Source organism: Muricoccus vinaceus, assembly GCF_042433125.1.
GTDB lineage: Bacteria > Pseudomonadota > Alphaproteobacteria > Acetobacterales > Acetobacteraceae > Roseomonas > Roseomonas vinacea.
This window is the reverse complement of the sequence record NZ_JBHLVZ010000025.1, coordinates 55,545-161,732: the sequence shown is the minus strand read 5'-3', so window position 1 is coordinate 161,732 and position 106,188 is coordinate 55,545. Positions and strand designations below refer to the sequence as shown.

Genomic DNA, 106,188 nt, shown 5'->3' with positions numbered 1-106,188 from the left:
CGTCAGCCCGAGCGCATCACCTCCATCGCAACCAGACCTTGGGCACAGGTCAGTCAATGACGCATGGCGTATCATACCCAATCTCGGAGCCATTCCCGACGACTGCCGCCAAGCCTGGCACCAGCTCACCGACGAGCCAGGCCGCATTGCCTCTCCAGACTGACCACCTTTTACCTGCGGACGGTCAGAACTTCATGAGGCGGATATGCCATGACAGACGGCATGAACAACAACACGAAGGGCAGTGATAACCGCGGCTTCGAGGTTCTGACAGGACCAGGCCGACACCGACTTGCCTTGCCGACGTACAAAGCGAAGATCCTTGTTGAGATTGTGTGGTGGGGTGCGGTGGGGAATAAGGTCGTGCAATGCCGGTAAAGGCCACCCCGGGCTGTCACCTCGGCGCATAGTGAGTGGATCCATGCAAGGCGGTGGTGGCACGCTTCAGGGTAACTGTGTCGGCAGAAAATCCGGCGCAGTCCTTTGAGGCCAATCACTCGGGGCAGCAGCGTCTTATTAGAAAACCTTGTCCTCGCTCTGAACGGAATCGTCCGCGCCCGCCTGATGCCAGAACGAGGCACATTTGGGCAGGACAGGCTTCGGCACCCGCGTCATGCCGCCCACAAACGGAGCACGGCGCGGCAGAGCTTCAGCCGAATGCCGGTATCCTGGCCTGAGTCCCCGGCATTCCATGTATCAAACCCGTCAGACCGTCACACGCGCCCGTCGGCGGAACGGATTGCGGATCTTGATCTTGCGGGTCTTCAAAACCCGTGTCGGAGTCCGCATGGCCAGCCGCGCGCCCTCGGGCCCGCGCTGCAGGTGCAGCGTGCGCTCGTGGAAGGCCTCCAGTCCCGGCCGGTGACCGATGGAGATCAAGGCGCTCCTGGGCAATTCGTCGAGCACCAGTTGCATCATGGCATCCTGATTCTCCTCATCGAGGGCCGCCGTCGCCTCGTCCATGAAGATCCAGCGCGGCTTCTGGATCAGCAGCCGTGCGAAGCCCAGCCGCTGCTGCTCGCCAAGCGACAGCATCTGATCCCATCGGCCGTCCTCGTCGAGCTTCTCCTCCAGATGCGCGAGCCCGACCCGCGACAGCGCCGGTCCTGCCACCTCGTTCGTCACCGTCTCCGGTGCGTGGGGATAGGACAGCGCGCCCCGTAGCGAGCCGAGCGGCAGATAGGGGCGTTGCGGCATGAACATGGTGGCGTCGCGCGGCGGCATGACGATCTCGCCGCTGCCCCAGGGCCAGATGCCGGCAAAAGCCCGGAACAGCGTGCTCTTGCCCGTGCCCGATTCGCCCTTGACCAGCACGCGCTCGCCCGCACGGATCTCGGCCGTCGCCTCCGCAATCACCACGGAGCCGTTGGAGAACGCCACCTGCACATCGCGGAACGCGACGCGCTCCTCCTCCCCCGCCGGCTCTTCCACGCGCACCAGGGTGGGCTGGTCCGGCTCGGCGACCATCTGCTCGATCACGCGGAGCGATTCACGGAAGCTGAGCAGCCGCTCCACGCTGGAGCGCCACTCGGCCAGGCGGGGGAAGTTGTCGACGAACCAGTTCAGGGAGGCCTGCACCGAGCCGAAGGCAGAGCCGATCTGCATGAGGCCGCCAAGCGTGATCGCACCCGAGAAATAAGAAGGCGCCGCGACCACGGTGGGAAACACGGAGGTGAGCATCCCATAGGCGCTGGTCAGCCACATCAGGTTGCGCTGGCTTCGCATGAGGTCGCGCACCGAGGTCGCGACGTGCACGAAGGTGGCCACCAGCCCGCGCCGCTCGTCGGCCTCGCCGCCGATGAGGGCAATGCCCTCGCTGCTTTCCCGTGCCCGCACCAGCGAGAAGCGGAAATCTGCCTCCTTCGCCATGCGCTCCGTGTTCAGCCGCACCATCGGCCGGCCCACGAAATAGGTCAGCACGGAACCGATCAGCGCATAGATCAGCGCGGCCCAGACCATGTAGCCGGGAATGGTGATGTCCTGTCCGGCGATGGTGAGGTTCAGCGCGCCCGAGATGGTCCAGAGGATGCCGATAAACGCGCAGAGCATGATGGCCGAGTTGAACAGGCCCGTCGCGAAGTCCACAGCCAGGTCCACGCTCAGCCGAGCGTCCTCCGCGATGCGCTGGTCCGGGTTGTTGCTCTCCCCCGCGCGCTCCAGCTGGTAATGCCGCGCGTTCGTCATCCAGAGATCGAGCAGGCGCTTGGTCAGCCACTCGCGCCAGCGCAGTTGCACGAGTTGCTTCACGTAGAGCTGATACACGGCCGTGACCATCGAGGACCCAGCCAGTCCCAGGAACAGCACCATCTGCCACAGGAAGGCGTCGCGGTCCCGGTTCTCGAGCGCGTTGAAGAAGTCGCGGTTCCAGAGATTGAAGCGGATCTGGATCAGGATCTGCAGCAGGGTCAGTGCCAGCAGCCCGCCGCCCAGCCAGCGCGCCTTTTTCTCGCGAAGGAAGAACCCCCCGGCCAGTTGCAGGAAGGCGCGCACGGCACCCGTCTGCACGGGGCCGCCGGCCGTCGCAGCCTCGCTTGTGGTCTGCTCACTCACGCCCAGCACCGCCCGCTTCCGCCCAAACCCGTTGCATAAACCGTTTCGTCACTGTGGGCGATCCTGTGGGGGTGGCAAGGCTTCAAGCTTGTCCGGAGCCTCGCCGATGCGCTCGGCGTCCAGGGCGCGGCCCCGGTCCGCCACGGCCGCGCCGCGACCGGCGGCGGCCACCGTCCGGCCCACCGCCAGCCGGTCGCCCAGCGCCGCCGCCACGCCCGGCGGCACGCGAATCACCACGCCGTCGTCCAGGATGGCGCCGATCGAATCCCCCTGCGGCGTGAGCAACGGCGCCCGCACCGTGCCGGACACCTCCATCGCCTCGCCTGCCGCGTGGAAATCGGGAAAGGTCCAGGTCGGCCGGTCCACGAAATGCGCGGGGGAAGAGCCGTCCTTGGCCCAGGCCAGCAGCGTGATCACCGGCGCGCGCCTGGCGCGGATGCCATAAACCACGATGGAGCGCCCGCTGGGCACGGCCTCCATGATCTCGCTGCCCACCGTTTCGGGAAAGATCACCTGCGGCCCTTCGCGGAACAGCAGGCGGTCGGTCTTGCCATCCGGGTTGATCAGGTACCGGTCGACCACGCCCGTGAAGGAGGGAAGCTGCGTCGGATCGAACCAGAGGCGACCATTGGCAGCACGCGCATCCGCGCCCTGGGCCCGGACCCCCGAAGATGCGAACGGCCCCGCGGCAAGCGCCGCGAGGCCGGCCAGGCACGCCGCGCGGCGCTGCATGAACCGTGAAGCTCCGGCCGGGATCAGATCCAGCCCCGGCCCGCGACCAGCGACACCAGGAACAGGATGATGAAGATGATGAACAGGATCTTCGCAATCCCACTGGCGGCCGAGGAGACACCCCCGAAGCCCAGCACCCCGGCAACAAGCGCGATGATCAGGAAGATGACGGTCCAGTAGAGCATGTCAGGGGTCCTTCAAGGCCGATGCGTTGCCTGAACGTGGAACCCCTGGGCCGGTTGCTCCCTGGACACGGCACGTGACCCGCGCGCTACACCGTGCCGTTCTGCCCGCTGCTCTGGCCACCCTTGTTGCCGCTTCCGGCGTCGCCAGTGGAGACGGACTGGTTGGCGTTGCCAGGATCCTCCGCCGAACCCCATTCGGACAACTGCTTCTCCGCCTCGTCCGGGCCGAGGCCGTAGCGCTCGCGGATCCGTTCCAGCAGCAGGTCGCGCTTGCCGCCGGCCTGGCTGATGTCGTCTTCCGTCAGCTTGCCCCATTGCTGGCGGACCTTGCCGCTCATGCCCGACCAGTCGCCAGCCAGCTTGTCCCAGTCCATCGAAGCCTCCCCTGGTTCAGCCCGCGGAAGGCGGGCGGCGCGAAAGGGAAACGGAAGGGCGGGCCGGGCAGTTGCCCGACCCGCCCTCCCTGCGCCGGTGCCGCTCAGTCCAGCGTCACGCCGCCTGACACCGCCTGGTAGGTGGCGATCGCGAGGGCCATCGGTTCGAAGGGCTTGCTGATGATGAAGGCCGGCTCCAGCCGGTCCGCGGTCAGCAGCCGCTCCGGATAGGCGGTGACAAAGATCACCGGCGTGTTCTGCTCCTGCAGGATCCGCTGCACGGCGGAAATCCCATCGCCACCCGGCCCCAGGTTCACGTCCGCCAGGATCAGCCCGGGCCTGAGGTCCCGCGCCATCGCGACGGCCTCGGCCTCGCCGCTGGCAACGCCCACCACGTTGTGGCCGCAGGCTTCCACCAGCTGGCGGATGTCCATGGCAATGATCGGCTCGTCCTCGATCACCATGATGTCCGTGGCGGCCACCGCGCGCAGCGCCTCGCGCGCCGCCTCCAGCATCCGCCGCGCCTCGGGCAGGGGCGTGCCGATGGCCAGGGCCGCGTCGGTCAGGGAAAGGTCCTCGAGCGCAGTCAGGAGAAGAAGCTGGCGCTGCTTGGCGCCGATGTGCTCGCCCGTGCTGTCCGGCACCAGGCGGCTCACCCCCGCGAAAAGGGCGATGGCCACCGGAACGTCCTGGGGCAGCCCGGCGCGCAGGGCCTGCGCGACCAGCGCGTCGCCGCGCGCCTGCCCGCCCGTCAGGGCGCGGGCATAGCGCCTTGCGAAGGGCAGGGTACGAAGCAACTCCCCCTGCGTGACCGCATTCATCCGTGATAGTCCTCCGCGAACCCGTCCGGGCCGCCATATGGCGGGCCGCAACGGTCTTTACATGGGTCCATGCGGCGCCACGTCGATGCGCGGTGCCGCTAATCCGATCAGCCAGCCTTTCAGCCGGGGTCATGTTGAAACCAGACGATCCCGCAGGCGAGAACTTCCGCCCTGCCCTGACGCGCCTGATCCCCGACCTCCGGGCTTTCGCCCGCTTTCTGTCCCGCGATCCGGCAGCAGCCGATGATCTCGTGCAAGACACATTGCTGCGTGCGCTTCGCTCGGAAGATCAATGGGAGCGCGGTACCAGCCTCAAGGCCTGGACCTTTTCCATCTTGCGGAACGCGTGGTTCGAGAACCGGCGCCGCGCCGCCGCCCAGAAGCGCGCCATGGATCGCGTGCCCGTCGAAGAGGGGATGCCCGCCGGCCAGGAGCACCGCATGGAGGTGATGGGCCTGGCCCGCGCCATGGCCCATCTGCCGCGCGACCAGCAAGAGGCGCTGGTGCTGGTGGGTGCGCTCGGCTTCTCCGGGGAGGATGCGGCGCGCGTTGCCGGCGTTCAGGTGGGCACGCTGAAGACCCGCCTTTCCCGGGCACGAAAGGCGCTGGCGGCCCAGTATGGCGGGCCGGAAGGCACGGAAGGGCAGGGGAGGGAGCCTGGAGATCGTTGAAAACGTGCCTGTCTTTTTCGTGAAAAGGAATGCCGTAACCTATTCAGGGGACGGCGCATTGGTCCGGCGAAGATCGAGCCGAGGGGAAGTTACCATGACCCAGACCATTGCTGCCGAGACCATCGCCGCCGAAGCCGTCCAGCCCGCTGTCCGCGCCACCCACACCGTCGCCGACTTCCACAAGCTGCTGGTGACCACCCTTCCCCGGCTCCGCGTGCAGGCCCTTGCGCTGACCCGCAACCGCTCGGACGCCGACGACCTCGTTCAGGCTGCCGTCACCTCGGCGCTGGCCGCCAAGGACAGCTTCACCCCCGGCACCAACTTCGGCGCCTGGATGTTCCGCATCCTGCGCAACCGCTTCATCTCCGACGTCCGCCGCAAGCGCGAGACGACCGACATCGACGACGTGCCGAGCAGCGCCTTCGCGCGCCCCGGCGCCCAGGAAGACAGCCTGGTGATGCGCGAGCTGCGCGGCCACCTGGGCCGCCTGCCGGCCGAGCAGCGCACGGCGCTGGTGATGGTGACGGTGCAGGGCCTGTCCTACGAGGAAGTGGCCGCCGCCATGGATTGCGCGGTGGGCACCGCCAAGTGCCGCGTCTTCCGTGCCCGCCAGACCCTGCAGCGCTGGCTGACCGGCGAGGAGCGTGGGGTCGATGCGCCTGTCGCCGCCCGCAAGGTTTCCTCTTCCCCTCGCGCCGCGCGCCGTCATACTGCCCGCGATGAGGATGGGATGGGGCGCGCGTCCCCTGTCTGAGGATGGACGAGGGTAAGCCAGGAAAAAAAGCGGGGGCCGCAGTGTCGAAGCCCGTTCAGTCCGGAGTGAACGGGCGCGGTCATGCCGCGCCCGAAGCCGCCTTTGACGTGTGGCTGCAACGCGGGCTGCATCAGATGTTCGATGACGTGATGCGGGAACCGATTCCAGAAGAGTTGCTGCGCCTGATCGAGCAGGATCGCGGGCAGGGCTGAGCAGAGTGCCGGACGATCGGCCGACGTCCGGCGTGCCCGATTCGGGAACGTCCCGGTCCAATGTCTCCGCGGCGTCGCCCCAGGCGGCGGCGCCACCTCTCGATTCTCCTCCGTCCGCACCGCGCGCCTTTCTCGGGTTGCGAGGGCCCGGCTGCCTGAAGCTATGGCTCGCGGCCGTGCTGGGCGGCATTCGCGGGCGGATGATCGTGCTTCTCATGGTGGCGGGCATTCCCGTCGCCTCGATCGCCATCACCAATGCTCTCCAGGACCATCGAGCCGCCCTCGCCGAGGGAAGGAGCGGGGTGGAAGGCTTCCGCACGCTGATGGCGGTGCGCTACGGGGCGGCGCTGGGCGCGGCCGAATCCCTCCTGTCGGCCCTCGCGCAGGAAGACCCGCGCTCGTCCGACGATCCGTCGACCTGCAATCCCGCCCTGCGCCGCGTGATCGACCTGCATCCGGGCGACATCGCCGAGATCGCCGTGATTTCCACCGGCATGAATCCGCTCTGCGGCAACGTCCCCGCCGGTTACGACCTTTCCCCCTTGCTGGCCGAGGCGCTGGCGGGTGGCACCCCGATCCATGGCGGCTTCCTGCCGGGCGGCACGGGGCGGGCCCCCGTGCTGCCTGTGGTTGTTCCGGGCGCCGGCCTTCCGGGAAGCAACACGCTCCCGCAGGGGGCACCCTCGCAGCCCTGGGGGGTCGCGGGTGCCGTGGTGCTGCGCGACTACGCGCCCCTGTCCGGCAGCGCCCGGGAAGCGGGCGGCCGGGTCTGGCTGGTGGACCGTGACGGCCGCGTGCTTTCCCCCGGGGGGCCTGGCGGCCCGGTGCTGGACATGGCGGTGCTCGACCAGCTGGAAGATGGTGGCCAGGTGGTGGAAAGCCCGGGCGGCAACATGGCCTATGCCGGCGCGAGGCTGAACCCCGGCCTGCGCCTGGTGGTCGGTCAGCCCGTCGGCATGGTGCGGGAAGCCGCGCGCACGGTGCTGATCCAGCGCATCATGGAACTGGCGACTTTCCTGGTGGCCTGCCTGGCCGCCATCGTGGTCGGCGCGGACCTCGCGATGGTCAGGCCGCTTCGCCTGCTTTCCGCCCGCGTGCGCGGCTGGCGGCCGGGCGCCGCCTTCCGCGTCAGCCCCGCCGGCACCGAGCCGCGCGAGGTGCGCGCCGTGGAGCAGGCCTTCAGCGAGGCCGCCGCCGCCCTGGCGAGGCGCGAGGGTGACCTGCGCGCCGCGCTGGAACAGCGCGACGCGCTGATGGGCGAGATCCATCACCGCGTGAAGAACAACCTCCAGATCGTCTCATCCCTGCTGAACCTGCAGGCCGGACGCATCGCCGACCCGGCGGCCACCGCGGAGTTCCTGGCCGCCCGCAACCGGGTCCGCGCGCTGGCGACCCTGCACCGCCACCTCTACATGCAGCACTCCTTCGAGGCGGTGTCGCTGGTCCCCTTTCTGACCGAACTGGCGAACCAGCAGTTTTCCTCCCACAACGAGGCTCCGGGGGAACGGATCGCCCTCAAGCTGGAGATCGCGGACATCGCCATCTCCACCGACCAGGCCGTCTCCCTTTCCCTTTTCGTGACGGAGGCGCTCGGCAACGCGGTGGAGCACGCCTTCCCCGACGACTCCCGCGGCACCGTTCGCCTTTCCCTTTCGGAGGAGAACGGCGAGGTGACGCTCCTGATCCGCGACGACGGCGCCGGCCTGCCTGACCGCAAGGAACGCCCGCGCGGCCTTGGCCTGCAGCTCATGGAAGGCTTTGCCAAGCAGTTGGGCGGGTCCCTTGCCGGCGGGTGCCTCCCGGCGGAGGAGGGCGGCGGCACCGGCTGGACCGTGCGCTTCCCCGTGCGGGAGAACTCCGCCCCCCGCACCATGGGGGGCTGAGGTGCGGCCGCTGCCACGGCCGCGCAACCGTCCCTGCGGGGCCGCGTTGCCCCCCCGACCCTACCAAGTCACCCCATCCACCGGATCAGGAGAAAACCCATGTCCGCGAACACCGAAACCGGCAAGGCCGTCGACCAGGCCGCGAGCGCCGTGAACGAGGCCGCGGGCAGCGTGGGCGACCAGATCGCGGCGCTGCGCAAGCAGGTCGAGGATCTCTACGCCGACCGCCAGAAGTACATGTCCCAGGCGGTGGACGCCGCCGAGGGCTATGCCGCCCGCGCGACGGACGCCACCCGGGTGCAGTACGAGGCCGTGACCGACCGTGTGCGCGAGCGCCCGGGCCAGTCCCTGCTGATCGCGGCCGGCGTCGGCTACATCCTCGCCCGTATCCTCGGCCGCTGAGAGGGGACGGCACCATGCGGACCTTCAGCCTTGTCGGGATGGCGGCACAGGCCGAAGGCCGCCGCCTGAAGGCGAAGGCAAGCGCCACCGCCACGCGGATGGCCTTCTACGCGGCGGCGGGCGTGATGGGGCTGGCAGCCTTCGCCATGCTGCACGTCCTGCTGTTTCACCTGGCCCTGCTCTACTTCGGCCCGATCGTCTCGGCGCTGGTGGTGCTGGTTCTGGACCTCGTGATCGCCGGCATCCTGGCCCTTCTCGCCTCTCGCAAAACAACCGTGCGGGAGGAAATGGAGGCCCAGGCCGTGCGCAACGTGGCCTTGCAGGGGGCCGCGCAATCCGCGGTCGCCGGCTTCACCACCCAGGCCGCGCCGCTGATGGCGCTTGCGGGGATTGCTGTGGCCGCGCTCTGGCCCAAGCTGCGCGGCAGCCGCCGGGCCTGAAGCCCCCACATGACCGGAACAGGGCGCCCCCCGCGAGGATGGCGCCCTTTTTCATGCCCGCTCCCCGGGCGGCGCTGCTGTCGCTGATGCGCCAACAAACTGCAGCGCGGCCGTCGCCCGGCCTGTACCCGCGTTTCCGTGGTGGGCGGCATCATGCTCGGCCTCGGCCGCACGCTCGGCGAGACGATGGCGGTCACCTTCGTGATCGGCAACGCCAGCCGCATCACCGCCTCCGTCCTCGACCCCGGCAACACCATCGCCTCCATCATGGCCCTCGAATTGGGGGAATGCGCGGCGGGAAGCCTCAAGCTCTTCTCCCCCACTGGCGCTCGGCTTCCTGCTCTTCGTCAGCCCCTTCGCGGTGCTGGCCCTGTCGCGCTGGCTGCTGCGCTCGCGGCTGAAGGTCCGAACGGCCTGCCGGCCACGACCGCCTCTTCCGTGCCCGGCCACGCCAAGGACCAGCGCGCCTCCGCCGCGCTCGGCCGGCGCCCCGCGCACCGACGCGCTGATCCGCTAACCTCTGCGTGGCCGCCACCCTGCTGGGCCTGCTCTTCCTCGTCTCCATCCTGGCCACGCTGGCCGTGAAGGGCGCCGGCGGCATCTCCGCCAGCGTCTTCACCCAGGTGATGCGGCCGCCGGGATCGCGGGGCGGGCTGCTTCAGGTCGCCTTCTTCTACCTGGGCGAACTCGTGGAGGCGGCGCCCGCCGCCGACCTTTTCACGGCGTCGCGCCAGAAGCGCACCCAGGACTCCATCACCGGCCGCTTCGGCTGACCCAGGGAAGGGACGCGCCATGGAACGCCAGAAGGACCAGCCCACGGATCGCATCGTGAAGTCCTATGAAGAGAACCTGCGCCGCCCGCGGGACCTGATCGCCCGCATGGGCGACCTGGCCGAGCGCCAGGTGGCCGACAGCGCCGATGCCCTGGTGCGCCGCGACTCCGAGCCGGCCGGCGAGGTGGTGTGCCGCGACGCCCCGATCGACGCGCTGGAACGCGAGGTGGACGCGTTCTGCGTCCGCCTGCTGGCGCTGCGCCAGCCCATGGCCGGCGACCTCCGCTTCATCATCGCGGCGCTCGAGATCAGCCAGGACATCGAGCGCATCGGCGACCACGCCACCAACATCGCCGAGACAGCCCACTACGCCATCAATGGAGCCATCCTGCCGGACGAGCGCCCCAAGGCCGACATATCGGCTGACCTGCCATCGACCCAGGCCACAGCATGAGGAGCTCCTCGCTACCCGAGCACCAACGCCCGACCATCCTGGTGGTGGAGGACGAGGCGCCGCTGCTCACCCTGCTGCGCTACAACCTGGAAAAGCAGGGCTTCCGCGTGGAAGAGGCGACGGATGGCCCGGAGGCTCTGCTCAAGGTAAACGAGGCCAAGCCCGACCTGATGCTGCTGGACTGGATGCTTCCGGCCATGTCGGGCCTGGAGGTCTGCCGCCAGCTTCGCCGCCGTCCCGAGACGCGGGACCTGCCGATCATCATGGTCACCGCCCGCACGGAGGAGGCGGACGCGGTGCGGGCGCTCGACACCGGCGCGGACGACCACATCGGCAAGCCCTTCACCATCGAGGCGCTGCTGGCCCGCATCCGCGCCGTGATGCGGCGCGCCGCGGGGCCGACCACCAAGGGTGCCCTGATCTGGCAGGATGTATCCATGGACCGGGACGCGCATCGCGCGACCCGCGGCGGCCGCAACCTGCACCTGGGCCCCACCGAGTACCGCCTGCTGGAATTCTTCCTCCAGCACCCCGGCCGCGTGTTTTCCCGCGAACAGCTTCTGGATGCCGTCTGGGGCCGCGACATCCACGTGGAGCTCCGCACGGTTGACGTCCATATCCGCCGCCTGCGCAAGGCGCTGAACGGCGACAACGACACCGACGTCATCCGCACCGTCCGGAGCGCCGGCTACGCGCTGGACGTGCAGTAAGGCCTCGGCCGGGACGCGGGCTGGCCCACAGGGCCCTCGTCCGGCGACCCGGCCCGGGTAGCCGCCCGCAACGCTGTCCGCACCGCCAGGCTCGCCTGAACCGGGACCCTGTGATGCCGCGGTGGGCACCATATTCCGGATCCGAGACCTGGCCGCCTCCGCACGGGCCCGGATTCGCCCGCCTGCCGAAGGCGCATGACGCTGACACAATTCGGTCGGCCGGATGGCACAATCCCCAGGCAGTAAGGCCCGGCGCGCCTGATGGAACCGGCTGTTCGCAGCAGCCGGGGGGGGGGGGCGCCGTCGGGCGCATGGATATGGCAAGCCTGCCACGGAGAGGCGCAAACGAATTGAACAATGCAAATGGTCATAACGCTGCTCGCGAATCTGTGATCAAGTACGGCTAACGTATTTCAAGGGCAGCTGCGCGATGTCCGGCCTTTCTCCACTCCTTGCTTGGTGCATGCCCCAGGTGGTGCATGCCAATGACAATGCCGGATCGACCGCCGTTCTGGCGGCCGATGGCGAGCTGGCGATCTCCTGTGCCTTGGCCCCGGATCCCCGGTGGGAAGGGCCGGGGGCGGTGCTCGCCACGGGCGTGCGGGACGGCCGGCACGGCCTCGGCCTCGTGCGGGTCGCGGGCGGCGAGCCGACGGACGGCGACGTTGCGGTGGACCCGAGCATCCTCCGCCGCCTGCTGGTGCATTACGGCCTTTGGCTCGGATTCGACGGAGAGGCGGAAACCCTGGCCGAGGGGGAGCTGCGCCGCCTGCCCATGCCGGTCGGCGCGCATGGCCGCGTGGAATACCGCCTCGATCTCCGGCGGATCGGGCGCCGCGCCCAGGTGCTGACCGCCGATGGCACGGTCCTGCTGAACGGCCGGGCCGTGGCGACGGTGGAGGGGCTTTCCGTCGCCTTCCGCACCCCCGAGGCCTATGCCCGCCGCGCTGCCCGGGGCTTGGTGGCCTCGCCCGACGGGGCGGGCATGTCCTCCGCCTGAGGCAGGGGAGGGTTCCCACCCGAAGGGCCGGGCGGCGCGGCCCGCCGATTTGCCCTTCCGGCCCGGCCCGGCGATGCTGCGCCCCCCTCAAGGGGCGCCCAAGGTGCCCCGGGGGAGGAACCGGAGACGCCCATGCCCGATTATCCCTTCACCGCGGCCGACCTCGAGGCGCTGCGGGCCTGGGACACCCCCACCATCTGCAACGCGCTGGAAATGGTCGCCCCGCACCGTCGCGGCCATGGCTTCACGCTCCGCCAGCTCGTCCCGGCCTCGACCACCCTGCCACCCATCTGCGGCCTAGCCCGCACCGGCACCATCCGGGCCGCCGCCCCCTCGGGCCGCGCCGCCGAGGTGGACCGGGCCGCCCGCATCGGCTGGTACGAATACGTCGCCGATTCCGCCCTGCCGAGCGTCGTGGTGCTGCAGGATCTGGATGATACCCCCGGCACCGGCGCCTTCTGGGGCGAGGTCAACACCAACATCCACAAGGCCATCGGCGCCCAGGGCTGCGTCACCAACGGCTCCATCCGCGACCTCGACATGATCGCGCAGGGGTTCCAGCTCATCGCCGGCTCGGTGAACCCCTCCCACGCCTATGTGCACATCGTCCAGTACGGGCAGGAGGTGACCGTCCACGGCATGGCCTGCCACCACGACGCGGTGGTGCATGCCGATCGCCACGGTGCCGTCGTGATCCCGCACGACGCGGTGACGAAGATCCCGTCGGCCATCGAGCTGCTCTCGCGGCGGGAGCGGGTGATCCTGGACCTCTGCGCCTCCCGCGACTTCACCGTGGCCGCCCTGCGCGACGCCCTCTCGCGCGCGGACGAGATCCATTGATCGCATCCGGCGACGGGCCCCGGGCCGCGCCCGCCCTCACACCCGCCGCCGCCGAGGTCATGCAGGCCATCCACGGGGTTGACGCTTACGCCGGCTTCCAGCCGACGCGCCCCCTGGACCTGCAGGGCTGGAACGGACTGCACCCCGCCCTGGTCCAGGCGGTCGAGGCGGCGAAGCCCCGCCTGGCCCTCGATGTCGGTGTCTGGAAGGGCCAGTCCACCGCCTTCCTGGCGGAGGCGATGCGGCGGGTGCGGCCCGATTCCGCGCTCGTCGCCATCGACACGTTTCTCGGCAGCCACGAGCACTGGAACCGCGACCGCCCGGACCGGATCATGGAGAGCATCGGCCTGGTCCATGGCTGGCCCTCGCTCTACTGGCAGTTCCTCTCGAACATGGTGCTCAGCGGCCATGCCGAGCGCGTGGTGCCGCTGGCGCAGACGAGCGACAACGCCGCGGTCATCCTCGCCCGCCTCCGGATCCGTCCCGACCTCGTCCACATCGACGCGGCGCACGAGTACGATCCGGTGCGGCGCGACATCGAGAACTATTGGGGGCTGCTACGGCCCGGTGGGATCCTCATCGGTGACGACTACCCCTGGCCCGGCGTGAAGAAGGCGGCCGACGAGTTCGCCGCGAAGCACGGCCTGGAGATGAAGGTCGAGAATCCGAAATGGATCATCCGCAAGCCCGCATGACGCGCCCCGTCCTCGCCCGCGTCCGGCCGGAATGGGTCGATCACTACGGCCACATGAATGTCGCGCCCTATGTCGTCGTGTTCGACATGGCGACGGACGCGCTCTGGCCGAGGATCGGCCTGGGCGAGGGTTTCCGCGCCCGGGGCTTCGGCACCTTCGCCGCCGAGAACTGGATCGCCTACGAACGGGAGGTCAGGCTGGACGACCCGCTCTCCGCCGAGAGCGAGGTGCTGGCGCATGACGGGAAGCGCCTGCTGATCCGCCATCGCCTGTTCCACGCGGAAGCCGGCTTCGAGAGCGCGCGGTGCGAGCTGCTCTTTCTCTGCGTGGACCTCTCCCTGCGCCGGGTCCGCCCCTGGCCGGAGGAAACGGCGGCCGCCTTCGCGGCGGCGCCGGTCGGGCGACCCCCGGAACGCCTGGCGCTGCGCCGCCCCTGACCCGGTCCGGCGGGCGGGCGCCCAAAGCGGCGGCACACTGCGTCCCCCGGCGGCAGCCGGGCACCCGATGGCGCCAGGAACCAGCCGACGGTATCCAATATCCGGGTTGACGCCTCATGGCGCGAAGGGGAACCTCCCCGCCCGCACGGAGGACCCCCCCATGAACGTTGCGACCAATGCCGCCATCCGCGCCGAGGGTGACATCCCCGCCGGCATGTCGCCCGAGGAATGGGCCGTCCGCTGCGACCTGGCCGCGCTCTACCGCCTGGTGGCCCACCACCGGATGACGGACTTCATCTACACCCACATCTCCGCCCGCATCCCCGGGCCGGAGCACCACTTCCTCATCAACCGCTACGGCGTGCTGTTCCACGACATGCGCGCGAGCGACCTGGTGAAGATCGACCTGGACGGCAACGTGCTGGACGACGAGCCCGCCTCGCGCCGCGTCAACGCCGCCGGCTTCACCATCCACTCCGCCATCCACATGGCGCGGGAGGACCTGATGTGCGTGGTCCACACGCACACCTCCGCCGGGATCGCGGTGTCCTGCCAGAAGCAGGGGCTGCTGCCGATCAGCCAGCACGCGCTGAAGTTCTACGGCCACCTCTCCTACCACGGCTACGAAGGCGTCGCGCTGGACCTCGACGAGCGCGACCGGCTGATCGCCGACCTCGGCCCCACCAACAAGGCGATGATCCTGGTCAACCACGGCCTGCTGGTCGGCGGGCGCACCATCGCCGAGGCCTGGAACCAGATCTACTACCTGGAGCGCGCCTGCCAGGCGCAGGTCGCGGCCCTCTCGGGCGGCGCCGAGCTGGTCTTCCCGCCCGAGGAGGTGCGGCTCAAGACCGCCGCCCAGTTCAACGGCCCGCACACGCTCACCCATGCCCAGTTCGCCTGGGAATCCGCCCTGCCCATGATCGAGGGCCAGGGCAGGGACTACCGCTCTTGAGCGAGCCGCTCCTTCTTTCCGGCGGCCGCGTCTTCCGCGGTCTTTCGGGCGGCTTCGCGGAGGCCCTGCTGATCGAGGGCGGCCGCGTCGCGGCCGTCGGCGCCAGGGAGGAGGTGGAGGCCGCGGCGCCCGCCGGCACCCGCCGCCTGGACCTGGAGGGCCGGGTCGCGATCCCGGCCTTCAACGAGGCCCACATGCACCTGCTGCCCTACGGCCTCGGGCTGTCTCAGGTGAACCTGCGGGCCGAACAGGTGCGGACGCTCGACGAGGTGCTGCGCCGCATCGCCGAGGCCGTGAAGAAGGCCCCCAAGGGCGCCTGGGTGCTCGGCCGCGGCTACGACCACGGCGCGCTCGACATCGGCCGCCACCCGACGGCGACGGAGCTCGACCGCGTTTCCCCCGACAACCCCGTCTATATCATCCGCACCTGCGGCCACATGGGCGTCGCCAACACCGCCGCCATGAAGGCGGCCGGCGTCGGCCACAACACGCCGGACCCCGAGGGCGGCGCGATCGAGCGCAGGAACGGCGCCCTCACCGGCCTCTTCCTCGAGCGCGCCAAGCGCCTCGTGGTCGACGCCATCCCGCTCCCCTCCGAGGACCACATGGTCGGAGCCATCGAGGCCGCCGGCCATGACCTCGCCTCCCGCGGCTTCGCGACGGCCTCCGACATGAATGTTGGCATGACGGCGGGCCTGCACGAGATCGCCGCCTACCGCCGCGCCCTCTCCGAGGGCCGGCTGATCCAGCGCATGTGGCAGGTCCTGGCCGGCAACCCCGAGGGCATCGCGGAAAGTGCCTGGAACGAGGGCCTCCGCCCCGACCACACGGACGACATGCTGGCCTGGGGCGCCGTGAAGGTCTTCGGCGACGGCTCCGCCGGCGGCCTGACCGCCGCCTTCTTCGACCCCTACCTGGAGAGCGCCGGCGGCGGCACCGGCATGTTCATGTTCCCCGACGAGACCATGGACCGGCTGCTCGCCCTGTATCACCGCCAGGGCTGGCAGCTCGACATCCACGCCATCGGCGACGCCGCGATCGAGCAGGTGCTGGTCGGCATGGAGCGGGCAGGGGAGGGGGATGCCCCCCTCGCCGGCCGCCGCCACCGCATCGAGCACTGCGGCTTCCTCAACCCCGGCCAGCGCGCCCGCATGAAGGCCCACGGCATCATCCCCGTGCCCCAGCCCGTCTTCATGTACGAGTTCGGCGACCTCTACGTGAAGAACCTCGGCCTCGAGCGGGCCGAGGCCGCCTACCCCATGCGCACCTGGCTGGAGGAAGGCCACAACCCCGCCGCGTCCTCCGACAGCCCGGTTTCGACGGTGGACCCCTTCATCAACCTCTTCACCATGCTCACCCGCAAAACCAACAAGGGCACCGTGCTCGGCGCCTCCGAAGCGCTCACCGCCGAGCAGGCGGTGCACTGCTACACCTGGTGCGGCGCCTACTCGCAATTCGCCGAGGACCGCCGCGGCACGCTGGAACCGGGCATGCTGGCCGATGTCGCCGTGCTGTCGCGCGACATCTTCGCCATCGATCCCGAGGAGGTCCTGACCACCGAGGCCGACCTCACGCTGCGCGGCGGGGTGCCCGTCTTCGACCGGCACGGCGCGCTGCGCGCCGCCGCGGCGGCCTGACCGCATGGGGCGCCACGCGGTTCAACGCCTGCTCATGGCCATCCCCGTGCTGTTCGGGGTGATGCTGGTGGGCTTCCTGCTCATGCAGGTCGTCCCGAACGACCCCGCCCTCGTCCGTGCCGGCCCCTCGGCCACGCCGGACGTGGTCGCGGCGCTGCGCGCCGACATGGGCCTCGACAAGCCGCTTTACACGCAGTTCGGCCTTTACCTCTGGCGCCTGCTGCACGGCGACCTCGGCGTTTCCATCATCAACAACGTCCCGGTGCTGCAGGAACTCGGCAACACCGTCGGCCCGACGCTGGAGCTGATGTTCGCGAGCCTGATCTGGTCCATCCCGATCGGCATCGCGCTCGGCACGGTCGGCGCCTATCGCCGCGGCCGGCTGGTGGACCGCCTGATCACCGCCTTCGCCGTCGCCGGCGGCTCCATCCCCGTCTTCTTCCTCGGCCTGGTCCTGATCTGGTACGTCGGCTTCAAGCTCCAGCTCCTGCCCTTCACCGGCCGCGGCGGCCCGCTCTGGACCGAGGAAGGGCTGACCGCGATCATCCTTCCCGCGCTCACCCTCGGCGGCACCTTCATCGGCCCGGTGGCGCGCATGACCCGCACGGCCGTGCTCGACGTGCTCGGCGTGGAGCATGTCCGCACCGCCCGCGCGAAGGGCCTCGGCGAGTTCCGCGTCGTCACCCGCCACGCGCTCCGCAACGCGATGATCCCCGTGGTGACCCTCATCGGCCTGCAGATCGGCTTCCTGCTCGGCGGCGCCGTCGTGACGGAAACGGTGTTCTCCTGGCCCGGCGTGGGCCGCCTCGCGGTGGGCGCCATCCTTTCCGCCGATTTCCCGATGGCCCAGGGCACGATCATCGTCCTCTCGCTCGGCTTCATCCTGATCAACCTCGTGGTGGACGTGCTCTACGCCGCCCTCGACCCCCGGATGCGGGCCTGATGAGCGCGACCGTGGAGAACCCCGTCCTGCCCGCGGCGGCCGAGGCCGCGCCCCCCAAGCGCCCGAACACCCTCGCGCGCCTGCTGCGCGAGCCCGCCGCCGCCTTCGCCCTCGTCCTCGTGGTGCTGGTCATCGGCGCGGCCCTGCTGGCCCCCGTCCTTTCCCCCACCGACCCCTTCGACAACGACCTGTCGCTCGCCATGCAGCCGCCCGGCTCCCCTGGCCTGTGGCTCGGCGCGGACAGCCAGGGCCGCAACATGGTCACCCGCGTTCTCTATGGACTGCGGATCACGCTCCTGATGGGCCTCGCCTCCGTCGCCCTCGGCGGCGGCATCGGAGCGCTGATCGGCTTCGCCGCCGCCTTCTACCGCCGGATCGACGGGCTGCTGATGCGCCTGATGGACATCATGCTCTCCTTCCCCGCCATCCTCTTCGGCCTGGCGCTGGCCGCCATCTTCGGCCCGGGCATCCAGGCCGTGGTGCTGGCCCTTTCCGTGGCCACCATCCCGCTCATGGCCCGCATCGTCCGCGGCTCGGCCCTCGCCGTCATGGGCCTCGACTACATCGAGGCCGCGCGGGCCACGGGCATGTCGGACACGCGCATCATCCTTCGCCACGTCGCGCCGAACTGCCTTTCCTCCATCTTCGTCTTCGCGACCCTCCGCTTCGGCCAGGTGATCCTGCTCGGCTCCGCGCTCTCCTTCCTCGGCCTCGGCGCGCAGCCGCCGACGGCGGAGCTCGGCGCCATGGCGAGCGACGGCCGCAACTTCCTGTTCTTCGCGCCGCACATCGCGGTCATCCCCTGCATCGCCATCTTCGCGGTGGTGCTCGCCTTCAACGTGCTGGGAGACGCGCTGCGCGACGCGCTCGACCCCCGGCTCCGCACCTAGCAACGAGAGAGAGGGATTGTTGATGAAGAAGTGGCTCCTCACCGGCCTGATGGCCCTGGGTGTCGCGGCCCCCGCCGCCGATGCCCTGGCCCAGGCCGCGCCCCGCAACACCCTCGTCGTGCTGCGCGAGATCGACGCCGACAACTACGACCCGCCGCGCTCCACCGCCCGCGGCGCCGGCGAGGTCATCTACATGATGAGCGACACGCTCGTCTCCCTCGACTGGGACCAGCGCACCGTCCGCCCCGGCCTCGCGGAATCCTGGACGGTGTCGGAGGACGGCAAGACCTACACCTTCAAGCTCCGCCGCGACGTCACCTTCTGCGACGGCAAGCCCTTCACCGCGCGCGACGTGGCCTACACCATCAAGCGCTGGGTCGATCCCGCCACCCGCTCCCCCATCCGCTGGCGCGCGGGGCCGGTGGACGACGTGATCGCGGTGGACGACTACACCGTCGAGTACAAGCTGAAGGAACCCTATGGCGAGCTGCTCTACCAGCTCACCCTCTTCTTCGCCTCGATCGTGGACCAGCAGACGGTCGAGAAGCTCGGTGCCAACTTCGGCGTGCAGGGCTTCAACGGCACCGGCCCCTACTGCTGGGGCTCCTGGTCGCCCCGCCAGGACTTCGTGCTGACGCGCCACCCGAACTACCGCTGGGGTCCGCCGCTCTACAGCAACCCGAGCCCCCAGGTTGAGCGCGTGATCTGGCGCATCATCCCCGAGGCCAACACCCGCCTCGCCGCGCTGCAATCCGGCCAGGGCGACGTCACGCAGTACATCCCGCAATTCGCCATCGCCGGGCTGCGCAACGTGCCCACCGTGAAGCTCACCCGCCAGGAGAACTACTTCTGGGACTTCTTCATGGGCTTCAAGGTCGACAAGCCCGTCGTCAGCGACCCCGCCATCCGCCGCGCCGTCAACCTCGGCGTGAACCGCAACGCGGTGGTGCAGGCCACCTTCTTCGGGGCCGCCGACCCGGCCGACGCCTACCTCAACCCGCGCACCATCGGCTACGACGCCGAGGCCGCGAAGATGGTGCCGAGCTTCAACGCCGACGAGGCGCGCCGCGTGCTCGACGAGGCCGGCTGGGCGCCCGGCCCCGACGGCATCCGCGTGAAGAACGGCGAGCGCGCCTCCTTCCTCCTCTATGGCCTGCAGACCAGCGAGTGGCGCCGCATGTCGGAGGCCATGCAGGCGGATCTCCGCCGCATCGGCATCGACATGCGCGTCCAGCTCTGGGACGCGACGGTCGGCTGGGGCAAGCTGGCGACGCAGGAATTCGACGCCTTCATGATGTCCTATCCCTACATCTCCGCGACCGACGGTTTCTCCCTCTACTTCGACAGCACCAACCGCCCGACGCCGAACCGGATGAACTGGAACGACCCGGAGACCGACCGCCTGCTCCGCATCGCCAAGACCGGCCTCGCCGAGGGCGACCGCATGCGGGCGATCGGCGAGGCGCAGCGCCGCATCACCGCCGCCAATGTCTGGCTGCCCATCGCGCGCGAGCAGCTCTGGATCGCGGCCTCCCAGCGGACCGAGGGCGTGCGCCCGCACGGGATCTACGGCGTCGGCCTCTACAAGGGCCTCGACATCCGCCTCACGCGCTGACACCTGCCGAGGGTGGCCGCCGGTTGCGGCCACCCCACTCTCACCGGGGAAGAACCATGACCACCGTCATCCGCAACGCCGACGTCGTCGTCGCCTGGGACGCCTCCGCGGGGCGCCACGTCTACATGCAGGACAGCGACGTCGCCTTCGACGGCGGCACCATCACCTTCGTCGGCCGCGGCTACACCGGCCCGGTGGAGGAGGAGATCCGCGGCGCGGGCCTCATGGTCATGCCCGGCCTGGTGAACATCCACTCCCACCCCTCCAGCGAACCCATGAACAAGGGCCTGCTGGACGAGATCGGCTCCCCCGGCCTCTACAACTCCTCCCTCTACGAGTTCATGCCCATCTTCCGCGCGGACGAGGACGCGGTTCCGTCCTGCGTGCGCGTGGCACTGAGCGAACTCCTGCTCTCCGGCGTCACCACCGTCGCCGATCTCTCCATGGCCCATCCCGGCTGGCTGGACCTGCTGGCGGAATCCGGCATGCGCGTCTGCGTCGCGCCGATGTTCAAGTCCGCCCGCTGGTTCACCAAGAACGGCCACGTCGTGGAATACGAGTGGGACGAGGCCGCCGGCGAGAAGGCCATGACCGAGGCCCTCCAGCTCATCGACCGCGCCGAGCAGCACGAGAGCGGCCGCCTCTTTGGCATGGTCGTCCCCGCCCAGATCGACACCTGCGCCCCCGGCCTGCTGCGCGAGAGCAGCCAGGAGGCCAAGGCCCGTGGCCTCTCCTGGCAGATCCACGCCGCGCAGTCGGTGGTGGAGTTCCACGAGATCACCCGCCGCCACGGCATGACCCCGATCGGCTGGCTGGACAGCATGGGCCTGCTGAACGACCGCGCCATCATCGGCCACGGCATCTTCCTCGACGACCACCCCTCGACGCGCTGGCACACCGACACCGACCTCTCGCGCCTGGCGGAAACCGGCACAACCGTCGCCCATTGCCCCACCGTCTTCGCGCGCCGCGGCATCACCATGAAGAACTTCGGCCGCTACAAGCGCCGCGGCGTGAACATGGGCCTCGGCACCGACACCTACCCGCACAACATGCTCGATGAGATGCGCCTCGTGGGCTATCTCGCCCGCACCCAGGCCACCGACCCCCGTGCCGTCACCACCACCGAGATCTTCGACGCCGCCACGGTCGGCGGCGCCAAGGCGCTGGGCCGCGAGGACATCGGCCGCCTTGCCTCCGGCTGCCGCGCGGACATCGTGCTGGTGAACGCCGAGCACCCGCAGATGCGCCCGGGCCGCGACCCCCTCCGCAGCCTCGTCTACGCGGCGGGCGACCGCGCGCTGCGCGACGTCTACGTGGACGGCCAGCTCGTCGTGAAGGACGGCATGGTGCTGACCATGGACTACGAGCAGGCCGCCGCCCACCTGCACGACGCCCAGAAGCGCATCCTCGACCGCGCGCCCTCCCAGGACTGGGCCCACCGCCCCGTGGAGAACATCAGCCCGCCGAGCTTCAACTGGGTATGACGGGCGACACCCTCCTCCGGGTCGAGGACCTCCGCACCACCTTTCCCAGCGGCTCCGGCGAGATCGCCGCCGTGGACGGCGTCACGCTGGAGGTGCCCCGCGGCCGCACGCTGGGCATCGTGGGGGAGAGCGGCTGCGGCAAGTCCATGCTCTCCCTCTCCATCATGCGCCTGGTTCCCAACCCCGGTCGCCTCGCCCAGGGCCGGGTGGTGCTGGAGGACCGCGACCTCGCCGCGCTCTCCCCCGCGGAGATGCGCGCCGTCCGCGGCAACGAGATCGCGATGATCTTCCAGGAGCCCATGACCTCGCTGAACCCGGTGCACAGCATCGGCAACCAGATCACCGAGGCCATGCGCGCGCACGACACGAAGGCCACCGACGCCGACCTCAAGACCCGCGCCATCGAGGCCCTGCGCCGCGTCCGCATCCCGTCCCCCGAGCGCCGCTTCGCCGAGTACCCGCATCAGCTCTCGGGGGGCATGCGCCAGCGCGTGATGATCGCCATGGCACTCGCCTGCCAGCCCCGCCTGCTGATCGCGGACGAGCCCACCACGGCCCTCGACGTCACCGTCCAGGCCCAGATCCTCGACCTGCTGCGCGACCTGCAGGGGGAAACGGGCATGTCCGTCATCCTCATCACCCACGACCTCGGCGTCGTCGCCGAGATGGCCGACGAGGTCGCGGTGATGTATGCCGGCCGCGTGGTGGAGCGCGGCACCGCCGCCGACATCTTCAACGACCCGCAGCACCCCTACACGATCGGCCTTCTCGGCAGCATCCCGCGCATCGAGGAGGATCGCGACCGCCTCCTTTCCATCGACGGCAGCGTGCCTCCGCCCTTCGCCTTCCCGGAGGGCTGCCGCTTCCATCCGCGCTGCCCCTTCGCCATCCGCGCCTGCACGGAGACCGACCCGCCCTTGCGCGAACTTTCCCCCGGCCACCGCGCCGCCTGCATCCGCGCGCCCGTTGAACTCGTCACGGAGGCGGCGGCATGAGCGAGGCCCCGCTGCTCCGCGCCGAGAACATCGCCAAGCACTACCCCGTCAAGAAGGGCCTCATCATCGCCCGCCAGGTCGGCGCCGTCCGCGCCGTGGACGGCGTGTCCTTCTCCCTTCACCGCGGCGAAACCCTGGCGCTGGTGGGCGAGAGCGGCTGCGGCAAGTCCACCACCGCCCGCCTCGTCATGCGCCTGATCGAGCCCAGCGCCGGCCGCGTCCACTTCAACGGCGAGGACGTCACGGAGGTCGCCGGCGCGAAGCTCCGCGCGCTGCGCCGCCGCCTGCAGATCGTCTTCCAGGACCCCTATGCCAGCCTGAACCCGCGCCTGACGGTCGCCGACGCGATCTCCGAGCCCATGGCCGTCCACGGCCTCGGCAACGCCGCCTCCCGGCGCGCGCGCGTGGAGGAACTGCTGCGCCTGACGGGCCTCCGTCCCTTCCACGCCAACCGCTACCCGCACGAGTTCTCCGGCGGCCAGCGCCAGCGCATCGGCATCGCCCGCGCCCTCTCGGTGGAGCCCGAGGTCGTGGTCTGCGACGAGCCGGTCTCCGCGCTCGACGTCTCCATCCAGGCGCAGGTCGTGAACCTGCTGCGCGACCTCCAGCAGCGCCTCGGCCTTTCCTATCTTTTCATCGCGCACGACCTCGCGGTGGTGAAGCACGTCGCCGACCGGGTGGCGGTCATGTATCTCGGCCGCATCGTGGAGGTGGCCCCCAAGCACGCGCTCTTCTCCGACCCGCGCCACCCCTACACGCGCGCCCTCCTCGCCGCGATCCCGCGCCCCGACCCAGCCCGCCGCGGCGGCGTGCGCCCGCTGGCGGGGGACCTGCCAAGCCCCATGGCCATCCCATCCGGCTGCCGCTTCCACACGCGCTGCCCCCATGCCCAGCCCGTGTGCCGCGAGCAGGACCCGCCGCTGCGCGAGATCGCCCCCGGCCACACCAGCGCCTGCCACTTCGCCGAGGACCTTCCACGCTTCGACGCCGAAGCTGGCGCGGGCGTACCGCCCGTCGCGGCCCGTCGCCTGGCAGCCTATGCAGCGGCCCGCGCGGCGCGCGCCGTGCCTGCCGTCGAGCCCGTGGCCTGACACAACGCGGAGGGTTCGGCCCGCCACCGTTTACGCAGCCGCCTCCGGCCCGCATGATGCGCCCCAAAGAAGGGGAACGCCCGCCCATGCTCGTCACGCTCGTCGCCCCCCGCCTGATTCTCTCGGGCGGCGGCTCCGTTTCCAGGGTGGCCGAGGTCCTGGCGCAGCTCGGCCTCTCGCGCCCCCTCGTCGTCACCGATCCCTGGATGGCATCCTCCGGCACGGTCGATCGCTGCCTCGCCCCCCTCCGCGCTGCCGGCCTTTCCCCCGCCGTCTTCAGCGAGACCGTTCCCGACCCCACCGACACCGTCGTGGAAGCCGGCGTGCAGGCCTTCCGCTCCGGTGACTACGACTGCCTGATCGGCTTCGGCGGCGGCAGCCCCATGGACACCGCCAAGGCCATCGCCATCCTCGCCGCCGCGCCGGAGGGCACGCATATCCGCGCCTACAAGGCTCCCGCCCAGGCCAACACCGGCGCCGTGCCCGTCATCTGCATCCCCACCACCGCCGGCACCGGCAGCGAGGCCACGCGCTTCACCGTCATCACCGACACCGCGCGCGACGAGAAGATGCTCATCGCGGGCCTCGGCGCCCTCCCGCTCGCCGCCATCGTCGACCACGAACTCACCTGGACCGTGCCCGCCCGCACCGTCGCCGACACCGGCGTGGACAGCCTCACCCACGCGCTGGAGGCCTTCGTCAGCAAGCGCGCCAATCCCTTCAGCGACGACTACGCGCGCCTCGCCATGCGCCTGATCGCCCCCAACCTGCGCCGCGCCTATGCCGACGCGTCCAGCCCGGGCGGCAAGCGGGACGAGGAGGCGCGCGAGGCGATGATGCGCGGCGCCATGCTGGCCGGCCTTGCCTTCTCCAACGCCTCCGTCGCTCTCGTGCACGGCATGTCGCGTCCCATCGGCGCGCATTTCCACGTGCCCCATGGCCTCTCCAACGCCATGCTCCTGCCCGCCGTCACCCGCTTCGGCCTGCAATCCGCGCTGCCCCGCTACGCCGAGGCCGCGCGCATCATGGGCGTCGCCAGGGAAGGGGAGGGGGACCAGTCCGCCGCCGCCCGCCTGGTGGAGGAGCTGGAGGCGCTGAACCGCGACCTTTCCGTTCCCACCCCCGCTGCCCACGGCATCGACGCCGACCGTTGGGACGGGCTGCTCGACACCATGGCCGCCCAGGCTCTCGCCTCCGGCAGTCCCGCCAACAACCCGCGCGTCCCGGATGCCGCCGAGATCGTCGCCCTCTACCGTGAGGCCTATGCCTGACGCGAGCATGACCCTGGACGCGGCCGGCATGATCCGCGGCGTCGCGGACGGCGAGGCCGGGGCGCTGCGGCGCCTCTACGACGCCCAGGCCTCGCGCCTGTTCGGCGTGGCCATGGCCATCCTGCGCGACCGCGACGCGGCGGCCGACGCCCTGCACGACGCCGTGGTGAAGATCGCCGCGCGCGCCGGTCAGTATGATCCCGCGCGCGGCGAGGGTGGCGCCTGGCTCGCCGCCATCGTCCGCAACACCGCGCTCGACCTCGCCCGCGCCCGTGGGCGGGAAACCCCAACGGACGATCCCAGCCTGGGCGACACCGCCGTCGCCCCCGAGGCGCTGGACCGCCTCTGCGAGAGCCAGGAGGCCGGGCGCCTGCGCGACTGCCTAGCGGCCCTCGAGGACCGCAACCGCGAGGGCATCCTGCTGGCCTTCGTCCACGGCCTGTCCCACGCCCAGATCGCGGCCCGGCTGGACCTGCCGCTGGGCACTGTGAAGGCCTGGATCCGCCGCGGGCTCGCCCGCCTGAAGGGCTGCCTCACGTGATCCCCTCCGACCCCGAGGCCCTGGATGCCCTGGCCGCCGAGCACGTCCTCGGCACCCTCGACGCCCGGGAGGCCGCCGAGGTCGCCCGCGCCCTGCCGGTCGATGCCGCGCTCCGCGACGCCGTTGCCCGCTGGGAAGCCCGCCTCGCCCCACTCGCCGATCTCGCGCCCCCCATGGCCCCGCCGGACGGTCTTTGGAAGCGCATCGACGCCTCGGTCGCGAAGCGCAGCCCCGCGCCCGTGGTGCCCCTCCGCGCCGTTCCCGGCCGCGCCGCCCCGCCGCGCCCGGGCAAGTTCTGGAAGGCCTGGTCCGCCGGCGCCACTGCCGTCGCCGCTGGGCTCGCCGCCATCCTGTTCCTCCGCCCCGCCGATCCGCCGCGCATGATGACCGTGCTGCTCACCAGCCGCGACCAGCCGGCCTGGCTGGTGGAGGCCGAGGGCGGCGGGCTGCGCCTGGCCAGCCTCAACCCCCGCCCCGTGGAGCCCGGCCGCGTCCAGCAACTCTGGGCGCTGCCCCCCGGCGCCACCGCGCCCACCTCCCTGGGCCTGATCCCGGAGGGCGGACAGGCCCGTGTCGCTCCGGGCCTCGTCCGCCCCGAGCCGGGCATGCTGATCGAGATCACCCTCGAGCCCCCCGGCGGATCGCCCACGGGCCGCCCGACCGGCCCCATCCTCTTCATCGGGCGCCTCGCCCCGGCCACGGGCACCTGAGACGGCTGTCCGGGAGGCTTCACCACCCTGTGACCATTCCGCCTGCGTCCGTGTGCGGCGCCCCTCCGTAGGGCTGGTGCGAGGCCGACCGCCTCGCCCTCATCCCTCAAGGAGCGACACATGACGCACAGCCTCCGCCGCCTCGCTCTCGCCGGCGCCGCCTTCCTTGGTCTTGCCGCCGCCCCGGCCGGTGCCGCCACCCTGGTGGGCCTGACCGCCGAGGGCAGCCTCGTGCGCATCGACACCGAGGGCCGCCGCGCCTCCGCCCCGGTCCGCGTGCGCGGCGCGGACGGCGCGCTGCTCGGCATCGACGTTCGCCCGGCGGACGGCAAGCTCTATGGCGTCACCGCCAGTGGCCAGATCGTCACCATCGATCCGATGACGGGCATGGCGGCCAAGGTCAGCCAGCTTTCCGAGGCCTTCGAGTCCGGAGGCCGCGCCGTGGTGGATTTCAACCCGGTGGCCGACCGCCTGCGGCTGATGGGCGCCAGCGGCGTGAACTTCCGCGTCAACGTCGAGACGGGCGCGGTGGTCCGCGATGGCCAGCTCAAGTACCAGGCCGGCGGCCCGCTGGCCGAGACCATGCCCCGCGTCACTGCCGGCGCCTACACCAACAGCATGGCGGGCGCGACGGCCACCATGCTGCTGACGATCGACAGCGTGCTGGGCCAGCTCAACCTCCAGGCGCCGCCGAACGACGGCGTGCAGCAGGTGCGCGGCCGCATCGGCAATGGCGTCCCCGCCACCGCCGCCATGGACATTCTCTCGGAAGGCGCCACGAACACCGCCTTCCTGCTCTCGGGCGGCGTGCTGCACACCGTCAACCCGGAGAACGGCACCCCCACCGTCCTCGGCCCCGTGGCCGGCTCGGCCGAGGTGATCGACATCGCCGCGATGCGCTGACCCGGGAAGGGGCGGGGCCTTCGGGTCCCGCCCGCGCTAGCAGGACCGCCCGGGGGACCGCTCCGAGGGTCGTCCCAGGGACGGTCCCGAGGCCCGCCAGGCCGAAGCCCAGGCCGGCAACGCCTGAGCGGGCAGCGGCCGCCCCACCGAGAAGCCCTGGGCATGGTCCACGCCCCGTGCCTCCAACGCCCGCCAGAGCCCTTGCCCCGTCACCCCCTCCGCCGTCACCAGCATGCCGCGCCGCCGCGCCATCCCGGCCAGCCGCTCCACCTCCGCCCGCGCACGCCGGCTGCTCGGCATGGCACCCACCAGGTGCCGGTCCAGCTTGAGGCCGGAGAAGGGCAGGTCCACCAGCACGTCGCGGCGGTCGTCCAGCGTGATGTCGTCGATCCACACCGCGTGCCCCGCCTCGCGCAGCCGCGTCACCGCCCGGCGCAGCAGCGTCACGTCGCCCACCGGCGTGGTTTCCGTCAGCTCGATCCCCAGATCTTCCGGCCGCATCCGGTTCTGCCGGAGCACGCGCGCCAGCCACGGCACGGTGTCCCGGCGCAGCATCACCTCCAACGGCAGGTTGATCGACACGGGCAGGGCGAGTTCCGGCCGCAGCGCCCGCATCTCCCCGGCCACCAGGCCCCCCACGGCCTGCGCGACGGCCACCGAAAGTCCGCCCCGCTCGGCCATGGGAATGAAGGCGTCCGGCCCCAGCGGAGTGGTCCCCTGCCGCCCGTCCGGCCGGAGCCATCGCACCAAGCCTTCGACACCCACCGGCGCCCGGTCGGCGATGCGCACGATGGGCTGGTAGCGCATCGCGACCTCGCCGCGGGCAAGGCCAAGGCGCAGCGCGGCGACCTCCGCCGCCTCGCCGGAAGCCCGCCGCCCGGTCATGCGCTCCAGCGCCGAAAGAATGGCCGCCGGATCGTCGGTGCCGGCATCGCCGCCCAGCAGCACCACATCGGCATCCCCGAACGGATCTTCCGCGACCGCCCGCAGCGTGGTCCAGCCCGGCGCCTCCGGCTGCGCCTCGCAAAAGAGGCCCAGCGGCTGCCGCCCTGGGCCGACAAGCCGCGCCAGCGCCTCGCCCGGCCGCACCACCCGCGCGGGCGGGGCGCCGATGCGGCGCAGCCCGTCCTGCACGAGCTGAAGAAGCCTCGGGCTTCGCAGCGCCGCGAGCAACTCGCCCTCGCGGGGCCGGTAAGGGGTGTCGCGGTCGCCGACCGGATCTTCGGGCACGAAGCGGGCCTGCTACCTGTGTGTCATCGAAGCATAACCCGGCGTCGGAACCCTCTCCAGCCCAAGCGGCGGCGGGCGGGTGAGCCTTAGCCGCCGACCACCTGCCAGGGCGCGGTTTCCCAGCGGGTCCGCAACTCCACCAGGTCCTGCACGACGATGGCGCCCCATTCGGTCTCGTCGCGGAAGCGCGGCAGCACCGCGCGCCACTCGGCCTGGGCCAGGAACTCCGGGTCCTCCGCCGCGGCGCGCAGCGCGCGGGCGATATGGGCCGCGGGGCGCGCCTCGATCCCGGCCGGCACCGCGATCCCCCGCCGCAGCGCGGCATCCAGCGGGATGCCTTGCTCGCGCAGGGTCGGCACATCCGGCAACTGCGGGTGCCGGGCCGCGGACGCCACGGCGAGCACCGCCAGCTTCCCCTCGCGCACCGCCGCCAGCGCCTCGGACACCGTCATCAGTGCCGCCGCCACATTGCCCGAGGCCGCCGCCCCGCGCGCCGCGGCGGCGGAGGGGAAATGCAGGTGCTCCATCGGAAGGGCCTGGACCAGGTCCATCGCCGCGATGGCAGCGGCACTCACCGGCGGCGGCAGGCCGAGCGGCCGCTCGCGCTGGGCGCGGAGCGCATCGAGGTCGGTGCCGGGAGCGGCGACCAGCGCCACCGGCTCCTCCGTCACGGCGCCCATCAGGCGGATCTTGTCCAGCAGTCCCGTCGCCCGCCGCTCCACCATGCGGGCGACCAGGAAGGGGGTGATGGCATAGGCCAGCACGGAGCCGTCGGTGGGCGCCTCGGCCAGTTGCCGGAGGGCGGTCAGCCCGCCCTCTCCCGGGCGGTTCGCCACCTGCACCTGCACCCGCCGCAGGTGCCGCTCCAGAAAGGGCGCGAAGCCCCGCACCCAGAGATCCGCCCCGCTGCCGCCCTCCGCGCCAACGAGAAGGGTCAGGCTGCGGGTGCGCTCGGAGGGCGGGAGATAGGGAAGGGAAGGGGCCTGCGCCCCCGCCCGGCCCGGCGCGGAAGCCGCGGCCAGGGCCGCCCCCATGATCCCCCGCCGCGTGGTCACGCCTGCGGCCCCGCAACGCTCCCGGCCGCGCGCGCCGCCGGCCGCGGGGGCACGGGCTTGGCCACCGCCTCGGTTCCCCGGCGCAGCCGGTTCTCGCCGAGGAACAGCAGGATTGGCGCCGCGATGAAGATGGAGGAGGAGGCGGAGACGACGATGCCGAACAGCATCACCCAGGCGAAGCCCGCCAGCGTCTCCCCTCCGAACAGCGCCAGCGGCAGCGCCGAAAGGAACAGCGTCATGGAGGTGCCGAGCGTGCGGTTCAGCGTCTCGTTGATCGAGCGGTCGATCAGCTCGCGCAGGGGCATGGTCTTGAACTTGCGCAGGTTCTCCCGCATCCGGTCATAGACCACGACCTTGTCGTTGGCCGAGAAGCCGATGATCGTCAGGATGGCCGCGATGGTCGTCAGGTTGAACTCCAGCCGCGTCACGGCCAGGAACCCCACCACCTTCGTGGTGTCCAGGATCAGGGTGACGATCGCGCCCACCGCGAACTGCCACTCGAAGCGGAACCAGATGTAGATCAGCATCGCGCCGAGCGAGATGGCCAGCGCGATCAGCCCGCCCTGGAACAGCTCGTCCGAGACGCGGTTGCCCACCGCCTCCGTGCGCAGGATGCGCGTGCCGGGGGCCGCCGTCTCCAGCGCGCCGCGCACGCGCGACACCGCCTGCTGCGTCGCCGCCTCCTCCCCCTGCACGGGCAGGCGGATGAGCACGGTGGAGGCATCGCCGAATTCCTGCATCCCGACATCGCCCAGGCCGAGGCCCGACACGACGCCGCGAAGCTGGCCGAGGTCGGCGGGGCCGGGCGTGCGGGCCTCCATCACGATCCCGCCCTTGAAGTCGATGCCCTTCTCCAGCCCGGGATAGATGGCCAGCACGACCGAGGCCGTGGAAAGCACCGCGGAAACAACGAGCCCCACGATGCGCCCGCGCATGAACTGGATGCGCGTGTCGTCCGGCACGAGGCGGAAGAGGGGGCGGCGAAGAAAGCCGAGCATGGTTCGATCCCCTCTCAGACCGGCAGCACGCGCGGGCGGGTCGCGCGGTACCACCAGGAAACGATCAGCCGCACCAGGGTGGTCGCCGTCCACATCTGCACCACCGTGCCGATGGCCACCGTAACCGCGAAGCCCTTAACCGGCCCCGAACCGAAGGCGAAAAGGCAGGCCATGGCGATCAGGTTGGTCAGGTTGCTGTCCATGATGGTGCCGGAGGCCTTGGTGAAGCCAGCCTCCAGCGCCTGGATCGGCGTCCGCCCCGCGCGCGTCTCCTCGCGGATGCGCTCGTTGATCAGGATATTGGCGTCCAGCGCCGTGCCCAGCGTCAGCACGATGCCCGCAATGCCCGGCAGGGTCAGCGTCGCCTGAAGCAGGGAAAGGGCGGCCATCATCAGCATGATGTTCACCAGCAGCGCGATGTTGGCGAACCAGCCGAGCAGCCCGTAGGCGAAGCCCATGTAAAGGAACACGAACAGCGCGCCCACCGCGAGCGAGATCACCCCCGCCCGGATGGCGTCCGCCCCCAGCTCCGGCCCGACCGTGCGTTCCTCCACCACCGTCAGCGGCGCGGGCAGGGCGCCGGCGCGCAGCAGCACGGCCACGTCGTTCGCGCTGCGGGCGTTGAAGCTGCCGCTGATCTGCCCGCGCCCGCCCGTGATGGGCTCGCGGATCACGGGGGCGGTGATCACCTTGTCGTCCAGCACGATGGCGAAGGGCCGGCCCACGTTCTGGCGGGTCACCTCCGCGAAGCGGCGGGTGCCCACGGAATCAAAGGTGAAGTTCACCACCCATTCGCCGTTTCGGCTGTCCTGCCCGGCGCGGGCGTCGGACAGGTTGGCCCCGTCCACCTCCACCCGGCGGCGCACGGCGTAGCGGCTCGGCGCCTGCCCGCCGCGCTCCTCGCCCTGGAGGAACTGCACCCCCGGCGGCGGCGCGCCGGCGGCGGGGTTCGCGTTCTCGTCCAGCAGGTGGAAGGTCATGCGGGCGGTGCGGCCCAGCAGGTCCTTGATCCGGTTGGGATCCTCCACGCCCGGCAGCTGCACCAGGATGCGGTTCTGCCCCTGCCGCGCGATCAGCGCCTCGGACACCCCGGTCTCGTCGATGCGGCGCCGCACGATCTCCAGCGACTGCTCCACCGCGCCGCTGCCGCGCGCGACCAGCGCCGCGTCGGAAAGCGTGGCCGTCACGGTGCCGTCGGGCGCCGTGGTCACCACGATGTCGGGTTCGGTGTTGGTGGCCGATCCGCGCACGGGCACCGGGTTGGCCAGCTCCCGCAGCTGCACCGCCGCCGCCTCGGCCTGGGCGGGGTCGCGCACGCGCAGGCTCAGCCGCCGGTTGTTCGGGTCGCCCGCCAGGTTGAGATAGCCGATATTGGCCGCCCGCAGCTTGGTGCGCGCGGCATCCGCCAGGCTCTCCACCCGTTCCCGCACCACCGCGTTCATGTCCACCTCAAGCAAGAGGTAGGAGCCGCCGCGCAGGTCCAGGCCCAGCGAGATCTGCCGCGCCGCCCAGGCCGGCAGCACCGAGCGCGGAATGATATTGGGCACGCAAAGGATCAGTCCCAGGGCGATGACGCCCAGGATCGCGGCGACCTTCCACCGCGCGAAATACAACATGGCCTTTGCGGCCCCCCGTGCGAACCGTGTGTGAGAACTGGCACTATGCCATGGAAATGGGGCCGGAAGATGCGTCCCACCCGCCCCTGATGCAACCCTGGCGCATCCTTGCTACAGCCCGGCCCGTTCCGGGGGACCGGGCTGGGGGATTTGGAAACATGCGTCTTCGTCTGGGTATCCTGGGGGCCGGGCATTTCGGCCGCTTCCACGCGCTGAAGGCTGCCAGGGCTCCGCGCTTCGAATTCGTGGGCCTGCACGACGCCGACCCCGCCCGCGCGGCGCAGGTCGCGGCCGAGGCCGGCTGCCCCTCCCTCCCGGCCGAGGCGGTGATCGAGGCCGCCGAGGCCGTGATCATCGCCACCCCCACCGCCTTCCACCACGGCCTGGCCCAGGCCGCCCTTTCGGCCGGGCGGCACGTGCTGGTGGAAAAGCCCATCGCCGCCACGCTGGCCCAGGCCGACGACCTGGTGGCGCTGGCGAAGGAGAAGGGCGTGGTGCTGCAGGTGGGCCAGCTCGAGCGCTTCTCGGGCGGCATGCGAACGCTGCGCGCCGGTGGCGGCCTGGCCGCCCGGATCGGCCGTCCCCTTTATATGGAGGCGATCCGCATCGCGCCCTTCCGCCCCCGCAGCCTGGATGTTTCGGTGGTGTTGGACCTGATGATCCACGACCTCGACCTGGCCCTCGCCCTGGCCGGCAGCCCGCTGGTCGGGGTGGAGGCGGTCGGCACCCGCGTCGTTTCCCCCACCATCGACATCGCCAACGCCCGGCTGCGCTTCGGCAACGGCGCGGCCGCCACCATCACCGCCAGCCGCGTCTCGCTCCACATGGAGCGGCGCCTGCGCCTGTTCGGCGACGAGGGCTACCTCAACCTCGACCACCTCAAGCGCGAGATGATCTGGGTCCGGCGCGGGGAAGGGGACACGCTGGAGCAGCTTCCCGGCCACGGCCTGTCCCGCGCCGCCTGGGCCGAGACGGACAGCCTGGAGGCCGAGCACGCCGCCTTCGCCGCCGCCTGCCTGGACGGCGCCCCGGTGGAGGCCGACGGCCTGGCCGGCCGCGCCGCGCTGGACGCCGCGCTGCGGGTGGAGGAGGCCGTCCGCGCCTCGCTCGAAGCCGCGGGCCTGGAAGGGGCGGGCGCCGGGGCCGCTTCCCTGGCGGCCGCGCCGCCGGTGCCGGCGGGGTGACCCTCCGGCGCTATCTCGACCGGCGCCTCAAGCTGCACCACCTCCGGGCGGTGGAGGCCATTCACGCCCAGCACAGCCTGCTGCGGGCCGCGACCACGCTGGGCATCAGCCAGCCCGCGCTCACCCGCACCCTGCAGGACCTGGAGGAGATCACGGGCCAGCGCCTGTTCGACCGCCTGCCCCGCGGCGTGCGCCCCACCGAGGCCGGCACCCTCCTGGTCGCCGCCGCCCGCCGCATCCTGGCCGAGCTGCACCGCCTGGACGAGGACCTGGACCGCCTTTCCGAGCCGGGCAGCGGCACGGTGGCCATCGGGACCCTGCCCGTGGCGGCCACCGGCGTGCTGCCCGGCGCGCTCACCCGCCTCACCGCCGGCTACCCCGGCATCCACGTCCGGCTGGAGCAGGGCCGCACCGAGGAGCTCCTGCCCCAGCTTGCGGCCGGGGAGATCGACCTCATCGTGGGTCGCCTCTACGAGCCCGCCGTGCCCGACGGCTTCCCGCGGGAGCCGTTGTGGGAGGAGCCCATCTCCGTCCTGGTCCGCGCCGACCATCCCGTGCTCTCACTCCCGGAGGTCACGCCCGAGGCGCTGCGCCGCTACGAGCTGATCCTGCCCACCGTCAGCCAGCGCGTGGGGCAGGAGATCGAGGTCCTGCTCGACATGCTGGGGCTCGTCCCCGGCGCCTCGCTTCGCTCCAGCTCCTACGGCTTCATCCGGGAGATGCTGCACGCGACCGACCTGATCGCCGTTATGCCCCGTCTGATGATGGCGGGAGACCTTCTGCGCGGCACGCTGCGGGTGGTTCCGCTGCCCGTGCCCGCGCCCCCGCGCCCGGCCGGGCTGATCCTGCCGCGCGACCGCACGCTGCCGCCCGGCGGCCAGGCCTTCGTGGCCTGCCTGCGCGCCCATCTCGCCGAAATCGGCCAGCGCGGCCTCACGGCTATAACCATGACTGATACCCAGGCTCCCGAAAGCGATAAGACAGGCGGCCAGCCCAGGGGCTAGGGCATGGCCCGCACCCCGGCCGCCCGCGCTGGCGAAGGCGGGGGAACGGAGGAAAACGGCATGACGGCCCCCGCCGCGCTCAGCGCCGCCATCGGCACCTATCCCCGCACCCGCGCCCTCAAGGAGGGTGGCGTCGCCTCCGGCCTGATCCGGCTGGACTTCGCCGGGTTCCCGGTGATCAGCCGCGCCTTCGCGCCCATGGTGCGGGAACTCCGCTTCGACGTCTCGGAAATGGCGATCGCCACCTTCCTCCAGGCCAGGGCGGTGGGCCGCCCGATCGTGCTGCTGCCGGTGGTGCTGGCCGCCCGCTTCCAGCAATCGGCCATGCTGTGCCGGGCCGACAGCGACATCCGGGGCCCGGCGGACCTCGCCGGCCGCCGGATCGGCGTGCGCGCCTATAGCCAGACCACGGGCATGTGGATTCGCGGCATCGTCGCGGAAGAAGGCGGCCCGCCCCCCTCCGCCAGCCGCTGGATCACCTTCGAGGACGCCCATGTCCAGGGCATCGCCGATCCCGCCTGGGCCGAGCGCGCCGCGCCCGGGCAGGACATGATGGCGATGCTCCGCGCGGGTGAGCTGGACGCGGTGATCGTGGGCAACGACGTGCCGGACGACCCTGGCCTCCGCACCGTCTTCCCCGACCCGGCCGCGGCGGCCCAGGCCTTCTGGGCCCGCCACCGCATCGTGCCCGTGAACCACATGCTGACCGTGAAGCGGGAGCTGGCCGAGGCCCGCCCCGAGCTCGTGGCGGAAATCCTCCGCATGGCCCGCGCCTCCGCCGCGCCGGTCCCTCCCGGCGAGCACGGGGCCCCGCCCGACACCCGCGCGGCGCTCCGCCCGGTGATCGGGCTCGCGCTGAACTACATGGCCGCCCAGGACATGCTGCCCCGCCCCCTGACCGTGGACGAGGTCTGGGCCGGCCTTCCCGACGGCGTGGAATGAGGAAACAGAACATGACCAGCTTCGCCATCATCGGCTTCGGCGAGGTCGGCGGCATCTTCGCCCGGGACCTGCGCGCCGGCGGCGCCACCGCCATCCATGCCTTCGACGTGCTCGACGCCGCGCGCGACCGCGCGAAGGCCTCCGGCGCCACCCTCCACGGCAGCGCCGCCGAGGCCGCGGCCCAGGCCGGGGTGGTGTTCATCGCCGTCACCGCCGGCTCCGCCCTCGCCGCCGCGCAGTCCCTCGCGGGCGGCCTTTCCCATGCTCCCCTGGTCGTGGACGTGAACTCCGTCTCGCCCTCCGCCAAGCAGGCCAACGGCGCCGCGGTGGCCGCGGCGGGCGGGCGCTACGTGGAGGCCGCGGTGATGGCCAGCGTCCCGCCCAAGGGCCTGCGCACCCCCATGCTGCTTGGCGGCCCCGATGCCCAGGCCTTCATCGACGCCATGGCCCCATTCGGCATGGACCTGAGGATATACGCGCCCGAGATCGGCCGCGCCTCCGCCGTCAAGATGTGCCGCAGCGTCATGGTCAAGGGGCTGGAGGCGCTGACCACCGAATGCATGCTCGCCGCCCGCCACTACGGCGTGGAGGACGACGTGCTCCGCTCGCTGTCGGACACGCTGCCGCACGAGGACTGGCGCGGCCTCGCCCGCTACGTCATCAGCCGCGCCCTGATCCACGGCAAGCGCCGCGCGGAGGAGATGCGCGAGGTCGCCCGCACCGTGCAGGAGGCGGGCGTCACCCCCCTGCTGAGCGCCTCCATCGCCGAGCGCCAGGACTGGGCCGCGGCCCAGGGGCGGGAAATGGGCCCTGCGCAGCTGGCCACCACCGACCTCGACGCGCTGCTCGACGGTTTGGTCGCTGCGATGCACCAAAAGCAGGCGGCCGAATAACAGTCGGTCAACAAGGTCGCCGCACAAGCAGGCGGCCATCGAGAAAGGAACGCGCATGTCCACCACCCGCCGTGACGCCCTGCGCCTGGGCGCCGCCCTCGCCGCTGCCCCCTGGGTTGCCTCCTCCCCGGCCCGGGCCCAGGCCACCCTGCCCGACAAGCCCATCCGCCTGATCGTCCCGAACGGCGCCGGGGGCGTCGCCGACCTCACCGCCCGCACGGTGGGCGCGGCGCTGTCCGAGCGGATCAAGCAGCCCGTGGTGATCGAGAACCGCCCGGGGGCGGGCGGCATCGTCGCCGGGCAGACGCTGCTGACCGCGCCCGCGGACGGCGCGACGCTGATGGTGGCCACCAACGCCAACGCCATCAGCAAGTCCCTCTTCCGCAGCCTGCCCTTCGACCCGATCAAGGACTTCGCGCCGGTCGGCCTGATGGGCACCTTCGCCATCGCGATCCTCGTCGCGCCAGGCTCGCCCATCCGCACCGCGCAGGACCTGATCGCGGCGCTGAAGCGCGACCCGGCCGGCACCAACATCGGCACCATCAGCGTCGGCAGCACGCAGAACCTGGCGGCCGAGCTGTTCAAGACCACCGCCAACGTGGACGCCACCACCGTGCCCTTCTCCGGCACGCCCGCGCTGCTCACCAGCCTGCTGCGCAACGACGTGACGGCGGCCTTCGAGATCGTGGCCCCGCTCATGGGCCAGCTCAAGGACGGCTCGCTCCGCGCCATCGCCGTCACCTCCTCGGCCCGCGCGGCCAACCTGCCGAATGTGCCCACCCTGCAGGAGGCCGGCCTCGCCGGCTTCGACGTCACCTCCTGGAACGCCGTCGTCGCTCCCGCCCGCACGCCCGCGCCCGTGATCGAGCGCCTGAACCGCGAGCTGAACGCGGTGCTGGCCGACCCCGCCGTGCGCTCCAAGCTCTTGGAAGCCGGCGTGGAGGCAAAGGGCGACAGCCCCGCCCAGCTCGGCCAGCTCATGACCAGCGAGACCGAGAAGTGGCGCGCGGTGATCGAGCGCGCCGGCATCGAGAAGCAGTGAGAGCATCATGAAGACCTGCCAGCCCCCCGACCCGAACACCAAAACGCCGAAGCTGAAGCTGCCGGAGGGTTCCTGCGACGCCCACTGCCACGTCTTCGGCCCCGCCGATAAGTTCCCCTACGACCCCGACCGCTCCTACACCCCGCCCGACGCGCCGGTGGAGGATCTCCGCCGCGTCCACGCCGTGCTCGGCATCGACCGCGCGGTGATCGTGCAGGCGAGCTGCCACGGCACCGACAACGCCGCCATGATCGACGCCATCGCATCGAGCAACGGCGCCTACCGCGGCGTCGCCATCGTGGACGGCACCGTGACGGACCGCGAGCTGGAGGAACTGAACGCGGGCGGCGTGCGCGGCGTGCGCTTCAACTTCGTCAAGCACCTCGGCGGCACCCCCGACCTCGAGGTCTTCGACCGCGTGCTGGACCGCATCCAGCCGCTCGGCTGGCACGTCGTGCTCCACCTCGACGCCGGGGACATCGTGGAGCACGCCCCGCGCATCTCCCGCATCAAGGTGCCCTTCGTCATCGACCACATGGGCCGCGTGCAGGCCAAGAACGGGCTCGATCAGGAGCCCTTCCGCCGCCTGCTGGGCCTCATGCAGAACCCGCTCGCCTGGGTGAAGGTCTGCGGGCCCGAGCGCGTCACCTCGGCGGGCAGCCCCTTCCACGACGCCGTGCCCTTCGCGCAGAAGCTGATCGAGGCGGCGCCGGACCGCACGCTCTGGGGCACCGACTTCCCGCACCCGAACATCGCGGGCGACATGCCCAATGACGGGGACCTGGTGGACCTGCTCGGCCTGGCCGCGCCGGACGAGGCGCAGCGCCGCAAGATCCTGATCGACAACCCGAACACCCTCTACTGGGCGAACTGAGGAACACCGCGATGTCCGCAACCCAGAAGACCGGCCTCGTCGTGACCGCCCATCCCGGCGACTTCGTCTGGCGCGCGGGCGGCGCCATCGCGCTGCACGCGAAGATGGGCTACCGCGTGAAGATCGTCTGCATGTCCTATGGCGAGCGCGGCGAAAGCCAGGGTGCCTGGAAGCAGCCCGGCATGACGATGGAGACGTGCAAGGAAGGCCGCCGCGCCGAGGCCGAGGCCGCGGCCTCCATCCTCGGCGCCGAGATCGAGTTCTTCGATGCCGGCGACTACCCGCTGCACATCACCCCCGCGATGATGGACCGCCTGATCGACATCTACCGCGAGGTGAACCCCTCCTTCGTGCTCACCCACGCGATCCGCGACCCCTACAACGTCGACCACCCCGAGGCGTCCCGCATCGCGCAGGAGGCCCGGATCGTCGCCCAGGCCGCCGGCCACAAGCCGGGCCCCGGCGGCGTCACCTACTCCGCCCCGCAGGTCTTCCAGTTCGAGCCGCACCAGCCCGAGCAGTGCGACTTCAAGCCCAACCGCATCCTCAACATCACGGAGGTGTGGGAGCAGAAGTGGAAGGCTTTCGAGCAGCTTCCCGCCCAGCGCCACCTTTGGGACTACTACGAGCGCGTGGCGCTGAACCGCGGCATGCAGGGCGGCCGCAACTCCGGCAAGGCCATGAAGTACGGCGAGGCCTACCAGACCATCTTCCCCGACGCCGTCGAGGTGCTGGCATGACCCCGGTCGTCGTCCGCCACAACCCGCGCGCCGACCTCGCCACCATCGACCGCTTCGCGCCGCTGGGCGTCTCCACCACGCACGAGGCGAGCGGCCGCGCGCCCAACCTGATGAAGACCACCATGCGCCCGGCCTGGCCGGGCGCGTCGGCGGCGGGCAGCGCCGTCACGGTGCTCGCCCAGCCCGGCGACAACTGGATGATCCATGTCGCGGTGGAGCAGTGCCAGCCCGGCGACATCCTCGTGGTCGCCTGCACCACCGACAACACCGACGGCATGTTCGGCGATCTTCTCGCCACATCCCTCAAGGCCCGCGGCGTGCGCGGCCTGGTGATCGATGCGGGCGTGCGCGACGTGGCCGTGCTGCGCGAGATGGGCTTTCCCGTCTGGTCCCGCGCGGTCTCCGCCCGCGGCACGGTGAAGGCGACGCTGGGCTCGGTGAACATCCCCGTGGTCTGCGCGGGCGTGTCCGTGCGCCCCGGTGACGTGGTGGTGGCCGACGACGACGGCGTGGTCGTGGTTCCCGCCGCCGACATCGCGGCCACCCTCGCCGCCGCCGAGAAGCGCCAGGCGAACGAGGAGGCCAAGCGCTCCAGGCTCGCCTCCGGCGTGCTGGGCCTCGACCTCTACGACATGCGCCCGGCGCTGGAGAAGGCCGGGCTGCGCTACGTGGACCGCCTCGAGGACATCTGAGCCCGCCCGCCCGCCAGGTCCTCCAGGATCGGGCATTCCGGGCGGCCATCCCCGTGGCAGCTTTCCGCCAGGTGCCGCAGCGTCGCGGCCATGGCGGAAAGCGAGCGCGCCTTTTCCTCCAGTGCCTCCACATGCGAGAGCGCGAGCCGCTTCACCTCCGCGCTCGCGCGTCCCCGGTCGGCCCAGAGCGCCAGCAGCCCCGCGATCTCCCCCAGCGAGAAGCCGAGGTCCCGCGCGCGCCGGATGAAGCGCAGCGCGTGCACCTCCGCCGCGCCGTAGTCGCGGTAGCCGGAGTCCCGCCGGCTGGCGGCGGGCAAGAGGCCCACGGCCTCGTAGTGCCGTATCATCTTGGCCGAAACGCCGGATGCTCCGGCCGCCTCCCCGATCCTCATGGCGTGTATCCGCGCAGGCGCAGCGCATTGCCCACCACGAACACGCTGGACAGCCCCATCGCCGCCGCCGCCAGCACGGGCGAGAGCATCCCGGCCACCGCCACCGGGATCAGCACCACGTTGTAGGCGAAGGCCCAGAACAGGTTCTGGCGGATGTTGCGCATGGTCGCGCGGCTGAGCCCCACCGCGGTCGCGATCCCGCGCGGGTCGCCCGACATCAGCACCACGTCGGCGCTCTCGATCGCCACGTCCGTGCCCGTCCCGATGGCGATTCCCACATCGGCCGCGGCCAGGGCGGGCGCGTCGTTCACGCCATCCCCCACGAAGGCGATGCGCCCCTCGCCGCGCAGGCGCCGCACCGCGTCCACCTTGCCCTCCGGCCGCACCTCCGCCTCCACGGCATCCAGCTCCAGCGGCCCGGCGATGGCCTCGGCCGTGCGGCGGTTGTCGCCCGTCACCATGGCGAGCCGCAGCCCCATGCCGCGCAGCGCGGCCAGCGCCGGGGCGGTGGTGGCGCGCACGGGGTCGGCCATGGCCAGCACCGCCGCGAGGCGCCCGTCCACGGCCGCATAGACGGGCGAGCGCCCCTGCGCCGCCAGCCGCGCCGAATCCGCCGCGAAGGCGGCCACGTCCAGGCCGAGGGAGGCCATGAACCGGTCCGCGCCCACCTCCACGCGCCGCCCTTCCACCATCGCGCGCAGGCCCATGCCGGGCAGCGCCTGGAAGCCCTCCGCACGCGGCACCGCCAGCCCCTTCGCCGCCGCCCGCAGCGCCTCGGCCAGCGGGTGCTCGCTTCCGGCCTCCGCCGCGGCGATCAGCGGCAGAAGCGTGTCGCGCTCGAAGCCGGGGGCGGGGATCAGGTCGGTCAGCACCGGGCGGCCCTCGGTCAGCGTGCCCGTCTTGTCCATGGCGACCGCGGAAACGTCGCGCAGCGCCTGCAGGGCCGCGCCCCGGCGGAACAGCACGCCGAGCTCCGCCCCGCGCCCCGTGCCCACCATCACCGCCACGGGCGTCGCCAGCCCCATCGCGCAGGGGCAGGCGATGATCAGCACCGCCACCGCCGCCACCAGCGCCTGCGCCAGCCCGGCGCCCGCCAGCATCCAGCCCGCGAAGGCCGCCGCCGCCACCACCATCACCGCCGGGACGAACCAGCGCGTCACGCGGTCCGCCAGGGCCTGGATCGGCAGCTTGCCGCCCTGGGCTTCCTCCACCAGCCGGGTGATGCGCGCCAGCACGGTGGCCGATCCCACGGCCGTCGCGCGCAGGCGCAGCGCGCCCTGGCCGTTCACCGTGCCGCCCACCACCGCGTCGCCCGGCCCGCGCCGCACCGGCACCGATTCGCCGGTCACCATGGATTCGTCGACATGGCTCTCGCCCTCGATCACCAGGGCATCGGTGGGCACGCGCTCGCCGGGGCGGAGGCGCATCACGTCGCCGGCCCGGAGGCTGTCCGCGGGCACCTCCACCTCCTCGCCGGCGCGCTCCACCCGCGCCGTCGCCGGCCGCAGGTCCAGCAGCCGCCGGATCGCGTGGGATGCCCGCCCGCGCGACCGCGCCTCCAGCCAGCGCCCGAGCAGCACCAGCGCCACGATCACCGCCGAGGCCTCGAAATACACGTGCCGCTGCGCCTCCGGCACCAGCCCCGGCGCCAGCGTGACCACCACCGAATAGCCCCAGGCCGCCAGGGTGCCGAGCGCCACCAGGCTGTTCATCTCCGGCCCGCCGCGGAACAGGGCCGGCCAGCCCGCGCGGTGGAAGCGCCAGCCCGGCCCGAACAGCACGGCGGTCGCGAGCAGAAGCTGCGCCCAGTTCCAGGCCGGGCCCGCCACGGCGTGGTGCAGCGCCGGCACCATGTGCCCGCCCATCTCCAAAACAAAGAGCGGCGCGGCGAGCGCCACGGCCACGAGCGTGTCCCGTCGCAGGCCGGCTTCCTCTCCCCCGGCGGGCGGGCCGGAATGGCCGGCATGGGGATCGGCCGCGCCGGGTCCCTCCTGCGTGCCGTCCAGGGGAAGAGGGGCATAGCCCGCCTTCCGCAGGGCCTCCTCCAGCGCGGCGCGCCCCGGCGCATCCGGCGCGTGGCGCACCGTGGCGCGATGGGTGGCCAGGTTCACCGCCGCGCTTTCCACGCCCGGCACGGCCGCCAGCGCCCGCTCCACCCGGCCGGCGCAGGAGGCGCAGGTCATGCCCCCCACGACGAACTCCGTGGTGGAAACCGGCGAATCATAGCCGGCCCGCCGAACGGCCGCGCGCAGCGCCTCGGGGTCCAGCGCCTCGCCCTCCACCAGGGCCTGATGGGTCGCGAGGTTCACGGCGGCCGCGCTCACTCCCGGCACGGCGGCCAGGGCGCGCTCCACGCGGCCGGCGCAGGAGGCGCAGCTCATGCCCTCGACCGGCAGGCTCAGACGGGTTGCTTCGATGGTGCTCATGGGTGGCGATCCTCGCTCACCCGCGAAGATGGGGGTTCCCATCATGGGAAGGTCAAGGGAACGCTTTCGGGGGCAGCGGAAAGAGGGTGACGAACCATCGGACGAGCACGCGGTCCCCGTCGATGCGGAGCGCCCCCGCTGCTTCCAACCCCTCCAGCGGCTGGCCGCCATAGATCGCGGCCGCCAGCGCCGGAGGCTCCCCGGAGATCACCGCGTCGGCCTCCGCCGCCGGGCCCGGGGACACGGCGATCTGCCCTCCGGCCAGACGAAGCGCGAACTCCTCCCGCCCCAGGCGCAGCCCGATCCGCGCCTCGATCCCCTCCGCCCGCCCGGCATCCAGCATGGTCCGCAGCGACAGCAGCAGGGAGGCCGCGCTGAAGGGAAGGGTGGGATCATGCAGCGGGGAGCGGGCCGCCCAGCGGCCGAGCGCCATGAAGATCGGCTCGCTTTCCCGCCCCCAGGGCGTCAGCTCGTAGACCTGGACACCCGCCGGCGGAGGCAGGCGGCGGCGAAGGAGAACCCCCACGGCTTCCAGCCCTTCCAGCCGCTGGGTCAGCACATTGGCGCTGATGCCGGGCAGGCTGGCGCGCAGGTCGCTGAAGCGGCGCGGGCCGAAGATCAGTTCGCGCATCACCAGCAGCGCCCAGCGCTCCCCCAGCAGGTCCAGCGCATGCGCGGCGGCACAGGCATCGTCGTACCAGCGGCGGCGGTCTGTTATTTTTTCTAACTTCATGGTTGCTTCATATGACTCTGCGTGCCAGCGTCTTCAAGCAATGCCAGGAAAGGGACGCCCCATGGCCCGCATGATCTTCGTGAACCTGCCCGTGGCCGATCTGCCGGTGGCGGTGGCCTTCTACGAAGCCATCGGCGGAACCAGGAACCCGCAGTTCTCCGATCATACCGCCGCCTGCATCGTCTTCTCCGACACGATCCACGTGATGCTGCTGACCCACGACAAGTTCCGCGCCTTCACCCCGCGCCCCATCGCCGATGCGCGGGCCGCGAGCGAGGTGCTGCTCTGCCTGTCCTGCGACAGCCGGGACGCGGTCGACGCCATGGTGGAGGCCGCCGTCTCGGGCGGCGGGGCGGCCGATCCCGGGCCGAAGCAGGATTATGGCGTCATGTACGGCCGCAGCTTCCAGGACCCGGACGGCCATATCTGGGAGCCGATGTGGATGGACGTGGCGGCCATGCAGTCCTGCCCTCAGGGGGCCTGAGGCGCTTCTACCCCGTGTTCCCACCTTTCGTTGCGCCGGTCGCCTGACAGGTTCCGGCCGCGTGTCGTGCCAGGCCGCGGGAGAACCCGGGCCACATGGATGGCCCCACCGCGACCACCACGGCCAGCGGCCAGTTCCGGTTGCTTGCGCGGACCGGAAAGAAGCGAATGGCGAGCGGCCCGGACATCCGGGCCGCCGCAACGCCGTGCCCCTAAGTCCCGGCCTCCGCCCGCGCGCCCAGCAGGGCCGCCACATGGTCGGCGAGCTCGACGCCCGTGACGGGCTTGCGCAGGAGGGTGAAGCTGCCGGCGATCGCGGCGCCGACCGCGAGCGAGGCCGCCTCGCCCGCATAGCCCGTGACGAGGATGGCGGGCAGGCCGGGCTGGCTGCGCTGCGCTTCCCGGATCAGCGCCACGCCGTCCAGCCCGGGCATGGCCAGGTCGGTCACCAGGATGTCGAAGGGGCCGCCCTGGCGCAACTGCGTCAGCGCCGCGTTGCCGTCCGGGCTTTCCGTGACGCTGAAGCCGGCATCGGCCAGCTGGGTCGCCAGCACGTCGCGCACGATCGGCTCGTCGTCCACCAGCAGCACGCGGGGGCGGCGGTAGCGCCCTTCCGTTTCCGGCCTAGCGGGGCGCGCGGGGGCAGCGGGGGCCACGGGGTTGGTGGCCATCACCGGCAGCCAGAGGCCCACCTCCGTGCCGCGCCCGGCCTCGCTGACGATCTCCAGCGCACCGCCCGAGCCCTGGGCGAAGGAGCGCGCCATCGCGAGGCCGAGGCCAGTGCCCTGGCCCAGCGGCTTGGTGGTGAAGAAGGCTTCCGAGGCGCGGGCCAGGGTCGAAGGGCACATGCCCTCGCCGGTGTCGGTCACGGTGATGCGGACGTAGTCGCCGGGCGCGAGCCCTTCCACGCCCTGTGGGCGGCGCTGCTCGGCGCGAAGCGTCAGGGTGCCTCCGGCGGGCATGGCGTCGCGCGCGTTGGTCGCGAGGTTGACCAGCACCGTCTCGAGCTGGCCGCGATCGGCGAACACATGGGGCAGGCCGGGGGTGGCCTCCACCAGCACCCGGATGCGCGAGCCGAGCGTCGCGGCCAGCACCTCGTGCAGCCCGTGCAGCAGGGCACCCACTTCCAGCGTGTCGGCGCGCAACTCCTCGCGGCGGGAGAAGGCCAGCAGGCGCCGGGTGACGGATTCGCCGCGCCGGGCCGCATCCTCCACCATCCCCGCCAGGCGTTGCACCGCGGGCCCATCCGCCGCGCGGCGGCGGATCAGGCTGACCCCGCCCAGCACCGCCTGCAGCACGTTGTTGAAGTCGTGCGCGATGCCGCCGGCGAGCTGCCCGACGGCCTGCACCTTCTGCGCCTGCAACAGCGCGGCCTCGGTCTGCTGGCGCTCGGCGATCTCGGCCTGCAGGCGCGCATTGGCCTCCATCAGCTCCCGCGTGCGCTCGGCGACGCGGGCCTCCATCTCCCCGGCGTGGCGCCGGAGCTCGTCCTCGCGCTGGCGGAGCACGGCGGCCATGGCGTTCCAGGCGATGGCGAGCTGCCCGAATTCCGAGCCGGCGTCGCAGTCGCGCGCGCGCGCCGTGAGGTCGCCGCTGCGCCATTGCCGGGCGGCGGCCAGCAGCCTTTGCGTGGGGTGGGTGATGAAACGCCGCGCCGCGAGGAGCGTGACGAAGAAGACCACGACGCTGACGGCGGCCAGCAGGGTGACGCCGCGGAGCAGGGCGTGCTCGATGTCGCCCATCAGCTCGGGCTCGGAGAAGCCGACCAGGGCGGACAGGTTGCAGTTGGCGGGCGTGGGCGGCGTGTAGCCGATCAGCCGCTCGGTGCCGTCGATGCTGCGCATGCGCAGGATGCCGGGCGTGGTGGCGCGGGTGATCGCCATGGCCGCCGGGGGGAAGGGCTGGCCGACGAACTCCGCGTGCCGCACGTCCCGCCCAAGGATGACGCCGTCGGCATCGGCAACCGTCAGCACGCCGCTGGACAGAAAGGGCGAGCCCGCGTGCTTGAGGCCGCGGAGCTGGTGTTCCAGCCAGTTGAGGTCGAGCGCCGCGACCAGGGTGCCGCCGGCCCCTTCCGCCTGGGAAGGGAAGGGCAGGTAGAAGGGCAGGACGCCGCCGGGATGCACGCCCGAACGCGTGAAGCGGCCGGCGGTGAAGGTGCGAACCCCCGTCGCGGCACTCGCCCAGGCCGGGTTCTCGCCGGACAGCAGGGCGGGATCGGAGGCGCAGCCGACGCGGCCTTCAGAGTCCACCAGTGCGACGAAGGCGAAGCCGGGCGCGTGCTGGCGGAGGTTCGCCATGCGCGGTCCGCAATCGGCGCCGTGGGCCGGAAGCCGGTTGAGCTCGGCCGCGGCGCCCAGAAGGATGCGCGCGCCGTTGGCGATGCTTTCCACCGTGCCGCCCAGAAGTTCCGCCTGATGCACGGCCAGGTCGTCGAGCTGCGCGCGGCGCTCGGAAAGCTGGCTCCAGCTCACCGCCACCTGGAGGGCGAGGGTGGGCGCCAGGCAGGCTGCGATGATCAGCAGGAGCCGCGTGGAAACGCGCAAACCCGCCAGGCCCCGTCGCCACTGCGTGGGCAGGTTGAAATCGGGATGCCCCGAATGCTGCGTCTTCAGATCGGGAACCGGAAACGTTTGGTGCATTTCCGCTGAGAGTTCCTTGCCCGGTTCGGCGCGAGAACCTGCACCCGCAGGGTACGCCTCCACCTCACATCGTCGAGAGCGATGGTCTATCGAAGCCCACCCGGGCTGTCACGGAATTCGTTTCGGCTCCTTGAGCATCCGCGGCGCGAGGAAGCGATGCCGGCGGGGGCACGCAGCAATGAGTGAAATCGTGGCCCTGAACACAACCTGCCGCAGTAAACGTTTGATTCGCCCGAACCACGCGTTGCCTGCGCTGCCCTGGCGAGTGCGGCGGTGGCCGGTCCAGGCGAGGAGGATGACGTTCCGATCGTGCGGAGGATACGCGGGACGGAACAGCTTCGAAGCCTTTCCTCGCGAAATTGTGTAGAGGCGTCTCCGCAACCATCTTCCCGGCTTGCGGCGTGCGCATGGTTCAGCCCGGGCGGTTCTCCACCATGTTCATCAGGGTCGCCAGCGCATCCGCCTCTTCCGCGGGCTTGTCGGGACGCAGGCGCGCGATGCGGGGGAAGCGCATGGCGACGCCCGACCGGTGGCGCGTGGAGAGCTGGGCGGCGTCGAAGATCACCTCCAGCACGAAAGCCTTCTCCACCTCCCGCACGGGGCCGAAGCGGCCGGTGGTGTGGTTGCGGACCCAGCGGTCCAGCATCACCAGTTCCTGGTCGGTGAAGCCGGAATAAGCCTTGCCGACCGGAACCAGTTCCCGCGTGCCGTCCTCGTTGGTGCGCCACAGCCCGAAGGTGTAGTCGGAGTAGTAGCTGCTGCGCTTGCCGTGGCCGCGCTGGGCGTACATCAGCACGGCGTCCACCGTCAGCGGCGCGCGCTTCCACTTCCACCAAAGGCCCTTCACGCGGCCGGGCAGGTAGGAACTGTCGGCACGCTTGAGCATCAGGCCCTCGATCGAGGCGGCGCGGGCGGTGTCGCGCAGCGCCGAGAGGTCGCCGAGGCCCTGGAAGGGGACAAGTTCGGAGACGTCCATGCGGGCTGGGGCATGGCGGGCGTACCAGGCCTCCAGCCGGGCCCGCCGGACATCGAAGGGGAGGGCGCGCAGGTCCTCCTCGCCATCCAGCAGAAGGTCGTAGAGGCGAACGGCCACCGGGTGGTCGCGCATCAGCTTGGGGCCGATGACCTTGCGGTTGAGGCGCTGCTGGAGGTCGGAGAAGGGGGCCACCTGCTTTCCGTCCGGCCCGTCGCGGACCACCAGCAACTCGCCGTCGAGGACGGCGTGGAACTCCATGGCCTCGGCGATCTCGGGGAAGGCGCCCGAGATGTCCTCCCCGGTGCGCGACCAGAGGCGCCGGCCCCCGGGACCGGCGGTGAGCTGGACCCGGATGCCGTCCCACTTCCACTCGGCGCGCCAGTCTCCGGGACTGGCCTCCACCGCCGCGATGTCGGCGGGCGCCTCGAGCGGATGGGCGAGCATGAGGGGACGGAAAACGGGGGCACCGGCGGCGTCGGGGCGGGGCCCCTGGCCCTCGAGCCAGCGGAAGAGGGGGATGTAGGGCGGCGCGACGCCGTGCCAGACCTCCTCGATCTCGCCGATCTCCTGGCCGGACCACTCGGCCAGCGCGGTCTTGGCCAATCTGGCGGAGGCGCCGACGCGGAGGCCGCCCGTGACGAGCTTGATGAGGGCCAGGCGCCCGCCGGCGTCGAGGGTGTCGAGCCAGCCCTCCATCAGCGCCGGAACCTCTGCGCGGGAGGCGAGCTCAAGGCCCTCCACCACCTCGGAAAGGGCTGGGGGCGGGGCGTTCACGCCTTCCCGCTCCGGCCAGATGAGGGCGACCGTCTCGGCGAAGTCGCCGACATAGTCGTGCGAGAGGGCGAGGAGGACCTTGTCCACCCGCCTCTCCACCAGTTCGCGGATCACCATGGGCTTGGCGGCGGTGAAGGCCAGTTCCCCGGTCAGCGCCGCGAGGCCGACGCCGCGGTCTGGGTCGGGCTGGTCCTCGAACCAGCGGCGCATGAGGGCGATCTTGGCGTGCCGGCCGGGGGTGAAGACGAGCCGCTCCAGCAGGTCGGCGAAGGCCTGGACGCTCAATTGGCCGGCCCCGGCGCGACACCCGCGGCTTCCTCGGCCGTGGGCGGCGCTTCCGGGGCGCCATCGTCCTCCTCGTCGCCGCGGCCGACGAGGTGCAGCGCGCGGCCGCGGATGCCGCGGAGGCCGAGGGCGTGCACCAGGGCGTCGTCGCGCCCGTGTGTGACCCAGACCTCCGGGGCGCGCACGTCCTCCATGGTTTGCAGAAGCTCGTCCCAGTCGGCGTGGTCGGAGACGATGAGGGGAAGCTCCACGCCGCGCAACCTGGCGCGCTGGCGCACGGTCATCCAGCCGGAGGCGGCGCAGGTCACGGGCTCGGCAAGGCGGCGGGCCCAGGGGGTGGCCTCGGCGGAGGGGGGCGCGATGACGATCTCGCCGGGCAGGATCGGGGGGTGGCCGCGCTTGAGGCCCTTGGGCACCGGGCGGAGGTCGCCGAGCGGCACGCCCAGTTCCTCGTAGAGGGTGCAGAGCTTCTCCACCGCGCCGTGGAGATAGACGGGGCGGTCCCACCCGGCCTCGCGCAGCAGGGCGATGATCCGCTGGGTCTTGCCGAGCGCGTAGGCGCCGACGACGTGGGCGCGCTCGGGGAACAGCGCCACGCTGTCCAGAAGGCGGCGGATCTCGTGGGCATCGGGCGGGTGGCGGAAGACCGGGAGGGCGAAGGTGGCCTCGGTGACGAAGACGTCGCACTCCATCGGCTCGAAGCCCGCGCAGGTGGGGTCGCGCCGGCGCTTGTAGTCGCCGGAAACGACGATGCGGCTTCCCTTCCACTCCAGCGCGACCTGCGCCGAGCCGAGGACGTGGCCGGCGGGGAGGAGGGTGATGCGGACCCCGTTGCGGGTGACGCTCTCGCCATAGGCCAGCGGTTCCTGCACGTCGCCCGCGCGGTCCTCGCCGAAGCGGGCGCGCATGATGGCCAGCGTGTCCGGCGTGGCCAGCACGGCCTTGTGGCCGGGGCGGGCGTGGTCGGCATGGCCGTGGCTGACCACCGCGCGGTCCACCGGGCGGGATGGGTCGATAAAGAAACCCCCCGGCTCGCAGTAGAGTCCGAGGGGGGTGACCTTCATCCAGCTTTCCGGGTGCGGCATGGGGTGGGAGATGGCGGCGGGGCCACGCGGCGGCAAGGATGAGGCGCCCAACGGTGAGCGGCGCGCGGTGTTCTGCCATGATGATGCGCCTCGTGCAGGGGCCGGATCAGGGGGGGCGGGTGCTCGGGATGTTGAGGCGTGGGTTGATCCGGCTGCTGGCCTCCGTGCCGCCCACACGGGTGGCCGGCGCCGCCGGCACCGGATTCTTTCTGTTCGACGGGGACAGCATCGCCGCCGGGCAGGGCGCGACGCCCGGCCATGGCCTGGCCGAGCGGGTGGTGGCTCTGCTGGGCTGGACCGGGCGGGTGCACAACTCCGCCCGCTCGGGCCGGCAGATGGCCGAATGCCTGGCGCTCTACGGCCGCAACGTCGCGCCCTATGCTGCGGGCGTGCTGGGGCCGAAGCTGCTGTTCATCCATGCCGGGGACAACGACATCCGGGCGGGGGCGAGCGGCGCGGCGGTCTTTGCGGCCTATGCCCGCTACGTCGCGCGGGCACGGGACCAAGGCTGGGCCGTGATCGCCTCGACCAAGCTGGCGCGGCCGACCTTTCCCCTGGCGCAGCGGGCCGAGCTGGCCTTCTTCAACCGCCATCTGCTCGAGAACACCGCGGGCGCGGACGAGGTCATCGACTTTGCCGCGATCCCGTCCTTCGCGCGGATCGCGAACCGGACCAACCCGGATGTCTTTGTGGCGGACCGGGTGCATCCCAGCGATGGGGGCTATGCGATCCTCGCCCGGGCGACGGCGCCCGTTGCCGCGCGGCTGCTGCAGGCGCGCTTTCCCGGCCATCCCGCATGAGCCCGCGGCGGACCTGACCGCCGGCGCTCCCAGGGCTGATGCCTGGTCGCGCGGCCCGTGCCGCCGGTTGGTGCGCCCTCCTGCGCTCGCGCGCGACCTCGCGCGCTACATCGCGCGCTACTGGGCGGATTCAGCGATCTCCAGCAGCGCCTCGCCGTTGCGGCGCTCCCGCGTGTTGCCGGCGCAGCGGGCGCTGGAGAGCACGTCGCTGCCGGGATTGGTTACCTGCAGCTTTGCCTGCACCCGGCAGGCCAGCCGGTTGCCCGAGGCGCCGCCGCCGTTCCAGCGGCGTATCGCATCGGTCCAGTTGCCGGTTTTCTCATAGTGGGAGCGGAGAAGGCCCGCGCCCCACTCGGTGGCGCGCCAGGGGTCCAGCGGCCAGTCCGAATTCCGGGCATGGACGCTGGCATTGACCTGCACGCAGCCGGCCATCACCGCCTGTCCGGGCCGGGCGGCGCGATAGATGCGCCGGGCCTCCTCGGTGTTGGACGGGAAATGGCTCTGGCCGCCGATGTTCATGGCGAAGGCATGGAGCCCGGACTCCGCCAGCGCGATGGCCACCAGCAGGCCCTGGGGGATGCCGTGAGCGGCCTCGGAACGGCGGGCGGCGGCAAGGCAGGCGGCGCGGGGGCTGCCGATCGCCTGGTCGGTTCCGCCGCGCTTCGCCCGGGCCGGGCTGCGAAGGGAGACCGCGGAATCGGAACCCGGGGCGGGGGATTCCCTGATGGCGGGGGAGGCAGCCTGGGCCGTGTCCCCGGCGGCACTGCCAGCATCGGGGGTGGCCAGAAGGGTAAGAACGGCGAGGGCCAGGGCAGGGCGGGCGGAGCCATCCCGGCTTTGCCGCGGCGGAAGCCCGGCCGGAACCGGAGTGGCGCTCCGCGGCATCGCGCCCGGGAACACCGCGTTGATCGGCCGGCCCGGAGGGGCCGGTGGTCGGGGCGCGGAGGTCATGCACCAAGCGCTACCAGCAAGGCGCGAGCACAAGCAACCCGTTTCGGCGCCCGAGGCTATGCGGGATGTTCACCGGCCGGGCTCGGGAAGGTTGCCGGGCCAACGGCACGAGACATCGGTAAGGCACGTTTCCTGTGATTGGGCGATGAGGGACATGCGCCCTGGAGTTTTTGTTCCGGCTTCACATGCCGCCGGTATGTTTCGTCCTGCCAGCCCAAGAAATGGGCAATGCCCGTCCCGGAAGCCCTGCTGAGGGCTGCGGCACGCAAGGCTGCGAGGGAGGTGGTGGAAAGGTGGAATTGTGGGTGACGACGCGGCCCGCCCGGCGCCTGCGGCATAACGATGCCCGGTGCCAAACGCAGCGGAACCTGCGTCGTCCCCTATTGTTTCCTACCCCAAACCCGGCCCGTCTTTGACGGCGGACGCGAGGGTTTCGCATGGTCCTCTATAAGACACAAGACAGTTCTGCTGCCGGACGCGGCAGCCGCAGATCGTTTTCGCTGCAAAGGGGTCCTCTCGCCTCCGACGGAGTGCCAATGGTAGGATGGTGGCTGCCATGTATTCCGGAAATGTCCTGTGAGTGACCTGCGCCGGCCGGATCCCCGGCCTCTTTACGCCCAGGTCGAAGCCATCCTGAACGAGCGGATCGTTTCGGGCGCCTGGAAGTCCGGTCAGGCCCTGCCGGCCGAGCCGGAGCTGGCGCATGAGCTGGGCGTATCCCCGGGCACGCTGCGCCGGGCCCTGGGGGGGCTGGAGCGGCGCCACCTGATCGAGCGGCGGCAGGGGCGGGGCACCTATGTGGCGCGGCAGACCAGCCGGCAGGCGCTGGGGTTGTTCTTCCGCGTTCGCACGCTGGACGGGCAGCCGGCCGACCCGGAAACCTTCGTCACGGGGGTTTCCACCGGCCCGGCCACCGCCGAGGAGGCGGCGGTGCTGCAGCTGGAGCCGGGCACGCCCGTGCACCGGGTCGACCGCAGCCGGCATCTCGGCGGCGAGCCCCGCATCGCCGAGCGGATCACCCTGCCGGCGGAGCTTTTCCCCGGCTTCTCCCTGCCGCTCGCCCCGGATCAGCTCGGATCCGAGATCTACGTGCATTACCGGACGGCCCACGGGATCATCGTGGTGCATCTGGAGGAGAGCCTTTCGGCCACAACCGCCACCGAGGCGGATTCGGCCGTGCTGGGCTGCCCGGTGGGAACGCCGCTGCTGCTGATCGAGCGCGTGACCTTCGATGCCGCGAGACGGGCCGTGGAGATGCGGGTGTCGCGCCTGGATACCCGCGGGCACCGCTATGCCGTGGAACTGACCTGAGCGGTTGAGGCGAGGCGGGCGGCGGCCCAGCGGGCGCTGTCGGCCACCACGGGGTCGTCGTCGCCAAGCAGGGCCTGCGCCGCGGGGAGCAGCGAAGGATCGGCCGAGTTGCCGATGGCGTTCAGCACGTTCCGCACGAACCGGCCCCGGCCGACGCGCTTGATGGGCGAGCCCGAGAAGCGCGCGCGGAAGGCGGCGTCGTCGAGGGAGGCGAGTTCGGCGAGGCGTGGGGCGGTGAGGTCGTCGCGCGCGATCAGGCCGGGAACGGTGGTTGGTGCCGCGAAGCGGTTCCAGGGGCAGACGGCCAGGCAGTCGTCGCAGCCGTAGATGCGGTTGCCGAGGCGGGGGCGGAGGTCCTCGGGGATGGGGCCGCGGTGCTCGATGGTGAGGTAGGAGACGCAGCGGCGCGCATCGAGGCGGTAGGGCGCGGGAAAGGCGTCGGTGGGGCAGGCCACCTGGCAGCGGGTGCAGGTGCCGCAGCGGTCGGCATGCGCGGCGTCGGGCTCGAGGGCGAGGGTGGTGTAGACCTCGCCGAGGAAGAGCCAGGAGCCGTGGGCGCGGGAAACGAGGTTGGTGTGCTTGCCCTGCCAGCCGAGGCCGGCCTGCTGGGCGAGGGGTTTCTCGGAAACCGGGGCGGTGTCGACGAAGACCTTCACGCCGGGAGCCTCGAAGCGCGCGACCATCCAGCGGGCGAGGGCCTTCAGGCGGGACTTCACGAGGTCATGGTAGTCGCGGTGGCGGGCGTAGACGCTGATGGTGCCGCGATCGGGATGGGCGTGGGTGGCCAGCGGGTCGTCGGCGGGGGCGTAGGAGAGGCCGAGGGAGACAACCGAGAGGGCTTCGGGCCAGAGCGCCCGCGGGTGCGCGCGCTGGTCGGCGCGGCCCTCCATCCAGCCCATCTCGCCGTGCATCCCGGCGGCGAGGAAATCCGCCAAGCGGTCGCGCACCTCGGGGCCGAGTTCCGCGCGCGCGAAGCCGACCGCGTCGAAGCCCAGGCGCAGGGCTTCGTCGCGGATGAGCGCGCGCGGGTCCGTCATCCGCGGCCGCGATAGGGCGGCACGCCCTGGTCGGGGATCCAGGCGCCGGCGGGGGGCGCGCCGGTCTGCCAGAAGACGTCGATCGGGATGCCGCCGCGCGGGTACCAGTAGCCGCCGATGCGGAGCCACACCGGCTGGAGCAGGTCCGCGAGGCGCTTGGCGATGTCGATGGTGCAGGCCTCGTGAAAGGCGCCGTGGTTGCGGAAGGCGGTGAGATAGAGCTTGAGGCTCTTGCTCTCCACCAGCCAGTCGCCGGGGATGTAGTCGATCACGAGATGCGCGAAGTCGGGCTGCGCGGTGATCGGGCAGAGCGAGGTGAACTCGGGCGCGGTGAAGCGGGCGACGTAGTGCGTGCCCTTGTGCGGGTTGGGCACGCGCTCCAGCACCGCCTGCTCGGGCGTTTGCGGTTGTGTGGTGTGCTGGCCGAGCTGGGTGAGGCCGGAAACGTCGTGGTTCATGATGTCGTCTCCTCCTTCGAGGGCGGCTCGGGCGGGGCGGTGGTTTCCCACTTCGCCGCGATGGCGGCGGCCTCGGCGTCGAAGCGGTTCTCGAGGATGGCGGCGCGGAGCCGCGCGGTGAGGGTCTGGAAGTAGCGGATGTTGTGCCAGGTCAGCAGCATCGGGCCGAGCATCTCCTCCGCCCTGATGAGGTGCTGGATATAGGCGCGCGAATGCCTGACGCAGGCTAGGCAATCGCATTCCGGGTCGATGGCCGATGCGTCGTCGGCATGGCGGGCGTTGCGCATGTTCATCACGCCCCGGCTGGTATAGGCGCGGCCGGTGCGGCCGGAGCGCGTGGGGATGACGCAGTCGAACATGTCCACGCCGCGGGCGACGGCGCCGATGATGTCGGCGGGCGTGCCGACGCCCATGAGGTAGCGGGGCTTTTCCTGCGGGAGCATGGGCACGGAGAAGTCGAGGGTGCGGAACATCTCCTGCTGGCCCTCGCCGACCGCGAGGCCGCCGATGGCGTAGCCCTCGAAGCCGATCTCCGTCAGGGCCCGCGCGCTCTCGGCCCGCAGGCTCTCGAAGGTGCTGCCCTGCTGGATGCCGAAGAGGCCGTAGCCGTCGCGCGGGCGGAAGGCCTCGCGCGAGCGGGCGGCCCAGCGCATGGAGAGGCGCATGCTGGACGCGGCCTGCTCCTCCGTCGCGGGGAAGGGGGTGCACTCGTCGAAGCACATGGTGACGTCGGCATCGAGGTGGTGCTGGATCTCGATGGAGCGCTCTGGCGTCAGGCGGTGCTTGCTGCCGTCGATGTGGGATTGGAAGGTGACGCCGTCGGCGTCCATCTTCCGGAGCCCCGAGAGCGACATGACCTGGAAGCCGCCGGAATCCGTCAGGATGGGGCCGTGCCAGTCCATCAGCTTGTGCAGCCCGCCGAGGCGGCCGACGCGCTCGGCGCCGGGGCGGAGCATGAGGTGGTAGGTGTTGCCGAGCACCATGCGGGCGCCGGTGGAGCGCACGGCATCGGCCGTCATCGCCTTCACGGTGCCGGCGGTGCCGACGGGCATGAAGACGGGGGTGGGGACATCGCCGTGGGCCGTGTGCAGGGTGCCGGCGCGGGCGCCGCCGTCGCGGGCCTGGAGGGTGAAGCTCAGCGGGCCGTTCATGCCGATGCCTCGGCGTCGTCGCGCCCGATGAGGCAGGCGTCGCCGTAGGAGTAGAAGCGGTAGCCGGCCTCGATGGCGTGGGCATAGGCCGCGCGCATCCGCCCGGTTCCGCCGAAGGCGCAGACGAGCATGAAGAGCGTGCTCCGGGGCAGGTGGAAGTTGGTCAGCAGCAGGTCGGCGCCGCGGAAGCGGTGGCCGGGCAGCAGGAAGATGTCCGTCAGGCCGCGGAAGGGGGCGATGATGTTGTTCTCGCGCGCCGCGGTTTCCAGCAGGCGCAGCGCGGTGGTGCCGATGGCGACGACGCGGCCGCCCCGGGCACGGGTCTCGTTGATGGCGCGGGCGGCGTCCTCCGTCACCTCGCCCCATTCGGCGTGCAGGTGCTGGGCGCGCGGGTCCTCTCCGCGCAGCGGCAGGAAGGTGCCGGCGCCGACATGCAGCGTGAGGGTGGTGCGGGCGACGCCGCGGGCGTCGAGCGCGGCCAGGAGTTCGGGGGTGAAGTGCAGGCTCGCGGTGGGGGCGGCGACGGCGCCGGGGGTGCGGGCGAAGATGGGCTGGTAGTCCTCGCGGTCCTCCGGGCGGGGGCCTTCGGGGCGTGCGATGTAGGGGGGGAGGGGGATTTCGCCCGCGCGCTCCAGGGCGGCGGCCAGCGCCGCCTGGTCGGGCCCGAAGTCCAGGCGGACCGCGCCGCCCTCGGGCTGGTCCACCACGCGGGGGGCCAGTTCGGGCGCGCCCTCGATGGACAGCACGTCCCCGGGGCGGAGCTTGCGGGCGTTGCGGACCAGGGCATGCCAGGTGCCGTCCGCTTCCGCGCGGTTGAGCATGATCTCGATGCGGGCCTCTCCGCGGCGGGCGCGGAGGCGGGCGGGGATCACGCGGGTGTCGTTCACCACCATCAGGTCGCCGTCGCGCAGCAGGTCCGGCAGGTCGCGGATCGCGCGGTCCTCCGGCGGATCGGCCACGCGCAGCAGCCGCGCGGAATCGCGCGGGCGGGCCGGGCCCTGGGCGATCAGCGCGTCCGGAAGGTCGAAGGCGAAGTCGGCGGTGGAGAGGGGGCGGAGGGAGGGGGACAGGGGAATGGGCCGATCAGGGGAGGGCGGGGGCGGGTAGCCCTTCCGCCCGGGGAGGGCAAGCGTGCGGCGGAGATGGGGGCGCCCTCCGCCACCGGAAGCGCCGGGGCTGCGGGCGGATACCGCGCGGGCGCGATCCGATCTAGGCTCCGCGCCGCAACCGCGACAGGGAATGGCAGGCATGAAGGTGGACACGGATCGCTTCCTGGCGGACCTCCACGCGCTCCGGCGCTTCGGGCAGTTCAGGAGCGGCGTGCACCGCCCGACCTTTTCCCCCCAGGACATGGAAGCGCGGCAATGGTTCGTCTCCCGCCTGCGGGAGGAGGGGCTGGAGGCCGGGATCGACGGGATCGGCAACATCCTGGGGCGCAACCCCAAGCCGGGCCCGCACCTGCTGGCGGGCAGCCACCTGGAAAGCCAGAACGAGGCGGGCTGGCTGGACGGAGCGCTGGGCTGCGTGGCGGCGCTTCACCTCGCGGCCTCCGGCCTGCCGGTGGATGTCGCGGTGTTCGCCGACGAGGAGGGGCATTACGGCAGCTTCATCGGCAGCCGTTCCTTCACCGGCATCCTGGAGGAGAAGGAGATCGACGGCCTGTCCAACCGCTACCACGGCAAGCCGCTGCGCGACGCCCTGCGCGAGGCCGGGCTGGAGGGGCGGCCGCGGGTGCAGGTGGAGCGCGACCGCTACCGCGCCTTTCTCGAGATGCACATCGAGCAGGGGCGGCAGCTCGAGGGGCAGGGGCTGGGGATCGGGGTGGTGACGGGGATCGTCGCCATCTGGCAGTGGAAGATCACGATCGAGGGGCAGCAGAACCACGCCGGCACCACCACCATGGCGGAGCGCCGCGACGCGGGGCTCACCGCCGTGCGGCTGCTGGCGATGATCGACGAGGAGTTCCCGCGCCACTGCGCCGAGCGCACGGTCTGGACGGCCGGGCGGATCGCGCTGTCACCGGGCGCGCCCTCCATTATTCCGGGCGGCGCGGAGATCCTGTTCCAGTACCGGGACGTGGACATCGAGGTGCTGCGGCGGCTGGAGGCGGTGCTGCGCCGCTGCGTGGCCGAGAGCAACCGGCGCGAGCGCTGTCCGGCGGTGCTGGAGGCGATGTCGCTCTCCACGCCCGCCGTCAGCGACCCCGCGTTGCAGGACGCGCTGGCGGATGCGGCGGAGGCGCTGGCTCCCGGGCGCTGGCAGCGCATGCCGTCGGGGGCAGGGCACGATGCGCAATACCTGGCGCGCGTGATGCCGGCGGCGATGATGTTCGTGCCCTCCATCAACGGGATCAGCCATCACTGGACGGAGGATACCTCGGAGGAGGATCTGGCGCTCGGGATGCGCGTCATGGCGGAGGGCGCGCGCCGCATACTGGCGTAGGAAGGCATCGCAACTTGTCAACGCCGTCAAGGTTCTCTCGTCGTCACATTTGGACACGGAGGTCCCATGGCTGAGGGTAGCATGCTGCGTTGGGCGATCATCGCCCTTGTGGTCGCGTTGATCGCGGGGGTGCTCGGCTTCGGTGGCATCGCCGGCGCGGCGGTCGGGATCGCGAAGATCCTGTTCTACATCTTCATCGTGCTGTTCATCATCATGCTGGTCATGAACTTCATGGGGCGTGGACGCGGGGTTTAGGTGGTCCGGCCACCGGAGGCGCGGCAGGGCTGCTGAAGGCCCGCCGCCGCACTCCGGCCCTGACGAAAATGAGGAATGGCCGGGGGAACAGCGTTCCCCCGGCCATTCTTGTTTCGTTTCGCGTTGCGGACGCTAGCTTCCCTCGCGAACCGGCGGCGGCCGCTTGGCCAGCGGCTGCTGCGTGAAGGGCGAGGGCGAGGCGGGAGCGGGCTTCTTGTCGGCCCTGGGCTTCTTGGGCTCCCGGCCGCTGCGCATCTGACCTTTGGCCATGGCTTGCTCCTGCAAGATGGGAACACGAGCAGATCACGCTGGCGGCGTCTCTTCCAGGGGCGTTCCTGTGCCCTGCGCAGGCTCGGGCCCCCGCCCCCTGGACAGGGGCGGGGTCGTTTGGGTCAGGGGAAGCCGCCGCCGCCCGAGGCGCCGAAGACCTGGCCGGTGGTGAAGCTCGACTCCTGGCTCGCCAAGAGGACGTAGATGGGCGCGATCTCCACGGGCTGTCCCGGGCGGCCGAGGGAGGTCTTGGAGCCGAACTCGGTCAGTGCCTCCGGCATCGCGCCGCCCGAGGGCTGAAGCGCGGTCCAGTAAGGGCCGGGCGCGACCGCGTTCACGCGGATGCCGCGCTCGGCCAGCTGCTTGGACAGGGACTTGGCGAAGCTCACGTTGCTCGCCTTGGTCTGGGCGTAGTCGAACAGGATGGCCGAGGGGTCGTAGGCCTGCTCGGAAGCCGTGATGATGATGGAGGCGCCGGGCTGCAGGTGCGGCAGGGCGGCGCGGGTGATCCAGAACGGCGCGTAGACGTTGGTCTTGAAGGTCGCGTCGAACTGTTCCGTGGTGATGTCGGCGATGGACTTCTGGGCCTGCTGCTTGCCGGCGTTGTTCACCAGGATGTCCAGGCCGCCCATCTCGCGCGCGGCGGTTTCGACCATGCGGTTGCAGAAGGCCTCGTCGCGGATGTCGCCGGGGAGGGACACGGCCTTGCGGCCGGCATCGCGGATGATCTTCAGCACCTCGTCGGCATCCTCCTGCTCCTGGGGGAGGTAGCCGATGGCGACGTCCGCGCCCTCGCGGGCGAAGGCGATCGCGGCGGCGCGGCCGATGCCGGAATCGCCGCCCGTCACCAGGGCGCGCCGGCCCGTGAGGCGGCCGGTGCCGCGGTAGCTGGTTTCGCCGTGGTCGGGGCGGGGCTCCATCTTGCCGGCCAGGCCCGGCGCTGGCTGGGTCTGCCGGTTGAAGGGCGGGCGGGGGTACTGGTCGCGCGGGTCGCGCTTCACCGTCAGCGGAAGGGACGGCGTGGCCTGCGGGCTCGCGGTGCCCTGGGCATTGGCGGGGGTGGAGACGGCGGCCATGGCCGCGGCGCCGGCGGTGAGGCCGCCCACGACGTCGCGGCGCGACGGGGCGTCGTTCTTCGGATCCATGCGAGTTCTTTCCTGACTGGAGGCCTGTGCGGGCGGGACGGCCCGCGCGGTGCGGACTTGGCCTGGGCGCCCGCCAGGAAGGGAGGCGCAGGGCATGAGCGGCCGTTGCGCGTCACAGAACAGAACGCCCGTGCTTTTTCAGGGTTTCCGCCGCGGTGCCCCGGGGAGGGAGGCGATTGATCGGGTGGGCGTCGCGGGGGCATCCTGGGGCGCATGACTGTCATCAAGCCGCAGGCCGCGCATTGGGGTTACTTCGACGCGGTCGTGGAGGGCGGCCGGGTCACCGGCATCCGTCCCTTCGCGCCCGATCCCTTTCCCGGTTCCCTCATCGAGGGCATCCCCGACATCGTCCACGCTCCCTGCCGGATCGATCGCCCGCATGTGCGCGAGGGCTGGCTGCGGGGGGAGCGGCGGGGGGCGACGCGGGGGCGCGACCGCTTCGTGCCGGTTTCCTGGGACCGGGCGACGCGGCTGGTGGCGGAGGAGGTGGCGCGCACGCGGGCGGAGCACGGGGATGCCTCCATCCTCGGCGGCTCCTATGGCTGGGCCTCGGCGGGGCGGTTCCACCACGCGCGCAGCCAGTTGCACCGCTTCCTCGGGCTGGGGGGCGGCTTCACCTCCCAGGTGACGAACTATTCCTACGGCGCGGGCATGACGCTGATGCCGCACGTGCTCGGCACCAACGACCCCGTGACGGGGCCTGCGACGGACTGGCGCAGCATCATCGGCAACGCGCGGCTGATGCTGTGCTTCGGGGGGCTGCCGCTGAAGAACGGGCTGGTCACGGCGGGCGGCGCGGGGGCGCATGAATACGTGCCGCTGATGCGCCAGGCGGCGGAGGCGGGCATCCGCTTCGTCAACATCAGCCCGCTGCGTGGCGACGCGCCGGACTTCCTGCGGGCCGAATGGCTGCCGATCCGCCCGGGCGGCGACGCCGCCATGGTGCTGGCGATGATCCAGGCCATCGTGGCCGAGGGGCTGGAGGACCGCGGCTTCCTTGATCGCTGCACGGTGGGGTGGGACCGGCTGCGCGCCTATGTGTCGGGGGAGGCGGACGGCGTGGCCAAGACGCCGGAATGGGCGGAGCCGCTCTGCGAAGTGCCGGCCGCGGCGATCCGCGCGCTGGCGCTGGAGGCGGCGCGGACCCCGACTATGCTCACCGCCACCTGGTCCACCCAGCGCTCCGAGAACGGGGAGCAGCCCTGGTGGGCGCTGGTGGCCCTGGCCAGCGCGCTGGGCGGGATCGGCAAGCCCGGCCAGGGCGTCGCCTTCGGCTATGGCAGCATCAACGGCATCGGCACCGCGCGGCGGGACCTTCCCAGCGTGAACCTGCCCGCCACCCGCAACCCCGTGACCACCGCGATCCCGGTGGCGCGGGTGACGGAGCTGCTGGAGCGGCCGGGCGAGGTGCTGCGCTACAACGGGCGGGACATCCTGCTGCCGGACATCCGCATGGTGTTCTGGGCGGGCGGCAACCCCTTCCACCACCACCAGGACCTGAACCGCCTGGCCCGCGCCTTTTCGCGCCCCGAGACGATCGTGGTGTCGGAGCCCTGGTGGACCTCGCTCGCGCGCCACGCGGACATCGTGCTGCCGGCGACCACGACGCTGGAGCGGAACGACATCGCCAGCTCATCCCGCGACCGCTTCCTGCGCGCGATGCACCAGGCCGTGCCACCGCAGGGACAGGCACGGAACGACCACGACGCCTTCGCCGACATCGCGGAGGCGCTGGGATACCGCGACAGCTTCACCGGCCAGCGCGACGAGGGCGCCTGGCTGCGCCACCTTTACGACCGCTTCCGCCGCGCCTGCGCCGCCCTGGGCGAGGAGGTTCCGGATTTCGACCGCTTCTGGGAGGCGGGGCACCTGGAGTTCGACCGGCCTGAGCGCGACTTCGTTGGCTTCGCCGATTTCGCGGCGGACCCGGAGGGTTCGCCGCTGGCCACGCCTTCCGGAAAGGTGGAGCTTTATTCCGAGACGATCGCGGGCTTCGGCGATCCCGCCGTGCCAGGCCACCCCGTCTGGCGGGCACCGGCGGAATGGCTGGGCGGGGACACCGCGCGGCATCCCCTGCACCTTCTTTCCAACCAGCCGGCCACGCGTCTGCACGGGCAGCTCGACCCCGCCCGCGCCGCGCGCGGCAGCAAGTTGCACGGGCGCGAGCCCATCCGCATGAACCCGGACGACGCGGCGGCGCGCGGGCTGGTGGCCGGGGAGGTGGTGCGGGTGTTCAACGGGCGCGGCGCCCTGCTGGCGGGGCTGGCGCTGGATGACGGCCTGCGGCCGGGGGTGGTCACCATGTCCACCGGCGCGTGGTGGGATCCGCAGGAAACGCCGGAAGGGCGGCTCTGCGTTCACGGGAACCCGAACGTGCTGACGCAGGACCGCGGGACATCGTCGCTCGGGCAGGGTTGCGCGGCGCAATCCTGCCTCGTGCAGGTGGCGGCCTGGACGGGGCCGCTGCCGGCGGTATCGGTCCACGAGCCGCCGCCGCTCGCCGCGGAGGAAAGACTGGGTTGATCGCCGGTCCCTGCGCGGCTTGGGGGCCGCTTCAGGGCGTGTTCACGCCTTTGGCGCGGCCGGGTCAGGCTCCAGTCCAGCGGAGGCGGCTGCCGCCGAACAGGAGCAGGAGCCACACGGAGGCATAGAGGGCGATGGCCGAGCTGAGGCCGCAGAGGATGAGCTTGCCCAGGATCTGCAACTCCGCGAGCGAGAGGAAGCCGAGCGGCAGGGCGGCGAGGCACCAGAGCCCCAGTTTCACCATGCGCCACAGCACCTGCCCCGCGGTCGGGCCCGGAATGGTGGAGGAGGACGGCGCGAGGCGGGAGCGAGGCGCGGGTATCGGGTGGACAAGGAGAGATGCCGGAACCGCGGCTGCGGGCGCCCTCTGCTGTCGCATTTTTGGTTCTCCATGCTCAGATGTATCTTTTTTGAGACATCGCGAGCCTGGGTACAAGTTCATGCGGCGTTAAGGAAATGAACGTTTTCGTGACCTCGTGGGACGTCAGGAGCTCTGATGGCGCGCTTCGCGCAGCCCGTCCGCCACCAGCATGGCGCCGGCCACCGCCAAGGCGATCGCGAGGCCCGGCCAGAGGGCCGCGAGGGGGGCGCTGAAGACCAGGTCCTGCGCGTTGGCCAGCATGTTCCCCCAGGAGGCGGAAGGGGGCTGGATGCCCAGGCCCAGAAAGGAAAGCGTGCTTTCCGCCAGGATGGCGCCGGCGACCGCGAGCGATCCCGCGACCGTCAGCGGCGCCGCCAGGGCCGGCGCGACGTGGCGGCGGAGCAGGCGGCCCTCGCCGACGCCCAGGGCGCGGGCGGCGCGGACATGGTCCCGTGCCAGCACGGAAAGGGCCGCGGCGCGGCACAGGCGGGCAACGCCCACCCAGCCGAAGATCGCGAGGATCAGGACGATGCGCAGCACGTCCGCCACGGCGCTGCCGCGGGGCAGGCCGAGCGCGGCGGGGTCCATGGCCGCGAGCAGCACCAGCAGCGGCAGGGCGGGCAGGGCGAGGAGGCCATCGGCCAGGCGCATCAGCACCGCATCCACCCAGCCGCCGCGCCAGGCGGCAAGCAGCCCGGCGGCCAGTCCGACGGCGGAGGAGGCGAGGGCCGCGGCGATGCCCACGGCGAGGGAAACGCGGGCGCCGACCAGCAGCCGGACCAGGATGTCCCGGCCCAGCTCGTCCGTGCCCAGGGGATGGGCGGCGGAGGGTCCGGCCTGCCGGGCGAGGAGGTCCGGCAACTCGGGATCGACGCCGAGCCAGGCTGCCACCCAGGGGGCGGCGAGCGCGGCGGCCGCCAGCAGGAGGAGGATGGCCAGGCCGAGGCGCAGCCGCCAGTGGCCGCCCGCGCCGCCCTTCACCGGCCCTGCCCGAGGCGAGGGTCCAGCGCCCGCTGGGCGAGGTCGGCGGCCAGGGTCGCGAGCAGGGTGGTGGTGGCGACCAGCATGAGCGCGAGAAGGGCGAGGTTGTGGTCGTTGCCCATCACCGCGTCGGTCAGCAGCTTGCCCATGCCGGGGCGGGCGAAGACGGTTTCGGTGATCAGCGCGCCCGAGACGAGGGCGCCGGCATCCAGCGCCAGAATGGAGAGCAGGGGCACGGCGGCGTTGGGGAGGGCGTGGCGGAGGGCGATGCGCGCTTCGCCGGCGCCGCGGGCGCGGGCGGCGGTGATCCAGGGGGATTGCAGGATCTCGGCCATGCCGGCGGCGGTGTGGCGGGCATAGGCGGCCAGGTGGGCGATGGCGAGGGTTGCCACCGGCAGCACCAGGAAGCGGGTGGCCTCGGCCAGGCCGCCTTCCTGGGGGGCGCCGCCCGCCGGGAGCCAGCCCAGGGTGACGGCGAAGAGGATGATCAGGAGGATGCCGAGCCAGAAGGCGGGCAGGGCCTGGGAGAGAAGCGCGGCGGCGTCCACCGCGCCGCGCCAGCGGGGACGGAGCGCCGCCAGCATCCCGGCGGCGACGCCGAGGGTGGCGGCGAGGGCGAGCGCGGTGCCGAGCAGAACGAGGCTGCCGCGCAGCGCGGGCCACAGCACCTCGGCGGCGGGGCGGGCGAAAAGGCGGGAATAGCCGAACTCGCCGCGCAGCACGCCGCTCGCCCAGGCCCACCAGCGTGCGAGGAGGGGCTGGTCGAGGCCGTGGAGGGCGCGCATCCGGGCGACGTCGTCGGGGCCGAGGCGCGGGTCGGCCATCATGGCCAGCGAGATCGGGTCGCCCGGCATGGCGCCGATGGCGAGATAGGCGGCGAGCGAGAGCAGGGCGAGGGTGACCGCGATCTGCGGCAGGCGGCCGGCGATCATGTGGATCATGGGATCAGGGGCACGTCAGCGCACCCGCCAGTCCGTGACCCAGAGGGAGGAGGGCGACATGTTGCCGGTGGGGCGGATGCCGTCGATCCATTGTGGCCAGACATGCGCGTCCGCCCGGTGCCAGAGGGGAAGGGCCGGGAGGTCGCGGCGGGTCATGGCCTGGAGGCGGGCCCAGAGGGGGCGGCGCTTCTCCGCATCCAGTTCCTGCGGCAGCGCTTCGAGGAGCGCGTCCATCTCGGGGTTGCGGTAGCCCGGGTAGTTCTGCCCGGACCAGTTGCGCCCGGCGGTTGGGATTTCCTCGGAGTGCAGGGTGGAGCGAGGGACGTTCTCGGGGCTGCTGATCCAGGCAAAGAGGACGGCGCCCCCGAAGCGGCGCTGGGAAAGGGTTTCGCCGAAGAGGACGCGGGGCGGCTGGTTGGCGATGCGGGCCTCCACCCCCGCCGCGCGCCACTGGCCCTGGATGACCTGGAGCACGGTTTCGCGCGAACGGTTGCCGGCGGTGGTCTGGAGGTCGATGGCGAGGCGGGCCCCCTCCGCGTTGCGGCGGATGCCGTCCGGCGCGGCGCGCCAGCCGGCCTCGTCGAGCAGGGCGGCCGCGCGGGCGGGGTCGAAGGGCCAGGGGGCGAGCGACGTGTCCAGCATGGGGTCGTCGGGGTGGATGGCGGTGGCGGCGACCGGCTGGCGGCTGTCGAACAGGCTGGCGACGATCCTGGGGCGGTCGATCGCCATCATCAGCGCCTGCCGGACGCGGACATCCGCGAGGACGGGGTTGTCGAGGCGGAGGTCCAGGTGCTCCCACACGAGTCCCGGGCGGTACTCGAAGCGGAAGCGGTTGCGGGCGCGGCGCTCCAGCGCGATGGCCTGGTCCAGCGAGAAGCCGAGCTCGCCGGCCACCATGTCGATCTGCCCGGCCAGGAGCTGGGCTTCCAGGGCCGCCGAGTTCTCGACCACGCGGATGTTGATGCGGCGGAAGGCGGGGGCAGGTCCGGCCCAGGCCTCGTTGCGCTCCAGCGTGACGCCGGCGCCGGGCTGGACGGCGGTGACGCGGTATGGGCCTTTCCAGAGGGCGGGGTTCGTCGTGTTGGTGTCGTAGGCGGTCCGCGCGCGGTAGTTGCGCCGGTCGGCTTCCCAGATCGGGCGGTCGATATGGGCGGGCAGGGGCTCGAAGCCGCCGGCCGATCCGGCGTCGAAGCTGACCTTGTCGAAGCGGAGCGTGACGCTGCGGGGGCCGTCGGAGAGGAACTCGTAGGCCGAGCGGTAGAACTCGGCGCCGCCGAAGCCGGTCTCGAAGGCGCGGCCGGCCTCCCAGGCGAAGCGCATGTCCTCCGAGGTGACGGGGCGGCCGTCGCCCCAGCGGAGGTCGTCGCGGAGGCGCCAGGTGACGCGCATGCCGGGCTTGCCGTCGGGTGTGGTTTCCAGCGCGACCTGGCCGTTCTCCAGCGTGGGGAAGCTGTCGCAGGCGAGGCAGAGGGGGCGCCAGTCCGGGCCGTGGCCGGTGAGGGGGCGGCGCGCGAAGCCGAGGATGTAGGACTTCGCCGCCATGCTCTCGATGTTCGGGTGGAAGGTGCCGGTGGCCTGGGAGATGCCGATGGTGAGGGTGTCGCGGGGCTGGGCGGCCGCGGCGGCGGGCAGGGACAGGAGCGCGAGGGCCAGGGCGGCCGCGCGGAAGGAGGGCTGCGCTTCGGTCATCGGCCGGATCATGCGGGGCTTCGGCCGGGGCCGGTAGCCCCTGGCTGCCGCCCCCCGGCCGAAGCTCAGTCGCCGAAGAAGAAGTCGAAGAGCAGCTTCACGTTGAGCACCACGATCAGCGCCGCCGAGGCCCAGCCGAGGGCGAGCTGCCAGGAGGGTGCCCGCAGCGACCCCAGCCGCTTGCGGTCCCCGGCGAAGAGCATGAGCGGGATGACCGCGAAGGGAAGCTGGAGCGAGAGCACGACCTGGGAGAGCACGAGCATCCGCGCCGTGCCGCTCTCGCCGTAGAGGGCGGTGACGATCACGGCGGGGATGATGGCGACGAGGCGCGTCACCAGGCGCCGCACCACGGGGCTGAGGCGGAAGCGGAGGAAGCCCTCCATCACCACCTGGCCCGCGAGCGTGGCGGTGACGGTGGAGTTGAGGCCGCAGGCGAGAAGCGCGATGGCGAAGAGGTAGGGCGCCGCAGTGCCCAGCAGGGGCGCGAGGAGTTCGTGCGCGTCCTGGATTTCCGCGACTTCCGTTTTCCCGTTCGCGTGGAAGGCGGCGGCGGCGAGGATGAGGATGGAGGAGTTGATCAGCAGCGCCAGCGCCAGGGCGATCGTGCTGTCGATGGTGGCGAAGCGGATGGCCTCGCGCTTGCCTTCCTCGTCCCGCCGGATGTCGCGGGACTGGATGACGGCGGTGTGCAGGTAGAGGTTGTGGGGCATCACGGTGGCCCCGAGGATCCCGAGCGCGATGTAGAGCTGCGTCTGGTTGGTGACGATGGAGGCGGAGGGCAGGTAGCCGCGGACCACATCGCCCCAGTGGGGGTCGGCCATCACGAGCTGCACGACGAAGCAGCCGGCGATAAGGGCGATCATCCCCATGATGAAGGCTTCCAGCCAGCGCATGCCTTTGTTCTGCAGCCAGAGGATGATGAAGGCGTCCAGCGCCGTCAGCAGCACGCCGAGGATGAGCGGGATGCCGAAGAGGAGCTGCAGCGCGATGGCGGTGCCGATGAGCTCGGCGAGGTCGGTCGCGCAGATGGCGATCTCGGCGAGGAACCAGAGGGGGTAGGCGACGGCGGGTGGGAAGCGGTCGCGGCAGAGCTGGGCGAGGTCGCGGCCCGTGGCGAGGCCGATGCGGGCGCAAAGGGCCTGGAGAAGGATCGCCATCAGCGAGGACAGCAGCGCGACGGTGAGCAGCGTGTAGCCGAAGCCCGATCCACCCGCGAGCGCGGTGGCCCAGTTGCCGGGGTCCATGTAGCCGACGGCCACGAGGTAGCCCGGGCCGATGAAGGCCATCAGGCGGCGCAGCCAGCTTCCCGCATTGGGCACGGCGACACTTCGGTTGACTTCGGGAAGGCTCAGCGTGCCCCCATCCGACTTGGGACTGGGTCCTGGAACCGGCTCGGGCAGTCGGCCCATGTGTCGCGCCATCGTTACTCCTTCTTCGCGCCGGGCAGGTGACGGATGAACACCTGTTCAGGTCGCGATGTGTCAATATATCGCATTGTTTTTCAAGGCGTTGCTGGCTGTTAGCCCGGCCGTTGCCGCGCTGCAAGAACCTCGATCGCACCACCCTCTCCCGATCGTGCGGGGCTGGTGGCTGGGCGGGCAGGGCGGCCACCCCCAGAAGAGGGGCTCGACCAAGCCTGGGAAACCGTATGCCGAAGATCCTTGCCGCCGCCTGCGTGGCGCTCTCCGCCCTTGCCATGCCGGGGATGGCCGCAGCGCAAGGGGCGCCCGGGGGCGCGCCGGAGAACCTGCGGCCCACGCGGGACGTGGCCGTGACCTACCGCCTGGCGGGCGTGCAGGGGGCGGAGGATCAAGTGATGCGCATGGCCTGGTCCACGACCGAGGGCAAGCAGCGCGTCGATCCGCCGGGCGGCACCGGCTACATGCTGATCGACCGTGGCGCGAACTCGGCCGTGATGGTGATGGAGCCGCAGCGCGTCGTGCTCGCGCTGCCGCCGGCGGCGGTGGCTGCCATGTCGCAGGACGCGCCGCCGGATGCGCGCTTCACGCGCAAGGGCACGGCGCAGATCGCCGGCCAGGGCTGCACCGAGTGGGACGTCGCGGTTCCGCAGGGCACGAGCACGATCTGCGTGACGGGCGACGGCGTGATGCTGCGGGCCGTCTCGCCCCTCCCCAACGGGGGCGGTGCCTCGCGGCTGGAGGCGACGGAGGTGCGCTATGGCGCGCAGGACTCCGCGCGGTTCCGGGTGCCGGAGGGTTTCCAACGGATGCAGATGCCGGCTCCCGGAGAGGCGCCACCGGCCGCAGCGGGCGCCGGCCCGGCCGCGCCCGCGCGCTGAGCCGCGGGCCGGCTCCGGCGGCGGAGCCGGCTCAGGCGGCGGTGATGCCCTTGGCCACCGCCTCCTCGGCGCTGCCGATGCCGCCATGGGACTTCGACCAGTCCATGGGGTTCTCCAGGAAGCGCCGGACCTCGCGCAGCGCGGATTCCTCGAAATAGGGGCGCTCGCGGCAGACCTCGAGCACGTCCCACCAGGTGCAGAGGTGCAGCAGGTTGAGGTTCATCGCCTTCATGGTGTCGAAGGCGCCGGGAAAGACGCCGTAGAAGAAGACCACGAAGGTGTCGTTGCACACCGCGCCCGCGTCGCGCAGCACCTGGGCGAAGCGGATCTTGGAGCCCCCGTCGGTGGTCAGGTCCTCCACCAGCAGGGTGCGCTTGCCCTCGGGCACGTCGCCCTCGATCTGGGAGTTCCGGCCGAAGCCCTTGGGCTTCTTCCGGACATAGGCCATGGGGGCCATCATGCGGTCGGCGATCCAGGCGGCGAAGGGGATGCCGGCGGTCTCGCCGCCCACCACGGCCTCGATGGTCTCGTAGCCGATGTGGCGGCCGATCTTCTCCGCGGCCAGGTCGCAGATGGTCTTGCGGGCGCGGGGAAAGTAGATGATCCGGCGGCAGTCGATATAGACCGGGCTCTTCCAGCCCGAGGTGAAGGTGTAGGGCTCTTCCGGCCGGAAGTTCACGGCCTTGATCTCGAGCAGGATGCGGGCCGTGGTGAGCGCCGCGTCGCGGTCCCACTCGGAGGCGTGCTGGATGGCCATGGCTTCTTTCTCTCGCGGCGCCCGCCCATGTGGCGCCCTGCGGCCGTTCCCTAGCGGCAGCGCGGGGCGGCGTCCATGCGGGCGGGGCGGTGGCTGGGCTTGCCGGCCGCGCCACGCCGGAGGACGCGCTTGAGCGGGGAGCCCGTCTGGGTGCTGGCCGATCCGCGGGCGGGCACGGCCGCGCAGGCGCTGGGCATCGCGGAGCGGCTCGGCCTGCCCTTTCGCAGCGTGCCGCTGGAATGGGGGCCGCTGGCGGCGCTGCCGCTGCCCTGGCCGAGCCTGGCCGGGCTTTCGGCGCGCGCGCGGGCGGCGGTCGCGCCGCCCTGGCCGCGCCTGGCGATCTCGGCGGGGCGGCGGGCGGGGCCGGTTTCCCGCTGGCTGCGGCGGCGGGGCGTGCGGACGGTGCATTGCATGCGGCCGGGGCCTGGTGCCGCGGATTTCGACCTTCTGGTGATCGGCCGCCACGACAGCCCGCCCGCCGCGCCCAACATCCTGCCGGTGCTCGGTGCGACGCATCGGGTTTCGCCGGGGGTGCTGGCCGCGGCACGGTCCGCCTGGCCGGCCCTGGCCGAGCTGCCGCGCCCGCGGGTCGCGGTGCTGCTGGGCGGGCCGGTGCGCGGCCAGGGGATGGACCCGGCGGAAGCGCTGGCCATCCTGGACCATGTGGTTCCCTTCGCCGGCAGCGTGCTGGCCACCACCAGCCGCCGGACGGGGGAGGCGGCGGCCGGGGCCGTGGCGGCGCGGCTGAAGGGGGTGCCGGGGATGGTGCACCGCTGGGGGGAAGCGGGACCCAATCCCTATGCGGCCTTCCTGGCCTGGGCGGACCAGGTGGTGGTGACCGGCGATTCGGTGTCGATGCTGTCGGAGGCCATGGCGACGGCGGCGCCGGTTTTTGTTGCGGGAGCCCCGCCATCCGCGCCGCGGCACCGGGCGCTGCTCGCGGCGCTGGAGGTCGCCGGGCATGCGGTGCCACTGGAGCGGTTCCCCCAGGCACGGCCGCGGGCGGTGTTGGATGAGAGCGGGCGCGTGGCCGCGGCGGTGCGGGCACGACTGCTCGGCGGGTGATCGGCGAGGTGCGACGGGGCTGCTCAAGGAGCCCGCGGCGGATCGCGCCCGCTGGCCCATGCGTCCGTGCTCGATGCCGGGGCGCGCCGCGTCCCGGAGGGAGATCTGGGCGCTTGAGCAGGATGGCGCTGCCCCGGCGGGCGGTGCTGCGGCCGCCCGGGTGCCCGTGGTAGGCGGGGAAGGGCCCTTGCCCGGCGGCGGTTCCGGGGGCAGGACGGCGAGGAAGAACGGGTAAGGGAAAACGCCATGGCGCGCAGGCACAAGATCGCGGTCATCCCCGGCGACGGCATCGGCAAGGAGACCACGCCCGAGGGGCTTCGCGTGCTGGAGGCGGCCGGGCGCCGCTTCGGCTTCGAGCTGGACCTCACGCATCACGACTGGTCCTGCGAGCTGTACCAGAAGACCGGGCGGATGATGCCCGAGGACGGGCTGGACCAGCTGCGCGGTGCCGACAGCATCTTCCTGGGCGCGGTGGGCTGGCCGGGCGTGCCGGACCATGTCTCGCTCTGGGGCCTGCTGATCCCGATGCGGCGGGACTTCGACCAGTACATCTCGCTGCGCCCCTGCCGGCTGATGCCGGGGGTGCGCTCGCCGCTGGCGGACCGGCGGCCGGAGGACATCGACTTCGTCGTGGTTCGCGAGAACACCGAAGGGGAGTACTCCTCCTCGGGCGGGCGGATGTTCCGGGGCACGCCGCGCGAGTTCGTCAGCCAGGAGAGCGTGTTCACGCGCCACGGCTGCGACCGGGTGATGAAGTACGCCTTCGAGCTCGCGATGAAGCGGCCGCGGCGGAAGGTGACCTCGGCCACCAAGTCGAACGGCATCACCTTCACCATGCCCTTCTGGGACGAGCGCTTCGCGGAGATGGCGAAGAACTATCCCGGCGTGGAGACGGACCAGTTCCACATCGACATCCTCTGCGCGCATTTCGTGCAGCACCCGGACTGGTTTGACGTGGTGGTGGGGTCGAACCTGTTCGGGGACATCCTGTCGGACCTGGGGCCGGCGGTGGCGGGCTCGATCGGGATCGCGCCGAGCGCGAACATCAACCCGGAGCGGGCGCATCCCTCGATGTTCGAGCCGGTGCACGGGAGCGCGCCGGACATCGCGGGCAAGGGCGTGGCGAACCCCATCGCGCAGATCTGGTCGGGGGCGCTGATGCTGGAGCACCTGGGCGAGGCCGAAGCGGCGGGGGCGATCACGACGGCGATCGAGCAGCTGCTGGCCGAGGGCGGGCCGCGCACGCGGGACCTCGGCGGGAACGCGGGCACGGTGGAGGTCGGGCAGGCCCTCGCCGAGGCCGTGGCGAAGGGGTGAGGCCGGTGCTGGGCCGGCGGGGGCTGCTGGGCGCGCTGGCGCTGGGCGACGCGGTGCCGGCGCTGGCGCAGGGAGCCTTGCCGGCCGAGGCCGGCGAGCCGGAGATCGCCTTCTCCCCCGGCGGGCGCTTCGGCGACGGCTTCATGGCGGCGCTGCGCGAGGCCGAGCGGGCGGGCGGGGGGCGGCTCGGCGTCGCGGTGCTCGATACGGCGACGCGCGCCTGGGCCAGCTGGCGCGGCGCGGAGCGCTTCCCGCTGGCGAGCACCTTCAAGTTCGTCCTCGCCGGCGCGGTGCTGCGGGAGGTTGACGAAGGCCGGGAGGATCTGGAGCGGCGGGTGCCGATCGCGGCCGCGGACCTCCTGGACTACGCGCCGGTGACGGAGAAGCGGGTGGGGCCCGAGGGGATGCGGGTGGGCGAGCTGCTCGAGGCGGTCATGGTCTGGAGCGACAACGCCGCCGCGAATCTGCTGCTGCCGCTGGTCGGCGGGCCGCAGGGCCTGACCGAGCGCGCGCAGGACTGGGGGGACGCGGCCTTCCGGCTCGACCGGCAGGAGCCGGCGCTCGGCGAGGGGCGGCCTGGCGACCCGCGCGACACGACAACGCCCGCCTTCATGCTGGTGAGCCTGGAGCGGCTGCTGGTCGGCAACCTGCTCTCGGCGCCGCTGCGGGAGGTGCTGAACGCCTGGATGATCGGTTCCCGAACGGGGGATTCGAAGATCCGCGCCGGGCTGCCGCCGGGCTGGATCTGCGGCGACAGGAGCGGGGCGGCGGGCTTCGGCACGAGCAACGACGTGGCGGCGATCTGGCCGCCGGGCGGGCGGCCGGTGCTGGTGGCGGCCTATCTGACCGAATCCGCCGCGCCGGCCGGGGTGCGGGACGCGGCGCTGGCGGCGGTGGGGCGGGCGGTGGCCGCGAGCTGAGGGCCATTCCGATCGAGGGTGTCGAGATCGTAACGGGATCTGCGCGTGCCATCCCCGGCGAATCGATGCGGGGGGGCATGGCATACTTGAACGCTTGTACAGGTATCGGTATAACACGCCAAGCGGTTGCGAGTTATTCTCAACAGCCGCGCAAATGGGAAGTGGGGTGCGATCGGATGGGGCAGGACTACAGCTACATCGCCCGCAATTGCGAGCGTGCCGTGGTGACCGCCTATCGCGAGTTGCGCGACGTGGGAACAAGCGATTACAGCGCCTTCGGGGCCTGCACGTCGCTCTATCGGATCCATCATCCCGAGGCGAGCATGACCGAGGCGCGGCGCTTGGTGGCGGAGTGGATCGACCACCACGTCGTCCGCGCCGATCCGGGGCCCACGCAGGGCTGCGAGTGCGACTGATGCGTTGAGGCCGGGCCCCGGCGCGAATCGCGCCTGAGGGCCGGTTCTCGCGGCCGGGCCTGACGGGAGCGCGCCATGGCCTGGGTTTTACTCATCCTCGCGGGGCTGCTGGAGGTTGTCTGGGCTTTCGGCATGAAGGCTTCGGAGGGCTTCACGAAGCTGGGCTGGGCGGCGCTGACGGTGGTCGCCATGGTGGCGAGCGTCGGCCTGCTGGGCTTGGCCATGCGGAGCCTTCCGCTCGGCACCGCCTATGCGATCTGGACGGGGATCGGGGCGCTGGGCGCCTTTCTGGTGGGAATTCTCGTGCTGGGCGAGGCGGCGACGCCCCTGCGGCTGGCCTCGGCGGGGCTGATCCTGGCGGGGCTGGTGGGGCTGAAGCTCGCCTCCGGGGATTGAGGCGTCAGGCGGGTCCTGGCCGCGAGAAGACGAAGGGGGCCCCTGCCGTGGCGGGGTCCAGCAGCAGGCGGTGCTCCAGCGGCGGGAAGGCGCGGGAGCGGCAGTCCGGCCGGTCGCAGAGGCGGCAGGACAGGCCGATGCCGACTTTGGCCGAGGCGAGGTCGAGGCCGTCCGCGTAGCAGACCTCCGATGCACGGCCGATCGCGCAGCCCATGGCCACCACCTGCACGGGGGCAGGCTCGCCCCAGCGGGTGGCGGGGTGCTCCACCGTCCGGGCAAAGCAGAGGAATTCGGCGCCGTCGGGCAGTTCGGCCACCTGCACCACGACCCGCCCGGGGGTGGCGAAGGCGGCGTGGGGGATCCAGCGCGGGCAGGAGCCGCCGCCCCGGGCGAAGGGGAAGCCCGCGGCGGAGAAGCGCTTGGAGACGTTCCCCGCGGGGTCCACGCGCAGGAAGAAGAAGGGCACGCCGCGCGCGCCTTCCCGCTGGAGGGTGGAGAGGCGGTGGCAGGTCTGCTCGAAGGAGGCGGCGAAGCGGGCCGACAGAGCCGCGACATCGTGGCGCAGGGCACGCGCGGCGGCCAGGAAGGGCGCGTAGGGCAGCAGCACCGCGGCGGCGACGTAGTTCAGCAGGCCGATGCGGAGCATGCCGGCGGCCTCCTCCGTGCTCGGCTCGATGGCGGCGATGACGCGCTCCACCGCTTCCCGTGCCTCCAGCAGCGCGAGGGTGAAGGCGAGGTGGAAGCTGCGGCTTTCCCGCGGCAGGGTTTCGCTGAGGGCGAGCTGGGCCGTGGCGGCCTCGTAGCGGCGCAGCGCGGCGCCGGGGAGGACGCCCACCGTGACCGTCAGATTGTGGTGGGCACGGAGCCGCTCGGCCAGGGTGTGGTCCAGTGACTGAGGCGAGGGGTCGCCGAGGGCGAGGCGAAGCGACTCCGCCGCTTCCTCCAGCGCCGGGAAGTGGTTGGCGGCGTCGTGGAAGGCGTCGCGGGCCTCCTCGCCGGGCAGGAGGAGGCGGCGGCCGGAGGGGAGGGAAAGGCCGGCCGAGTCCTCGCGCGCGACGCGCCAGGCGCGCCACAGGGCAAGCACGGCGCGCGCGGCGTCCGGCGCCACGGAGGCGAGGGCGGCGGCCTGTTCCTCGGGCACGGCCTCGGCACCGAGCAGGGGGTCGCGGAAGACCTCGCGCAAGCCGGCCTCGATGCGGCCCTCCGCCTGGCCGGAGAGAAGGGCGAGATCAACCGAAAGGGCGTCGGCGATCTTGAAGACGAGGCTGGCCGTGATGGCGCGCTGGTCGGCCTCGATAAGGTTCATGTAGCTGGCGGAGATGCCCAGCCGGGTCGCGAGCGCGGCCTGGGTGATGCCGCGTTCCTGCCGCAGGCGCCGGACCACCCGGCCGATCATGGGACGCGCCACGATTTACAACCTTTACGTATTTCGAGGGTGAAGTGTGAAGCCCTTCACGGGTTTACCGGTGCAAACCCGCCGAAACGCTCGCTTTCTCGCGGTGCAATGTCAATCATTCACTCAGCGCAGGAGGACATGCGATGCACACCCGGACAAATCCCACCAACTCCCCCGTCACCTTTGCCCCCGATGGTTCCGGCACGGGCCACGGTGCCTCGGCTGGCCGCTTCGACGGGATCCGCCGCGACTACACCCCGGCCGATGTGGAGCGCCTTTCGGGCTCCTTCCGCATCCGCCACACCCTGGCCGAGATGGGCGCCGAGCGGCTCTGGCGGCTGCTGCACAGCGAGCCCTTCGTGCCCACCCTCGGCGCGCTGACGGGCAACCAGGCGCTGCAGCAGGTGAAGGCCGGGCTGAAGGCGATCTACCTTTCGGGCTGGCAGGTGGCGGCGGACGCCAACTCGAACGGCGAGATGTACCCGGACCAGTCGCTCTACTCCGTGGACTCCGTGCCGAAGGTGATCAAGCGGATCAACTCCGCCCTGCGCCGGGCCGACCAGATCGCGACGCAGGAGGGCGGCGACACCACCCACTGGATGGCGCCGATCATCGCCGATGCCGAGGCCGGCTTCGGCGGGCCGCTGAACGCCTATGAGCTGATGCGGGCGATGATCGAGGCGGGCGCGGCCGGCGTGCACTTCGAGGACCAGCTGGCGTCGGAGAAGAAGTGCGGGCATCTCGGCGGGAAGGTGCTGGTGCCGATCTCCCAGCACATCCGCACGCTGAACGCGGCGCGGCTCGCGGCGGACGTGGAGGGCGTGCCGACGGTGCTGCTGTGCCGCACGGATGCCGAGAGCGCGCAGCTTCTGACGAGCGACGTGGACGAGCGCGACCGGCCCTTCATCACCGGCGAGCGCACGCCGGAGGGCTTCTTCCGCATCCGCCCCGGCTGCGGCAAGGACTACGCGATCGCCCGCGGCCTGGCCTACGCGCCCTATGCCGACCTGCTGTGGTGGGAGACCTCCGACCCCGACCTGGACGACGCGCGCCGCTTCGCGGAGGCCATCCACAAGGAGTTCCCGGGCAAGCTGCTGGCCTACAACTGCTCGCCGAGCTTCAACTGGAAGCGCAAGATGGGCGAGGCGGCGGCCGCGAAGTTCCAGGCCGAGATCGCGGCGATGGGCTACAAGTTCCAGTTCATCACGCTGGCCGGCTTCCACAGCCTGAACCACTCGATGTTCACGCTCGCCCGCGGCTACCGCGAGCGCGGCATGGCCGCCTATTCGGAGCTGCAGCAGGCGGAGTTCGCCTCGGAGGTGGACGGCTACACGGCCACGCGGCACCAGCGCGAGGTGGGGGTGGGCTACTTCGACGCGGTGGCGACGGCGGCGAGCGGCGGGCAGTCCTCCACCACGGCGCTGAAGACCTCGACGGAGGCGGCGCAGTTCCATGACGACCACGGCCCGACGCCGCGGATCGGCGGCGAGCCCGTGGACCACGATGACGGGCTGGTCCACGAGCACGGCTGGGCCTGCGGGGAGCGCGGGGCGCCGGCCATGGCGAAGTAGGGGCCGTTTTCCCCGGCCGGTCGGGGAGCGGGGCCTGGTGCCCCGCTTCCTGCGTTGGAGGTGCTACTTCTTCTCCATGTTCCAGAAGAACTGCACGGGGGAGAGGACCATACCCGTGAGGTTCTTGCGGTAGGCCATGGGCTGTTCGACCTTGCCCGCGGGCGCGTAGGGCACGGTTTCGAAGGCGCGTCGCTCGATGCGGGCGGCCAGGGTCTTCTGGGTGTTCAGGTCGTCGGTGGCGATCCACTGGTCGCGCAGGGCTTCCAGCTCCCGGTCGTCGGGCCATCCGAACCAGGCGGTGGCGCCGTTGGCGCGGATCAGGGGGTGCAGCGCGGGGTTCAGCGTGTCGGCGCCGGACCAGAGGGTGTGGAAGACCGACCACCCCCCGGCATCGACGCCGCCGCGGTTGGAGCGCCGGCCGATGAAGCTGGCCCAGTCGGTCGAGACCAGCTCCACGTTCATGCCGAGGTTCTTCAGGAGCTGTTGCGTGACGAGGCACTGGTTGTAGGCGATGGGCTGGTCGGCGGCGGCCAGCAGCACGACCTTCTCGTTGGCGTAGCCGGATTCGCGCAGCATGGCCTTCGCGCGGTTGAGGTCGCCCGGCATGGCCTCGGCGCCACCCGCGCCGGAGGACATGGGCGAGCCCGCGGTGAAGAAGGTCTTCGCCTCCTGGTAGTATTCGGGGTTGCCGACGACGGCCTGCATGTAGTCGTCCTGCTTCATCGCGGCCATGACGGCCTGGCGCACCTTCGGGTTGTTGAAGGGCGGCTGCGTGTGGTTGAAGCGCATCAGCAGGATGAGGCCGAGCGGCACGTTCTGGATGGCGATGTTGCGGTCGCGCTTGAGCACGGGCAGCAGGTCCACGGGTGGCTGCTCGTACCAGTCCACCTCGCCCTGGATCATGGCGCCGACGGCGGCGGCGGGCTCGGTCAGCGCCAGCCACTCGATGCGGTCGATCTTCGCGACCTTGCCGCCGGCGGCCCAGGAGGGGGCTTCCTCGCGCGGGCGATAGGCGGCGAAGCGCTCATAGACCGCGTTCTGGCCGGGCACCCACTGCGAAGCCTGGAAGCGCCAGGGGCCGGAGCCGGTGGCGTCGGTGATGTTGCGCGAGGGGTCCGTGTTCGCCACGCGCTCGGGCATGATGAAGGGGACGTTGGACGAAAGCTTGCCGAGCGCCGCCGTGATCTGCGGGAAGGGGCGCTTGAGGCGGATGGCGAAGGTGCGGGCGTCCACCGCGTCATAGCCGTCCACGAAGGTGGCGAAGGTCTGGCCGAAGGCGTCGCGCGCGGACCATCGGCGGATGGAGGCGATGCAGTCTGCGGCGCGAACGGGCTGGTTGTCGTGGAACACCAGGCCGTCGCGGAGGTGGAAGGTCCATTTCAGGCCGTCGGGCGCGCTCTCCCAGGACTGCACCATCTGCGGCTTGATCTGGAAGTTCTCATCCGTCGCGAAGAGCGTGTCGTAGATGAGGTAGCCGTGGTTGCGGATGACGTAGCTGGTGGCGACGATGGGATCGAGCGAGGGCAGCGGCGTGGACGGGATGAAGCGCAGCGGCGCCCCCGACTGCGCGCGCGCCGGGCCGATATAGGGCATGCCGCCGGCGGCGAGGGCGGCGCCCCCGGCGAGGAGATGGCGACGGGTGGGGTTCATCGGATGGTCCTCGTGGATGGGGGTGCCGTGTGCCCGCTTTTCTGAGCTCGTGCCGCGCTGGTCAGGCCGTGATCTTCAGGCCGCGATCTTCAGGCCGACATCGGGAAGCTTCGGGCGCTTCGCCAGGGCGCTGCGCATCATCGCCTCCACCTCGGCGCCCTCGGCCTCGGGCAGGGCGAGGCGGGGCGGGCGGGTGATGGCGGAGCCGCGGCCCATGATCGCCTCGCAGAGCTTGATGCACTGCACGAGGTCGGGGCGCGCATCGAGGTGCAGGAGGGGCATGAACCACTCGTAGATCGGCATGAGCTCGGCCATGCGGCCCTCGCGCGCCAGGCGGAAGAGGGTCTCGCCTTCCACCGGGAAGGCGTTGGACATGCCAGAGACCCAGCCCTCGGCGCCCATCAGCACGCTTTCCACAACCACGTCGTCGAGGCCCGCGAAAAGGGTGAAGCGGTCGCCGACGAGGTTGCGGAGGTCCGTGAAGCGGCGCGTGTCGCCGGAGGATTCCTTGAAGCAGACGATGGTCTCGACGTCGGCCAGCATCGCGAGGATGTCGGGGGTGACGTCGTTCTTGTAGATGGGCGGGTTGTTGTAGACCATCACCGGCAGGTCGGTGGCCGAGGCCACGCCGCGGAAGTGGGCGGCGGTCTCGTGCGGCTTCGCGGAATACACGAGGGCGGGCATCACCATGATGCCGTCCAGGCCGATGCGGGCGGCCTCGCGCGCCGTGTCCTTCGCGAAGGCGGTGGTGAATTCGGCGATGCCCGCGATGACGGGAACGCGGCCCGCCGCGGCGTCCTTGGCGGCCTCCATCACCTGCACCTTCTCGGCGAGGGAAAGGGCGGTGTTCTCGCCGACGGTGCCGCAGACGATGAGGCCGGAGACGCCGTCGCGGACGAGGTTGCCGATCACCTTGTGGGTGGCGGGCAGGTCCAGGCTGAAGTCGTCGCGGAACTGGGTGGTGACGGCGGGGAAGACGCCCTGCCAGCCGATCTTCGCCATGTCAGGTCCCTTTGCTCGGTGACCGGAACGTAGATTGGATAAAATAGACGGGCAAGCGGAGTTTCGGTGGCCGCTCCTCAGTTCCTGGCCCAGCGGATGGAGGCGAGCGCGAGGGCCTGGATGGTGTCGATGACGGGGAAAGATTGGGCGGGGCCGGCGGCGATGCCAAGCGGGATCTCGGTGCAGCCGAGGACGACGGCGCGGGCGCCGCGGGCGGCGAGGGCCTGGGCGGCCTCGGCCAGGGGGGCGTGGGATTCGGCGACGCGGTTGGCCTTCACCAGCGCGATGCCGGGGGTGACGAGGCGGGCCATCTCCTCCCCGGTCGGAACCGAGACCTCCCAGCCGCCGGCGCGGAGGCCGTCCTGGAAGAGGCCCATGGCGAGGGTGGCGGCGGTGCCCATGACGCCGATGGGGCCGGGCGTGATGCCCTGCTCGCGCAGGGCCTCCGCGGCGGCGTCCACGATGTGGAGGATGGGGAGGGAGGTTGCCGCGCGCATGCCGTCGATCCAGCCATGGGCGGTGTTGCAGGGAATGGCGATGGCGCCGCAGCCCGCGGCCTCCAGCCCGCGGATGCCGCGGAGAAGGGCGGGGAGGGGGTCCGGGCCGGCTCCCTGGCGGGCGGTGGTGCGGTCGGGCACGCGCGGGTCGGACCAGAGGACGGCGGGGATGTGGTCCTGGTCGCGCTCCGCCGGGGTCAGGAGGGTGAGCTGGCGCATGAACTCGGCGCTGGCGAGCGGGCCCATGCCGCCGAGGACGCCGAGGATACGATCGGGCATTGCAGGATTTCTCCGGTGGTCAGGCCAAGGGGCTTAGAACAGCCCGTCCCAGATGAGCTTGGCGCCGGTGATGGCGAGCAGGACGTAGACCACGTTGTAGAAGGCGCGGTCGGTGATGCGGCTCTGGAGCCAGATGCCGAGGTTCACGCCGATGGGGGCGGCGGGGATGAGGACGAGGCTGGTCAGGATGTTGGTCGTGTCCAGCAGGCCGAGGCCCCAGTAGGGCACGAGCTTGACGTAGTTCATCACCCCGAAGAAGACGGTGGTGGTGGCGGCCAGCGCCGCGCGGTCGAGCTTCAGCGGGTAGAGGTAGATGGCCAGCGGCGGGCCGCCCGTGTGGGCGACGGTGCTGGCGAAGCCCGAGGCCGTACCCCAGAACCAGGCCTTGGCGGCGTTGGGCTGCTCCGGGGGCGGCGTGCCGCCGCGGAAGCGCTGAAACAGGCTGCGGGCGAGAAAGGTCAGGGTGATGCCGCCGAGCAGCAGGCTCATGCCGCGCGCGGGGATGAGGCCGAAGGCGAGGACGCCCAGCACGAGGCCGAGCAGCCCCGCGGGAAGGATGGCGCGCATCTCCCGTCCGCTCCACTTGCCCCACCAGGCGCGGAGCCCGGCGACGTCCATGACGCAGAGGACGGGGAGCGAGATGCCGATGGCCTGGGGGGCGGGCACGGCGAGTGCCATGAGGGGCACGGCCACGTTGCCGGCCCCGGAGGCGAAGCCGCCCTTGCTGATCCCGTTGAGCAGGAAGCCGGGGATGGCCAGGGCGTAGAACCAGGGATCGGTGAGGAGTGGCACGGGGGGATGATGCGCCCTTGTCCGCGTGGAGGCCAAGCACCCCCCTGACAGGGGCGGTTTTCGGGCCTACAGCCCCCGCACGCGGCGCCCGGGTCGCGCAAGGCAGGCCAGGACACGCCCATGGATCACATGCACGACCCCGTCTGGATCGCGGCGCTCGCCGCGGTGATGGCGATCACGGGGCTGGTTTCGGGCACGCTCGCGGGGTTGCTGGGGGTGGGCGGGGGCATCGTGATCGTGCCCGTGCTGTTCAACGTGTTCCCCTTCCTGTCGATCCCCGAGGCCATCCAGATGAAGCTGGCGGTGGGGACCTCGCTCGCGACCATCATCCCGACCTCCATTCAGTCGGCGCGCAAGCACTACGCCCGCGGGGCGATGGACGTGCCGTTGCTGAAGGCGATGATCCCGTCGCTGATCGTCGGCGTGCTGGTGGGCACGGTGATCGCGATCTGGGTGAAGGGGTCCACGCTGACGGCGGTCTTCGCGGCGATCGCGCTGCTGGTCGCGCTCAACATGGGCTTCTCGGGCGTGGATGCGCGGCTTCGGGAAAGCTTCCCGACGGGGATCCTGCGGCAGGTGCTGGGGCTGTTCATCGGGGGCGTCTCGGCGATGATGGGGATCGGGGGCGGGACGGTGGGCGTGCCGCTGCTGAACATGTTCGGCACCTCGATCCGCTCGGCGGTGGCGACGGCCTCGGCCTTCGGGATCGTCATCTCCATCCCGGCCGCGATCGGCTTCCTCTATGCCGGCTGGGGGAACCCGTTGCTGCCGCCGTTGAGCCTGGGCTACGTGAACCTGATCGGCTGCCTCCTGATCGTGCCGACCTCCATGCTGGCGACGCCCTGGGGCGTGCACCTGGCGCACACCATCCCGCCGCTGGCGCTGAAGCGGGCCTTCGCGGTGTTTCTCGGCATCACGGCGGTGCGGATGATCTATTCCCTCGTGACCTGAGGACCTTGCCAGGGCCGCGCGGAAGGGGTTGAACCCGCCCCCCTTTTCCGGGCGGGAGCCGAGGCCATGCAACCTGCCACTGAGCGACAGGGCGCCGAGCGACGTGCCGATGGGCGATCCGCCATCGGGCAGCCGGTCATCGGCATCGATTTCGGCACCACCAACAGCGTCGTCACCGCGCTCCGCCCCGATGGCTCGGTGGTGACGCTGCGCCACGACACGGGGGAGGTGTTCCGCTCCGTGCTGTGCTTCTGGGCGGACCCGGTGGGGGGCGCGGCGCGGCATGCGGCGGGGCCGGCCGCGATCGAGGCCTATCTGGAGGAGCCGCTGGCCAGCCGCCTCGTCATGTCCATGAAGAGCTACCTGGCGCAGCGGAGCTTCACCGAGACCCGGATCCTCGGGCGGCGCTTCTCGTTGGAGGCGTTGATCGGGCTGTTCCTGCGGGAGTTGCTGGCGCCCTTCGGGGCGGAGATGGAGGGTGCCCGCGTGGTGGTGGGGCGGCCCGTGCGCTTCGTGGGGGAGAGGGCGGAGGACGCGTTCGGCGAGGCGCGGCTGAGGAGCGCCTTCGCGGCCGCGGGCTTGCCCGCGGTGGAGGTGGCGCTGGAGCCGGCGGCGGCCGGGCAGCGCTTCGCGGGCGGGATCGAGCGGCCGGAAACGGTGCTGGTGGGAGACTTCGGGGGCGGGACGAGCGACTTCTCCGTGCTGCGGTTTGATCCCGCGCCGCTTCCCGGCGCATCCGGCGCCGGCCGGCGGGTGACGGCGCTGGGGCATGCGGGCGTGGGGCTCGCCGGCGATGCCTTCGACACGCGCATCATCGACCGGGTGATCTCGCCCCGACTGGGCAAGGGCGACGAGTACCGGGTGATGGGCAAGCCGCTGCCCGTGCCCCCCGGCTGGTATGCGAGCTTCGCCCGCTGGCACCAGCTGCCGCTGATGCGCGGGCCCAGGACCTTGCGCGAGATCGCGGAGGTGGCGCGGACGGCCGACCATCCCGAGCGGCTGCGCAGCCTGATCCGGCTGATCGAGGACGAGGCGGGCTACGCGCTCTACCGCGCGGTGTCCTCGGCCAAGGCGGCGCTGTCCTCGGCCGAGGAAACGGTGCTGCGCTTCCAGCATGAGGACTTCGAGGTGGAGGCACCCATCGGGCGGGCCGAGTTCGAGTCGTGGATCGCGCCGGACCTCGCGCGCATGGAGGAGGCAGTGGAGGCGGCGCTGGCCGATGCCGGGATCGCCCCGGCGGCGGTGGACCGGGTCTTCCTCACCGGCGGGACCTCCCTCGTGCCGGCCGTCCGGGCGATTTTCTCGCGCCGCTTCGGGCCGGAGCGGATCGTTGGCGGCGGCGAGTTCGTCTCCGTGGCCGAGGGGCTGGCCCTGATGGGCACCGGGGCGGCCTGAAGCGGGCTCGGTCATGTTTCCTCTCGGCCTGCCCCGGCATTGCGGGAGGTTGACCCGTGGGGCAGGGGCCCATATACCGCCGCCTCCCTCGGGGACGGCCTTGTCGCCCCGCCCCTCGACGTGTGACCAGGTCCGACCGATGAAGATCCGTAATTCTCTCAAGACCGCCAAGGTGCGCGACAAGAACTGCGTGCTGGTGCGCCGCCGCGGCCGCCTTTACGTGCTGAACAAGAAGAACCCCCGCCTGAAGGCCCGCCAGGGCTGAAGCGGGCCGGCCTGCGGCTTTTGGCCGCGGGCCTGGGTTTGTTCGGACGTCAACTGAGGCGCCGTCGGGTGATTTGCCCGGCGGTTTTTTTGCGTTCCCCATCGTGCCCGACCGGGCGTGAGGCCGATCGCGCGGGCGGACGCCGTCCGGCACCGGTGGGGAGGTGTGTGGCGTTCCCGGCCCGGGGTGGCGGGTCCTGCCCGCGTATGGCGTAAGCTTCCCTCCGCACCGCCCCGTTCGCCGTGGCGGCGATCCGGGGCGTGATGATCCCCTTCTCCGATGGGGTGATGCCCAGGGGAATGAACGGGGTGGGGTTGGCCGTGAAGGCCGGGCGCTTCGGCCGGAGCTGCGGGTGCTGCCGACCTCCGGCTGGACCGGCGAGGCGCTGGCCGGGCAACACGGCGTGCCGTGAACGTGCTGGCCGAGCCCTGGTGGGGGGCTGGCGGAGCGGCCGAAGGTGGCGCGGCGGACGGCCTGAGGGGCCTGCGCTTGCCGGGCTCGCGGTGTGATGCCACCTCTTGCTGAACGGGCGAGCCGCCCGCGCCGCGAGAGCCCCAAGGAACGCCGATGATCGCCCTTCCCCCGCCCAAGGCCGATGTTCTGGCCCGCCGTGACGAGATCGTCGCCGGGCTGCAGGCCCTGGTGCCCGGAGAGGGCGTGATCGCGGAGGCGCTGCGCCTGCGGCCCTACGAGACGGACGGACTCTCGGCCTATCGCCAGCCGCCGATGGCGGTGGTGCTGCCGACCTCCACCGCGCAGGTGGCGGCGGTGCTGCGCTTTTGCCACGAGAACGGCGTGCGGGTGGTGCCGCGGGGCGCGGGGACCAGCCTTTCGGGCGGCGCCCTGCCGCTGGCGGATGCGGTGGTGGTCGGGCTGATGCGGATGAACCGGATCCTCGACGTGTCCTTCCCGGACCGGCTGGCGGTGGTGGAGGCAGGGGTGACCAACCTCGGCATCACCAAGGCGGTGGAGGGGGAGGGCTTCTTCTACGCGCCGGACCCGTCCAGCCAGCTCGCCTGCATGATCGGCGGCAACGTCATGATGAACTCGGGCGGGGCGCACTGCCTGAAGTATGGCGTGACCGCGAACAACCTGCTGGGCGTGAAGTTCGTCACCATCGAGGGCGAGGTGATCGAGATCGGCGGCGGGCACCTGGATGCCGCGGGCTATGACTGGCTGGGCCTGATCACGGGCAGCGAGGGGCAGCTCGGGATCGTGACGGAGGTGACGGTGCGCATCCTGCGCGCGGCGGAGGGGCAGCGGGCCATGCTGGCGGCGTTCCGCTCCACCGAGGTCGCCGGGGCCGCGGTTGACGCGATCATGGCCTCGGGCGTGATCCCGGTGGCGCTGGAGTTCATGGACAGGCCCTGCATCCATGCCTGCGAGGCCTTCGCCCATGCGGGCTATCCGCTGGATGCCGAGGCGATGCTGATCATCGAGGTGGAGGGCAGCACGGAGGAGCAGGACGTGCTGCTGGCGCGGCTGCGCGGCATCTGCGAGCGCTTCGACCCCATCAGCATGCGCGTGGCGGCGAGCGCGGAGGAATCCATCGCGATCTGGAAGGGGCGGAAGGGTGCCTTCGGGGCCGTGGGGCGGATCAGCCCGGATTACCTCTGCATGGACGGCACCATCCCGACGAGCGAGCTGCCCCATGTGCTCCGGCGCATCGGGGAGATGAGCGAGGCCTGCGGGCTGAAGGTGGCGAACGTGTTCCACGCGGGGGACGGGAACCTGCATCCGCTGATCATGTTCGACGCGAACGACCCGGCGAGCTTCGCCAGGGCCGAAACCTTCGGCGCCGACATCCTGAAGCTTTGCGTGGAGGTCGGCGGCTGCCTGACTGGCGAGCACGGGGTGGGCGTGGAGAAGCGCGACCTGATGGGCGTGCAGTTCACCCGGCCGGAGCTGGCCCAGCAGCGGCGGGTGAAGGAGGTCTTCGACCCGGAATGGCTGCTGAACCCGGCCAAGGTGTTTCCGCTGGAGGGCGCGCTGGCCCCGGCCCCCGCCGCCCACTGAGGCCCCTGGAAGGGGGCAGGGTGTTCTTCATTGCGCGGCCGGCTTGCGCCGGCGCGGGGGATGCGCGAGGCCTGGGCCGGCACGCCCGGCGGCGCGCGGCACAGGCGGGGTTCCCATGAGCGTCGAGACAGCATCCGGCATCGCGCCATCCGACGAGGCCGGGGTTTCCGCCGCGGTGGCCGAGGCGCATGCCCAGGGGGTTCCGCTGGCGGTCGTGGGGCGCGGCACCAAGGCCGCCATGCTGCGGCCCGTGCAGGCCGGGCGGACGCTGTCGCTGCGGAACCTTTCGGGCATCACCTTCTACAAGCCCGAGGAGATGGTGATCAGTGCCCGCGCGGGCACGCCGCTCGCCGAGGTGGAGGCGGCGCTGGCGGAGCGGGGGCAGCAGATCGGCGCGGAGCCGCCGGACCTGCGGGCCTTGCTGGGAAGCGGCGACGAGACCGGAGGCAGCGTCGGCGGGACGGTGGCCGCCAACCTGTCGGGACCGCGGCGGGTGGTGGGCTTCGCCATGCGCGACCTGGTGCTGGGGGTGCGCTTCGTGAACGGCGAGGGTGAGGTGCTGCGCTCCGGCGGGCGGGTGCACAAGAACGTCACGGGGCTCGATCTCTGCAAGCTGCTCTCGGGCAGCCACGGCACGCTGGGCGTGCTGACGGAGGTGACGCTCAAGGTGGGCCCGGCGGGGGAGCGGACGGCGACATTGGTGCTGCCGGTGGCGGACGAGGCGGCGGGGGTGGCGGCGCTCTCGGTGGGGCTGACCAGCCCCTTCGGGATCACGGGGGCGGCGATGCTGCCGGAGGCGGCCTTGGTGGACGGGGTCTCCGGCCCCGCGGCGCTGCTGCGGCTGGAGGATGTGGAGGCCTCCGTCACCTATCGCATGGCGCGTTTGCAGGCGGCGCTGCCGGGCGGCCGGGTGGTGGAGGGCGAGGAATCGCGCGCGCTGTGGCGGGCGGTGCGCGACGCGGCTCCCCTGGCGGCGGCACCGGGCGAGGCGGTGTGGCGGGTTTCGGTGCGGCCGTCCGGGGCGCCGGGCGTGGTGGCGGCGCTGCGCGGGGGGATCGGGGCGCGGGTGCTGCTGGATTGGGGTGGTGGGCTGGTCTGGGTGGCGGCGGCCGCGACCGAGGCGGCCCATGCGGCCGTGATGGCTGCGGCCGGGCGGGCGGGCGGCACCTTCATGCTGTGCCGCGCACCGGATCCGTTGCGCGCCGCCGTGCCGGTGATCCCGGAGGAGCCACGGGCGCTGGCCGCGCTGTCCGCCCGGGTGAAGGCGGCGCTGGACCCTGGGGGGCGGCTGAATCCCGGGCGGATGCGCGCGGGGGGCTGAGGCCGCCGCTGGCTCACGGCTTTATCACGCAACACCGTCTGTTCCGTGTCCGGTGTCGCGTTCAACATTGCTTGCAACATGCTCATGGAGATGATGACGATGCGCTCGCCGTTCCTGCGCCGGGGCCTTGTGGCGCTTGCGCTTCTTCTCGGCGGTCTGGCCACGGCGCCGGCGCGGGCGCAGAACGCCGATCCCAGCTTCAACGTGGTGAACCGGGCGGGCCGGACGATCCAGGAGCTTTACGTGTCCTCCGCGCAGGAGAATGCCTGGGGGCAGGACCTGCTGGGGCGGAACGTTCTGCAGAACGGCCGGTCCTTCCCCGTGCGGCTGCCGACCGGCCAGTGCGTGAACGACATCCGCGTGGTGTACGAGGGCGGCCAGTCCGAGGAACGCCGCGCGCTGGACACCTGCCCGCTCAACGAGGTGGTCTTCGGGCAGGGTGCCCAGGCCTCCCCCGGCGCTGGCAAGGGCGGCGGGGCGGCGGCCCCGGGGCAGACGGGCAACCCGTCCTTCAACCTGGTTAACCGGACGCGCAAGACCATCCAGGTGCTGCGGGCCTCCCCCAGCTCCGAGAGCAACTGGGGCGACGACCGGCTGGGCGATGCCGTGGTTGCCCCGGGCGGCACCTTCGCCGTGCGGCTGCCGGTGGGCGAGTGCACCTACGACATCCGCGTGGAGTATGACGATCGTGCCGCGGAGGAGCGCCGTGCCGTGAACCTGTGCAGCGTTTCCAACGTGACCTTCCCCTGAACGGCCCGCGCCAGGCCGGGCCTCGCGGCCCGGTTCTTGCTAGTTCCGAACGCGTGACGATGGGCGGCTGGCCGCTCACGGAGACGGGGGCGGAGCATGACGCAGAGGATCGGCCGGCGCGGGGCGCTCGGGTTTGGAGTGGGGGCGGGACTGCTCGCGGCTCCGCGGCTTTCCCTGGCGCAGGCGCCGCACCGGCTGCGCTTCACCCTCGATTGGGTGATCCATGGCGGCTATTCCTTCGCCGTGGCGGCGGAGCGGGGCGGGCTGTTCCGCAAGTACAACCTGGAAATGCCGATCAACCGTGGCTACGGTTCGGGCCGCGTGCCCGTGGATGTCGCGGCAGGCACCTATGATCTCGGCTTCGGGGACCTGACCTCCCAGCTTCGCTTCATGGCGGAGAACCCGGATCGCGGGCTGGTCTGCGTGGCCATCCTGTACGACCGCTCGCCGCTCTCGGCCACGGTGCGGATGGACGGGCCGATCCGGGAGCCGAAGCAGTTGAACGGCAAGACGCTGGCGGCGCCGGAGTTCGATGGCGGGCGGCAGATCTTCCCGGTCTTCGCGAGCGCCGCCGGGATCGACCTGTCCTCGATCAACTGGATGAGCGTCTCGCCCGAGCTGCGCGAGCCGATGCTGGTGCAGAAGCGGGCGGACGGGATCACGGGGTTCATCACCTCCACGGCGATGTCGCTGAAGGCGCTGGGCATGGACCGGCCGCAGCAGCGGGTCTTCTTCTACCGGGATTACGGGCTGGACTTCTATGGCTCGGGGCTGGTGACCACGCGGGCGATCCTGCGGGAGAAGCCAGAGGCGATCCGGGCCGCGGTGGGCGCGCTGACCGAAGGAATGATCTGGGCCTACAGGAACCCCGCCGAGGCCGTGGTGGCGCTGAAGGCGCGCGAGCCGCTGACGGACGTGGCGATCGAGACGGAGCGGCAGCAGATCTCCTTCGACGAGATGATGCTGTCGGACAAGGTGCGCCAGCACGGGCTGTCCTTCGTGGAGGCGGGCCGGCTGAAGCGGCAGATCGACGCCACGGTGGACACCTTCAGGCTGCCGAACCGGCCGGCGCCGGAGGCGGCCTATACGGACGAGTTCCTGCCGGCGCGCGCCGTGCGGATGCTCTGACGGGCCGCGCCCGGGCCTTCCCATCCGCCCGCATTCGGCCGAACACTCCGGCGGGCGGAGGGCCTGGCATGGAACGCATCGGGATCGTGGGCGGCGGGATCGGGGGCATGACCGCCGCCATCGCCCTGCGCCGCGCGGGGCACGAGGTGGTGGTGTTCGAGCAGGCCGCGCGCTTCGGGCGCGTGGGCGCCGACATCAACCTGACCCCCAACGCGGTGCGTGCGCTGGACGGCATCGGGATCGGCGCCGCGCTTCGCGAGCATGGTGCGCGGCCGAGCGCGCGGGTCAGCCGCACCTTCGACACGGGGGAGGAAACCTCGCGCCTGCCGATGTCGGACGAGGCGGAGGCGAAATACGGCGCGCCGCAGCTCACCCTGCACCGGGCGGACCTGCTTTCCGCGCTGGAGGCGGCCTTGCCAGCCGGATGCGTGCGGCTGGGGCGGCGCGTCGCCTCGGTCGGGGAGGCGGATGGGGAGGTGCGGATCGGCTTCGCCGATGGGAGCGCGGAGGCGGTGTCGGTGCTGGTCGGGGCCGACGGGATTCATTCCGCGGTGCGCGCGGCGCTGTTCGGGGCGGAGCGGCCGCGCTTCACGGGGGTGGTGGCCTATCGCGCGGTGGTCCCGCGGGCGGCGCTGGACCTGCCGCGCCTGGACCAGTTCACCAAGTGGTGGGGGCCGAACCCGCAGAGCCAGATCGTGACCTTTCCGATCAGCGCCGGGCGCGAGATCTTCATCTTCGCCACCGCCCCGCAGGACAGCTGGCGGGAGGAAAGCTGGACGCTGCCGGGAAGCGTGGAGGAGCTGCGCGCGGAGTATGCGGGTTACCACCCGGAGGCGCGGGCGCTGCTGGCGGCCTGCGACAGCGTGCTGAAGACGGCGCTGTATGAGCGCGATCCGCTGCCGTCCTGGTCGCGCGGGCGGGTGACGCTGCTCGGCGATGCCTGCCACCCGATGCTGCCCTTCATGGCACAGGGGGCGGGGCAGGCGGTGGAGGACGCGGTGGTGCTGGCGCGATGCCTCGGCGGGGTGCGGGAGGTGCCGGGCGCCCTGCGGCGGTACGAGGCGCTGCGCATGGGGCGGACGGCGGAGATCCAGGTGGGGTCGCGCGGCAACAACTGGCTGCGCGCGGGCGGCAACGCGGACTGGGTTTATGGCTACGATGCCTGGGGCGTGCCGCTGGACGCGTCGCCGCCGGTGCTGGCGCCGGAAACAGGATTGCCGCGCGGTGCGGCGGCGGATGTGGCGTGATGGCGGCGACGCGCTTCGCCGAGGCGGGGGTGCTGCGCGTCGCTTATGAGGAAAGCGGCGATCCCGGCGGCTGGCCGGCGGTGCTGCTGCACGGCTTCCCCTATGACGGCCGCGCCTATGACGCCGTGGCGCCCGTGCTGGCGGCCGAGGGCGCGCGGGTGATCGTGCCCTGGCTCCGGGGCTATGGCGAGACGCGCTTCCTTTCGCCGGATACGCTGCGCTCGGGGGAGCAGGCGGCGCTGGGGCGGGACCTGCTGCACCTGCTGGACGCGCTGGGGATCGGTCGGGCGGTGCTGGCCGGGTATGACTGGGGCGGGCGGGCGGCCTGCATCGCCTCGGCCCTCTGGCCGGAGCGGGTGGCGGGGCTGGTTTCGCAGAACGGCTACAACATCCAGGACATCGCCCGGTCGGGGGAACCGCTGCCGCCCGAGGACGAGCTGCGGCTCTGGTACCAGTATTACTTCCACAACGAACGGGGGCGGGCGGGGCTGGCGCGCGACAGGCGCGGGCTGTGCCGCTTGCTGTGGCGGCTCTGGTCGCCGGAATGGGGGTTCGACGAGGCGACCTTCGAGCGCACGGCCGCGAGCTTCGACAACCCGGATTTCGTGGAGGTGGTGATCCATTCCTACCGCCATCGCTTCGGGCTGGTGACGGGTGATCCGTCGCTGGAGGGGATCGAGGCGCGGCTGGCCGCGCACCCGGCCATCCCGGTGCCGGCGGTGACGCTGGACGGCGGCGCGGACGGGGTGCTGGCGGGGGGTGGCACGGCCGGGCACGCCCGGCGCTTCGCCGGCCCGCACGAGCACCGCGTCGTGCCCGGGGGCGGGCACAACCTTCCGCAGGAGAAGCCGGAGGCTTTCGCGGCGGCGGTGCTGGACGTGCGGGCCCTGGCGCGGGGCGGCTGAGCGCCGCCGCGCGATCAGGCCTGGGGCGCTTCGGCGAGAAGGTTCGCGAGGTCCAGCCGGCGGGTGAACATGTGGAGGGAGCCGTCGGGGTTGCGCGGCCAGTCCGCCTGCGGGCGGTCGCGGTAGAGTTCCACGCCGTTGCCATCGGGGTCGTGCAGGTAGATGGCCTCCGACACGCCGTGGTCCGAGGCGCCGTCCAGGCGGAGGCCCGCCTCCAGCACGGCGCGCACCGCGCGGGCAAGGGAAGCGCGGTCCGGGTAGAGCAGGGCGACGTGAAAGAGGCCGGTGGTGCCGGGGGCGGGGGGCGGGCCGCCCGCGCTGTCCCAGGTGTTGAGGGCGATGTGGTGGTGGTAGCCGCCCGCCGAAAGGAAGGCGGCGCCGGGGTAGCGCGTGGTTTCCTCCAGGCCGATCACGTCCCGCCAGAAGGCGAGGGAGCGGTCCAGGTTCGAGACCTTGAGGTGGGTGTGGCCGATCCTCAGGCCCGCGGGGGCGGTGACGGGCTGGCGTTGGGGAGCGGGGTTGGTGTCGGGCATGGGCGGGGTTCCTTTCCCTTCAATCTGGGTCATGCCCGCAAGCGGAGCCAATCCTGGCCGCGAATGGGCGGCATCGGCATGGCGTATCGGGCGGGCGCGGGACGGCGGTGCGCCCAGCGCAACGGCGGCGCCCGCCGCGGCGTTCTTCGGGCTCCCCTTTCACACCGGAGAACGAGATGGCCCAGGATACCGATGGGGCGAGCCGCCGCGGCCTGTTGCGCGCGGGCGGGCTGACGGCCGCGGGGCTGGCGCTGGGCGGGGCCGGCGCGCCCGGCTATCCCGCGCCGACCGAGACGGATCTGGGTGGCGTGGCCGAGGGACGCATCCGCTTTCCCAACTGGCGCGGCGAGGCCGACACGCCCTCCGGCCCGACGCCGAACCCGCTGCCACCCGGTGAGCGCATCGGCTACGCCATCATCGGCCTGGGCCGCATCAGCGTGGAGGAGGCGCTGCCGGCCTTCGGGGAAGCCAAGCAGTCCCGCCCCGTCGCGCTGGTCAGCGGCAGCCCGGAAAAGGCGCGGGAGGTGGCGCGGCGCTACGGCATTCCAGAAAGCGCGGTCCATTCCTACGAGGACATGGAGAAGCTGCGGGACAACCCCGATGTGAAGGCGGTCTATATCGGCCTGCCCAACGCGATGCACCGCGAATACACGGTGCGGGCCGCGGCGATCGGGAAGCACGTGCTCTGCGAGAAGCCGATGGCGGCCACCGTGGAGGAGGCGGCCGAGATGGTCGCGGCCTGCGAGCGCGCGCGGGTGAAGCTGATGATCGCCTATCGCTGCCAGTACGAGCCCTATAACCGCGAGGCCATCCGGATCGTGCGCAGCGGAGAACTGGGGAAGCTGCGCTCCATTCAGGCCGTGAACACGCAATCCCAGGGGCAGGTGGCGCAGTGGCGCTTCAACCACCGCCTGGCGGGCGGCGGGGCGCTGCCGGATATCGGGCTCTATTGCCTCAACGCCACCCGCTACCTAACGGGGGAGGAGCCGGTGGATGTCTTTGCCCGCACCTATTCCCCGCCGGGCGACCCCCGCTGGTCGGAGATCGAGGAAAGCGCGTCCTTCATGCTGCGCTATCCCTCGGGCGTGATCGCCAACTGCCTGACGCAGTATGATGCGTTCAACGACAAGTCGATGACGCTGCACTTCGAGCGGGGGACGGTGGAGATGCCGGATGCCTTCGCCTATCACGGGCAGCAGATGTACGTGTCCCAGCGCGCGGGCAGCCTGACGGCGCGGACGCAGCGGCGGATGGAGGCGAAGAACCAGTTCGCGCTGGAGATCGACCATTTCTCCGAATGCATCCGCACCGACCGGCGGCCGCATACGCCGGGCGAGGAAGGGCTGCAGGACCAGAAGCTGATGGTCACGATCTACCGCTCGGCGTCCGAGGGCCGGCCGGTGGAGATGCCGCAGCCGCCGGCGCCGACGCGGGGGCCGGATCCTTCCCAGGCTGGGTGAGGGGCGGGGCCGGGCTGGCAGAGGCGGCCGGGCCGCGGGCGCCCCTCGCCTTCGCGCCGGTGCCTTGCTTGACCCGTGCCTGGCCGGCAGGGAAAAGGGCGCCCGGAGCCAACCGGCCGCGCGGCGCCCTTGTTTCTGACCGCCGCTGGGGCGCCGCCGGGCCCGCACGGCCGCAACCGAGGCGCCCATGTCCCCTGCCGTTCCCGCACGCGCCCTGGCACCCTATCCCCTCATCGTTTTCGTGGCCTTCTTCGCCGTCGCCCTGCCGCTTCCCGTGCTGTCGCAGCACGTGCACGAGGGAATGGGGTTCAGCCTCTTCACCGCCGGCTGGGTGATCGGGCTGCAATCCCTGGGCACGATCCTGACGCGGCAATGGGCGGGGCGCATGACGGACCGCTCCGGCTCGAAGCGGGCGGTCCTGCTGGGGCTGCCGCTGGCGGGCGTGTCGGGGCTGGCCTGCTTCGTTTCCACCTTGATCGCCGATCCCGTGCCGGCGCTGGCCGTGCTGGTGTTCGGGCGGCTGGTGATGGGACCCGCCGAGAGCCTGGTGCTGACGGGGGCGATGACCTGGGCGATCGCGCGGCTCGGCGCGGCGCGAACGGGGCTGGTGATGACCTGGCAGGGGATCGCGATCTTCGCCGCTCTCGGGCTGGGGGCGCCCGCCGGGCTGTTCCTGATGCGGAGCTTCGGCTTCGCCGGCGTCGCGGCGGGGATGGGGGTGGCGACACTGGCCGGGCTTGCGGTGGTGCTGCCGCTGCGGGCCGTGGCGCCGCTGGCGCGCGGGGTGGGCGCCTCCTTCCTCGGGGTGCTCGGGCTGATCTGGCGGCAAGGGACGGTGCTGTGCCTGAGCGCGGCGCCACAGGCCCTGCTCGGCGCCTATGTCGCGCTGCACTTCGCCAGCCGCGGCTGGGAAGGCGCGGGCCTGACGCTGACAGGCTTCGGGGTGGGCGTGATCCTGGTGCGGCTGTTGTTCTCGCACATGCCGGACAAGGTGGGCGGGCGGCGCGTGGCGCTGGTTTCCCTCGCTGTGGAGGCGCTGGGACAGGGAATGCTCTGGCTGGCGCCCGGGCCGGTGCTGGCGGTGCTTGGGGCGACCCTGACAGGGGCGGGCGTGTCGCTGGTGTTTCCCGCGATGGGCGTGCAGGTGGTGCGGCGGGTGCCGGCGGCGAGCCGCGGCCTGGCGATCGGAAGCTTCTCCGCCTTCTTCGACGCGGCCCTCGGGCTGTCCGGGCCGCTGGGCGGGCTGATCGCAGTGGTGGCGGGCTATCCGGCGGTGTTCCTGGCCGGTGGGATCGCCTGCCTTGCGGGGGTGGCGCTGCTGCTGTCTGGCGGGGAGGAGGGCGACGAGAGGCCGGAAGCCCGGCCGGGCGCATGAAAAAGGGGCGGCGGATCGCTCCGCCGCCCCCTTCGGTTCGTCAGGCCGGTCGTCAGGTCACCGCGAGGCGGCGCTCGACGATCTGGGTCTTCATGTTCTTCTGCAGCTTCTCGAAGGCACGCACCTCGATCTGCCGCACCCGCTCGCGCGAGATGTTGTACTGCTGGGAGAGCTCCTCCAGCGTCGTCGGCTCGTCCTTGAGGCGGCGCTCGATCAGGATGTGGCGCTCGCGGTCGTTCAGGGTGCTGAGCGCACCATTGAGCAGGTCGCGGCGGTTGGACATGTCCTCGCGCTCGGCCAGCTCGCTTTCCTGGCTCTCGCCCTCGTCCACCAGCCAGTCCTGCCACTCACCCTCGCTGTCGGCGCGGATGGGGGAGTTGAGGCTGTTGTCCGGGCTGGCGAGGCGCCGGTTCATCGAGACGACGTCCTGCTCGGGCACCTGGAGCACGCGCGCGATCTTCTCGACCTGCTCGGGCTTCAGGTCGCCTTCCTCCAGCGCGGCCATCTGGCCCTTCAGCCGGCGCAGGTTGAAGAACAGCTTCTTCTGGGCCGCGGTGGTGCCCATCTTCACGAGCGACCAGGAGTGCAGGATGTATTCCTGGATGGCGGCGCGGATCCACCACATGGCGTAGGTGGCCAGGCGGAAGCCGCGGTCAGGGTCGAAGCGCTTCACCGCCTGCATCATGCCGACGTTGCCTTCGGAAATGAGCTCGCCGACGGGCAGGCCGTAACCGCGGTAACCCATCGCGATCTTCGCCACGAGGCGGAGATGCGAGGTGACGAGCTTGTGGGCCGCGCCTTCGTCCTGGCTGTCGCGCCAGCGCTTGGCGAGGTTCAGTTCCTCCTCCGGCGCCAGCATCGGAAACTTGCGGATCTCCTGCAGGTAGCGGGAGAGGTTGCCCTCGGGGGCGATAGGAATCATCGAAGTGGAAGCCATATAAGCAACTGCCTCCTGAACCAGCCGGGCTGCCCCCGGGGGTGGCGAGCACGCTAACGGCTGAGCGGTGGCCCGGGAGATCCAGGCCTTGCCTTCGCGCGCTGGGCCCTGAGCCCACCAAGAACGCCCGCCCGTCCCGATGTTTTCGCCCGATCGGACGAGGGAGAGGGGTTGTTTCGGGTGGAGCCCTTCTGAGGCACCCCGCTGCGGAAGCTGACAGGGTTGTAATCTAAGACCGGCCGGAATGCAAGCAAAACCGTACTGAAACGGTATTGTTACAGCGCGGGGTTCCGGCCTTGTTCTTCCTTCGATCAGGCCCTTTCCGGGGTGTCCAGCGCCGCGATCAGGGCAGCCATGTCCGGCGGGAGGGGAGATGAGAAGGAAAGGGGCTGGCCCGTGACCGGGTGGCGGAAGCCCAGGGACTGGGCGTGCAGCGCCTGTCGCGGAAAGGACAGCAGGGCATCGCGCGCGCCCTCCGGCAGCAGGCGGGCGGCACCGGGCGTGCGGCGGAGATAGACGGGATCGCCCACGATGGGGTGGCCCAGATGGGCCATGTGGACGCGGATCTGATGCGTGCGGCCGGTGGCGAGGCGGCAGCGGATCAGGGCACAGGCCGCGCCCCAGGCGCGTTCCGTCGCGTAGTGGGTCAGCGCGTGCTTGCCGCGGGCGACCACCGCCATGCGCTTGCGGTCCGCCGGATGGCGGCCGACCGGCGCCTCCACGCTGCCCGTCACGGGTGAGGGGGTGCCCCAGGTCAGGGCCAGGTAGCTCCGGTCCAGGTCGCGCTCGGCGAAGGCGGTGGACAGGGCGTGGTGGGCGGCCTCGGACTTGGCGACGACCATGACGCCGCTGGTGTCCTTGTCCAGGCGGTGGACGATGCCCGGGCGCTTCTCGCCGCCGATCCCTGAAAGCTCATCCCCGGCATGGGCGAGGATGGCGTTCACCAGCGTGCCGTCCGCGTGGCCGGGGGCGGGGTGGACGACGAGGCCGGCCGGCTTGTCCAGCACGATGAGATCGCGGTCCTCGTACAGGATGGAAAGGTTCATGGCCTGGGGCAGGGGGGTGGCGGTTTCCGGCGGGGGCACCGTCAGGGTGTAGACGGCTCCGGCGCGGAGCGATTCGGAGGGGTCGGTGGTGGTGGTGCCGTCGCGCGCGGCGTGCCCGCCCTCCACCAGCACCTTGACGCGGGAACGCGAGAGACCGCCCATGCCCGCGAAGGCCCTGTCCAGCCGTCCGCCCGCCTGTTCGGGGGTGGCGGTGAAGGAAAGGGGGCCGGTCACCGGGTCGGAGGGGTCTGTGCGCGCGCTCAAGGTGCTCGTCATTGGGATGGGGGTGCTGATCATCGCGGCCAGCGTCACGCTGGTTGTGCTGATCATCCAGCGCGCGGGCAAGGCCACGCCTTCGCTGCCGGTGGCGGCAGTGATGACGCTGGGCCAGCCCGCGGGCACGCGGATCGGGGGAATCGCGCCCGGGGCGGATGGGCGGGTGGCGGTCTGGGTGCAGCGGCCCGACGGGGAAAGGGTGGTGCTCCTGGACACGCGCAGCGGCCAGGCCGTGGGTGAGGTCCGGCTGGGGGAGTGAGGGCGTGGCGCACCGCAAGCCGAACCTGCCGGAGAAGGATTGCGCCGCCTGCGGACGCCCTTTCGCCTGGCGCAAGAAATGGGCGCGGGATTGGGAGGCGGTGCGCTTCTGCTCCGACGCGTGCCGGGAGGGGCGGCATCCCCTGTCGAAAAAGACCCTGAGAAAACCGCCCGACCCGGGTTGATCACCTCGGGGATGCCGGATAGAAGGCCGCTCCCGCAGGCCACGTCCCCATCGTCTAGAGGCCTAGGACACCGCCCTCTCACGGCGGTAACAGGGGTTCGAATCCCCTTGGGGACGCCAGCCGGCGTCGATTTCGCCGGCTAGTCGGCGGTCCGTCTGTTCTACTTCACAATGACTCCCACACCCTCCTGGGTTCAGGCGGGGAGTGGGCCGTGCTCGCCTGGGTGCAATGAACGTCATTCCTCACCACCTCCTCCCCCTGTCGTCTCCGCCCGAGGTCGTGGTCGAGCGTCGAGGCCTCGGCTCAGCTGGGTGGGGCTGGCGGATCACCAGGGATGACGAGACGATCCGGACGGGGCCGGGTGGCTTCCGCAGCGCGGAGGAGGCTTACGAAGCAGCCATGGCGGTACTCGGCCGTGGACCGCGCTCGCTTTAATCGTCCATCCTGTCCTGCAGCGGGTCGCAGCCCACCCTTTCGGGTGATGCGCCTTCGAACCCGATGACTGTTCTGCCGCAGCGCTCACAACGGGGCGAGCGCACCGCGTTGGGTCGGTCGTGAACCGCCCTTGTTCTCCGAGGTTGAGGTGAGCATGCTGGCCCGGCATCCGCCCGGAAAGCGGCCTGGCGCCTGATCCGGGAAGCGAAGCGGCTGACCGAGCCGGTGACGCGGACCACCGGAACACGCGGCCTGGGAACCGCTCCCGTTTGGTTCGTGCGCGCGGAGGAGGCATGCACCGGGCTGGGATAGGAAGCGTCACAACCATTCGCCGCCCAGTCGCGTGGATGCGCGGTTCTGCCTTACCGATGTGTGGTCTCGTGGCTCGCGTCAGGGGTGGCGCGAGCGATCCGCGGCACCCTGGCAATGACGCTCTCCGACCGGCGGTTCCCGATGATCTGCTCGATCGCGCTGCGCTGCGGAGAGGACGGGGCGCAGGTGCCTTACCGCCAAGGCCACAAGATGCTGGCGATCTACAGACCCCAGAACGGCAGGGCGAAGAGAATCCCGAAGAAGAGGCCTCTGAGTGGATTGCCCGTGAGATCCTCCTGCGTGGTCCACTCAGTTCGGACATCCTCCAGGATGGGAAAGCCCTGGGTGTTGCAGTGGAGGGTGTCCGCTTGTGATCTCATCCCAAGCCATCCTTTGGTTGTTCTTCTTCCATGTATTGCAACTATCGGTTTAGTTTAGGGCCAGTGAGTGAATCACTCAAGTTGCCGGCCTGGTACCCGACCAAGCCCCGCAGCCGAGCTTCGTTCATGGGCAAGCACTTCGTGAGGCAGATGCTGTTCCGGAGCGCGGCCCCAGCGGCTGTATCGCCGAAAAGCAGCGTTAACGCTGCTCCTTCCGGCCGCCGACCGCAAACCTTAAGAGACCGGCTGGAAGTGACATTCTTTGGATGGATCAGGGCTGCCTGTGCGGTCTGGATCGCATTGGAGCAGGGCTTGCTCTGCCTTCCGTGAAGGGCCGCAGGACGTGTGGTCCATAGGGGGCAGGGGCGGCTTCCCCGTTCTCACGAGTCACGTCGGCGGCTGGCACATGTCCGGGCGCTGGGGCCGCAGGTCGGTCCAGGATGAGGCGCAAGTTTGCCAGGGGATTGCTGCTGGTCCAGCCAGCGTATGGGGCCTCCGACGCGCTGGCCACTTCATGAACGATGCGCGCCTGCAGGGTTGCCGCCTCAGCCTCCTTGGCCGCGGTGCCATGCCTGACGGGGAGGGCAGCACCCGGAAAATTCGGGCAACAGGGGTGTGACGGAGTGGAAGCACACATCGCCACCCCGGCAGCGGGAGGGCAGGGCCGGCGAAGGCACCTGGGCAACCACGGACGGGTGGGACACTGACCGGCTGCTATCTCTGCCCTCTTCGGGACGATCCTGAAGGCCTGTGGACGTTCGCTATGATCCACTGGAGGGCATCGGCCTGCGCCACGGTGCGTTCGTGCCGCGATGCACCTGTTCGGTGGCCGCGCACCCGTCCACGAACCGGAAGGCTGTTGCCCCTATCCGCCGGCGTCCGGACCAGACTGGTCGTCTCGCTGGGCGCTATCGGCCCGGCGGGACGGCCCTGCCCTGGCGGTGTGAGGCTTGGGCTGTTCGCCGTGGCCTGTCTGTTCCACTGGGCTGACGCTGGTCCGGAGAATGAACCGACGTCACGCCCGCCTCGTCGATGAAGACCTAGAGGGCGTCATCCAGGAAGGTGGACCGGGATCCGGGCTGCCGGCCCCCGCGCATGTAGTGGCGCTCCGGCCGGTAGGTTGAGGCCGTGAGGAGGCGCCGGAGGAAGGAGAACAGTTCCCGGGAGAGCCGGGCGGGAACCTTGCGGGAGGCGTTCATGGCAGCCTGTACGGGATGATCACGTCGTCGTGATTTAGCCTGGGCACCGGTTGCTGATCAATGGAAAACTCACGCGATAGTGAAATAGGTTGGTCTGCCCGCAACCCCAACGTGAACAGGCGGCGGCGTGCTCATCCCCACTCTCCGGACCCGGGTCATGCCATGTGATGGGAGGCCAGACGCCTTCAGGCCGCCGGGCGGAGTCGTCTCCTCCTGCCTACCGGGGTCGCCCTGCACTGCGGTGCCCGCGCTGCTGCCGAGTTTGTAACGGCGCGAATGGTTGTCCTTCACCACCTCCGTGGCGCGTCGATGGGCGGCAACGAGGTCGGTGACGTGGACGTCGTTGCGAATGGCGGTGCCATCGGGCGTGTTGTAGCCACCGCCGGACGCCGTGAGCGCGGGGCCGAGGCCCAGGGGCGGCGTTGATGGCGCTGGCGATGAGTTGGATTTCCAAGGAACAGCCGGGGATCGCTGGGACCCGGCAAATATGCTGGTCGCGTGGGGCTGGGCGCGGGTGAGGCAACGGTTCCGGTGCACGAGGTCGGGAAGATCGCGTCGGTGCTGGCTCCGATGGGCGGGCGCATGGTGCATGTCGCTGGGCTGTTCGCGGGATGGGCCGGGCGATGAAGTGGGCATCGGGTTCGGGCGGGGCGCGCACCGGCCCGAGGGGCCACCCTTCCGGCCGGGTGGCAACCGTTCCTTCTGCTGGGCGTAACACGCTGCATGCCCGATCCCTCCCTGCCGCCCGCCGACCAGGCCCTGGTGACACTCGTCCGGTCCCTGGCCGAGCGCGGCTACGGCTTTGTCACCGCCACTCCCCTGAGTCATGCGCGCGTCAATGCCCGCCCCGGGAACGCAGAGGCGCGAAACCTGCGCGACGTCTTCGGCTGGAGCCGTCCTTTCCGGCCGAACCTGCTGCCGCCCCCCATGCTCGACCTCATGCGGGCAGGCGGCGTTCTCGCGGAAGCCGGGGGGATGCTGCGGAGCCTTCTGCGGGTGTCATCGCTGGAGGGGATGCTGTTTCTCCATTCTGCCTTCCCGACGGCCGAGGCGGATGCGGTGTTCTTCGGGCCGGATACCTACCGCTTCGCCAACGCCATCCTGGCGGAGCTTGAGCGCAGGCAGGCGCCCGTGCGGCGGGCGGTGGATATCGGCTGCGGCGCGGGGCCGGGGGGCATCCTGGTGGCCCGGGCGCGGCCGGACGCGGCGGTCGCGATGGTGGACATCAACGGCGCGGCGCTGCGCCTGGCCCGGGTGAACGCGGTGCTGGCCGGGGCATCGAACGCCGAGGCCCGGCACAGCGACCTGCTGAGTGGGGTGGAGGGAGAGTTCGACCTTGTGGTCGCCAACCCGCCCTATCTCGTTGATCCCGCCCAGCGCGCCTACCGGCACGGGGGCGGCGATCTCGGGGCGGGGCTGTCGCTCGCGATCCTGGATGCGGCGCTGGCGCGCCTGGCGCCGGGCGGGACGCTGGTTCTCTACACCGGTGCCGCTGTCGTGAAGGGCGAAGACCCCTTCCGCTCCGCCGCCGAGGAGCGACTTGCGGGCAGCGGCGCGCGCTGGCGCTACCGCGAGATGGATCCGGACGTCTTTGGCGAGGAACTGGAAACCCCGGCCTATGCCGGGGCCGACCGTATCGCTGCCGTGGTCCTGACGGTTAACAGGAGGGAGTGAGACTATGCCCGAAGGTGGGTTCACGGGCGCTGACATGGCGCGCTTCCCCGGCGAGGAGCAGTTGCAGCGCAGCCTGGCTGCGTTCAACGAGGAGCGCTTCACTCCGGGCCTGCCCTCGGCGGACTGGCACCGGGACGTGGATCGCGCGGCCGGTTGGCTGCATGAGGAAGGCGAGTTCCTGGAGGCGCGCCGTGCTGCCGTGGCCGGACGGGCGGCGGAGGCCCCGCGCGACGCCGATGGCTTCGTGGCCTGGTTCGAGGCGTTGGAACAGGGTGGGCCCGGACAGGATGACCCGCTTTTCCCCTGGCTGGCCGAGCGCGCCACCATGGCGGAGATGTGCTGGTTCCTGACGCAGGAGGTCGCGGGCGAGGCGGGCTTCGAGGACCTTTCGGCCCTGACCCAGGTGAAGCTGCCCACCCGGCCGAAGCTGGAGATCGCGCGCAACTACTGGGACGAGATGGGGCGCGGCAATCCCAAGGGCATGCATGGGCCGCTTCTGGAAACGCTCGCGCGACGGCTGGGGCTGGAGCCTCGCGTGGAAACCACCGTGTGGGAGTCGCTGGCGCTGGCCAACGTGATGGCGGGATTGGCGGCCAACCGGCGCTACGCCTACCAGTCCGTCGGCGCGCTGGGCGTGATCGAGCAGACGGCACCAGGGCGGGCCGCGCTAGTGGCGGCGGGGCTCAAGCGCCTCGGCGTTCCAACGGGGGACCGGCACTATTTCGATCTGCACGCGGTGCTGGACGTGAAGCACTCGGCGGCGTGGAACGCGGAGGCGATCCATCCCCTGGTGGCCGCCGATCCTTCGCTCGCGCCCGCGATCGCGGAGGGTGCGCTGATGCGGCTGGAATGCGGTGCGGCCTGCTTCGCACGGTACCGGCGGGAGCTGTGGGGCGGGGCCGGCGAGACCCACCGGTCGGGCCTGACATAGGAAAAAAATGGCGGCGCCCGAAAGCGCCGCCAAGTTGATTTGGGAGGAAACGTACAGGAGACCGGCAACCCGGAGGACCGGGTCGCCGCGTTCCGAAATATGCCTTCCACACGTCGATCACGCAAGAGTGAATTCACTTTTCGACGAAAAAGATAATTTTGATATTGACATTATTCTGAACTCGAATCTGAGCCTCAAGCTGAGGGTCGTGGCCCTGGGCTCCCTGCGGAATGGCTCCGCCCTTACTCGATCTTGATTTCCCGTTCCTTCAGCACCCGCGTCCAGAGCGCCACCTCCCGTGTCACGGTGTTCCGGAAGGGCGTGGCCTTCCCGTCGGGCACGGTGGCGCCGGCTTCTTCCAGGCGGCGGCGAAAGGCATCGCCCGCGCAGGCGGCGGCCAGGGCGGCCTGCATGCCCGAGAGAAGTTCGGGCGGCATGCCGCGCGGGGCCATCAGGCCGAACCAGGTTTGTTCGGCGAAGTCGATGCCCTGTTCGCGCGCGCTGCGGACCTCCGGCATGACGGGCACGCGGCCGCCCTCGGTGCCGACGGCCAGCGGCTTGAGCGCGCCGGCACGGATCTGGCCGGCCACGGTGGGATAGACCGGCAGCATCAGCTGCACCTGCCCGGCCACCAGATCGGTCGCGGCCTGAGCCATGCCGCGGTAGCTGACATGGTTCATCTGGATGCCGGTGGCGGCCTGCAGCAGCTCGGTTTGCAGGTGGGTGACGCTGCCGATGCCGTTGCTGCCGTAGAAGAGCTGCCCCGGGCGCGACTTCGCATAGGCCACGAAGCCCGGAAGGTCCGTCACCGGCAGGCTGGGGTTCACCAGCACGATGGGCGCGTATTGCGCCAGCAGCCAGACCGGCTCCAGGTCCCGCGCCAGGTTGAAACCGATGTCGCGTCCGGCGGCGGCGGCGATGGGCAGGGAGTTGTCCATCACCAGCAGCGTGGTGGCGTCCGGCGCCGCGCGGGCGGCGGCCTGCCAGCCGACGGCGCCGCTGCCACCCGTTCGGTTCTCCACCACGAAGGTGTTGCCGGTGATCTCCTGCAGGCGCTGGGCGAGGCTGCGGGCCAGGAAATCGGCCGTGCCGCCGGCGGCCAGCGTGACCACCAGCCGCACCGGCTTGTCGGCGGGCCAGGGCGTGGCGCCCGGCGCTGGCTGGGCCAGCCCTCGCCGCGGCAGCAGGGCGGGGGCGCCGAGCAGCCATGCCGCGGCGCGGCGGGTGATGCGGGGTCCTGCTCCACGCGGATGCTGTTGGTCAGGCATTCGCCTTCTTTCCTCCCTCTGATTCACGCGGCTTAGGTGTGCTTGGGCTCCCGCGTCAGCGCCGAGGCCATGGACGGCGCGTAGCCCGGGGCGACGCGGGCATCGACCAGGGCGGTGCCGCCGGCCTCCACATGCGCGATCGCGCGGGCCAGGGCGGCGTCGAGCGCGGCCTCGTCGGTGGCCGGGCCGATGCCGAGCAGGCCCAACCCTTCCGCCAGCCGGGCGAAATCGGGATCCGGGTCGGAGATGGCCTGGCCGACCCACTTGTTCTCCACGGGGCGGCCGCGCTCCTTCGCCACGCGCTCCTGGTGGACCTCGTCGTTGAAGAAGGAGCGGTTGTTGGAAACGATCACCAGCAGCGGCACGCGGTAATGGGCGGCGGTCCAGAGGGCGGACAGCCCCATCATGGTGTCGCCGTCGCCGAGCACCGCCACCGGCAGGCGCCCGGTGCCGCGCAGCGCCAGCGCCGCGCCAACCGCCATGCCGGGCCCGCTGCCGATGCCGCCGCCGCCGTCCTGGCCGAGATAGTCCAGCGGGTGGCGGAAGTGCCAGAGCGCGCCGTCCCACCCCAGCGGCACGCGGATCAAGGTGACCTCGCGCCCCGGTGTGCTGCGGCGAAGGGAGGCGGCGAGGCCCGCGATGGTCAGCCCGCCCTCGGACGGCGTGGCGGGGGGCTGCGGCCCGGCGGCGGCTGCCGGCGGCGGGCTGTCCCCGGGGAGCGCGGCGAGCAGGGCGGTGACGAACGGATCCGGCTCGTTGTCGAAGTAGAGGTCGGCCGGGGGCAGGCCGCCATGGTCGAAGCTCCAGCCGTTGTGGACGCGCTGGTCGGGGGAGACGAGCACGACCTGCGGGCCGCCTTCCTCCGCGCCGGCGGAGCGAAGGGTGCCGCCGAGGTCCACCCAGTCCAGCGCCAGGATCACGTCGGCCTCGCGCATCGCGGCCTGGAGGGAGGGGGAGGCGAAGGTGCCGGGGGCGCCGAGGTGCAGCGGATGATCCGTGGGGAAGCTGGCGGGGAGCTTGAGGTCGGTTCCCACCTTGGCCCTGAGGTGTTCGGCGAGCCGCAGGCGCTCCGCCCAGGTGGCTTCCGTGCGGCCGACGCGTCCCATCAGGATCAGGGGCCGCTTCGCACCGGACAGGAGTGCGACGGCGTTGGCCAGGAGGGCGGGATCGGGCGCCGCCGGTGGGGGGGCGCGGTAGCGGTTCGCGTCGGGCGGAGGCGGCAGGCTGTCCAGCGGCATTTCCTGCACGGCGGCGTCGATGTTGACGTAAACGGGGCCGCGCGGCGCGGTGGTCATGATCTGGTGGGCGCGCAGCAGCGCCTCCCGCGTGGCGGGAACAGAGGCGGGCTGGGCGTCCCATTTCACGTAGTTGCGGATCAGCGCGCCCTGGTCCTGGGCGGTGTGGATCCAGTCGATCCAGGGGCGGCGGCGGGCGGCGTCCACCGGGCCCGTTGCGCCGATCACCAGCACGGGCACGCGGTCGCACCAGGCGTTGAAGATGGCCATGGTGCCGTGCATGAGGCCGACATTGCTGTGCAGCGCCGCGGCGATGGGGCGCCCGCAGGCCTTGTAGTAGCCCTGGGCGAGGGAGACCGCGTGCTCCTCGTGCAGGCAGACCAGCATCTGCGGGGCGGTGTTGCCCAGGCGGTTCACCAGGCTGTCGTGCAGGCCGCGGTAGCTGGCACCGGGATTGAGCGCGATGAAGGGAATGTCCAGCGCGCGCAGCACGTCCGCGATGGCGTCGCTGCCCCAGGCGCGGTTGTCAGGGGCTCCGGACGGCTGGGGCCGGTCCATCGCTTCGGCCCGTCCGGGCCCCGGTTCGTCGCGCGGCATGCTCCGCCCTCCCGCTGTGTTTGCGGCACCCTAGGGTGGGAAGCGCCGGGATGGCCAGCGGCGGGGGCGATCCGGCGCCCTGGACGAGGGGTCGCCTCCTCCGGCGCGTGCCGGACGAGGCGGGGGCGGTCAGACCAGCGTCACCTCGAGGTCGCCGATCTTCTGGATGGAGGTCACCATGCGGTCGCCCGGCCTCAGCCAGATGCGCTTCTCCGGCGGGTAGCCGGCGATCACGCCCTCGCAGGTGCCGGTGAAGATGACGTCGCCGGGCTCCAGGGTGAAGTGCTTCGAGCAGTAGGCGATGATCTGGGCGCAGCTGAAGATCATGCGGCTGGTGTTGGTGTTCTGCCGGACCTCGCCGTTGAGGATGAGCTTCATGTCCAGGTTGTTCACGTCCACCTGGTCGGCGCTGACGAGCCAGGGCCCGAAGGGACCGGAGCCGTCCAGGGTCTTGCCCAGCATCCATTGCGTGGACTTGCGCTGCAGGTCGCGCGCGGTGAAGTCGTTGCCGCTGGCATAGCCGAAGACGTGGTCGAGGGCGCGCGCCTCGGGGATGTCGCGGCCGCCCTCGGCCATCACGAGCACCAGCTCGGCCTCGTAGTCCCACTGGCTGGCGGGTTCGCCGGCGACCTTGATGGTGCCGCCATGGTGGTTCAGGGTGGTGTTGTACTTGTTGAACAGGATGGGCTCGGGCGGCGGCGGGTTGCCGCCCTCGGCGGCGTGGGCCGCGTAGTTCAGGCCGACGCAGATGATCTTGGGCGGGTCGTCCAGGATGTTGCCGAAGCGGACGGAGGCCTCGGGAACCAGGTGTCCGGCCGGGATGCGGGCGCCGTTATCCGCCAGCAGGGCGCCGAGGGCGGCGACGTTGCCGCGGCCGAGGATCAGGTCGGTGGCGGTGACGGGCAGGCCCTGGCGGAGGCCGCGCTCGGCCGCCGCGACGTCCAGCACGCCCCGGGACGTTCGGATGCCGAGGCCGGGGCCGGCGGTGGTGACGATGGTGGTCACGTCGATGTTGCGCAGGCGCTGCCCCCTGGCGGCGGCCTGGGGCGTGGCGGGCGGTGGCGCCTGCGCGGTGGCGGTGCCCGCCGTGAGCGCGGCGCCCGCGCCGATGCCGGCCATTTTCATCAGCGCGCGGCGGTTCCCGCCATTCTGGCTGAGCATGTGTTGTCCTCCCGGGGATTGTGCCCCCGGGAAATGGAAGCGCCCGTGGCGCGGCGGATTCAAGCGGAGCTTGCGGCGGGATGGGGTTTCCTCAAGGAACTGGCTGCTCCGCGTTCCGCCCCGGCGGGGATGCGCGGCCCTCCGTCCCCGCCACGGCCATGGCGGCCTCCACGAAGTTGGCCACTGCCGGGGAGGGGTTGTCGCGGCGGTGGACGAGATTGAGCGGCAGGGGCGGCAGCGGCCCGGGCGCGAGGGGGCGGTAGACCACGGACTCGCGGTGCAGCACCTGCATGGAGGCCGGGACGATGGTGACGCCTCGCGCGGCCGCGACGAGGTTGATGGCGGCGATGATGCGCGACACCTCATCCACCACGCGCGGCCGGAAGCCCGCCCGCTGCAACCCGCCCAGAAGCGCGTCGTAGATGCCCGGACCGTCCGTCCGGCGGTAGAGCACGAAGGGCTCCCCGGCCAGGGCGGCGAGAGGCAGGTCGCCTTCGCCCGCCGCCAGCGGGTGCGCGCGGGGGAGTGCCGCCATCAGACCATCGCTGGCCAGCGTGTGGCTGGCCAGCGCCGCAGCGCCCGGCACGGGGATGCGCAGCAGGGCGACGTCGATGCGCCGCTGCTCCAGCGCGAGGAGAAGGGCATAGGTCTCGCTTTCCTCCACGGCGAAGCGGACCAGGGGGAAGCGTTCCCGGAAGCCGCGGATCAGGCGCGGGGCGAGGGGATGGAGGGAGGCGGATGAGGTGAAGCCGATGGCCACCTGGCCTTCCTCGCCCCTGTGGAAGCGGCGGACCTGCTCCACGGCCTCGCCCGCCTCCGCCAAGATGGCGCGGGCGCTGCGAAGAAACAGGCGCCCCGCCTCGTTCAGGGTCACGCGGCGCGGCTCGCGGTCGAACAGGGGCACGCCGATCTCCTCCTCCAGCGCGCGAAGCTGCTGGCTGAGGGGGGGCTGTTGCAGGCCGAGGCGATGGGCGGCGCGGGTGACGCTGCCTTCCTCGGCGATCGCGACGAAGTAGCGGAGGTGGCGAAGCTCCATGGGGCCTCCTTCCTCCTAGCATACCCGAAACCTACCGAAGTGGTAGGAAGGATATATTTTACATTGTTCTGACGAGGACTGAATCTGGTTGCGCGGATCAACCGCCGGCGGGCTCCACCGGGGGTGCCGCCACGGGCCGAACGGGCCGGAGAGGAACGTCATGGCACAGAACAAGCCTTCCATCGCCATCGTGGGCGCCGGGA

The 106,188-nt window shown here is 71.6% G+C and carries 103 protein-coding genes, 1 tRNA gene and 2 pseudogenes (1 of these 106 cut by a window edge); 64 read left to right on the top strand and 42 right to left on the bottom strand.

The genetic code is table 11. From position 1 onward, the window contains the following. Nucleotides 1-705: 705 nt before the first annotated feature. The 6 genes from ACFFIC_RS12155 to ACFFIC_RS12130 form a co-directional block, all read right to left on the bottom strand. Nucleotides 706-2,550, bottom strand: coding sequence for an ABC transporter ATP-binding protein/permease (locus ACFFIC_RS12155; protein WP_377050609.1), 1,845 nt, complete (start codon nucleotides 2,548-2,550; stop codon nucleotides 706-708). 48 nt (nucleotides 2,551-2,598) lie between these two features. Next, on the bottom strand, nucleotides 2,599-3,282 hold the full coding sequence (locus tag ACFFIC_RS12150) for a hypothetical protein (RefSeq protein ID WP_377050607.1): 684 nt from the start codon (nucleotides 3,280-3,282) through the stop codon (nucleotides 2,599-2,601). 23 nt (nucleotides 3,283-3,305) lie between these two features. Further along, nucleotides 3,306-3,467 carry a DUF1328 domain-containing protein gene (locus tag ACFFIC_RS12145; RefSeq protein WP_377050605.1) on the bottom strand — a complete coding sequence of 54 codons (162 nt, stop codon included), beginning with the start codon at nucleotides 3,465-3,467 and terminating at the stop codon, nucleotides 3,306-3,308. A gap of 86 nt (nucleotides 3,468-3,553) precedes the next feature. Further along, nucleotides 3,554-3,841 (bottom strand): CsbD family protein, encoded by a 288-nt coding sequence (locus tag ACFFIC_RS12140; RefSeq protein ID WP_377050603.1) that lies wholly within the window; start codon nucleotides 3,839-3,841, stop codon nucleotides 3,554-3,556. A 104-nt stretch (nucleotides 3,842-3,945) separates the two neighbouring features. Continuing rightward, on the bottom strand, nucleotides 3,946-4,662 hold the full coding sequence (locus ACFFIC_RS12135; protein ID WP_377050601.1) for a response regulator: 717 nt from the start codon (nucleotides 4,660-4,662) through the stop codon (nucleotides 3,946-3,948). A 119-nt stretch (nucleotides 4,663-4,781) separates the two neighbouring features. Next, nucleotides 4,782-4,919, bottom strand: a complete 138-nt coding sequence (locus ACFFIC_RS12130) for a hypothetical protein (protein WP_377050619.1) — start codon at nucleotides 4,917-4,919, stop codon at nucleotides 4,782-4,784. Between ACFFIC_RS12130 and ACFFIC_RS12125 the strand changes: the two genes are divergently transcribed. The 26 genes and pseudogenes from ACFFIC_RS12125 to ACFFIC_RS12000 all read left to right on the top strand — a co-directional run bounded on the left by ACFFIC_RS12125 (nucleotide 4,881) and on the right by ACFFIC_RS12000 (nucleotide 26,971). Continuing rightward, nucleotides 4,881-5,333, top strand: a complete 453-nt coding sequence (locus ACFFIC_RS12125; RefSeq protein WP_377050617.1) for a sigma-70 family RNA polymerase sigma factor — start codon at nucleotides 4,881-4,883, stop codon at nucleotides 5,331-5,333. The two genes, ACFFIC_RS12130 and ACFFIC_RS12125, sit on opposite strands and share 39 nt — an antisense overlap. 94 nt (nucleotides 5,334-5,427) lie before the next feature. Beyond that, nucleotides 5,428-6,087 (top strand): sigma-70 family RNA polymerase sigma factor, encoded by a 660-nt coding sequence (locus tag ACFFIC_RS12120; protein ID WP_377050599.1) that lies wholly within the window; start codon nucleotides 5,428-5,430, stop codon nucleotides 6,085-6,087. Nucleotides 6,088-6,089: 2 nt separating this feature from the next. After that, nucleotides 6,090-6,299: a NepR family anti-sigma factor gene (locus ACFFIC_RS12115; protein ID WP_377050597.1), complete on the top strand. Its 210-nt coding sequence runs from the start codon at nucleotides 6,090-6,092 to the stop codon at nucleotides 6,297-6,299. Between the two features lie 200 nt (nucleotides 6,300-6,499). After that, on the top strand, nucleotides 6,500-8,182 hold the full coding sequence (locus ACFFIC_RS12110; protein ID WP_377050595.1) for a sensor histidine kinase: 1,683 nt from the start codon (nucleotides 6,500-6,502) through the stop codon (nucleotides 8,180-8,182). Between the two features lie 99 nt (nucleotides 8,183-8,281). Then, a complete protein-coding gene (locus ACFFIC_RS12105) occupies nucleotides 8,282-8,584 on the top strand; it encodes a DUF883 family protein (protein WP_377050593.1) in 303 nt (100 codons plus the stop codon). A gap of 14 nt (nucleotides 8,585-8,598) precedes the next feature. After that, nucleotides 8,599-9,024, top strand: coding sequence for a hypothetical protein (locus ACFFIC_RS12100; RefSeq protein WP_377050591.1), 426 nt, complete (start codon nucleotides 8,599-8,601; stop codon nucleotides 9,022-9,024). Between the two features lie 126 nt (nucleotides 9,025-9,150). Beyond that, a pseudogene (pstC, locus tag ACFFIC_RS12095) lies at nucleotides 9,151-9,421 on the top strand (phosphate ABC transporter permease PstC); the annotation flags it as partial. Between the two features lie 262 nt (nucleotides 9,422-9,683). Further along, nucleotides 9,684-9,797, top strand: a pseudogene (locus tag ACFFIC_RS12090) (phosphate ABC transporter ATP-binding protein); the annotation flags it as partial. A gap of 19 nt (nucleotides 9,798-9,816) precedes the next feature. Further along, nucleotides 9,817-10,251: a phosphate signaling complex PhoU family protein gene (locus tag ACFFIC_RS12085; RefSeq protein ID WP_377050589.1), complete on the top strand. Its 435-nt coding sequence runs from the start codon at nucleotides 9,817-9,819 to the stop codon at nucleotides 10,249-10,251. Beyond that, nucleotides 10,248-10,961, top strand: coding sequence for a phosphate regulon transcriptional regulator PhoB (gene phoB / locus ACFFIC_RS12080; RefSeq protein WP_377050587.1), 714 nt, complete (start codon nucleotides 10,248-10,250; stop codon nucleotides 10,959-10,961). Before ACFFIC_RS12085 ends, phoB begins: the two co-directional genes overlap by 4 nt. 430 nt (nucleotides 10,962-11,391) lie before the next feature. Continuing rightward, nucleotides 11,392-11,961 carry a hypothetical protein gene (locus tag ACFFIC_RS12075; RefSeq protein ID WP_377050585.1) on the top strand — a complete coding sequence of 190 codons (570 nt, stop codon included), beginning with the start codon at nucleotides 11,392-11,394 and terminating at the stop codon, nucleotides 11,959-11,961. Between the two features lie 132 nt (nucleotides 11,962-12,093). Beyond that, nucleotides 12,094-12,801: an RraA family protein gene (locus ACFFIC_RS12070; protein ID WP_377050583.1), complete on the top strand. Its 708-nt coding sequence runs from the start codon at nucleotides 12,094-12,096 to the stop codon at nucleotides 12,799-12,801. Beyond that, on the top strand, nucleotides 12,798-13,496 hold the full coding sequence (locus ACFFIC_RS12065; RefSeq protein WP_377050581.1) for a class I SAM-dependent methyltransferase: 699 nt from the start codon (nucleotides 12,798-12,800) through the stop codon (nucleotides 13,494-13,496). Before ACFFIC_RS12070 ends, ACFFIC_RS12065 begins: the two co-directional genes overlap by 4 nt. Beyond that, nucleotides 13,493-13,933, top strand: coding sequence for an acyl-CoA thioesterase (locus ACFFIC_RS12060; RefSeq protein WP_377050579.1), 441 nt, complete (start codon nucleotides 13,493-13,495; stop codon nucleotides 13,931-13,933). The genes ACFFIC_RS12065 and ACFFIC_RS12060 overlap by 4 nt, the downstream gene beginning before the upstream one ends. A gap of 160 nt (nucleotides 13,934-14,093) precedes the next feature. After that, the gene (locus tag ACFFIC_RS12055) at nucleotides 14,094-14,888 is read left to right on the top strand and encodes a class II aldolase/adducin family protein (protein ID WP_377050577.1); all 795 of its coding nucleotides are present in this window, start codon (nucleotides 14,094-14,096) and stop codon (nucleotides 14,886-14,888) included. Beyond that, nucleotides 14,885-16,525: an amidohydrolase gene (locus ACFFIC_RS12050; RefSeq protein WP_377050575.1), complete on the top strand. Its 1,641-nt coding sequence runs from the start codon at nucleotides 14,885-14,887 to the stop codon at nucleotides 16,523-16,525. Before ACFFIC_RS12055 ends, ACFFIC_RS12050 begins: the two co-directional genes overlap by 4 nt. Nucleotides 16,526-16,529: 4 nt before the next feature. After that, nucleotides 16,530-17,468: an ABC transporter permease gene (locus ACFFIC_RS12045; protein ID WP_377050573.1), complete on the top strand. Its 939-nt coding sequence runs from the start codon at nucleotides 16,530-16,532 to the stop codon at nucleotides 17,466-17,468. Beyond that, nucleotides 17,468-18,358: an ABC transporter permease gene (locus ACFFIC_RS12040; RefSeq protein ID WP_377050571.1), complete on the top strand. Its 891-nt coding sequence runs from the start codon at nucleotides 17,468-17,470 to the stop codon at nucleotides 18,356-18,358. Before ACFFIC_RS12045 ends, ACFFIC_RS12040 begins: the two co-directional genes overlap by 1 nt. Before the next feature lie 22 nt (nucleotides 18,359-18,380). Next, nucleotides 18,381-19,973 (top strand): ABC transporter substrate-binding protein, encoded by a 1,593-nt coding sequence (locus ACFFIC_RS12035; RefSeq protein WP_377050569.1) that lies wholly within the window; start codon nucleotides 18,381-18,383, stop codon nucleotides 19,971-19,973. 56 nt (nucleotides 19,974-20,029) lie between these two features. Next, nucleotides 20,030-21,460, top strand: coding sequence for an amidohydrolase family protein (locus ACFFIC_RS12030; RefSeq protein ID WP_377050567.1), 1,431 nt, complete (start codon nucleotides 20,030-20,032; stop codon nucleotides 21,458-21,460). Next, complete coding sequence (locus ACFFIC_RS12025) at nucleotides 21,457-22,455, top strand: ABC transporter ATP-binding protein (RefSeq protein ID WP_377050565.1); 999 nt, start codon at nucleotides 21,457-21,459, stop codon at nucleotides 22,453-22,455. Before ACFFIC_RS12030 ends, ACFFIC_RS12025 begins: the two co-directional genes overlap by 4 nt. Then, entirely contained in the window at nucleotides 22,452-23,546 is a 1,095-nt protein-coding gene (locus ACFFIC_RS12020) for an ABC transporter ATP-binding protein (RefSeq protein ID WP_377050563.1), read from the top strand. The genes ACFFIC_RS12025 and ACFFIC_RS12020 overlap by 4 nt, the downstream gene beginning before the upstream one ends. 86 nt (nucleotides 23,547-23,632) lie before the next feature. Continuing rightward, the gene (locus ACFFIC_RS12015) at nucleotides 23,633-24,817 is read left to right on the top strand and encodes an iron-containing alcohol dehydrogenase (RefSeq protein WP_377050561.1); all 1,185 of its coding nucleotides are present in this window, start codon (nucleotides 23,633-23,635) and stop codon (nucleotides 24,815-24,817) included. A 7-nt stretch (nucleotides 24,818-24,824) separates the two neighbouring features. Further along, nucleotides 24,825-25,358, top strand: coding sequence for a sigma-70 family RNA polymerase sigma factor (locus tag ACFFIC_RS12010; protein ID WP_377050559.1), 534 nt, complete (start codon nucleotides 24,825-24,827; stop codon nucleotides 25,356-25,358). Beyond that, a complete protein-coding gene (locus ACFFIC_RS12005; protein ID WP_377050557.1) occupies nucleotides 25,355-26,068 on the top strand; it encodes an anti-sigma factor in 714 nt (237 codons plus the stop codon). Before ACFFIC_RS12010 ends, ACFFIC_RS12005 begins: the two co-directional genes overlap by 4 nt. Nucleotides 26,069-26,188: 120 nt before the next feature. Further along, the gene (locus ACFFIC_RS12000; RefSeq protein ID WP_377050555.1) at nucleotides 26,189-26,971 is read left to right on the top strand and encodes a DUF4394 domain-containing protein; all 783 of its coding nucleotides are present in this window, start codon (nucleotides 26,189-26,191) and stop codon (nucleotides 26,969-26,971) included. 36 nt (nucleotides 26,972-27,007) lie between these two features. Here ACFFIC_RS12000 and ACFFIC_RS11995 read toward each other — a convergent pair whose 3' ends face one another. The 4 genes from ACFFIC_RS11995 to secD form a co-directional block, all read right to left on the bottom strand. Next, on the bottom strand, nucleotides 27,008-28,201 hold the full coding sequence (locus ACFFIC_RS11995) for an EAL domain-containing protein (RefSeq protein WP_377050553.1): 1,194 nt from the start codon (nucleotides 28,199-28,201) through the stop codon (nucleotides 27,008-27,010). Between the two features lie 86 nt (nucleotides 28,202-28,287). Next, nucleotides 28,288-29,256, bottom strand: coding sequence for a tripartite tricarboxylate transporter substrate-binding protein (locus tag ACFFIC_RS11990; protein ID WP_377050551.1), 969 nt, complete (start codon nucleotides 29,254-29,256; stop codon nucleotides 28,288-28,290). After that, a complete protein-coding gene (gene secF, locus ACFFIC_RS11985; RefSeq protein ID WP_377050549.1) occupies nucleotides 29,253-30,254 on the bottom strand; it encodes a protein translocase subunit SecF in 1,002 nt (333 codons plus the stop codon). Before secF ends, ACFFIC_RS11990 begins: the two co-directional genes overlap by 4 nt. Before the next feature lie 14 nt (nucleotides 30,255-30,268). Continuing rightward, on the bottom strand, nucleotides 30,269-31,870 hold the full coding sequence (gene secD / locus ACFFIC_RS11980; RefSeq protein WP_377050547.1) for a protein translocase subunit SecD: 1,602 nt from the start codon (nucleotides 31,868-31,870) through the stop codon (nucleotides 30,269-30,271). A 158-nt stretch (nucleotides 31,871-32,028) separates the two neighbouring features. On the opposite strand from secD, the gene ACFFIC_RS11975 reads away from it, so the two are divergent. From ACFFIC_RS11975 to ACFFIC_RS11940, 8 genes are read left to right on the top strand one after another with little or no spacing between them, the layout of a single operon-like run. Further along, nucleotides 32,029-33,054 (top strand): Gfo/Idh/MocA family protein, encoded by a 1,026-nt coding sequence (locus tag ACFFIC_RS11975; protein ID WP_377050545.1) that lies wholly within the window; start codon nucleotides 32,029-32,031, stop codon nucleotides 33,052-33,054. After that, complete coding sequence (locus ACFFIC_RS11970; RefSeq protein ID WP_377050543.1) at nucleotides 33,051-34,058, top strand: LysR family transcriptional regulator; 1,008 nt, start codon at nucleotides 33,051-33,053, stop codon at nucleotides 34,056-34,058. Before ACFFIC_RS11975 ends, ACFFIC_RS11970 begins: the two co-directional genes overlap by 4 nt. Before the next feature lie 60 nt (nucleotides 34,059-34,118). After that, a complete protein-coding gene (locus tag ACFFIC_RS11965; protein WP_377050541.1) occupies nucleotides 34,119-35,000 on the top strand; it encodes an ABC transporter substrate-binding protein in 882 nt (293 codons plus the stop codon). Nucleotides 35,001-35,011: 11 nt separating this feature from the next. Next, nucleotides 35,012-35,893, top strand: a complete 882-nt coding sequence (locus tag ACFFIC_RS11960; protein ID WP_377050539.1) for an NAD(P)-dependent oxidoreductase — start codon at nucleotides 35,012-35,014, stop codon at nucleotides 35,891-35,893. Nucleotides 35,894-35,948: 55 nt separating this feature from the next. After that, nucleotides 35,949-36,935 (top strand): Bug family tripartite tricarboxylate transporter substrate binding protein, encoded by a 987-nt coding sequence (locus tag ACFFIC_RS11955; RefSeq protein WP_377050537.1) that lies wholly within the window; start codon nucleotides 35,949-35,951, stop codon nucleotides 36,933-36,935. Between the two features lie 7 nt (nucleotides 36,936-36,942). Next, the gene (locus tag ACFFIC_RS11950; RefSeq protein WP_377050535.1) at nucleotides 36,943-37,809 is read left to right on the top strand and encodes an amidohydrolase family protein; all 867 of its coding nucleotides are present in this window, start codon (nucleotides 36,943-36,945) and stop codon (nucleotides 37,807-37,809) included. Nucleotides 37,810-37,820: 11 nt separating this feature from the next. Beyond that, on the top strand, nucleotides 37,821-38,549 hold the full coding sequence (locus ACFFIC_RS11945; RefSeq protein ID WP_377050533.1) for a PIG-L deacetylase family protein: 729 nt from the start codon (nucleotides 37,821-37,823) through the stop codon (nucleotides 38,547-38,549). Then, complete coding sequence (locus tag ACFFIC_RS11940) at nucleotides 38,546-39,241, top strand: 4-carboxy-4-hydroxy-2-oxoadipate aldolase/oxaloacetate decarboxylase (RefSeq protein WP_377050531.1); 696 nt, start codon at nucleotides 38,546-38,548, stop codon at nucleotides 39,239-39,241. Before ACFFIC_RS11945 ends, ACFFIC_RS11940 begins: the two co-directional genes overlap by 4 nt. On the opposite strand, the gene cueR is transcribed toward ACFFIC_RS11940, so the two are convergent. The 3 genes from cueR to ACFFIC_RS11925 are packed head-to-tail and all read right to left on the bottom strand — an operon-like array spanning nucleotide 39,214 to nucleotide 42,792. Continuing rightward, entirely contained in the window at nucleotides 39,214-39,633 is a 420-nt protein-coding gene (gene cueR, locus ACFFIC_RS11935; RefSeq protein ID WP_377050529.1) for a Cu(I)-responsive transcriptional regulator, read from the bottom strand. The genes ACFFIC_RS11940 and cueR overlap by 28 nt on opposite strands. Beyond that, complete coding sequence (locus ACFFIC_RS11930) at nucleotides 39,630-42,059, bottom strand: heavy metal translocating P-type ATPase (protein WP_377050527.1); 2,430 nt, start codon at nucleotides 42,057-42,059, stop codon at nucleotides 39,630-39,632. Before ACFFIC_RS11930 ends, cueR begins: the two co-directional genes overlap by 4 nt. Nucleotides 42,060-42,111: 52 nt before the next feature. Next, nucleotides 42,112-42,792, bottom strand: a complete 681-nt coding sequence (locus ACFFIC_RS11925; RefSeq protein ID WP_377050525.1) for a winged helix-turn-helix transcriptional regulator — start codon at nucleotides 42,790-42,792, stop codon at nucleotides 42,112-42,114. A gap of 61 nt (nucleotides 42,793-42,853) precedes the next feature. On the opposite strand from ACFFIC_RS11925, the gene ACFFIC_RS11920 reads away from it, so the two are divergent. Then, entirely contained in the window at nucleotides 42,854-43,276 is a 423-nt protein-coding gene (locus ACFFIC_RS11920) for a VOC family protein (RefSeq protein ID WP_377050523.1), read from the top strand. A gap of 211 nt (nucleotides 43,277-43,487) precedes the next feature. Here ACFFIC_RS11920 and ACFFIC_RS11915 read toward each other — a convergent pair whose 3' ends face one another. From ACFFIC_RS11915 to ACFFIC_RS11905, 3 genes are all read right to left on the bottom strand, one after another. Then, nucleotides 43,488-45,917 carry a response regulator gene (locus ACFFIC_RS11915; protein WP_377050521.1) on the bottom strand — a complete coding sequence of 810 codons (2,430 nt, stop codon included), beginning with the start codon at nucleotides 45,915-45,917 and terminating at the stop codon, nucleotides 43,488-43,490. A gap of 412 nt (nucleotides 45,918-46,329) precedes the next feature. Beyond that, nucleotides 46,330-47,952: a cisplatin damage response ATP-dependent DNA ligase gene (locus ACFFIC_RS11910; RefSeq protein ID WP_377050519.1), complete on the bottom strand. Its 1,623-nt coding sequence runs from the start codon at nucleotides 47,950-47,952 to the stop codon at nucleotides 46,330-46,332. After that, nucleotides 47,949-49,016, bottom strand: a complete 1,068-nt coding sequence (locus ACFFIC_RS11905; RefSeq protein ID WP_377050517.1) for a ligase-associated DNA damage response exonuclease — start codon at nucleotides 49,014-49,016, stop codon at nucleotides 47,949-47,951. The genes ACFFIC_RS11910 and ACFFIC_RS11905 overlap by 4 nt, the downstream gene beginning before the upstream one ends. A gap of 98 nt (nucleotides 49,017-49,114) precedes the next feature. Here ACFFIC_RS11905 and ACFFIC_RS11900 point away from each other — a divergent pair, with 98 nt between their 5' ends. Then, a complete protein-coding gene (locus tag ACFFIC_RS11900) occupies nucleotides 49,115-49,837 on the top strand; it encodes an SGNH/GDSL hydrolase family protein (protein ID WP_377050515.1) in 723 nt (240 codons plus the stop codon). 117 nt (nucleotides 49,838-49,954) lie between these two features. Here ACFFIC_RS11900 and ACFFIC_RS11895 read toward each other — a convergent pair whose 3' ends face one another. Beyond that, nucleotides 49,955-50,722: a transglycosylase SLT domain-containing protein gene (locus ACFFIC_RS11895; protein WP_377050513.1), complete on the bottom strand. Its 768-nt coding sequence runs from the start codon at nucleotides 50,720-50,722 to the stop codon at nucleotides 49,955-49,957. A gap of 642 nt (nucleotides 50,723-51,364) precedes the next feature. Here ACFFIC_RS11895 and ACFFIC_RS11890 point away from each other — a divergent pair. Beyond that, nucleotides 51,365-52,099 (top strand): GntR family transcriptional regulator, encoded by a 735-nt coding sequence (locus ACFFIC_RS11890; RefSeq protein ID WP_377050511.1) that lies wholly within the window; start codon nucleotides 51,365-51,367, stop codon nucleotides 52,097-52,099. Here ACFFIC_RS11890 and queG read toward each other — a convergent pair. Genes queG through queA form a run of 4 tightly spaced genes read right to left on the bottom strand, consistent with a single transcriptional unit; the run spans nucleotide 52,078 to nucleotide 56,007 of the window. After that, nucleotides 52,078-53,136: a tRNA epoxyqueuosine(34) reductase QueG gene (queG, locus tag ACFFIC_RS11885; protein WP_377050509.1), complete on the bottom strand. Its 1,059-nt coding sequence runs from the start codon at nucleotides 53,134-53,136 to the stop codon at nucleotides 52,078-52,080. The genes ACFFIC_RS11890 and queG overlap by 22 nt on opposite strands. Next, complete coding sequence (gene queF, locus ACFFIC_RS11880) at nucleotides 53,133-53,594, bottom strand: preQ(1) synthase (RefSeq protein ID WP_377050507.1); 462 nt, start codon at nucleotides 53,592-53,594, stop codon at nucleotides 53,133-53,135. The genes queG and queF overlap by 4 nt, the downstream gene beginning before the upstream one ends. Next, the gene (tgt, locus tag ACFFIC_RS11875; RefSeq protein ID WP_377050505.1) at nucleotides 53,591-54,745 is read right to left on the bottom strand and encodes a tRNA guanosine(34) transglycosylase Tgt; all 1,155 of its coding nucleotides are present in this window, start codon (nucleotides 54,743-54,745) and stop codon (nucleotides 53,591-53,593) included. Before tgt ends, queF begins: the two co-directional genes overlap by 4 nt. Next, the gene (gene queA, locus ACFFIC_RS11870) at nucleotides 54,742-56,007 is read right to left on the bottom strand and encodes a tRNA preQ1(34) S-adenosylmethionine ribosyltransferase-isomerase QueA (protein ID WP_377050503.1); all 1,266 of its coding nucleotides are present in this window, start codon (nucleotides 56,005-56,007) and stop codon (nucleotides 54,742-54,744) included. Before queA ends, tgt begins: the two co-directional genes overlap by 4 nt. Between queA and ACFFIC_RS11865 the strand changes: the two genes are divergently transcribed. Together ACFFIC_RS11865 and ACFFIC_RS11860 are read left to right on the top strand one after the other, a co-directional pair. Further along, nucleotides 55,994-57,187: a Zn-dependent hydrolase gene (locus ACFFIC_RS11865; protein ID WP_377050501.1), complete on the top strand. Its 1,194-nt coding sequence runs from the start codon at nucleotides 55,994-55,996 to the stop codon at nucleotides 57,185-57,187. The two genes, queA and ACFFIC_RS11865, sit on opposite strands and share 14 nt — an antisense overlap. 81 nt (nucleotides 57,188-57,268) lie before the next feature. Beyond that, on the top strand, nucleotides 57,269-57,442 hold the full coding sequence (locus ACFFIC_RS11860) for a DUF1328 domain-containing protein (protein WP_377050615.1): 174 nt from the start codon (nucleotides 57,269-57,271) through the stop codon (nucleotides 57,440-57,442). A gap of 132 nt (nucleotides 57,443-57,574) precedes the next feature. On the opposite strand, the gene ACFFIC_RS11855 is transcribed toward ACFFIC_RS11860, so the two are convergent. Further along, nucleotides 57,575-57,712, bottom strand: a complete 138-nt coding sequence (locus ACFFIC_RS11855) for a hypothetical protein (protein WP_377050499.1) — start codon at nucleotides 57,710-57,712, stop codon at nucleotides 57,575-57,577. Between the two features lie 122 nt (nucleotides 57,713-57,834). Beyond that, nucleotides 57,835-58,857 (bottom strand): SDR family oxidoreductase, encoded by a 1,023-nt coding sequence (locus ACFFIC_RS11850; protein WP_377050497.1) that lies wholly within the window; start codon nucleotides 58,855-58,857, stop codon nucleotides 57,835-57,837. Between the two features lie 213 nt (nucleotides 58,858-59,070). Between ACFFIC_RS11850 and ACFFIC_RS11845 the strand changes: the two genes are divergently transcribed. After that, nucleotides 59,071-61,380, top strand: a complete 2,310-nt coding sequence (locus ACFFIC_RS11845) for a molybdopterin-dependent oxidoreductase (protein ID WP_377050495.1) — start codon at nucleotides 59,071-59,073, stop codon at nucleotides 61,378-61,380. 64 nt (nucleotides 61,381-61,444) lie between these two features. On the opposite strand, the gene ACFFIC_RS11840 is transcribed toward ACFFIC_RS11845, so the two are convergent. The 5 genes from ACFFIC_RS11840 to ACFFIC_RS11820 all read right to left on the bottom strand — a co-directional run bounded on the left by ACFFIC_RS11840 (nucleotide 61,445) and on the right by ACFFIC_RS11820 (nucleotide 66,761). Continuing rightward, a complete protein-coding gene (locus tag ACFFIC_RS11840) occupies nucleotides 61,445-61,624 on the bottom strand; it encodes a hypothetical protein (RefSeq protein WP_377050493.1) in 180 nt (59 codons plus the stop codon). 240 nt (nucleotides 61,625-61,864) lie between these two features. Beyond that, the gene (locus ACFFIC_RS11835; RefSeq protein WP_377050491.1) at nucleotides 61,865-62,722 is read right to left on the bottom strand and encodes an ABC transporter permease; all 858 of its coding nucleotides are present in this window, start codon (nucleotides 62,720-62,722) and stop codon (nucleotides 61,865-61,867) included. Beyond that, nucleotides 62,719-63,663: an ABC transporter permease gene (locus tag ACFFIC_RS11830; RefSeq protein ID WP_377050489.1), complete on the bottom strand. Its 945-nt coding sequence runs from the start codon at nucleotides 63,661-63,663 to the stop codon at nucleotides 62,719-62,721. Before ACFFIC_RS11830 ends, ACFFIC_RS11835 begins: the two co-directional genes overlap by 4 nt. Nucleotides 63,664-63,678: 15 nt before the next feature. Continuing rightward, a complete protein-coding gene (locus tag ACFFIC_RS11825) occupies nucleotides 63,679-65,352 on the bottom strand; it encodes a peptide ABC transporter substrate-binding protein (RefSeq protein WP_377050487.1) in 1,674 nt (557 codons plus the stop codon). A 65-nt stretch (nucleotides 65,353-65,417) separates the two neighbouring features. Further along, the gene (locus tag ACFFIC_RS11820) at nucleotides 65,418-66,761 is read right to left on the bottom strand and encodes an Nramp family divalent metal transporter (RefSeq protein ID WP_377050613.1); all 1,344 of its coding nucleotides are present in this window, start codon (nucleotides 66,759-66,761) and stop codon (nucleotides 65,418-65,420) included. Nucleotides 66,762-67,000: 239 nt separating this feature from the next. Between ACFFIC_RS11820 and ACFFIC_RS11815 the strand changes: the two genes are divergently transcribed. Further along, a complete protein-coding gene (locus ACFFIC_RS11815; protein WP_377050485.1) occupies nucleotides 67,001-67,651 on the top strand; it encodes a hypothetical protein in 651 nt (216 codons plus the stop codon). A gap of 31 nt (nucleotides 67,652-67,682) precedes the next feature. Here the strand turns inward: ACFFIC_RS11815 and ACFFIC_RS11810 are convergent, their stop codons facing one another. Then, nucleotides 67,683-68,408, bottom strand: coding sequence for an orotate phosphoribosyltransferase (locus ACFFIC_RS11810; protein WP_377050483.1), 726 nt, complete (start codon nucleotides 68,406-68,408; stop codon nucleotides 67,683-67,685). Between the two features lie 129 nt (nucleotides 68,409-68,537). Here ACFFIC_RS11810 and ACFFIC_RS11805 point away from each other — a divergent pair, with 129 nt between their 5' ends. The 5 genes from ACFFIC_RS11805 to sugE all read left to right on the top strand — a co-directional run bounded on the left by ACFFIC_RS11805 (nucleotide 68,538) and on the right by sugE (nucleotide 72,522). Continuing rightward, entirely contained in the window at nucleotides 68,538-69,473 is a 936-nt protein-coding gene (locus ACFFIC_RS11805; protein ID WP_377050481.1) for a mitochondrial fission ELM1 family protein, read from the top strand. 246 nt (nucleotides 69,474-69,719) lie between these two features. Beyond that, nucleotides 69,720-70,790, top strand: coding sequence for a tartrate dehydrogenase (locus ACFFIC_RS11800; RefSeq protein WP_377050479.1), 1,071 nt, complete (start codon nucleotides 69,720-69,722; stop codon nucleotides 70,788-70,790). A 5-nt stretch (nucleotides 70,791-70,795) separates the two neighbouring features. Further along, a complete protein-coding gene (bla, locus tag ACFFIC_RS11795; protein WP_377050477.1) occupies nucleotides 70,796-71,710 on the top strand; it encodes a class A beta-lactamase in 915 nt (304 codons plus the stop codon). A 176-nt stretch (nucleotides 71,711-71,886) separates the two neighbouring features. Continuing rightward, nucleotides 71,887-72,126, top strand: coding sequence for a hypothetical protein (locus ACFFIC_RS11790; protein ID WP_377050475.1), 240 nt, complete (start codon nucleotides 71,887-71,889; stop codon nucleotides 72,124-72,126). A 75-nt stretch (nucleotides 72,127-72,201) separates the two neighbouring features. Further along, on the top strand, nucleotides 72,202-72,522 hold the full coding sequence (gene sugE / locus ACFFIC_RS11785; RefSeq protein ID WP_377050473.1) for a quaternary ammonium compound efflux SMR transporter SugE: 321 nt from the start codon (nucleotides 72,202-72,204) through the stop codon (nucleotides 72,520-72,522). Between the two features lie 4 nt (nucleotides 72,523-72,526). Here the strand turns inward: sugE and ACFFIC_RS11780 are convergent, their stop codons facing one another. Next, nucleotides 72,527-73,930: a helix-turn-helix domain-containing protein gene (locus ACFFIC_RS11780; protein ID WP_377050471.1), complete on the bottom strand. Its 1,404-nt coding sequence runs from the start codon at nucleotides 73,928-73,930 to the stop codon at nucleotides 72,527-72,529. A gap of 131 nt (nucleotides 73,931-74,061) precedes the next feature. Between ACFFIC_RS11780 and aceA the strand changes: the two genes are divergently transcribed. Continuing rightward, entirely contained in the window at nucleotides 74,062-75,489 is a 1,428-nt protein-coding gene (aceA, locus tag ACFFIC_RS11775; RefSeq protein WP_377050469.1) for an isocitrate lyase, read from the top strand. A gap of 63 nt (nucleotides 75,490-75,552) precedes the next feature. Here aceA and ACFFIC_RS11770 read toward each other — a convergent pair whose 3' ends face one another. The 4 genes from ACFFIC_RS11770 to ACFFIC_RS11755 form a co-directional block, all read right to left on the bottom strand. Continuing rightward, the gene (locus tag ACFFIC_RS11770) at nucleotides 75,553-77,139 is read right to left on the bottom strand and encodes an ABC transporter substrate-binding protein (protein WP_377050467.1); all 1,587 of its coding nucleotides are present in this window, start codon (nucleotides 77,137-77,139) and stop codon (nucleotides 75,553-75,555) included. Between the two features lie 75 nt (nucleotides 77,140-77,214). Beyond that, nucleotides 77,215-78,141 carry a dihydrodipicolinate synthase family protein gene (locus ACFFIC_RS11765; protein ID WP_377050465.1) on the bottom strand — a complete coding sequence of 309 codons (927 nt, stop codon included), beginning with the start codon at nucleotides 78,139-78,141 and terminating at the stop codon, nucleotides 77,215-77,217. Between the two features lie 77 nt (nucleotides 78,142-78,218). Beyond that, complete coding sequence (cuyB, locus tag ACFFIC_RS11760) at nucleotides 78,219-78,917, bottom strand: cysteate racemase (protein ID WP_377050463.1); 699 nt, start codon at nucleotides 78,915-78,917, stop codon at nucleotides 78,219-78,221. Between the two features lie 33 nt (nucleotides 78,918-78,950). Continuing rightward, nucleotides 78,951-79,709 (bottom strand): sulfite exporter TauE/SafE family protein, encoded by a 759-nt coding sequence (locus ACFFIC_RS11755; RefSeq protein WP_377050461.1) that lies wholly within the window; start codon nucleotides 79,707-79,709, stop codon nucleotides 78,951-78,953. Nucleotides 79,710-79,829: 120 nt separating this feature from the next. On the opposite strand from ACFFIC_RS11755, the gene ACFFIC_RS11750 reads away from it, so the two are divergent. The 9 genes from ACFFIC_RS11750 to ACFFIC_RS11710 all read left to right on the top strand — a co-directional run bounded on the left by ACFFIC_RS11750 (nucleotide 79,830) and on the right by ACFFIC_RS11710 (nucleotide 89,687). After that, nucleotides 79,830-80,660, top strand: coding sequence for a sulfite exporter TauE/SafE family protein (locus tag ACFFIC_RS11750; RefSeq protein WP_377050459.1), 831 nt, complete (start codon nucleotides 79,830-79,832; stop codon nucleotides 80,658-80,660). Nucleotides 80,661-80,726: 66 nt separating this feature from the next. Further along, nucleotides 80,727-82,055: an Hsp70 family protein gene (locus ACFFIC_RS11745; protein WP_377050456.1), complete on the top strand. Its 1,329-nt coding sequence runs from the start codon at nucleotides 80,727-80,729 to the stop codon at nucleotides 82,053-82,055. A gap of 139 nt (nucleotides 82,056-82,194) precedes the next feature. After that, nucleotides 82,195-82,320 (top strand): type B 50S ribosomal protein L36, encoded by a 126-nt coding sequence (gene ykgO / locus ACFFIC_RS11740; protein WP_377050454.1) that lies wholly within the window; start codon nucleotides 82,195-82,197, stop codon nucleotides 82,318-82,320. Nucleotides 82,321-82,887: 567 nt separating this feature from the next. Beyond that, nucleotides 82,888-84,336: an FAD-linked oxidase C-terminal domain-containing protein gene (locus ACFFIC_RS11735; protein ID WP_377050452.1), complete on the top strand. Its 1,449-nt coding sequence runs from the start codon at nucleotides 82,888-82,890 to the stop codon at nucleotides 84,334-84,336. Nucleotides 84,337-84,451: 115 nt separating this feature from the next. Further along, nucleotides 84,452-85,657, top strand: a complete 1,206-nt coding sequence (locus ACFFIC_RS11730; RefSeq protein WP_377050450.1) for an FAD-binding protein — start codon at nucleotides 84,452-84,454, stop codon at nucleotides 85,655-85,657. A 99-nt stretch (nucleotides 85,658-85,756) separates the two neighbouring features. Continuing rightward, nucleotides 85,757-86,407 (top strand): hypothetical protein, encoded by a 651-nt coding sequence (locus ACFFIC_RS11725; protein WP_377050448.1) that lies wholly within the window; start codon nucleotides 85,757-85,759, stop codon nucleotides 86,405-86,407. 96 nt (nucleotides 86,408-86,503) lie between these two features. Continuing rightward, nucleotides 86,504-87,535, top strand: coding sequence for an ABC transporter substrate-binding protein (locus ACFFIC_RS11720; RefSeq protein WP_377050446.1), 1,032 nt, complete (start codon nucleotides 86,504-86,506; stop codon nucleotides 87,533-87,535). Between the two features lie 68 nt (nucleotides 87,536-87,603). Then, nucleotides 87,604-88,782, top strand: a complete 1,179-nt coding sequence (locus ACFFIC_RS11715) for an FAD-dependent monooxygenase (RefSeq protein WP_377050444.1) — start codon at nucleotides 87,604-87,606, stop codon at nucleotides 88,780-88,782. Further along, nucleotides 88,782-89,687 (top strand): alpha/beta fold hydrolase, encoded by a 906-nt coding sequence (locus tag ACFFIC_RS11710; protein ID WP_377050442.1) that lies wholly within the window; start codon nucleotides 88,782-88,784, stop codon nucleotides 89,685-89,687. Before ACFFIC_RS11715 ends, ACFFIC_RS11710 begins: the two co-directional genes overlap by 1 nt. 14 nt (nucleotides 89,688-89,701) lie before the next feature. On the opposite strand, the gene ACFFIC_RS11705 is transcribed toward ACFFIC_RS11710, so the two are convergent. Beyond that, a complete protein-coding gene (locus tag ACFFIC_RS11705; protein ID WP_377050440.1) occupies nucleotides 89,702-90,220 on the bottom strand; it encodes a VOC family protein in 519 nt (172 codons plus the stop codon). A 176-nt stretch (nucleotides 90,221-90,396) separates the two neighbouring features. Between ACFFIC_RS11705 and ACFFIC_RS11700 the strand changes: the two genes are divergently transcribed. Both ACFFIC_RS11700 and ACFFIC_RS11695 read left to right on the top strand, forming a co-directional pair. Beyond that, on the top strand, nucleotides 90,397-91,680 hold the full coding sequence (locus ACFFIC_RS11700; RefSeq protein WP_377050438.1) for a Gfo/Idh/MocA family protein: 1,284 nt from the start codon (nucleotides 90,397-90,399) through the stop codon (nucleotides 91,678-91,680). Between the two features lie 187 nt (nucleotides 91,681-91,867). Further along, nucleotides 91,868-93,055, top strand: a complete 1,188-nt coding sequence (locus ACFFIC_RS11695; RefSeq protein ID WP_377050436.1) for an MFS transporter — start codon at nucleotides 91,868-91,870, stop codon at nucleotides 93,053-93,055. Between the two features lie 52 nt (nucleotides 93,056-93,107). Here ACFFIC_RS11695 and rpoH read toward each other — a convergent pair whose 3' ends face one another. Then, a complete protein-coding gene (gene rpoH / locus ACFFIC_RS11690) occupies nucleotides 93,108-93,992 on the bottom strand; it encodes an RNA polymerase sigma factor RpoH (protein ID WP_408906651.1) in 885 nt (294 codons plus the stop codon). 311 nt (nucleotides 93,993-94,303) lie between these two features. Further along, entirely contained in the window at nucleotides 94,304-95,314 is a 1,011-nt protein-coding gene (locus ACFFIC_RS11685) for an RluA family pseudouridine synthase (protein ID WP_377050432.1), read from the bottom strand. On the opposite strand from ACFFIC_RS11685, the gene ACFFIC_RS11680 reads away from it, so the two are divergent. The 3 genes from ACFFIC_RS11680 (at nucleotide 95,289) to ACFFIC_RS11670 (ending at nucleotide 95,876) form a co-directional block, all read left to right on the top strand. Next, nucleotides 95,289-95,573 carry a DUF6476 family protein gene (locus ACFFIC_RS11680; protein WP_377050430.1) on the top strand — a complete coding sequence of 95 codons (285 nt, stop codon included), beginning with the start codon at nucleotides 95,289-95,291 and terminating at the stop codon, nucleotides 95,571-95,573. The two genes, ACFFIC_RS11685 and ACFFIC_RS11680, sit on opposite strands and share 26 nt — an antisense overlap. A 4-nt stretch (nucleotides 95,574-95,577) precedes the next feature. Beyond that, a complete protein-coding gene (locus ACFFIC_RS11675) occupies nucleotides 95,578-95,757 on the top strand; it encodes a DUF2256 domain-containing protein (RefSeq protein ID WP_377050428.1) in 180 nt (59 codons plus the stop codon). A 43-nt stretch (nucleotides 95,758-95,800) separates the two neighbouring features. Then, nucleotides 95,801-95,876 (top strand) — tRNA-Glu (locus ACFFIC_RS11670). An 849-nt stretch (nucleotides 95,877-96,725) separates the two neighbouring features. Here the strand turns inward: ACFFIC_RS11670 and ACFFIC_RS11665 are convergent. Then, on the bottom strand, nucleotides 96,726-96,884 hold the full coding sequence (locus ACFFIC_RS11665; protein WP_377050426.1) for a hypothetical protein: 159 nt from the start codon (nucleotides 96,882-96,884) through the stop codon (nucleotides 96,726-96,728). Nucleotides 96,885-98,806: 1,922 nt separating this feature from the next. On the opposite strand from ACFFIC_RS11665, the gene ACFFIC_RS11660 reads away from it, so the two are divergent. Continuing rightward, complete coding sequence (locus tag ACFFIC_RS11660; protein WP_377050424.1) at nucleotides 98,807-99,757, top strand: methyltransferase; 951 nt, start codon at nucleotides 98,807-98,809, stop codon at nucleotides 99,755-99,757. Between the two features lie 34 nt (nucleotides 99,758-99,791). Next, nucleotides 99,792-100,688, top strand: coding sequence for an iron-containing redox enzyme family protein (locus tag ACFFIC_RS11655; RefSeq protein ID WP_377050422.1), 897 nt, complete (start codon nucleotides 99,792-99,794; stop codon nucleotides 100,686-100,688). Nucleotides 100,689-100,930: 242 nt separating this feature from the next. Here ACFFIC_RS11655 and ACFFIC_RS11650 read toward each other — a convergent pair whose 3' ends face one another. The 4 genes from ACFFIC_RS11650 to ACFFIC_RS11635 all read right to left on the bottom strand — a co-directional run bounded on the left by ACFFIC_RS11650 (nucleotide 100,931) and on the right by ACFFIC_RS11635 (nucleotide 105,985). Continuing rightward, nucleotides 100,931-101,956: a Bug family tripartite tricarboxylate transporter substrate binding protein gene (locus ACFFIC_RS11650; RefSeq protein ID WP_377050420.1), complete on the bottom strand. Its 1,026-nt coding sequence runs from the start codon at nucleotides 101,954-101,956 to the stop codon at nucleotides 100,931-100,933. 32 nt (nucleotides 101,957-101,988) lie between these two features. Continuing rightward, complete coding sequence (locus ACFFIC_RS11645) at nucleotides 101,989-103,788, bottom strand: thiamine pyrophosphate-binding protein (protein ID WP_377050418.1); 1,800 nt, start codon at nucleotides 103,786-103,788, stop codon at nucleotides 101,989-101,991. A gap of 129 nt (nucleotides 103,789-103,917) precedes the next feature. Continuing rightward, complete coding sequence (locus ACFFIC_RS11640; protein ID WP_377050416.1) at nucleotides 103,918-104,949, bottom strand: fumarylacetoacetate hydrolase family protein; 1,032 nt, start codon at nucleotides 104,947-104,949, stop codon at nucleotides 103,918-103,920. A gap of 91 nt (nucleotides 104,950-105,040) precedes the next feature. Further along, nucleotides 105,041-105,985, bottom strand: a complete 945-nt coding sequence (locus tag ACFFIC_RS11635; RefSeq protein WP_377050414.1) for a LysR substrate-binding domain-containing protein — start codon at nucleotides 105,983-105,985, stop codon at nucleotides 105,041-105,043. Nucleotides 105,986-106,145: 160 nt separating this feature from the next. On the opposite strand from ACFFIC_RS11635, the gene ACFFIC_RS11630 reads away from it, so the two are divergent. Further along, nucleotides 106,146-106,188: the 5' portion of an FAD-dependent monooxygenase gene (locus tag ACFFIC_RS11630; protein ID WP_377050412.1), read on the top strand. The gene runs 1,127 nt beyond the window's last position; the window shows 43 of its 1,170 coding nt (coding positions 1-43); it begins with the start codon at nucleotides 106,146-106,148; the stop codon falls past the right edge of the window.

Bases quoted from the DNA above. Each gene is read 5' to 3' on its own strand.
- ACFFIC_RS12150 (WP_377050607.1), bottom strand. From the start codon at position 3,282: ATGCAGCGCCGCGCGGCGTGCCTGGCCGGCCTCGCGGCGCTTGCCGCG.
- ACFFIC_RS12145 (WP_377050605.1), bottom strand. From the start codon at position 3,467: ATGCTCTACTGGACCGTCATCTTCCTGATCATCGCGCTTGTTGCCGGG.
- ACFFIC_RS12140 (WP_377050603.1), bottom strand. From the start codon at position 3,841: ATGGACTGGGACAAGCTGGCTGGCGACTGGTCGGGCATGAGCGGCAAG.
- ACFFIC_RS12135 (WP_377050601.1), bottom strand. From the start codon at position 4,662: ATGAATGCGGTCACGCAGGGGGAGTTGCTTCGTACCCTGCCCTTCGCA.
- ACFFIC_RS12120 (WP_377050599.1), top strand. From the start codon at position 5,428: ATGACCCAGACCATTGCTGCCGAGACCATCGCCGCCGAAGCCGTCCAG.
- ACFFIC_RS12115 (WP_377050597.1), top strand. From the start codon at position 6,090: ATGGACGAGGGTAAGCCAGGAAAAAAAGCGGGGGCCGCAGTGTCGAAG.
- ACFFIC_RS12110 (WP_377050595.1), top strand. From the start codon at position 6,500: ATGATCGTGCTTCTCATGGTGGCGGGCATTCCCGTCGCCTCGATCGCC.
- ACFFIC_RS12105 (WP_377050593.1), top strand. From the start codon at position 8,282: ATGTCCGCGAACACCGAAACCGGCAAGGCCGTCGACCAGGCCGCGAGC.
- ACFFIC_RS12100 (WP_377050591.1), top strand. From the start codon at position 8,599: ATGCGGACCTTCAGCCTTGTCGGGATGGCGGCACAGGCCGAAGGCCGC.
- ACFFIC_RS12085 (WP_377050589.1), top strand. From the start codon at position 9,817: ATGGAACGCCAGAAGGACCAGCCCACGGATCGCATCGTGAAGTCCTAT.
- phoB (WP_377050587.1), top strand. From the start codon at position 10,248: ATGAGGAGCTCCTCGCTACCCGAGCACCAACGCCCGACCATCCTGGTG.
- ACFFIC_RS12075 (WP_377050585.1), top strand. From the start codon at position 11,392: ATGTCCGGCCTTTCTCCACTCCTTGCTTGGTGCATGCCCCAGGTGGTG.
- ACFFIC_RS12070 (WP_377050583.1), top strand. From the start codon at position 12,094: ATGCCCGATTATCCCTTCACCGCGGCCGACCTCGAGGCGCTGCGGGCC.
- ACFFIC_RS12060 (WP_377050579.1), top strand. From the start codon at position 13,493: ATGACGCGCCCCGTCCTCGCCCGCGTCCGGCCGGAATGGGTCGATCAC.
- ACFFIC_RS12055 (WP_377050577.1), top strand. From the start codon at position 14,094: ATGAACGTTGCGACCAATGCCGCCATCCGCGCCGAGGGTGACATCCCC.
- ACFFIC_RS12045 (WP_377050573.1), top strand. From the start codon at position 16,530: ATGGGGCGCCACGCGGTTCAACGCCTGCTCATGGCCATCCCCGTGCTG.
- ACFFIC_RS12040 (WP_377050571.1), top strand. From the start codon at position 17,468: ATGAGCGCGACCGTGGAGAACCCCGTCCTGCCCGCGGCGGCCGAGGCC.
- ACFFIC_RS12035 (WP_377050569.1), top strand. From the start codon at position 18,381: ATGAAGAAGTGGCTCCTCACCGGCCTGATGGCCCTGGGTGTCGCGGCC.
- ACFFIC_RS12030 (WP_377050567.1), top strand. From the start codon at position 20,030: ATGACCACCGTCATCCGCAACGCCGACGTCGTCGTCGCCTGGGACGCC.
- ACFFIC_RS12025 (WP_377050565.1), top strand. From the start codon at position 21,457: ATGACGGGCGACACCCTCCTCCGGGTCGAGGACCTCCGCACCACCTTT.
- ACFFIC_RS12020 (WP_377050563.1), top strand. From the start codon at position 22,452: ATGAGCGAGGCCCCGCTGCTCCGCGCCGAGAACATCGCCAAGCACTAC.
- ACFFIC_RS12015 (WP_377050561.1), top strand. From the start codon at position 23,633: ATGCTCGTCACGCTCGTCGCCCCCCGCCTGATTCTCTCGGGCGGCGGC.
- ACFFIC_RS12010 (WP_377050559.1), top strand. From the start codon at position 24,825: ATGACCCTGGACGCGGCCGGCATGATCCGCGGCGTCGCGGACGGCGAG.
- ACFFIC_RS12000 (WP_377050555.1), top strand. From the start codon at position 26,189: ATGACGCACAGCCTCCGCCGCCTCGCTCTCGCCGGCGCCGCCTTCCTT.
- secF (WP_377050549.1), bottom strand. From the start codon at position 30,254: ATGCTCGGCTTTCTTCGCCGCCCCCTCTTCCGCCTCGTGCCGGACGAC.
- secD (WP_377050547.1), bottom strand. From the start codon at position 31,870: ATGTTGTATTTCGCGCGGTGGAAGGTCGCCGCGATCCTGGGCGTCATC.
- ACFFIC_RS11975 (WP_377050545.1), top strand. From the start codon at position 32,029: ATGCGTCTTCGTCTGGGTATCCTGGGGGCCGGGCATTTCGGCCGCTTC.
- ACFFIC_RS11965 (WP_377050541.1), top strand. From the start codon at position 34,119: ATGACGGCCCCCGCCGCGCTCAGCGCCGCCATCGGCACCTATCCCCGC.
- ACFFIC_RS11960 (WP_377050539.1), top strand. From the start codon at position 35,012: ATGACCAGCTTCGCCATCATCGGCTTCGGCGAGGTCGGCGGCATCTTC.
- ACFFIC_RS11955 (WP_377050537.1), top strand. From the start codon at position 35,949: ATGTCCACCACCCGCCGTGACGCCCTGCGCCTGGGCGCCGCCCTCGCC.
- ACFFIC_RS11950 (WP_377050535.1), top strand. From the start codon at position 36,943: ATGAAGACCTGCCAGCCCCCCGACCCGAACACCAAAACGCCGAAGCTG.
- ACFFIC_RS11945 (WP_377050533.1), top strand. From the start codon at position 37,821: ATGTCCGCAACCCAGAAGACCGGCCTCGTCGTGACCGCCCATCCCGGC.
- ACFFIC_RS11940 (WP_377050531.1), top strand. From the start codon at position 38,546: ATGACCCCGGTCGTCGTCCGCCACAACCCGCGCGCCGACCTCGCCACC.
- cueR (WP_377050529.1), bottom strand. From the start codon at position 39,633: ATGAGGATCGGGGAGGCGGCCGGAGCATCCGGCGTTTCGGCCAAGATG.
- ACFFIC_RS11930 (WP_377050527.1), bottom strand. From the start codon at position 42,059: ATGAGCACCATCGAAGCAACCCGTCTGAGCCTGCCGGTCGAGGGCATG.
- ACFFIC_RS11925 (WP_377050525.1), bottom strand. From the start codon at position 42,792: ATGAAGTTAGAAAAAATAACAGACCGCCGCCGCTGGTACGACGATGCC.
- ACFFIC_RS11920 (WP_377050523.1), top strand. From the start codon at position 42,854: ATGGCCCGCATGATCTTCGTGAACCTGCCCGTGGCCGATCTGCCGGTG.
- ACFFIC_RS11915 (WP_377050521.1), bottom strand. From the start codon at position 45,917: ATGCACCAAACGTTTCCGGTTCCCGATCTGAAGACGCAGCATTCGGGG.
- ACFFIC_RS11905 (WP_377050517.1), bottom strand. From the start codon at position 49,016: ATGAAGGTCACCCCCCTCGGACTCTACTGCGAGCCGGGGGGTTTCTTT.
- ACFFIC_RS11900 (WP_377050515.1), top strand. From the start codon at position 49,115: ATGATGATGCGCCTCGTGCAGGGGCCGGATCAGGGGGGGCGGGTGCTC.
- ACFFIC_RS11895 (WP_377050513.1), bottom strand. From the start codon at position 50,722: ATGCCGCGGAGCGCCACTCCGGTTCCGGCCGGGCTTCCGCCGCGGCAA.
- queG (WP_377050509.1), bottom strand. From the start codon at position 53,136: ATGACGGACCCGCGCGCGCTCATCCGCGACGAAGCCCTGCGCCTGGGC.
- queF (WP_377050507.1), bottom strand. From the start codon at position 53,594: ATGAACCACGACGTTTCCGGCCTCACCCAGCTCGGCCAGCACACCACA.
- tgt (WP_377050505.1), bottom strand. From the start codon at position 54,745: ATGAACGGCCCGCTGAGCTTCACCCTCCAGGCCCGCGACGGCGGCGCC.
- ACFFIC_RS11865 (WP_377050501.1), top strand. From the start codon at position 55,994: ATGAAGGTGGACACGGATCGCTTCCTGGCGGACCTCCACGCGCTCCGG.
- ACFFIC_RS11860 (WP_377050615.1), top strand. From the start codon at position 57,269: ATGCTGCGTTGGGCGATCATCGCCCTTGTGGTCGCGTTGATCGCGGGG.
- ACFFIC_RS11855 (WP_377050499.1), bottom strand. From the start codon at position 57,712: ATGGCCAAAGGTCAGATGCGCAGCGGCCGGGAGCCCAAGAAGCCCAGG.
- ACFFIC_RS11850 (WP_377050497.1), bottom strand. From the start codon at position 58,857: ATGGATCCGAAGAACGACGCCCCGTCGCGCCGCGACGTCGTGGGCGGC.
- ACFFIC_RS11845 (WP_377050495.1), top strand. From the start codon at position 59,071: ATGACTGTCATCAAGCCGCAGGCCGCGCATTGGGGTTACTTCGACGCG.
- ACFFIC_RS11840 (WP_377050493.1), bottom strand. From the start codon at position 61,624: ATGGTGAAACTGGGGCTCTGGTGCCTCGCCGCCCTGCCGCTCGGCTTC.
- ACFFIC_RS11830 (WP_377050489.1), bottom strand. From the start codon at position 63,663: ATGATCCACATGATCGCCGGCCGCCTGCCGCAGATCGCGGTCACCCTC.
- ACFFIC_RS11825 (WP_377050487.1), bottom strand. From the start codon at position 65,352: ATGACCGAAGCGCAGCCCTCCTTCCGCGCGGCCGCCCTGGCCCTCGCG.
- ACFFIC_RS11820 (WP_377050613.1), bottom strand. From the start codon at position 66,761: ATGGGCCGACTGCCCGAGCCGGTTCCAGGACCCAGTCCCAAGTCGGAT.
- ACFFIC_RS11815 (WP_377050485.1), top strand. From the start codon at position 67,001: ATGCCGAAGATCCTTGCCGCCGCCTGCGTGGCGCTCTCCGCCCTTGCC.
- ACFFIC_RS11810 (WP_377050483.1), bottom strand. From the start codon at position 68,408: ATGGCCATCCAGCACGCCTCCGAGTGGGACCGCGACGCGGCGCTCACC.
- ACFFIC_RS11800 (WP_377050479.1), top strand. From the start codon at position 69,720: ATGGCGCGCAGGCACAAGATCGCGGTCATCCCCGGCGACGGCATCGGC.
- ACFFIC_RS11790 (WP_377050475.1), top strand. From the start codon at position 71,887: ATGGGGCAGGACTACAGCTACATCGCCCGCAATTGCGAGCGTGCCGTG.
- sugE (WP_377050473.1), top strand. From the start codon at position 72,202: ATGGCCTGGGTTTTACTCATCCTCGCGGGGCTGCTGGAGGTTGTCTGG.
- aceA (WP_377050469.1), top strand. From the start codon at position 74,062: ATGCACACCCGGACAAATCCCACCAACTCCCCCGTCACCTTTGCCCCC.
- ACFFIC_RS11770 (WP_377050467.1), bottom strand. From the start codon at position 77,139: ATGAACCCCACCCGTCGCCATCTCCTCGCCGGGGGCGCCGCCCTCGCC.
- ACFFIC_RS11765 (WP_377050465.1), bottom strand. From the start codon at position 78,141: ATGGCGAAGATCGGCTGGCAGGGCGTCTTCCCCGCCGTCACCACCCAG.
- cuyB (WP_377050463.1), bottom strand. From the start codon at position 78,917: ATGCCCGATCGTATCCTCGGCGTCCTCGGCGGCATGGGCCCGCTCGCC.
- ACFFIC_RS11750 (WP_377050459.1), top strand. From the start codon at position 79,830: ATGGATCACATGCACGACCCCGTCTGGATCGCGGCGCTCGCCGCGGTG.
- ACFFIC_RS11745 (WP_377050456.1), top strand. From the start codon at position 80,727: ATGCAACCTGCCACTGAGCGACAGGGCGCCGAGCGACGTGCCGATGGG.
- ykgO (WP_377050454.1), top strand. From the start codon at position 82,195: ATGAAGATCCGTAATTCTCTCAAGACCGCCAAGGTGCGCGACAAGAAC.
- ACFFIC_RS11735 (WP_377050452.1), top strand. From the start codon at position 82,888: ATGATCGCCCTTCCCCCGCCCAAGGCCGATGTTCTGGCCCGCCGTGAC.
- ACFFIC_RS11730 (WP_377050450.1), top strand. From the start codon at position 84,452: ATGAGCGTCGAGACAGCATCCGGCATCGCGCCATCCGACGAGGCCGGG.
- ACFFIC_RS11725 (WP_377050448.1), top strand. From the start codon at position 85,757: ATGCGCTCGCCGTTCCTGCGCCGGGGCCTTGTGGCGCTTGCGCTTCTT.
- ACFFIC_RS11720 (WP_377050446.1), top strand. From the start codon at position 86,504: ATGACGCAGAGGATCGGCCGGCGCGGGGCGCTCGGGTTTGGAGTGGGG.
- ACFFIC_RS11715 (WP_377050444.1), top strand. From the start codon at position 87,604: ATGGAACGCATCGGGATCGTGGGCGGCGGGATCGGGGGCATGACCGCC.
- ACFFIC_RS11710 (WP_377050442.1), top strand. From the start codon at position 88,782: ATGGCGGCGACGCGCTTCGCCGAGGCGGGGGTGCTGCGCGTCGCTTAT.
- ACFFIC_RS11705 (WP_377050440.1), bottom strand. From the start codon at position 90,220: ATGCCCGACACCAACCCCGCTCCCCAACGCCAGCCCGTCACCGCCCCC.
- ACFFIC_RS11700 (WP_377050438.1), top strand. From the start codon at position 90,397: ATGGCCCAGGATACCGATGGGGCGAGCCGCCGCGGCCTGTTGCGCGCG.
- ACFFIC_RS11695 (WP_377050436.1), top strand. From the start codon at position 91,868: ATGTCCCCTGCCGTTCCCGCACGCGCCCTGGCACCCTATCCCCTCATC.
- rpoH (WP_408906651.1), bottom strand. From the start codon at position 93,992: ATGGCTTCCACTTCGATGATTCCTATCGCCCCCGAGGGCAACCTCTCC.
- ACFFIC_RS11685 (WP_377050432.1), bottom strand. From the start codon at position 95,314: ATGACGAGCACCTTGAGCGCGCGCACAGACCCCTCCGACCCGGTGACC.
- ACFFIC_RS11665 (WP_377050426.1), bottom strand. From the start codon at position 96,884: ATGAGATCACAAGCGGACACCCTCCACTGCAACACCCAGGGCTTTCCC.
- ACFFIC_RS11660 (WP_377050424.1), top strand. From the start codon at position 98,807: ATGCCCGATCCCTCCCTGCCGCCCGCCGACCAGGCCCTGGTGACACTC.
- ACFFIC_RS11655 (WP_377050422.1), top strand. From the start codon at position 99,792: ATGGCGCGCTTCCCCGGCGAGGAGCAGTTGCAGCGCAGCCTGGCTGCG.
- ACFFIC_RS11650 (WP_377050420.1), bottom strand. From the start codon at position 101,956: ATGCCTGACCAACAGCATCCGCGTGGAGCAGGACCCCGCATCACCCGC.
- ACFFIC_RS11645 (WP_377050418.1), bottom strand. From the start codon at position 103,788: ATGCCGCGCGACGAACCGGGGCCCGGACGGGCCGAAGCGATGGACCGG.
- ACFFIC_RS11640 (WP_377050416.1), bottom strand. From the start codon at position 104,949: ATGCTCAGCCAGAATGGCGGGAACCGCCGCGCGCTGATGAAAATGGCC.
- ACFFIC_RS11635 (WP_377050414.1), bottom strand. From the start codon at position 105,985: ATGGAGCTTCGCCACCTCCGCTACTTCGTCGCGATCGCCGAGGAAGGC.